General features: G+C 41.9%; 80 protein-coding genes and 9 pseudogenes (1 of these 89 cut by a window edge). 37 read left to right on the forward strand and 52 right to left on the reverse strand.

The features are described from left to right. Positions 1 to 158, reverse strand: the 5' portion of a protein-coding gene (locus tag ACYTXL_RS06210) for a PIN domain-containing protein (protein ID WP_461923944.1). 10 nt of this gene lie to the left of the window's left edge; only the first 158 of its 168 coding nucleotides appear in the window; it begins with the start codon at positions 156 to 158; the stop codon falls past the left edge of the window. Between the two features lie 27 nt (positions 159 to 185). Then, complete coding sequence (locus ACYTXL_RS06215; protein ID WP_461923945.1) at positions 186 to 419, reverse strand: hypothetical protein; 234 nt, start codon at positions 417 to 419, stop codon at positions 186 to 188. 387 nt (positions 420 to 806) lie between these two features. On the opposite strand from ACYTXL_RS06215, the gene ACYTXL_RS06220 reads away from it, so the two are divergent. Next, complete coding sequence (locus ACYTXL_RS06220) at positions 807 to 1934, forward strand: M14 family metallopeptidase (protein WP_461923946.1); 1128 nt, start codon at positions 807 to 809, stop codon at positions 1932 to 1934. A gap of 102 nt (positions 1935 to 2036) precedes the next feature. On the opposite strand, the pseudogene ACYTXL_RS06225 reads toward ACYTXL_RS06220, so the two are convergent. Next, a pseudogene (locus tag ACYTXL_RS06225) lies at positions 2037 to 2552 on the reverse strand (type I restriction endonuclease subunit R); the annotation flags it as partial. 286 nt (positions 2553 to 2838) lie between these two features. Between ACYTXL_RS06225 and era the strand changes: the two are divergent. The 3 genes from era to ACYTXL_RS06240 all read left to right on the forward strand — a co-directional run bounded on the left by era (position 2839) and on the right by ACYTXL_RS06240 (position 5691). After that, entirely contained in the window at positions 2839 to 3813 is a 975-nt protein-coding gene (gene era, locus ACYTXL_RS06230) for a GTPase Era (RefSeq protein ID WP_461923947.1), read from the forward strand. Positions 3814 to 3892: 79 nt separating this feature from the next. Next, complete coding sequence (locus tag ACYTXL_RS06235) at positions 3893 to 4570, forward strand: response regulator (RefSeq protein WP_196527287.1); 678 nt, start codon at positions 3893 to 3895, stop codon at positions 4568 to 4570. Positions 4571 to 5250: 680 nt separating this feature from the next. Continuing rightward, complete coding sequence (locus tag ACYTXL_RS06240) at positions 5251 to 5691, forward strand: hypothetical protein (protein ID WP_461923948.1); 441 nt, start codon at positions 5251 to 5253, stop codon at positions 5689 to 5691. Here ACYTXL_RS06240 and ACYTXL_RS06245 read toward each other — a convergent pair. After that, a complete protein-coding gene (locus tag ACYTXL_RS06245; protein ID WP_461923949.1) occupies positions 5686 to 5841 on the reverse strand; it encodes a hypothetical protein in 156 nt (51 codons plus the stop codon). The genes ACYTXL_RS06240 and ACYTXL_RS06245 overlap by 6 nt on opposite strands. Before the next feature lie 639 nt (positions 5842 to 6480). Between ACYTXL_RS06245 and ACYTXL_RS06250 the strand changes: the two genes are divergently transcribed. Further along, complete coding sequence (locus ACYTXL_RS06250; protein WP_461923950.1) at positions 6481 to 6954, forward strand: TspO/MBR family protein; 474 nt, start codon at positions 6481 to 6483, stop codon at positions 6952 to 6954. 90 nt (positions 6955 to 7044) lie between these two features. Further along, positions 7045 to 7518, forward strand: coding sequence for a TspO/MBR family protein (locus ACYTXL_RS06255; protein WP_461923951.1), 474 nt, complete (start codon positions 7045 to 7047; stop codon positions 7516 to 7518). Positions 7519 to 7523: 5 nt separating this feature from the next. Here the strand turns inward: ACYTXL_RS06255 and ACYTXL_RS06260 are convergent, their stop codons facing one another. Together ACYTXL_RS06260 and ACYTXL_RS06265 are read right to left on the reverse strand one after the other, a co-directional pair. Continuing rightward, positions 7524 to 8231, reverse strand: coding sequence for a M15 family metallopeptidase (locus ACYTXL_RS06260; RefSeq protein WP_461923952.1), 708 nt, complete (start codon positions 8229 to 8231; stop codon positions 7524 to 7526). Positions 8232 to 9020: 789 nt separating this feature from the next. Further along, complete coding sequence (locus ACYTXL_RS06265; RefSeq protein ID WP_461923953.1) at positions 9021 to 9281, reverse strand: DUF4926 domain-containing protein; 261 nt, start codon at positions 9279 to 9281, stop codon at positions 9021 to 9023. A 76-nt stretch (positions 9282 to 9357) separates the two neighbouring features. Between ACYTXL_RS06265 and ACYTXL_RS06270 the strand changes: the two genes are divergently transcribed. From ACYTXL_RS06270 to ACYTXL_RS06295, 6 genes are all read left to right on the forward strand, one after another. Further along, on the forward strand, positions 9358 to 10830 hold the full coding sequence (locus ACYTXL_RS06270) for an aminotransferase class I/II-fold pyridoxal phosphate-dependent enzyme (protein ID WP_461923954.1): 1473 nt from the start codon (positions 9358 to 9360) through the stop codon (positions 10828 to 10830). Positions 10831 to 10937: 107 nt separating this feature from the next. Beyond that, complete coding sequence (locus ACYTXL_RS06275; protein ID WP_461923955.1) at positions 10938 to 11441, forward strand: DUF2059 domain-containing protein; 504 nt, start codon at positions 10938 to 10940, stop codon at positions 11439 to 11441. A gap of 242 nt (positions 11442 to 11683) precedes the next feature. Further along, positions 11684 to 12703, forward strand: coding sequence for an ABC transporter ATP-binding protein (locus ACYTXL_RS06280; protein ID WP_461923956.1), 1020 nt, complete (start codon positions 11684 to 11686; stop codon positions 12701 to 12703). Positions 12704 to 12721: 18 nt separating this feature from the next. Continuing rightward, positions 12722 to 12874, forward strand: a complete 153-nt coding sequence (locus tag ACYTXL_RS06285) for a hypothetical protein (RefSeq protein WP_461923957.1) — start codon at positions 12722 to 12724, stop codon at positions 12872 to 12874. Continuing rightward, positions 12858 to 13745: an ABC transporter permease gene (locus ACYTXL_RS06290; RefSeq protein WP_461923958.1), complete on the forward strand. Its 888-nt coding sequence runs from the start codon at positions 12858 to 12860 to the stop codon at positions 13743 to 13745. Before ACYTXL_RS06285 ends, ACYTXL_RS06290 begins: the two co-directional genes overlap by 17 nt. A 33-nt stretch (positions 13746 to 13778) precedes the next feature. Next, entirely contained in the window at positions 13779 to 14171 is a 393-nt protein-coding gene (locus tag ACYTXL_RS06295) for a hypothetical protein (RefSeq protein ID WP_461923959.1), read from the forward strand. Between the two features lie 77 nt (positions 14172 to 14248). Here the strand turns inward: ACYTXL_RS06295 and ACYTXL_RS06300 are convergent, their stop codons facing one another. Continuing rightward, the gene (locus tag ACYTXL_RS06300) at positions 14249 to 14686 is read right to left on the reverse strand and encodes a peroxiredoxin (RefSeq protein WP_292802532.1); all 438 of its coding nucleotides are present in this window, start codon (positions 14684 to 14686) and stop codon (positions 14249 to 14251) included. A 189-nt stretch (positions 14687 to 14875) separates the two neighbouring features. Here ACYTXL_RS06300 and ACYTXL_RS06305 point away from each other — a divergent pair, with 189 nt between their 5' ends. The 4 genes from ACYTXL_RS06305 to ACYTXL_RS06320 all read left to right on the forward strand — a co-directional run bounded on the left by ACYTXL_RS06305 (position 14876) and on the right by ACYTXL_RS06320 (position 17620). Beyond that, a complete protein-coding gene (locus ACYTXL_RS06305; RefSeq protein WP_461923960.1) occupies positions 14876 to 15280 on the forward strand; it encodes an Npun_F0494 family protein in 405 nt (134 codons plus the stop codon). A 250-nt stretch (positions 15281 to 15530) separates the two neighbouring features. After that, a complete protein-coding gene (cobQ, locus tag ACYTXL_RS06310) occupies positions 15531 to 17015 on the forward strand; it encodes a cobyric acid synthase CobQ (protein ID WP_461923961.1) in 1485 nt (494 codons plus the stop codon). Positions 17016 to 17155: 140 nt separating this feature from the next. Beyond that, complete coding sequence (locus ACYTXL_RS06315; RefSeq protein WP_335126610.1) at positions 17156 to 17392, forward strand: 2Fe-2S iron-sulfur cluster-binding protein; 237 nt, start codon at positions 17156 to 17158, stop codon at positions 17390 to 17392. A gap of 84 nt (positions 17393 to 17476) precedes the next feature. Next, entirely contained in the window at positions 17477 to 17620 is a 144-nt protein-coding gene (locus tag ACYTXL_RS06320; RefSeq protein ID WP_461923962.1) for a HigA family addiction module antitoxin, read from the forward strand. A 368-nt stretch (positions 17621 to 17988) separates the two neighbouring features. Here the strand turns inward: ACYTXL_RS06320 and ACYTXL_RS06325 are convergent, their stop codons facing one another. The 4 genes and pseudogenes from ACYTXL_RS06325 to ACYTXL_RS06340 all read right to left on the reverse strand — a co-directional run bounded on the left by ACYTXL_RS06325 (position 17989) and on the right by ACYTXL_RS06340 (position 23681). Beyond that, complete coding sequence (locus ACYTXL_RS06325) at positions 17989 to 18432, reverse strand: SRPBCC family protein (protein ID WP_461923963.1); 444 nt, start codon at positions 18430 to 18432, stop codon at positions 17989 to 17991. Between the two features lie 86 nt (positions 18433 to 18518). Beyond that, positions 18519 to 19958, reverse strand: a complete 1440-nt coding sequence (zds, locus tag ACYTXL_RS06330; protein ID WP_461923964.1) for a 9,9'-di-cis-zeta-carotene desaturase — start codon at positions 19956 to 19958, stop codon at positions 18519 to 18521. 273 nt (positions 19959 to 20231) lie between these two features. Further along, positions 20232 to 20408 carry a ribbon-helix-helix domain-containing protein gene (locus ACYTXL_RS06335; RefSeq protein WP_292802505.1) on the reverse strand — a complete coding sequence of 59 codons (177 nt, stop codon included), beginning with the start codon at positions 20406 to 20408 and terminating at the stop codon, positions 20232 to 20234. Between the two features lie 1587 nt (positions 20409 to 21995). Further along, positions 21996 to 23681, reverse strand: a pseudogene (locus tag ACYTXL_RS06340) (DUF6930 domain-containing protein). A gap of 330 nt (positions 23682 to 24011) precedes the next feature. Between ACYTXL_RS06340 and ACYTXL_RS06345 the strand changes: the two are divergent. From ACYTXL_RS06345 to ACYTXL_RS06355, 3 genes are all read left to right on the forward strand, one after another. Further along, a complete protein-coding gene (locus tag ACYTXL_RS06345) occupies positions 24012 to 24368 on the forward strand; it encodes an iron-sulfur cluster assembly accessory protein (protein WP_292802497.1) in 357 nt (118 codons plus the stop codon). A gap of 79 nt (positions 24369 to 24447) precedes the next feature. After that, a complete protein-coding gene (locus ACYTXL_RS06350; protein WP_334791304.1) occupies positions 24448 to 24870 on the forward strand; it encodes a tetratricopeptide repeat protein in 423 nt (140 codons plus the stop codon). A gap of 127 nt (positions 24871 to 24997) precedes the next feature. Further along, positions 24998 to 25243, forward strand: coding sequence for a hypothetical protein (locus tag ACYTXL_RS06355; RefSeq protein WP_461923965.1), 246 nt, complete (start codon positions 24998 to 25000; stop codon positions 25241 to 25243). Between the two features lie 101 nt (positions 25244 to 25344). Here ACYTXL_RS06355 and thyD read toward each other — a convergent pair whose 3' ends face one another. Beyond that, positions 25345 to 26268 (reverse strand): thylakoid membrane protein ThyD, encoded by a 924-nt coding sequence (gene thyD / locus ACYTXL_RS06360; protein WP_461923966.1) that lies wholly within the window; start codon positions 26266 to 26268, stop codon positions 25345 to 25347. A 203-nt stretch (positions 26269 to 26471) separates the two neighbouring features. Here thyD and ACYTXL_RS06365 point away from each other — a divergent pair, with 203 nt between their 5' ends. Continuing rightward, a complete protein-coding gene (locus ACYTXL_RS06365; protein WP_292802484.1) occupies positions 26472 to 26819 on the forward strand; it encodes a hypothetical protein in 348 nt (115 codons plus the stop codon). 645 nt (positions 26820 to 27464) lie between these two features. Here the strand turns inward: ACYTXL_RS06365 and ACYTXL_RS06370 are convergent. The 11 genes and pseudogenes from ACYTXL_RS06370 to sufB form a co-directional block, all read right to left on the reverse strand. Then, entirely contained in the window at positions 27465 to 27905 is a 441-nt protein-coding gene (locus tag ACYTXL_RS06370) for an FHA domain-containing protein (protein WP_461924010.1), read from the reverse strand. Between the two features lie 286 nt (positions 27906 to 28191). Continuing rightward, a complete protein-coding gene (locus ACYTXL_RS06375) occupies positions 28192 to 30873 on the reverse strand; it encodes a heavy metal translocating P-type ATPase (protein ID WP_461923967.1) in 2682 nt (893 codons plus the stop codon). A 450-nt stretch (positions 30874 to 31323) separates the two neighbouring features. After that, positions 31324 to 31599 carry a TM2 domain-containing protein gene (locus ACYTXL_RS06380; protein ID WP_461923968.1) on the reverse strand — a complete coding sequence of 92 codons (276 nt, stop codon included), beginning with the start codon at positions 31597 to 31599 and terminating at the stop codon, positions 31324 to 31326. 648 nt (positions 31600 to 32247) lie between these two features. After that, positions 32248 to 33819, reverse strand: a complete 1572-nt coding sequence (locus ACYTXL_RS06385) for a CPBP family glutamic-type intramembrane protease (RefSeq protein ID WP_461923969.1) — start codon at positions 33817 to 33819, stop codon at positions 32248 to 32250. Positions 33820 to 34383: 564 nt separating this feature from the next. Continuing rightward, positions 34384 to 34560: pseudogene (locus tag ACYTXL_RS06390) on the reverse strand (Uma2 family endonuclease); the annotation flags it as partial. Positions 34561 to 34608: 48 nt separating this feature from the next. Continuing rightward, positions 34609 to 35241 carry a Uma2 family endonuclease gene (locus ACYTXL_RS06395; protein ID WP_461923970.1) on the reverse strand — a complete coding sequence of 211 codons (633 nt, stop codon included), beginning with the start codon at positions 35239 to 35241 and terminating at the stop codon, positions 34609 to 34611. 179 nt (positions 35242 to 35420) lie between these two features. Then, the gene (locus tag ACYTXL_RS06400; RefSeq protein ID WP_461923971.1) at positions 35421 to 36020 is read right to left on the reverse strand and encodes a hypothetical protein; all 600 of its coding nucleotides are present in this window, start codon (positions 36018 to 36020) and stop codon (positions 35421 to 35423) included. Between the two features lie 103 nt (positions 36021 to 36123). After that, a complete protein-coding gene (locus ACYTXL_RS06405) occupies positions 36124 to 37386 on the reverse strand; it encodes a SufS family cysteine desulfurase (protein ID WP_461923972.1) in 1263 nt (420 codons plus the stop codon). Positions 37387 to 37531: 145 nt separating this feature from the next. Beyond that, on the reverse strand, positions 37532 to 38905 hold the full coding sequence (gene sufD, locus ACYTXL_RS06410) for a Fe-S cluster assembly protein SufD (RefSeq protein ID WP_461923973.1): 1374 nt from the start codon (positions 38903 to 38905) through the stop codon (positions 37532 to 37534). Next, positions 38905 to 39696: a Fe-S cluster assembly ATPase SufC gene (gene sufC / locus ACYTXL_RS06415; RefSeq protein WP_461923974.1), complete on the reverse strand. Its 792-nt coding sequence runs from the start codon at positions 39694 to 39696 to the stop codon at positions 38905 to 38907. The genes sufD and sufC overlap by 1 nt, the downstream gene beginning before the upstream one ends. A 130-nt stretch (positions 39697 to 39826) precedes the next feature. Then, the gene (gene sufB, locus ACYTXL_RS06420) at positions 39827 to 41266 is read right to left on the reverse strand and encodes a Fe-S cluster assembly protein SufB (protein ID WP_461923975.1); all 1440 of its coding nucleotides are present in this window, start codon (positions 41264 to 41266) and stop codon (positions 39827 to 39829) included. Positions 41267 to 41512: 246 nt separating this feature from the next. Between sufB and sufR the strand changes: the two genes are divergently transcribed. Further along, on the forward strand, positions 41513 to 42196 hold the full coding sequence (sufR, locus tag ACYTXL_RS06425; protein ID WP_461923976.1) for an iron-sulfur cluster biosynthesis transcriptional regulator SufR: 684 nt from the start codon (positions 41513 to 41515) through the stop codon (positions 42194 to 42196). Positions 42197 to 42387: 191 nt separating this feature from the next. Continuing rightward, entirely contained in the window at positions 42388 to 42648 is a 261-nt protein-coding gene (locus tag ACYTXL_RS06430; RefSeq protein WP_461923977.1) for a hypothetical protein, read from the forward strand. A gap of 202 nt (positions 42649 to 42850) precedes the next feature. On the opposite strand, the gene ACYTXL_RS06435 is transcribed toward ACYTXL_RS06430, so the two are convergent. Continuing rightward, entirely contained in the window at positions 42851 to 43483 is a 633-nt protein-coding gene (locus ACYTXL_RS06435; protein ID WP_461923978.1) for a hypothetical protein, read from the reverse strand. Between the two features lie 337 nt (positions 43484 to 43820). Then, on the reverse strand, positions 43821 to 44147 hold the full coding sequence (locus ACYTXL_RS06440; RefSeq protein WP_323201827.1) for a YbjQ family protein: 327 nt from the start codon (positions 44145 to 44147) through the stop codon (positions 43821 to 43823). Positions 44148 to 44627: 480 nt separating this feature from the next. Here ACYTXL_RS06440 and ACYTXL_RS06445 point away from each other — a divergent pair, with 480 nt between their 5' ends. Next, positions 44628 to 45308 (forward strand): tetratricopeptide repeat protein, encoded by a 681-nt coding sequence (locus tag ACYTXL_RS06445; protein ID WP_461923979.1) that lies wholly within the window; start codon positions 44628 to 44630, stop codon positions 45306 to 45308. Positions 45309 to 45473: 165 nt separating this feature from the next. Here ACYTXL_RS06445 and ACYTXL_RS06450 read toward each other — a convergent pair whose 3' ends face one another. The 5 genes from ACYTXL_RS06450 to psbO all read right to left on the reverse strand — a co-directional run bounded on the left by ACYTXL_RS06450 (position 45474) and on the right by psbO (position 49573). Beyond that, positions 45474 to 45653: a hypothetical protein gene (locus tag ACYTXL_RS06450; protein WP_461923980.1), complete on the reverse strand. Its 180-nt coding sequence runs from the start codon at positions 45651 to 45653 to the stop codon at positions 45474 to 45476. Positions 45654 to 45814: 161 nt separating this feature from the next. Further along, entirely contained in the window at positions 45815 to 46066 is a 252-nt protein-coding gene (locus ACYTXL_RS06455; RefSeq protein WP_461923981.1) for a hypothetical protein, read from the reverse strand. Between the two features lie 2 nt (positions 46067 to 46068). Next, positions 46069 to 47004 carry a hypothetical protein gene (locus ACYTXL_RS06460; protein WP_461923982.1) on the reverse strand — a complete coding sequence of 312 codons (936 nt, stop codon included), beginning with the start codon at positions 47002 to 47004 and terminating at the stop codon, positions 46069 to 46071. Positions 47005 to 47169: 165 nt separating this feature from the next. Then, positions 47170 to 47946: an RNA polymerase sigma factor SigF gene (locus ACYTXL_RS06465; RefSeq protein WP_461923983.1), complete on the reverse strand. Its 777-nt coding sequence runs from the start codon at positions 47944 to 47946 to the stop codon at positions 47170 to 47172. Between the two features lie 790 nt (positions 47947 to 48736). After that, positions 48737 to 49573 carry a photosystem II manganese-stabilizing polypeptide gene (gene psbO, locus ACYTXL_RS06470; RefSeq protein ID WP_292802420.1) on the reverse strand — a complete coding sequence of 279 codons (837 nt, stop codon included), beginning with the start codon at positions 49571 to 49573 and terminating at the stop codon, positions 48737 to 48739. Between the two features lie 927 nt (positions 49574 to 50500). On the opposite strand from psbO, the gene ACYTXL_RS06475 reads away from it, so the two are divergent. Then, positions 50501 to 50848, forward strand: a complete 348-nt coding sequence (locus ACYTXL_RS06475; protein WP_461923984.1) for a hypothetical protein — start codon at positions 50501 to 50503, stop codon at positions 50846 to 50848. A 111-nt stretch (positions 50849 to 50959) separates the two neighbouring features. On the opposite strand, the gene ACYTXL_RS06480 is transcribed toward ACYTXL_RS06475, so the two are convergent. Continuing rightward, complete coding sequence (locus tag ACYTXL_RS06480; RefSeq protein WP_461923985.1) at positions 50960 to 56014, reverse strand: WD40 domain-containing protein; 5055 nt, start codon at positions 56012 to 56014, stop codon at positions 50960 to 50962. Positions 56015 to 56109: 95 nt separating this feature from the next. Then, positions 56110 to 57441 (reverse strand): P-loop NTPase fold protein, encoded by a 1332-nt coding sequence (locus ACYTXL_RS06485; RefSeq protein ID WP_461923986.1) that lies wholly within the window; start codon positions 57439 to 57441, stop codon positions 56110 to 56112. 683 nt (positions 57442 to 58124) lie between these two features. Between ACYTXL_RS06485 and ACYTXL_RS06490 the strand changes: the two genes are divergently transcribed. From ACYTXL_RS06490 to ftsZ, 3 genes are all read left to right on the forward strand, one after another. Further along, positions 58125 to 58958 (forward strand): cell division protein FtsQ/DivIB, encoded by an 834-nt coding sequence (locus ACYTXL_RS06490; RefSeq protein WP_461923987.1) that lies wholly within the window; start codon positions 58125 to 58127, stop codon positions 58956 to 58958. A gap of 271 nt (positions 58959 to 59229) precedes the next feature. After that, a complete protein-coding gene (locus tag ACYTXL_RS06495) occupies positions 59230 to 59469 on the forward strand; it encodes a hypothetical protein (RefSeq protein WP_461923988.1) in 240 nt (79 codons plus the stop codon). Positions 59470 to 59529: 60 nt separating this feature from the next. Beyond that, positions 59530 to 60828: a cell division protein FtsZ gene (ftsZ, locus tag ACYTXL_RS06500; protein WP_461923989.1), complete on the forward strand. Its 1299-nt coding sequence runs from the start codon at positions 59530 to 59532 to the stop codon at positions 60826 to 60828. Between the two features lie 778 nt (positions 60829 to 61606). Here ftsZ and gshB read toward each other — a convergent pair. The 11 genes and pseudogenes from gshB to crtW form a co-directional block, all read right to left on the reverse strand. Continuing rightward, positions 61607 to 62566, reverse strand: coding sequence for a glutathione synthase (gshB, locus tag ACYTXL_RS06505; protein WP_461923990.1), 960 nt, complete (start codon positions 62564 to 62566; stop codon positions 61607 to 61609). A gap of 237 nt (positions 62567 to 62803) precedes the next feature. Next, positions 62804 to 63076, reverse strand: a complete 273-nt coding sequence (grxC, locus tag ACYTXL_RS06510) for a glutaredoxin 3 (RefSeq protein WP_461923991.1) — start codon at positions 63074 to 63076, stop codon at positions 62804 to 62806. Between the two features lie 191 nt (positions 63077 to 63267). Beyond that, positions 63268 to 65037, reverse strand: coding sequence for a GTPase HflX (gene hflX, locus ACYTXL_RS06515; RefSeq protein WP_461924011.1), 1770 nt, complete (start codon positions 65035 to 65037; stop codon positions 63268 to 63270). A gap of 182 nt (positions 65038 to 65219) precedes the next feature. After that, positions 65220 to 65549: a type II toxin-antitoxin system PemK/MazF family toxin gene (locus tag ACYTXL_RS06520; protein ID WP_461923992.1), complete on the reverse strand. Its 330-nt coding sequence runs from the start codon at positions 65547 to 65549 to the stop codon at positions 65220 to 65222. After that, the gene (locus ACYTXL_RS06525; protein WP_335235738.1) at positions 65527 to 65748 is read right to left on the reverse strand and encodes a hypothetical protein; all 222 of its coding nucleotides are present in this window, start codon (positions 65746 to 65748) and stop codon (positions 65527 to 65529) included. The genes ACYTXL_RS06520 and ACYTXL_RS06525 overlap by 23 nt, the downstream gene beginning before the upstream one ends. Positions 65749 to 65840: 92 nt before the next feature. Then, positions 65841 to 66290 (reverse strand): annotated as a pseudogene (locus ACYTXL_RS06530) (type II toxin-antitoxin system PemK/MazF family toxin). A gap of 11 nt (positions 66291 to 66301) precedes the next feature. After that, the gene (locus tag ACYTXL_RS06535) at positions 66302 to 66640 is read right to left on the reverse strand and encodes a DUF2281 domain-containing protein (protein WP_461923993.1); all 339 of its coding nucleotides are present in this window, start codon (positions 66638 to 66640) and stop codon (positions 66302 to 66304) included. A 140-nt stretch (positions 66641 to 66780) separates the two neighbouring features. Continuing rightward, a complete protein-coding gene (locus ACYTXL_RS06540; RefSeq protein ID WP_461923994.1) occupies positions 66781 to 68655 on the reverse strand; it encodes a tetratricopeptide repeat protein in 1875 nt (624 codons plus the stop codon). Next, positions 68652 to 69146 (reverse strand): annotated as a pseudogene (locus ACYTXL_RS06545) (ATP-binding protein); the annotation flags it as partial. The gene ACYTXL_RS06540 and the pseudogene ACYTXL_RS06545, both read right to left, overlap by 4 nt. Positions 69147 to 69663: 517 nt before the next feature. Then, entirely contained in the window at positions 69664 to 70674 is a 1011-nt protein-coding gene (cofG, locus tag ACYTXL_RS06550) for a 7,8-didemethyl-8-hydroxy-5-deazariboflavin synthase subunit CofG (RefSeq protein ID WP_461923995.1), read from the reverse strand. A gap of 382 nt (positions 70675 to 71056) precedes the next feature. Continuing rightward, positions 71057 to 71818 (reverse strand): beta-carotene ketolase CrtW, encoded by a 762-nt coding sequence (gene crtW / locus ACYTXL_RS06555; RefSeq protein WP_461923996.1) that lies wholly within the window; start codon positions 71816 to 71818, stop codon positions 71057 to 71059. Between the two features lie 888 nt (positions 71819 to 72706). Here crtW and ACYTXL_RS06560 point away from each other — a divergent pair. Beyond that, positions 72707 to 72781, forward strand: a pseudogene (locus ACYTXL_RS06560) (short-chain dehydrogenase); the annotation flags it as partial. Positions 72782 to 72867: 86 nt separating this feature from the next. On the opposite strand, the gene ACYTXL_RS06565 reads toward ACYTXL_RS06560, so the two are convergent. From ACYTXL_RS06565 to ACYTXL_RS06580, 4 genes are all read right to left on the reverse strand, one after another. Further along, positions 72868 to 73314 (reverse strand): SRPBCC family protein, encoded by a 447-nt coding sequence (locus tag ACYTXL_RS06565; RefSeq protein ID WP_461923997.1) that lies wholly within the window; start codon positions 73312 to 73314, stop codon positions 72868 to 72870. 19 nt (positions 73315 to 73333) lie between these two features. Continuing rightward, a complete protein-coding gene (locus ACYTXL_RS06570; protein ID WP_292795198.1) occupies positions 73334 to 73522 on the reverse strand; it encodes a CPXCG motif-containing cysteine-rich protein in 189 nt (62 codons plus the stop codon). A gap of 155 nt (positions 73523 to 73677) precedes the next feature. Continuing rightward, positions 73678 to 75336 (reverse strand): B12-binding domain-containing radical SAM protein, encoded by a 1659-nt coding sequence (locus tag ACYTXL_RS06575; RefSeq protein WP_461923998.1) that lies wholly within the window; start codon positions 75334 to 75336, stop codon positions 73678 to 73680. Between the two features lie 21 nt (positions 75337 to 75357). Next, positions 75358 to 75555, reverse strand: a complete 198-nt coding sequence (locus ACYTXL_RS06580; RefSeq protein ID WP_461924012.1) for a SemiSWEET transporter — start codon at positions 75553 to 75555, stop codon at positions 75358 to 75360. Between ACYTXL_RS06580 and ACYTXL_RS06585 the strand changes: the two genes are divergently transcribed. Beyond that, positions 75491 to 75628, forward strand: a complete 138-nt coding sequence (locus tag ACYTXL_RS06585; protein ID WP_461924014.1) for a hypothetical protein — start codon at positions 75491 to 75493, stop codon at positions 75626 to 75628. The genes ACYTXL_RS06580 and ACYTXL_RS06585 overlap by 65 nt on opposite strands. 136 nt (positions 75629 to 75764) lie before the next feature. Here ACYTXL_RS06585 and ACYTXL_RS06590 read toward each other — a convergent pair. Next, positions 75765 to 75926 (reverse strand): annotated as a pseudogene (locus tag ACYTXL_RS06590) (tyrosine-type recombinase/integrase); the annotation flags it as partial. 293 nt (positions 75927 to 76219) lie between these two features. Between ACYTXL_RS06590 and ACYTXL_RS06595 the strand changes: the two are divergent. Then, on the forward strand, positions 76220 to 78064 hold the full coding sequence (locus ACYTXL_RS06595) for a tetratricopeptide repeat protein (RefSeq protein ID WP_461923999.1): 1845 nt from the start codon (positions 76220 to 76222) through the stop codon (positions 78062 to 78064). A 37-nt stretch (positions 78065 to 78101) separates the two neighbouring features. Here the strand turns inward: ACYTXL_RS06595 and ACYTXL_RS06600 are convergent, their stop codons facing one another. The 3 genes and pseudogenes from ACYTXL_RS06600 to ACYTXL_RS06610 form a co-directional block, all read right to left on the reverse strand. Beyond that, positions 78102 to 78917, reverse strand: a complete 816-nt coding sequence (locus tag ACYTXL_RS06600; protein WP_461924000.1) for a creatininase family protein — start codon at positions 78915 to 78917, stop codon at positions 78102 to 78104. A gap of 40 nt (positions 78918 to 78957) precedes the next feature. Next, positions 78958 to 80222, reverse strand: a pseudogene (locus ACYTXL_RS06605) (RNA-guided endonuclease TnpB family protein). 657 nt (positions 80223 to 80879) lie between these two features. Further along, positions 80880 to 82070, reverse strand: a complete 1191-nt coding sequence (locus ACYTXL_RS06610; RefSeq protein WP_461924001.1) for an FAD-dependent oxidoreductase — start codon at positions 82068 to 82070, stop codon at positions 80880 to 80882. Positions 82071 to 82194: 124 nt separating this feature from the next. Between ACYTXL_RS06610 and ACYTXL_RS06615 the strand changes: the two genes are divergently transcribed. The 5 genes from ACYTXL_RS06615 to ACYTXL_RS06635 all read left to right on the forward strand — a co-directional run bounded on the left by ACYTXL_RS06615 (position 82195) and on the right by ACYTXL_RS06635 (position 86230). Further along, positions 82195 to 82902, forward strand: a complete 708-nt coding sequence (locus ACYTXL_RS06615) for a pentapeptide repeat-containing protein (RefSeq protein WP_461924002.1) — start codon at positions 82195 to 82197, stop codon at positions 82900 to 82902. 876 nt (positions 82903 to 83778) lie between these two features. Further along, complete coding sequence (locus tag ACYTXL_RS06620; RefSeq protein ID WP_461924003.1) at positions 83779 to 85254, forward strand: pentapeptide repeat-containing protein; 1476 nt, start codon at positions 83779 to 83781, stop codon at positions 85252 to 85254. Between the two features lie 110 nt (positions 85255 to 85364). Next, a complete protein-coding gene (locus ACYTXL_RS06625; RefSeq protein WP_461924004.1) occupies positions 85365 to 85550 on the forward strand; it encodes a hypothetical protein in 186 nt (61 codons plus the stop codon). A gap of 178 nt (positions 85551 to 85728) precedes the next feature. Continuing rightward, positions 85729 to 85968 (forward strand): hypothetical protein, encoded by a 240-nt coding sequence (locus ACYTXL_RS06630; protein WP_461924005.1) that lies wholly within the window; start codon positions 85729 to 85731, stop codon positions 85966 to 85968. 154 nt (positions 85969 to 86122) lie between these two features. Next, the gene (locus tag ACYTXL_RS06635; RefSeq protein ID WP_461924013.1) at positions 86123 to 86230 is read left to right on the forward strand and encodes a type II toxin-antitoxin system RelE family toxin; all 108 of its coding nucleotides are present in this window, start codon (positions 86123 to 86125) and stop codon (positions 86228 to 86230) included. Positions 86231 to 86271: 41 nt separating this feature from the next. On the opposite strand, the pseudogene ACYTXL_RS06640 reads toward ACYTXL_RS06635, so the two are convergent. Next, positions 86272 to 86376: pseudogene (locus ACYTXL_RS06640) on the reverse strand (S26 family signal peptidase); the annotation flags it as partial. Positions 86377 to 86523: 147 nt separating this feature from the next. Between ACYTXL_RS06640 and ACYTXL_RS06645 the strand changes: the two are divergent. Together ACYTXL_RS06645 and ACYTXL_RS06650 are read left to right on the forward strand one after the other, a co-directional pair. Beyond that, positions 86524 to 86763, forward strand: a complete 240-nt coding sequence (locus ACYTXL_RS06645; RefSeq protein ID WP_461924006.1) for a helix-turn-helix domain-containing protein — start codon at positions 86524 to 86526, stop codon at positions 86761 to 86763. A 4-nt stretch (positions 86764 to 86767) separates the two neighbouring features. Beyond that, on the forward strand, positions 86768 to 86949 hold a 182-nt coding region (locus ACYTXL_RS06650; RefSeq protein WP_461924007.1), incomplete at its 3' end, for a hypothetical protein.

An 86949-nucleotide genomic window follows, 5' to 3' on the forward strand; every position in this document is an offset into this window, starting at 1 on the left:
TCTATTTTTGGCGAAGGTATTGATATAGTGGATGCTGAGATATAACCCTCAATCTCTTGGCGTTCCACAAAGCGTAAAACTTGTTCGCTGTCTGTAAAAAAAGGATCACGGTCAAGTGCTACATCAACAATAATGTTGGTGTCTATCAGAACCTTCACAGGTTATGCTTCTCCTTTAAATATTCCCTACTTGGCTTGGTCTGAATCAAAGTCTAGTGGTGTGGGTGGGGCGTTTTCCAACAAATCTTTTAGGGCTTGAACTTTGTATTGCCGTTTTTTGGGTTGTTGGGGAGTTGTGGTAGTAGTTGCGGTTGGCTGTAGGATGATAACTTCCACTTTACCAGGAGCAATATTTAGAGGTTCATCAATAATCAAATGACCTGATTCATCAATTGTGGCGTTCAGCTTGTAGGCTTGCATATTTCTGCTGTTTTTCTTTGTAGGATAGAACACTGTTGCTGTAAATGTTGCTCCGGCGTAGCCCGCACTTCTCTACGAGACCCTTCTCTACGAGACGCTGCGCGAACGGCAAGCTCAGTGACCATCGTAGACATGGCAGTTCTGAATCAATAGCATATAACGGTCTATATCGCAATGTTCAGCGTCAACATCACGATGTTCATCGTCAACATCACGATGTTTATCCTTAATATCGCAATATTTAGGCAAATGCTTATGCGATCGCTAGCAATACTTAAACAAAACTTATGAATAAGCAACACACCCTACGCCTAATTCTATTCGTGAGGGCTTTTAATTCAGTACAGATACAGGGATAATTTACTTAAATTATCACCGAGTTCTTTTATGCTGCCAGTTATTGAAACTGTTGCTTTACGTCAAATGGCTTCGGGCGATCGCTTGTTTCTACAAGTTTACAAATTTATCGGCGCTCAACCTGGTAAAAAGGTTTACATTCAATCTAATCTCCACGGTGCAGAAATTGCTGGCAATGCCGTTATTCATCAGTTAATTGAATTTTTTTTAACAATAAATGATTCAGATTTAGCTGGAGAGATTTGGCTAGTTCCTGTTTGTAATCCAATGGGGACGAATGAGCGATCGCATCATTTTTCGCCTGGTCGATATTGCGTTTATGAAGCTAAGGATTGGAATCGCATATTTTGGGACTACGAGAAACAAGCTAATGATTTAGTAGCTTTTACTAAATCTCAACTTCATCTTGGTCTAGAGGTTGTTCAACAAAATTATCTAACTATAATTAAGCAAAAATTTGCAAAAGTTTTAGAAAAAATTAATTCCCCCAGTAGTGTGCCCTACACTGAGGTTTTTAGCTATAAACTACAAAATCTCAGTTTAGATGCAGACTACTTAATTGACTTACATACTTCTACCAATCAAGCTTTAGACTATCTTTATTACTTCCGAAATCGAGAAGAGAGTGCAAAATACTTCGGGTTTGATTTTGGAATCTTACTTGATAAATACGATGGTGATGCTTTTGATGAAGCTTTTATCAAACCTTGGTTAGCACTGGAAGCTTGTTTTAAAAAGTTTGGTAAAGAAATCAAGTTTGATGTGGAAGCTTGGACACTAGAATTAGGAACAGGAATGCAAATGAACCCTGATTCAGTCGCTAAAGGTGTACGCGGTGTGAAAAACTATTTAGTGCAAAAAGGTGTACTGCAAATTCCTTATTTATCAGATGACACAAAAACTCATGAAATGACTTTTACATCTAGCAGTAACCGGAAAAAATATTATGCGATCGCAGGTGGGATGATTCAATGGAGAATAGAATTAGGTAGTTCAGTCAAAGCTGGAGAAAAACTCTATCAAATTCTCAGTTTTAATAAAGAAGGTAAGTTACCCAGTGTCATTGCTGTCTGCGCTCAAAAAGATGGATTGGTTTATGATGTCGCAACCAATCAAGCTGTGAATGAAGGCGAGTTTGTATTGGGAATTATTAGTTAACAACTAAATTTAAAGTTCTGCCTCTACGCCACTGTTTGATTTATTATTTGATTCCATAAAGGGATCGGTAGAGTAGATGGGGTTTTTCTTGTTTGAGTTGCCCAACTTAGAAGTCGTCGCAATCACAGGATAACGTTCTTCTGGATTAATAAAATTATCCAATTCCAGTTTACCTTCCCTATCTTCTCCTGTAATTCGCATCACATATTTATAGTTTTCCCTGACTAAATCTCTGGCTTCATTAGCGATAGCTTGTCGCATTCGTTCCGCGTGTTCTGTATCCACACAAAAAATAATTGTTTTTGCATAAACATCAGTTTCCCGCAAAAACTCCATCACTCGTTTTGCAACAGCTTTTGTCCGATCATCAATTACTAAATTCCAGTCAAAATCTTTGAGATTATAAACCCGATCTTCGATAAAATCCTCTGATTTATCTCGCTTACCCGCTTCCGGGCGATATCCTTCTAAATCCACATTTAAACCTACTCGAATCACCTTATAGGGAGCAAGAAAACCGTCATCAATCCCTTGTTTCAGAGAATAAGTATAAATTGGAGCAGCAAAATATTCAATATTAGAAACTTCCTTTGTTTCCTTTGGGGTTGGGCAATACCCTGCGGTCAAATAAAGCTACATGAATTTCCCCTACGGATCATGAATCGCCCCTACGGAGTAATTGATTGCTCAATTATACACAGAGTCCTTTGAGGCTAACACAAACTTCGTCATGGAACCGTTTGTTTTGAATCTAAAAACAAAATCAAGTTGTCTCAGCTGTAAAATATAAGTGTAGAGGCAGTAGTAGATTAAACCTAAGCAAAAGCAATCCCCGAAAATGCTAGGGTGTTTTTATGCTTATTTTGTCTCTAAGAAAGTAATCAAGTTATACCAGCTGTAAAATATGAGGGTGGAGCCAAAGGTGACTAGTATTGATAATTACAACTTCTCTTTTTCAGGAGAAGCCACAATTCCACAGGCTCCTCCTGAATTTAAATCAGGTTTTATCGGCATTGTTGGTCGTCCTAATGTCGGTAAATCTACTTTGATGAATCAATTGGTAGGAGAAAAAATTGCCATTACATCACCGATTGCACAAACAACACGTAACCGTTTGCGCGGTATATTAACTACACCAGAGGCACAGTTAATATTTGTAGATACGCCAGGAATTCATAAGCCCCATCATCAATTGGGCGAAGTGTTGGTGCGAAATGCCAAAATTGCGATTGAATCGGTAGATGTATTGCTGTTTGTGGTAGATGGAGCCGTGGCTTGTGGTGCAGGCGATCGCTATATTGTCGATTTGCTCAGTCGCAGCAAAACATCGGTGATTCTGGGTGTCAACAAAACCGACCAACAACCGCCCGATTATCAGTTTATAGATGATAGTTACGCCCAGATAGCCAAGTCCCATGAATGGAAAATCGTGAAATTTTCTGCTAAGACTAGTGCCGGATTACCAGAACTTCAGGAATTATTAATTGAACATTTAGAAATTGGACCATTATATTATCCCCCAGATTTGGTAACTGACCAGCCAGAGCGCTTTATTATGGGTGAATTGATCCGAGAACAAATTTTATTATTGACTCGTGAAGAAGTACCCCATTCAGTAGCGATCGCCATTGACCTAGTAGAAGAAACTCCCAGCATTACCCGTATACTTGCTACTATCAACGTCGAGCGCGATTCCCAAAAAGGCATACTCATTGGCAAAGGCGGAGCGATGCTCAAAGCAGTTGGTAGTGAAGCCCGCGAACAAATCCAAAAGTTAATCGCTGGTAAAGTTTACCTAGAATTATTTGTGAAAGTCCAGCCAAAATGGCGACAGTCGCGGGTGAGTTTAGCAGAGTTAGGCTATCGCGTGGAAGAATAAAAAATTAGTCATTGGTCATTTGTCATTAGTAAAAACTAATTACTCTAGCTTGCTGCCTCCTGCGTCCTAACTAATAAAAATGTCTTTAGATACTCGCTATCCCTTAAATTTACCCGCCAATGCTCCGCCGTTGCGCGTGTTAATTGTCGAAGATGATCCGATGATGCAATTGGGATTAGAGCAATCATTAATGGCTCATCCTCAATTGGAGATTGTTGGACAAGCAGAAGATGGTTATTTGGGAGTTCAAGCCGCACTTCAACTGAAACCTGATTTGGTGGTTATGGATATTGGGTTGCCGCGATTGGATGGCATTGCAGCGACACAGCAAATTAAGGCGGCGCTGCCAGCAACTCATGTGGTGATGCTGACATCTCATCAGACGGAGACAGAAATTATTGCGGCACTATCTAGCGGTGCAGATGCCTATTGTATCAAAGGTGCAAGTGTGGAACGATTGTTAAGTGCGATCGCAGCCGCAGTTGATGGTGCAGCCTATCTCGATCCCCAAATTGCGCGGCGAGTAATTGATAATCTCAAACCGCCTTCACCCACCAGCAATAACGCTAACTTATCTGGGCGCGAGTTAGAAGTGTTGAAACTCATGGTAGACGGATTGAGTAACCCAGAGATTGCCGAAAAACTTTATCTCAGTCCCAATACCATCAAAACTCACGTTCGGGGGATTATGAATAAATTAGCAGTAGACGATCGCGTGCAAGCAGCAGTTGTAGCACTGCGTTCTGGATTGGTTTAATCCCATTTACAAGTAGAGGCGTACTTATGTACGCCTCTACAGCCGATTTATTTGTTGGCAATATTTTGGAAAAATGGTCTACCTCAATGCATTTTACTTAAAAAAGTTCCCGAATTGATTAGGGTCTAAATTAACAGGAAATAAGAAAATTTCCTTGCCTTCTAAATTTGCCTTCTGGTAAAGCAAAATTGCCTTTTCCAAAGAACAATATTTAATTGGAACCCATCCGTCGCTATAAAAGTAGAGAGTGACTCGGCTCATTGCATACTCTTTTAACGGCACTGGAACGTACCAGGACGAGTTCACAATTTGAACCTTAACTGTTGAGTCCATGTTTTGAACCTCAGATACTAAGTATATTTAGTTTGACTCATCACTCTGACTACTTTCACTCATCCAAGTGAGTTCTAATAACTATCATAAGTAATAAGCTAATCTACCTTGAAGTTAGATATTTAAGTAGAAGATCAGGAGTCAACGAGTTTTTAGTTGCAATTGAGCCTTAGTAGTTGGTAAGGGATTTTGGGCAAAGTTTGACAGGTTGTCTTTTGACACAACTATTATTTTAAAATTATCGTTTTTAAATACTGGTGGAAAATAGCATCAAAAATCTTTGAATTTTCCTTTAATTGACTTTCCCCAGTCAGCCCTAGCTACTTCGCTTACTCTTTAGAAACTCTATGTTCAACTTTACTCTAGAAAAGAATTTGGGATGGCTATTATTAATTTCGGTTCTGATTGCTACACCAGTTAATGCCCACACCGAAAAGGTATCTGGGGACGTAGGCGGGATGCTGCATATTGAACCCCATGACAATCCTCAAGCTCGCAAAACCGCTCATGTTTGGATTGTCCTCACCCATAAAGGCGGGCGACTAATCCCCCTGACACAATGTAACTGTCAGTTGGCTGTCTACCCTGAACCTCACAAAGAAACTGATGCCCCATTGCTAAAGCCCACTTTACATAATGTATCAACCAAGCAATATAAAAGCATTCCCGGAGCCGAGATCATATTTCCCAAAGTAGGAGCTTATGAATTGGAGTTAAGGGGTACTCCCAAATCTGGAGCTAGTTTCAAGCCCTTTGAGTTGTCTTACAACGTCACTGTCGGCTCATAAAAGCTGAACTGTGTAAAATGTCATGCTGTAGCAAGATCCCGCAGGGTTGAGAAATTGCAGTGCGATCGCCTCTAAAATGGTAGCGATCGCATAACCCAATACGCTTGGGTTAGAGCCAAAAACCTTAAACTGCGTAGGTTGGGGAGCCACTGCGCCCTTGCGGTTTCCCGACTTGTTCGCTCTTAGCGTTTCCGCAGGGTAGCAAGTGGCGTTTAAGGAACGTACTTAATCATTCATGAACAACAAGATCCCCGACTTCTTATAGAAGTCGGGGATCTAAGTCTTGTGATTTGAACGAAATCAAATAGGATTGCTATATAAGCTTTCTTGCCTTCTGCAATGTCCAATGCCCATATATTTACAGCAGTCTTCATGTATTTGAACCAGATATGTCGTAGGGGCACAGCAATGCTCATTGGTGTCAACTTAACCTAGAAGTTAGGCAAGGCATGCTTTCGAGGTTTGACCCTCACAAGAACAGCCCCTCTCCCAAAAGTGGGAGAGGGGAGCAAATTCTCTAGTTCCCCTTCTCCCAAGTTGGGAGAAGAGGTTAGGGGATGAGGGCAAAACGTCTTCTCAAAGCAACTTTTTTCTTAAGTTGACACGCATGAGCTTTTTCTGTGCCCTGATCGCGTGGTCTATTTCAGACAAAAATAGCTACAAGGTTCTGCCAAATGATCTGAAGGTTTCAAACTCAGGGATGATAAATAATTAGCAACTAAATTGACAAAATTACACTATAAAGAGTGATATTAAGCGATAGATAGGGCTTGTAAAGGAATAACGGGCATGATTAAATCTTGGATGGTGATTGGGGGTGTGGCTTTCTTAGTTGCGTTGGCGGCTAACGTGATTACGCCTAGCGATCGCCAATGGTTCAAGCGCTTACAACGACCGAGATGGCTAACTTTTGAGGGTGCGATTCCAATTATCTGGACTGTAATATTTATTTGCGGTGCTTGGTCAGCTTATATTGTCTGGGAAAAAGACCCAGGAAGCACCTCAACCTGGTTAATCATGGGTTTATACTTGCTCTTAGAAATTATTACCATTGCCTATACGCCTGTAATGTTTAAGCTTCACAGTCTGAAAGTGGGTACAATTCTTGGTGGCACAGGTTTTATCATTTGTGTTTTGTTAATACTTGCAGTCTTAGGTTTTTCTGGTTGGGCAGCATTGTTACTAGTTCCTTATTTCCTTTGGAGTCCCATTGGTACTTATACCACTTGGCAGATGATCAGTCTCAATCCTCAAGATGCCTAAGATTCGCACCAGCGAATGATTCAAACTATGCCCGAAATTGTCAAACTTGCAGTATATGACTTGATAAAATCCACAAAGCTTGAGTGCATAATGATTCCATCTTGGATAAGAATTGGGGCTGTAACTTTTTTGATCGCCCTTGGTAGTTTCTTGATTACGCCGCGTGATGTAAAATGGTTCGCACGGTTAAGTCGCCCTCGCTGGCTAGTTTTTGAGCCGCTAATTCCGCTCATCTGGACTGTGGTTTTTATTGGCGGTGCAGCTTCAGCTGATGTTGTCTGGCAAAAAAATCCCGGAAGTCTAATTACTTGGCTAATAATGGCTTTATACCTCCTCGTGGAAATTATCACCGTCGCCTACATACCTATAATGCTGAGGTTTCGCAGTCTCAAAGCTGGGGAAGTTCTGGGACTAATGGGTTTGATTTTAGCTGTTGTCCTCGCAATCTGCGTTTTGCCAATTTCTCTAATGGCGGTGCTGTTACTTCTTCCCTATCTAGTTTGGACTCCCATTGGTACTTATACCACTGAGGAGTTAAAGGAACTGAATCCTCAAGATGCATAATGCATCTATGCAACACGCCCATAACGTGCCGTGACAGGATTAGCTGGATTAGATTGATTATTCAGCCAAGCCCACATTTGATCGCCAAGAGAAAAATGCCACCACTCTCTAGGATTGCGTTGAAAGCCTGCTTTTAACATGACATCTCGCAATAACTGACGATGAGTATGATATTTTTGCGTTTCTGGGTAGTTACTATTAGCATAATAATCGGGATGCGATCGCTCTGACATTTCATCAATTGGCGAACCCATATTTATTATTTGCCCGGCATCATCTACCAGCGTCACATCTACCGCCGCACCTGTACTGTGAGGAGGGGGAGTTTTTTCATCTAAACTTGGTACAGCCCAAATTGCATAGACGGCTTCCCAAATCTCTTGGCGTTGCTTTGGTGATAACTCCACCTCAGTCAGTCCCCTATCCTGCACTGCTTGGGCGAAGCTGTAATTTACCATAAACTGTTGGACTGCGATCGGGCGATAGGCATCAAAAATTTGGATACGCCAGTTAGGATGCAGCGAATCAAGATAACTTTGGGCTTGGATCAAATTTTCAATCACGCTTTGACGGAGATAATAAGGAGAGCGATCGCCATAAGTAGCGCCTAATTTTTCATAAGGATGGGGAGATTCCACCGCAAACAATTCTAAAGGAATCTCTATTAGCGGTTCACCACACTCAAAAATTGGAATTTGATGATAAGCCCTCATCTAGTCAGCCACACAGGACTTACGGATTTTAACCCAAGCATAGCATTCTGTGTAACGAGTCTCTTCTTCCTCTGTGTTCTTTGCGCTCTGCGTACAATACCAATTTTTCTCAATCCTGAAGAGCAAACCAAAAACTTCTTTCTAAAGGGCGATGCCTACGGTGGTAACTGAGCTTGCCGAAGTGCGGGCTACGCCTCATTGGTGTCAACTTAACGTAGAAGTTAGGCAAGGCATGCTTTCGAGGTTTGACCCTCACAAGAACAGCCCCTCTCCCAATTTTGGGAGAGGGGAGCAAATTCTCTAGTTCCCCGAATCCCAAGTTGGGAGAAGGGGTTAGGGGATGAGGGCAAAACGTCTTCTCAAAGCAGATTTTTTCTGAAGTTGACACCAATGGCTACGCCTACGCTAATAATCAGCTACGTATACAAAGTTATATAGCCTTTCCTAATCACATAAGGTACATCATAGTCCCCTCTCGAAGAGCCTACGGTGTACACACAAGTTTTTTCGTTCAGAACATAAGTCTTTTTGTTGAGAACACAAGTCTTTTCGTTCAGAACACAAGTCCATTCGTTCAGAACACAAGTACATTCTTTCAGAACACAAGTACATTCTTTCAATTGTCAATTAGGGGGATAATGAATGCGATCGCACTTTACAGCACATTTCATCTGAATAAGGTACACAAGGGCGGGCAGGATGCCCACCCCACAAGATTTATCATATTAAGATGTGTACTTAATTTACCTGCAAAGTGCTGTAATTCAGATATAAACCCTAAAGTAAAACTTAAGCAATTGCCAAATCATAATGTAAAACTAAGATTTCATCTGCTCTCAAAGTCGCCATTGCATATTCACAGCCTTGGGTATCAGCAAACTCGACTAAATAATGATATTCTTCTTCTTGCTCAAAGACTTCTACGATTGTCCCAACTTGCCCACTGGGTAAGCTTTCGATAGAAGTATAATCTTCTTCCACTAGTTGTAATCTCTCAATGGGAATAGGCTTGAGTGTAGCAATAGTATCCAAAAGTTTATTTTTTTTCATTTAACTTCAGAAATGCAGTAATCAAACGTGGATAAAGATTATTAGCGGTAGTTTTTGACGGTTCGTTTTTTCAAAAATGCTCAATCAAAACCAAACACCTTTATTAGATGCCTTAAAAGCCAATGCAGCAAGACCCCATGCGCCTTTTTACACCCCAGGACATAAACGAGGTGTAGGCATTGCTCAACCCTTGGCTGATTTACTTGGGACAAAAATCTTTCGCGCTGATTTAACCGAATTAGCAGATTTAGATAATCTCTTTGCACCCCAAGGCGTTATTCGAGAAGCACAACAACTGGCGGCTGAGGCATTTGGTGCTTCGCAAACATGGTTCCTTGTCAATGGTTCTACCTGTGGGATTGAAGCGGCAATTCTCGCTACCTGTGGGACAGGAGATAAAATCATTTTGCCTCGCAATGTACATTCTTCTGCGATCGCTGGTTTAATTCTCTCTGGTGCAATACCCATTTTTCTCAATCCTGAATATGATCCAGTTTTAGATATTGCCCACAGCATCACGCCCAATGCTGTAGAATCTGCACTCCAAGAACATCCAGACGCGAAAGCAGTGTTGACAGTTTATCCAACATATTATGGCGTTTGCGGAAATTTGAGTGCGATCGCTCACATTACTCATCAATATAATATCCCTCTACTCGTAGATGAAGCACACGGCGCACATTTTGCCTTTCATCCAGAATTCCCCACTCCAGCCTTAGCCGCAGGTGCCGATTTAACTGTACAATCGATTCACAAAGTACTTGGTGCGATCACACAAGCATCAATGCTGCACGTCAAAGGTGACAGGATAGATGGCGATCGCATCAGTAAAGCTTTGCAACTTCTACAATCTACCAGTCCTAGTTATTTACTTTTAGCTTCTTTAGATGCAGCGCGTCAGCAAATGGCACTCCACGGAAAAATGCTGATGTCTCGCACTTTGCAACTTGCTGAGGAAGCTAGAACACGAATCGGCGAAATTCCGGGATTATCAGTTTTGAAAATGCCTCGGTTGGGGAAATCTCCCGGCTTTGTGGCTTTAGATAAAACGCGGCTAACTGTCACAGTTTCTGGTTTAGGCTTAACCGGATTTGAAGCAGATGAAATTCTGGATGATAAATTTGCTGTCACTGCTGAATTCGCCTCACTGCAACATCTCACCTTGATCATTAGTTTAGGCAATACCCCAGCCGATATTGAGCAATTAGTCCAAGGTTTTACCAGCCTCGCCAAAGAATATCGCCGAAGCAACTTAACTGTTAAAAGCCATCTTTGGCAGGATCTTTTCACTACACAGTGTCATGCTTTATCTTATTCTCCCCGTGAAGCTTTTTTTGCTGTCAGTGAGATACTACCTTTGATACAGACTAATAAACATATTTGTGCCGAAATCGTCTGTCCCTATCCCCCAGGAATTCCTGTATTAATGCCGGGAGAAGTCATCACCAAATCTGTCCTTGATTACCTGCAACAAATCCAGGCGATGGGAGGATTGATCAGTGGTTGTGCTGATAGTAGTTTACGCACCCTAAAGGTAGTAAAAGAATGACTTATATGGTAAATTTAAGGATAATAATTTGAGACCATTGCTCACAATGATTCCTGATTTGTCAAACATCCTCTAAATAATCCTCTATTAAAAATAAATTTAAATCAATGAAGATAAATTTTTTGTTCTTAGCAGCAGTTGTACTTTCCTTAGTAACGACCTTCAATAGAGCCGCTTTTGCTCAAAGTCCAACTAATACTATTGCACCAAGTAGTAACGCTCAAGAAATAGAAAAAAATAATAATATCAAGAAATTGTTTGAGATAACTGGTGTGAAAAATATTTCTCAACAGATCATCACTCAATTATTAAATAATTTAAAGTCCGATTTCCCTCAAGTACCTCAAAAGTTTTGGGATAATTTTGCTGCTGAAATCAGACCAGATGATATTGTAAATGAGACTATTCCTATTTATAATAAATACTTTACCAATGAAGAAGTAAAACAACTTATTACATTTTATCAGACACCTTTAGGACAAAAAACAATTACCGTTCTTCCCCAACTTTCTCAGGAATCTTATGATGTTGGGAGAAGATATGGAAGAGCAGCAGCCCAAAGAGCCTTAAAAAAATTGGAAGCCGAAGGATATATCCGCCCTAGTAAATAAACCAGTGTATGATGTTAAATTTAATTTAGGAATGGGTAATTTTTAGGTTCAGCTCAATTACCAATCCTGTCAATAAGAAGCAAAGGGGCAAAGGAGAAAGATTCTTTTTGCTCCCCTGCTCTTGCTGTACCTATTGTCGAATTGCTTGATAAAGCAACTTTAAACCCAGATCAACTTTGCTCTCCACCTTCTACAATAAAGATAGACTTTGTTGAGATTTGTATAGTTGGGGATAAGCTGTCATGGCTCCCGCCGTTTTAATTCAAAATCTGCAAAAACGCTACGGTACAGTGGTCGCCGTCCAGGATGTTTCCTTTCAGGTAGAATCAGGAGAAATCTTCGGTTTACTTGGCCCCAACGGTGCTGGGAAAACTACTACCTTGCGTGCCTTGTGTACACTTACCACACCAGATGCTGGCAAAATCGAAGTATCTGGCATCTCTGTGTTAGATAATCCGAGAGTGGCAAGACAACGACTAGGCTATGTAGCTCAGGAAGTCGCTATAGATAAGGTGCTGACTGGAAAAGAACTGCTGCAATTGCAAGCCGCACTTTATCACCTCCCAGGCGCAGTAGCCAAACAGCGCATTGAGACGGTATTAGATTTACTTGGTTTGCAAGAATACGCTAATAAAAAAACAGGAACCTACTCTGGCGGTTTACGCAAGCGCCTAGACTTGGCTGCTGGGTTGCTCCATGCACCGGATGTTCTGGTATTAGATGAGCCAACTGTGGGACTTGACATAGAAACTCGTTTTGTGGTGTGGGATTTCCTGCGAAAATTACGCGCCTCTGGGACGACGGTAGTAATTACCAGCCATTACTTAGAAGAAATTGACGCTCTAGCCGATCGCGTGGCAATTATAGATCGGGGCGTTGTGATTGCCAGTGGCACACCTTCACAATTAAAAGATCAAGTCGGGGGCGATCGCATCACCTTGCGAATCCGCGAGTTTTCCCCCATTGAAGAAGCTGAAAAAGCGAAAAACCTCTTGCAACCTTTGCCATTTGTGCAAGAAGTGATCATCAACAGCGCTCAAGGTAATTCCCTCAACTTGGTGGTGACACCTCAGAATGACAGTCTGATTAACATACAGCAAGCGTTAAATGCTGCTGGCTTGCCCATATTTGGCATCGCCCAATCTCGCCCCAGCCTCGATGACGTTTATCTCGCCGCTACAGGACGCACCCTGATGGATGCAGAACTCGCAGCAGTTGCCATCCGCGATCCCAAGGCTGAGAAAAAGCAGAATATGAGATAGGGGCATGGCGAATGGGGCATGGGGCATAGAAATAATTACAATGCCCAATGCCCAATACTTCTCTACGAGAGGCTGCGCCAACGACAACGCTACTTCGACGCCGCTCAGTACAAGTCAGTACAAGTGCCTAATGCCCAATTAATCCCAAATCCTTATGAGCGTTACTCCTAAATCTGATCTAAATTGGCAGCCAGCGACACTACCACAAGTTGACGCTAATGCTGCACCTAACTTTTTTGGTGAATTGGTACAAGAGACGTTGGCTTTAACTCGTCGCTTGTTTATTCAGTTGCAACGCCGTCCATCATCTTTGGTTGCTGGAATTATTCAGCCAGTGATGTGGTTAGTGCTATTTGGGGCTTTGTTCCAAAATGCACCTAAAGGTATATTTGCCAATACAACAAATTATGGTCAATTTTTGGCCGCTGGCATAATTGTGTTTACAGCCTTTGCTGGGGCGCTGAATGCTGGTTTGCCGGTAATGTTTGACCGCGAGTTCGGCTTTTTGAATCGTTTACTCGTAGCACCCTTAGCATCGCGGTTTTCCATTGTTTTTGCTTCGGCAATTTTCATCATCAGCCAAAGTTTGCTGCAAGCAGCAGTGATTGTAGCGGCGGCGGCGTTCTTGGGGGCTGGACTACCAGATGTAGCGGGTTTAAGTGCGATCGCTTTAATTGTCTTTCTCTTAGCTTTGGGTGTAACAGCCATCTCCCTCGGTTTAGCTTTTACCCTACCCGGACACATTGAATTGATTGCAGTGATTTTTGTCACTAACCTGCCATTATTGTTTGCTAGTACTGCTTTGGCGCCTCTATCATTCATGCCTCAGTGGTTGCAGGTTGTGGCTACCCTGAATCCTCTTAGCTATGCGATCGAACCAATTCGCTATCTTTATCTTCATAACAGTTGGGGATTAGGTAGTGTAGTGATGCAGGCTCCTTGGGGTAATGTTACCTTTGGGGGAGCGTTGCTGGTGTTGTTTGGCTTTGCCCTTGTCGCCTTGCTGAGTATTCAACCCCAACTGCGTCGGACTCTTGCTTAAGATAAAATAGAGCAATTTTAGGGTCAAAAAACCATGAAAAAACCATTTTTACAAATTCCTAGACTCTTTGTGGCTACCCTGGCAGGAATTAGCTTTGCTTCCTTGCTCATGGCTCAACCCAGTTCGGCTCAAGTCAGCAGCCCATCGGATGCTTTTCCCAGTACTAGTACAACAGACCAAAATACCGATCCGTTCTCCCGTTCAAACTCAGACAATTTCAATATGCTTGATCTGATTCATCGGGCGAATTTCGGAACTCTCAACTGGAATTCTGACCAACAGAACCAAGAATTAGACTCAGCAGCAGCAGCCTTTAAAGCAAGGCAACAAAAACTAATTCCAGGTCAGCAAGCAACTCCCGGTTTGCCATCGGTTACACTACCATCACTTACACCACGATCGCTTACACCACCATTAGGTAACTGAATTCAAACAAAGAACCCCAAGCCTCTAGGGTTTGGGGTTGAGGCTATTTAAAAAATCTTTAGTTATCAGGTAAAAAACTATAGCCCAAGTGCAGCTAAAATATCGCTAGCATGGGTGGTGGTATTTACAGCACTATCAACATGGGTAATTTTCCCGTTGGGGTCAATTACGTAGGTAACGCGCTTGGCATAACCGCCGCCATCCACATCAAAAGCTTTGATGAGGGATTTGTCGCTGTCAGCCAGTAGGGGAAAGTTCAAATTATATTTTTGGGTGAATGCCTGATGGGAGACTTCATCATCTGCACTCACTCCCAAGATGACAACATTTTTACCTTGATATTGAGACTGGGCATCCCGAAAACTACAGGCTTGTTTGGTGCAGCCTGGCGTGTCATCTTTGGGGTAAAAATACAAAACGACCGTCTTTCCGGCAAAATCAGATAACGAGACTGTGTTGCCGTTTGTATCTTTGGCGGTAAATGCAGGTGCATTCGTACCAACTGCTAGAGACATAATTAACCTTTCCTGTTTCAGATTGTTGATGCACTTGAAATTTTACATTATTACATTAATTTATTAATTTATAAAAATAGCATAACTATACTTGAGGTAACTAATTTTGGTTAAATCAGGTAGCTGGGACAAGAAAAAATATATCCTTAAATAAATCTTTATCAGAAAAAAAATTTCTACCCATATACAATGGCTGCTGTTGATTCCCAAAACCCAAATATTTTTGTCTATCCTCAAAGCACAGTAGAAAGAGCCGAGCGATCGCTAGTGTGTTCACCCTTTAATCTATCTTTATTTGAAGTCATGGGATACCAGAGCGTGTCATTGAGTGCGATCGCTCTGGAAAATGGACTCAAGCAGGGCTATACTAAACGCCCTTTATCAGAATTAGCCTGTGACAACGCCTTGGGCTGGCTGATCCAAGTGGGTGTATTGCGCCGAGAAGTCGATGGGCAGGGAATTACAGATAGTTATCGCCTCACTCCCTTGGGACGCCAGTTGGTGGAACAATACCAGGGAAAAAATTGGCGCACTCCTTCATGGCGCGATCGTTTCTATGATGCTGTGATTCGTTGGTTACGGATACCTTTTTAGAAAAAAAACCAAAGAGTTAGGATTAGGTAATCAAAGGGAACAATATATACGGAAACATCACATCTATTCATGAAGTCTTTACCATAATCATTTGACTGAAATTTGTGATGCTGGGCATTGGGCACTTGTACTGAGCGTTGTCGAAGTATTGGGCATCGTGTATAGTTCATCTCCCTCATCTCCCCCTGCTCCCCTGTTGTTTGCTCCTAAAAATTCACCCTGTATCTCGAAAAACTAACTAATAGCGACTATGAAATCAATTATGGTAGTGGGGACAACATCCCATGCAGGGAAATCATTTTTAACTACAGCTATTTGTCGCATTCTGTCGCGGCGTGGTTGGCGAGTGGCTCCCTTTAAAGGTCAAAACATGGCTTTAAATGCTTATGTCACTGCCAGTGGTGGAGAAATTGGCTATGCCCAAGCAGTACAAGCTTGGGCCGCGGGAGTCGTGCCTTGGGTAGAAATGAACCCAATTTTACTCAAACCCCAAGGGGATATGACTTGCCAAGTAATTATCAAAGGCCGGTCTGTAGGCAAAGTCAGTGCCTCAGATTACTACGAGCAATATTTTGATCTGGGGTGGCGGACAATTGAAGAATCGCTACAGCATTTAGGAACAGAATTTGACTTGGTAGTTTGTGAAGGTGCTGGTAGTCCAGCAGAAATTAACCTCAAGCACCGCGACTTAACTAATATGCGGGTGGCAAAATATTTGAACGCGCCAACGATGTTAGTAGTCGATATTGACCGGGGTGGTGCTTTTGCCCATGTCGTAGGTACTCTAGAGTTATTAGAACCAGATGAACGCGCCTTAATTAAGGGTGTAGTAATTAATAAGTTTCGAGGACAGCGATCGCTCCTAGATCCGGGAATAAAATGGTTAGAAGAACGTACAGGTATCCCCGTTATCGGTGTTATACCTTACTTACAAGATGTCTTTCCAGCCGAAGACTCCCTTGATCTGCTAGAACGTCAATCGTCGTCGAATAAAGCCCAAGCTGACCTCAATATTGCCGTCATCCGCTTACCCAGAATTGCCAACTTCACTGACTTTGACCCACTCGAATCAGAAAGCACAGTTTCTGTAAAATACCTCAGTCCTAAGCAAGATTTAGGACATCCTGATGCCGTGATTATCCCAGGTACAAAGACTACAATCGCTGATTTGCTACTGCTGCAAAAAAGCGGTATGGCAGAAGCTATCCAACACTATGCTGCTTCTGGCGGAACAGTTTTAGGTATCTGTGGCGGCTATCAAATGCTCGGTCAAATCATCGCTGATCCAGAAGGGATAGAGGGACAAGCTGGCAGATTTCAAGCGTTAAATCTTTTACCAATCAGAACTGTAATTACAGGACAAAAAATCGCCCGTCAGCGTCAAGTTAGCTCAAATTATCCGCAACAGGGCTTGCCAGTCAATGGCTTTGAAATCCACCAAGGGCGATCGCGCATCGAACAGCAAGGCATAGATCCGCAATCTTACCATGCCTTATTTGACGATATTAATTTAGGGTTAGTGGATAGTTGTCAATCAGTCTGGGGTAGTTACCTGCACGGGCTTTTTGACAATGGCCCTTGGCGACGGGCTTGGTTAAATCGCCTCCGTCAACAGCGAGGTTTAAAATCTTTGCCTACTGGTGTTGCTAACTACCGGGAACAGCGAGAGCAGATTTTGGACTCTCTAGCCACTGAAGTTGAAAGCCATTTAGACTTAACTCCGTTTTTGTCTTAAGCTAAAGTGCATAAAAATATCATTAGTCATTGGTCACTTGTACTGAGCGTAGTCGTTGGCGCAGCCTCTCGTAGAGAAGTATTAGTTATTTGCAAAGGACAAAGGACAAATGACAATACTAAATTAAATACGTAACATTGATGATTGTTCGTGTCCGCTTTTTACCAGATGATGTCACAGTAAATGCCGAAGTGGGAGAAGCCCTCTTAGATGTAGCAGACCGGGCGGGGGTATTTATTCCCACCGGTTGTCTTATGGGGTCTTGTCACGCTTGCACCGTCGAATTAGAGGATGGAGAAATCATCCGCGCTTGTATCACCGCAGTACCGCCACGCGAAGAATTGACGATTAATTTGTTTAGTGACCCAACTTGGTAACGTCGCCCCTGTTAAAGAGAACAAGATGTCACGTCCACCCATGCATCCTGGAAAATTCTTGCTGATGAGCTTGATGAATTGCAGATGAGCGCAAGTGAGTTAGCACGTATCCTTCATGTCCCAACAAATCGGATTACTGAAATAATTAATGGTGAACGGGCAATTACTGCTGACACGGCATTACGGTTAGGGCAATGGTTTGGTACTGGTGCCGAGTTGTGGATATGAGACATATAGTGTAAGTTACGAGCAAGTAAAAGATGTGGCAGAATTATTGGACAAGAAATGGCTGGCAAAAGAAAATATTACCTTTTACGCTCTTGAAAATCATTATCGTAGAACATGGGAAGGTTCCATGCGTGTTAATTTGATGAATATATGTCGTTATTTGTATTTAAGTAATTACTTTGATAAGCCATTCTGAAAAAATTTCTTACAAGATAGCCCAACTGAGGCTAATTCTCTAGACAAAGATTTTGATGTTTCTGAACTGCAACAAATAGGACGCATTTTATCATAAAAAAATCTATATTTTTCTATCAGACAGTAAGAAACTTTTATAGTTTGTTTCCTACTGCCTGTTTTTGCTATCTATATCAATTAGCTTTAATATTCAGCGCGTATTCTTTAAACCTTTCCAAATCAGCTTGAATTGTCGATTCGACTACCCGTCCCAAAAATAAGTTATCCATAATTTTGCCAATAATGCCGGGGATGGCGTAGGAAATGGTCATTTTGACAACGCTACTACCGTTGCGATCGTAAAAGCGAATCGCTCCCTGATTCGGCAAACCATCAATTGATTCCCATTGGATAATTTGGTTGGGAATAACTTTGAGAATTCGGGATTTCCAAGTAAATTCTAAACTGCCCGTCTTCAGTTTCCAAATAGATATATCTGGATTATCTGGCGGAACTTTCACCGAATCAATCCACTTCATCCATCGGGGCATTTGCTCCAAATCAGACCAGAGGCTCCAGACTAAATCTATAGGAGCGTCTACTTCTACCTGCACAGTATGCTCTAACCAATCTGACATTCTCTCTTCCTTCTCTATGAGACGCTTTGCGATCGCATTCTTTGCGCCCTTTGCAGTAGCCTGCGGCAAGCCACTGCATCTCTACGTTATCTCTTCAAACTCTCCAATATCACTTTAGCCGCACGCCGTCCAGAAATAGTAGCACCTTCCATGCTGTCGATGTAGTCTTGCTGAGTATAACTCCCTGCAAGGAAGAAATTATCTACTGGTGTTTTTTGGTTGGGACGGTACGTATCCATCCCTGGCGCTTCTCGGTAGAGAGACTGAGCAAGTTTTACTACACTGTACCAAGTCATATTTAGCTCCCGTGACGAGGGAAACAGTTCATGGACTTGCTTGAGGACATGCTGGGCGATCGCTTCATTAGTTTGGGCAATAAACGGATCTCCCGGTGTCAGCACTAGCTGTAACAAAGATCCCTGTCCTGGGCGATAATAATCAGCAGGGCTAGTCAACGCCAAATCCGCAAAACAAGAAAAGTCAGCATCGGCTGTGTAAAGTAAATTATCGATTCCAGCCGCATGATTTAGCTGTTTACGTTCCTCTCCATCATTCAGTTCTGTTACCCAACCATCGAAGCGTAACTGCACTGTAGCCACTGGCACTGTATCCAGTTTGTAAATATTGTCAAATTCTGACCACTTACGCCACTCATGGGGGAGGATGCGTTGAATTCCTGGAACATCACAGGCAAAGACGTAAGCATCAGCAGTGATAGTTTCTACGCTATCACCTTGGGCAACTACTATACCATTGACGCGCGTTTGTTCGTCTGACTCAGTAAACTGAATTTCTCGCACTTGCCGACGCGTGTAAACTTTTGTGCCTCTAACTTCCAGATATTCCAGAATGGGCTTGTGTAAATACTCAGAGGGAGAACCTTCCAGCATTCGCAAAACTGAAGCTTCAGTTCTGACTGCAAATAACTGGAATATTGTTAACATACAACGGGCAGACATATTTTCGCAATCAATAAATCCCAATGCGTAGGCGATGGGGTTCCACAGGCGCTTGATGCTGCCATTACTCCCACCGTGACTGCGGAACCAGTCGGCAAAGCTAATTTTATCTAATTTACGGATGGTTTTCATCGCCCCCTTAAAGTCTACCAATCCGCGAACTATTGGACTAGTACCCAAAGCGATCGCATTTTGCAATTTATCCTGCAATGATAGTTGGGAAGTAGTAAAAAATGCCTTTAACCCATTGAAAGGCGCACCTGTAAGGAAGCGAAAATCTAAAGCACCAGTGCGCCCTCCTTTATTAATAAAAGTGTGGGTATGTTCCTTAATACGTAAGTTTTCTAACACCCCCACTTTCTCCATCAACTCAAATAGTTCGTAGTAGCACCCGAAAAATACATGCAAGCCCATTTCTAGATGGTTGCCATCGCCATCAACCCAACTACTAACTTTACCACCCACAAACGGACGAGATTCAAAAATCTCTACTTCACAACCAGCATCAGCTAGATATACTGCCGTTGCTAGCCCAGCTAGTCCCGCACCTACGATTGCAACGCGCATTCCGTCGTCCCTTTTCAGCTTCTTTACAGATTGTAACTGCGTTGGTGTCGGAATTTGCCTTCATATCAACTCCACCAGCATATTAAGGCATAGGAATGTCAATATTAAAACTTCTTTGATCACTTTTTTAGTCCCGGCAAATGATCAGACGCGAGAAAAACGCGTCTGTATCAGCTCGACAAACTCTTGTCCATTGCGGCGGACTCAAAAAAGTCTCATAGCTATTTTTTTGGCCGTAAAGCAGTTATCTAGATAAGTTATGAAAGCATTTTCTTACCTATTTACATCTTTGCTGTCGTCGGAGACAGGCAAACTTCTAATCAATTCACGAATCACGTCGGTTGCGGGTCTACCTGTTAGTTCGCAATATTTTTCTAGTTTTTCCGCTTCCTGTGTTGCGAGATTCACTGTTATACGTTTAACTGCCCATTTTTTATTGGTCATTGTCATGCTATTTGCTGTATATTTTAGATCATTGAAAGAATCTAACTAAATAGAAGGCCGATTACATTATCATGAGTTTGTCTCAGGAAACAAGTAATATTATTAAGATTAAAAATGTTCGTTTGGTCTAAGGATTCATCATTTTCTAAGAAAATCAAAAAATTATACTTTATTTGTTACTATTGTGACAGCCAAAATAGTATAGACTTGCTGATGAAGCTAATAACCCCGCTAACAGCATGAGTCAAGGCTGACAATGAAATTTGATAAATTAATTTTAGACACCTACTGTTGACTAAATCAAGATTTCTAAAATTATTCTCCATTGAAAGCATTTGACCTTCTCTCTTAACCAAGTTCGCTAAACCCGCTTGGAGAGAACATCTGGGACAACACCAGAGAATAAAGCTTCTAAATGATGATCATGCTGAAATGCTGACTTACAGGCGGGTTAGAGTGGTGTGTGTAGCTCGTGAATAATCACTTAAAAAGTAGGTAAATAAGCGATCGCTCTCCTACAAACACTCATCTGCATCCATTACAGATATGATGTTAGTTGGCTGTTGCCGATGATCATATTTTAATTTTGTTTGATGCTTTTACATGAACTTTCCGTAAAGATACGATGAAATTTTATATATTTTTTATCCTCACTCTAGCGATATAGTTTGCTTTTAACTCAGGGTTTTTTCGCCTTTGTTCGTATTCATCTATTTTGAGACTATATCAATCATTATTAGCCATTTATGGTGCTAAAAATCGGACAGCAAACCTGATGGTCAGATTTAAACTCAGAGATAAATTACTGGCAATAAACTTCTGAGTTACAACTATTTATTATTTGTTAAATATACCCATAAAAATAATTGTAGGTTTCAATCTTTTTCGGTAGTCTGTTCATTATAGCCATTATTTACGGACTTTAAATAATCTTCATTTAGACACTAAATAAGCTCATTTTGGTTCTTTATAAAAAAATTACAGAGAAAAAGATATCATCTAAGCTTTTGCTTAATGATATCGATACATAACAAGATGCTGAACTCAAAAACTTGTTAAAAAAAAGATTCCAATATCTAATTGGTCAGCTAGGTTTGATTAAACCGAACCTTGCAGATAAATTTTTAGCGAATTGTAGTTATTTATACTGACAAATATCCAAATGAAATGACTGGAAAAATATGAGAATACAGGTACTTCATGAAATTGAGGTAAAGTTAACTTCTAATCAGTCGTCGCCTATTTAGTAAGCTGTTGCGTTTGAGGAACGTAGCAAGATCCCGCCGGCTAACCCAAGATTATCAACCATTTGTTGGGTTTCGCTATTGCTCTACCCAACAAAGCTATTTTTCTTAACCCAAGCGTATTGATACATGAATATGCATTACAAAGTGCCACGCCCTGAGAGGTACGCAGATGAAGAGTGCTGAGTTGAAAGACCGCCTAGAAGGGGGTGGGGCATGTACAAATGCAAAAATAAAATCCTGAGTACTTTTTACTTCACTCAGCACGGGCTAAACCCTCGCTATCCGCTAACAGTAATGAATCCAGTCAATATGCGAATCAAATACGCGATCGCCAGAATTCGTGTAACTATTCCAATTTAAGTTGGGGCATCAGTTGGAGAGTGCCAATACCTAAATCTTTAGGTGAAAGCGATGCCTACGGTGGTCACTGAGCCAAGTCGAATTGCGGGCTTTGCCTACGCCCTTCAAACAAAGCCATCATATCTCGTAACTGAGGATTGCCACGGGAGGCTCCCGTTAGTCCTTTGGCAATGATTAAGCCACAGTAGCCCTTAGTATTTTTACAGCGCTGATTCCATTTTTTTCGGGCTTCTACATGAATCGGATCTTCATCTAAAAATTCACCGAATAGGAACAATTCACCATTTTGAGTTTGTAATAAACCCAGGTCGTAGCGATCGCCATCCAAGGGGTCGGCACCTGGATTAAAGCAAATTGCTTTGAGTCCGCCTGCTGCTTCAATTCTTTCAATTACAATCTTAGCCTTAGGCCGGGAAGTTTGAATTAAAATCACCGGCAAACCGTCACCCACTTGCTTGATTTCACCAGCCTGATGGTTACTGGCCCCCTTCGGCAGGTATTCTAACATTTCCCAGGACACCACACCTAAGGTGAGGAAGGAATCTTCTGGTATCAAGTCATCTTGCAATGCTTGGAAAGACGGTGAATCAGCGTTCTCAATCTCCTGATCACCGACATCAAAGCCTGCCATTTCCTCTAATTCTGCTGCTAACTGTGGCATGGTAGAGACTGTCACAGCCAAAGATTTAGTTGATTCTTCCGACTGCGGCAGAGAAATGCGATAGCGACGGCTGAGGGTAGGGAGGATATCTTCATGAAGCTGGCGACGGTGATCGCGAATAAAGCGGCTCAAGCTTTCGATCGCAACGAACATTACCAGTGCTTCTTCATCATACAAAACAGACCGCAATCCTTCTAAGGGGTGGATATTCCCGAAGGTGGGGTCAATTTCTGATAATGGCAGATCCGCCAAATCATCTGCTTCATCCTCATCTTCATCGGTTTGATCAGCACTCTCGAAAGTGAGAAACAGGCAATCTTGCTTGAGGAACGCTTCTTCTAAATGCTCCGTTGATTCTTCATCTATTAAAACTGCGGCGCGAAACTGTTTTAAAGACTCTTCTGACCGATAAAACAAAATCCCATACTCCATTCCCAGCATTCCCATGACTGAGGCGTAAAGTGTGCCAACATCCCACTGATTAATCTCAATTGACAAAATTTGCTGTTCTTCCAAAAATTCCCAAGGTGCTGCTTGCCAAATTGCAAATGCTTTCTCTCGCAAGATTTGGGCATACTCTGGGGGTAAGTCGGGGGTTTCACTATCGAGGAGGTCGGCAAATGCCCGAAAGAGTTCATCAATCAAAGGTAGTTCTGGTGCGTAGTCAATGGCGATATCCAAATCTTGCAGCACTCCCCGCAGGTAAAATTGGATCTCGCGGTCTTTGACTACAATTCTTTGGGGTCTGGCAGGTCTTGCCGGACTCTGGGGATGCTCCATTGCTTGCATTAAGGTGCGAACTATTGCTTCTGGTCCGATATCTGAAGCTACGACGTCCATTCCTCGGACAACACCTTGAGAGTAATCTACCCAAAGAATGCATTCTCCCTTTGCCTCTGAGTCTGAGTGCTGGTTTGGTGATGACAACGGACGGCGATCGCCCTCCCATACAGAAGGAATTTGAGTTAATTTCTTTAACCGACGACTGGTAGAGCGATTAAAACTTGTCATAGAGTAAGTTAATCAAAAGAAGCAATTTGGAAGTAGACTTTGAGGGATAGCTAGCCTCGGATTAAGTTTTGATAGCTGCACCTGAAGGGTAGTTGCTTCTCAGGCTGCCGCAAGGCTTGAACTTCAAAAAATACCGAATGTATAAACACACTAAGTCTCTCAATTCTAGAATAAAAATCTTTGGCTGCTTTTGACGGAGTGTTTAGAATTATGGCATCTAGCGATATCTAAGCCGCTAGAATAAATATAAAAACACTCAACGACAACCCAGAGGCATTAATAAGCCGATATAAAGTAACACTTAGACTAATTAAGGAGTTGAAAAAGCAGATGACACAAGCAATTCAGGCTCAAGAACGCGGAATTCTGTTGAGCGAAGCCGCATTGCACCAAGTAAAATCTCTGCGGGACAGGCAAGGGACAGACTTCTGCTTACGGGTAGGAGTGCGTCAGGGTGGCTGTTCTGGGATGTCTTACATGATGGACTTTGAAGACAGTAGCAAGATTACCCCGCAGGATGAAGTTTTTGACTATGATGGCTTCAAAATTGTCAGCGATCGCAAGAGTCTATTATATCTCTACGGTTTAATGCTCGATTATAGCGATGCCATGATTGGCGGTGGCTTTCAATTTACTAACCCCAATGCCAACCAAACTTGCGGTTGCGGCAAGTCATTTGGGGTGTAATATAGTCTTTTGTCATTTGTCCCTTGTCATTGGACGAAAGACAAATGACTAATGACCAATGACTAATGACTAATGACCAATGACTAATACAGTTGACTCCCTATTTGATACAGGTTTAGAACGCTATAAAGCCGGAGAAGCAGTAGATTCTTTAATACCTGTGTTTAAAGAAGTGTGCGATCGCTCTCCGAAAACTAGTGCTGCTTGGGTTTGTTTAGCGTGGTTATATCTACTCGATAACAAACCCAACTTGGCTTACAAAGCTGCACAGAAAGCAGTCAAATTAAACCCACAAGATCCCCAGGCGAGAGTCAATCTCGCCTTAGCAATGCTGGAAACAGGGCAAAAAGGTTTGCGGGAACACATTGACATAGCACAACAGTTAATTTATGTGAATGAAGAATGGAGTGATGAAATAAAAAATAGTATTGAAGACGGTTTAAGTAGAAAACCAGATTGGCAGAGTTTGACAAAAGTTAAAAATTGGCTGTTTGAAGAATGAGGAGTGAGGAGTGAGGAGTTAGAAGTTAAATTCAAGCCTGCAATCCTGACTTCTCACTTACCCATCACTTAGTTAATAGTCCTAAGTTACTATTCCTAAAATTTTGTGCGATTAGATCAAACGATAGATGAAAGATAAATTGTTGAATTGGCTAAACATGGTTTTAGTCGCAGATGTTTTTTTAGTTTTCTTTGGCTTTGGCTGGTTAGCTGTTGCTGCGATCGGAGATGCTGCGGGAGTAAACCTGGGTTTGGATTTATGGCATAAACTGTGGCAACCCTTGTTTAACCCAGCAATTGGCATTCTCATGGGCGGTGCCATTCTCAGCGGTATTATCAGTTGGGTTTCCAGAAAATTTCTCTCTAGTCAATAGTCAAAGAATTAGGCATGGGGCATGGGGCATTGGGGATTGGGCATTGCTTATATCTCCCTAATCCCCCTCATCTCCCTCATCTCCCCACTCCCCACTCCCTTTTAACTTGTAAGAATTTGTGTTAACGCTGATTTTAAATTAGGATATTTGTACTCAAAGCCTGTTTCCACGGTGCGTTTCGGGATGACTTGCTGACCTTCTAAAACTACTATAGCCCCGTCTCCTAAAAGAGCTTCGATCGCAAAACTAGGAACGGGCAACCAAGAAGGGCGATTCATGACTCCTCCCAAAGTTTGGCTTAAATCTGCCATTCGGACTGGGTTAGGGGCAGTGGCATTATATACACCTTCTATTTCCGGTTTAGTTAAAGCTTGCAGAATCAAGTTAACTAAATCATCTACGTGAATCCATGAGAACCACTGTCGGCCACTGCCAATCGGTCCACCAGCGAAGAGTTTGAAAGCCGGAATCATTTTACCTAAAGCACCACCATTACCTAGAACAATCCCAAAACGGAGAATTACCAATCGTACACCAGCATCTTTTACCTTTTTCGCTTCTGCTTCCCAGGCTTGGCAGACTTGAGCGAGAAAATCATTACCAGATAGACTTGCTTCATCAAAGCTAGCCGTTTCACTGGTGCCATAGTAGCCAATAGCCGAAGCGTTAATTAATACAGTTGGCTTGGGGTTAGCGTTGGCTATTGCTTCAACTATTTTTTGTGTACCTAGCTTTCGGCTATTGAGGATTTCTTGTTTGCGTTCTGGTGTCCAGCGTCCTTCACCAATTGGTTCTCCTGCCAAATTAGCTATGCTATCACAACTAGCAATGACACCTTGCCAAGAACCAGATGTATTTGGTGTATAGGCAACAATTTCTAGATTAGAGAAAGCCTCAGATGGAAAAACCTTTTGAGCAAAGGCGGTGTTCCGAGTTAATACTACTATTTTATGACCTTCACCGTGGAGTCGTTGTACTAAAATACTACCGACAAATCCTGTTGCTCCAGTAATTGCGACTTTCATTTCCTACCTCAGCCAAAGCTTTATTGTAAAGTTTTTGATCAAACTTTCAGCTTACGGCAATTTCCTTATGGATAGAACAGATGTGACTGTATATTTTGGTAATGCTTGATCTCAAAAGTCAAAACTTTGCTTTTTTAATGACTTTACATTTATATACTTCGGTATTATAGGATGGACGGAGTGTTGCAAGGCGTGGGGCTATTATGGCTCGCTATACCTGTTCATTTATTGTTTCTGTTCCTAGTGACCATCTCCAGCCGTTACTTGTAGAACTTCTACAGGACTCTCAGTTGGATATTCAATACCATACGGGCGAGTACATTATCGCTCGTGAGGTTCCTGGCAATGTTCCTTTTCCTAAGTTGGTAACAATAGAAGTACTGATTGATAAATCAAAATCTACTGAAACAGAAACCCGGATGAGTATTGTGATTAAAAATGAAGAACTACCACTTAAACTAGATAATTACTGCCGACAAATGTTTGAATTCATCAAGCAGGCTATTGAAAGTAGCCGTCATTGGCATTTGATTGAAAGTCTTGCAGGATAATAGCTTTAATGAGTGATTTAATTGACACTCCCACAGTTTCATCTGGTGGAATTCTTTGGCTGTTGTCGTAAATTAAAGGGTTTAAGAACCCTAGCTTTACACGTAGTATCAGTTTCTAGTCGGGGTTTAAATCAAGAGAAATTGCCACAAGGCTATTTAAGAGCACCAGGCACTTCTCTGTCTTGAAAAGGTGTTCATGAGGGAAACCCTCAGACGCTGATTGCGATCGTTGCGCTATCCGCTAAGGAACTTTCAAGTAAAAAAATACTCAACTACTTATTGTGGGGTAGGCATCTTGCCTGCCCATAGCTAAAGGCGGGCAAGATGCCCACCCCACAAGATTGGATAATTTATTTGTTGGAAATCTCTAAAGCGTCGCCCCAACTCTTGAAGACGCTTTAGCGCATGGGAGATGACCAAACTTTTCGCTCCGTCTGAGAGGATGTTTGATAAGTAGTTAACTGTGATTTTAGGCACTTGTTGATCCCCCCTAACCCCCCTTAAAAAGGGGGAGAACCGGAATTAAAGTCGCCCAATTTATCGAGGGATTTAGCGGGAGCTAAAACGTTTTGCTACCAATAAGAGGACTTTTCAAACATCCTCTAAAAAGGTTTTGAATTTTGAATTGTTAATGCTAGTTATAATTCAGTCTCCTATATCCTCTAAATCCTCGGTCATACCGGGGTTTATTAGTGTAATGTCGTATTCGCTCGAATCCGTTTGTCCCAAACGCTGAGTATCTCTTAAAAGGTAATAAATGGCACGTACTTGAGGACCAAAAACAATCTCATCTTCATTTCTGAGATCGTGGGCTGGTATCTTACGTCCATTAATCATCAAACCGTTAGAACTAGGCTTACCTTTAGCATCGCCATCTACAATCCGGTAATAGTAGCTATGACTATTATGCCCTCGTGGCAATCTCACTAATGTGGCATGGCGGCGTGAGACAAACTGCGACATCAAACGGATATCACAATCGCGGTCTCTACCGATAGAGTAGACGGGGTGATCCAGAGAAAATTCTTTGCGACCTTGATCGTCTTCAATAATCAGTAGATGGTTTTCATTGGGTTCTGCTGCCATTGACAAATCGGTGCAACTGTGATAAATCAAGATTTGTTTAGTATTGTATCCTGCGATTCTGGCGCACCATAAGTCTGTGGTGCTGATCTAAATAAGCTTTAAAGTTGCATAATACCTTGAAAGAGTAGAACATGGCCGTTCTACTCCAGTAGCTATGATAGCTTTAGTAGGTGTTTCAAGAGGTTTTGTCGGCTCCGTGCGTAAAAACTGACGGGGCGACTCAGTTCAACTTTATATGGGAATAACCAAGATTTGTGCTGGGAAATTTTACATACAAAAGAGCATTTTACGGGTGATGAGCTAATCGCCGTAATAATATTGAGTTTGTGACGACGCTAACAGAGCTAAAAGCCATTAATGCAGCAGCACCAGATGGGTTAAGGACAAAACCTAGACTAGGGAACAAAACACCAGCTGCTAAAGGAATGCCAATTGTATTATATGCAAAAGCCCAGAATAAATTTTGGCGGATTTTGTTGAAGGTGGCGCGACTAAGCTGAATAGATTCGACGACATCGTTTAAGCGATCGCGCATTAAGATAATTTCAGCCGTTTCCATCGCCACATCTGTGCCGGAGTGTAAAGCAATTCCGACATCTGCTTGGGATAAAGCTGGAGCATCGTTGATTCCATCTCCTACCATTGCAACTACTGAGTGGGGAGTGGGCTTGCCGTGAGCGTAGCCGAATGGGAGTGGGGAGTGGGGAGTGGGGAGTGAGGAGTTAGGAGTTAGGAGTGGGGAGTTAGGAGTTTTCTTTGTCGCCTTGCCTCCTTGTCCTCCTTGTCCTCCTTGTCGCCTTGTGCCTTCTAACTGGAGGGCTTGTATTGCCGCCGCTTTTTTCGCTGGGGGGACACCTGCGATTACATCAGCGCTATCTAATCCTAGTTGTTTGGCGATCGCGCTAGCTGCTTCTGGGCGATCGCCACTGAGCAACATTACCCGTAAGCCCATCTGACGCAATTTGTTTACAGTGGATTGGGCATCTGGTCTGAGGGTATCAGAAACAGCAATCAGTCCGGCTAAAGTTCCCCCAATTGCTACGCAAACGACTGTTTTACCATCTGTTGCTAAATCTTGTGCTATTTGTTGTGCAATTTCACTAATGGCAATACCGTGCCAATTCAACCAGTCCCAGTTACCTAACAATACAACTGTCCCCTCTACCACAGCAGACACCCCTAGTCCTGGTTCGGTGTGAAAGTCCACAGCCTCTGGAATAGATAACTCCTGCCGTTGTGCTTCTTGCTGAATCGCTCTTGCTAGGGGGTGGTGAGTACCGCTTTCTACGGCTGCTGCTAGTTGTATTAGGGATTGGGCATTGGGCACTTGTACTGAGCGAAGTCGTTGGCGCAGCCTCTCGTAGAGAAGTATTGGGCATTGGGCATTGTTATTCTTCTCCTGCTCTTCTGCCTCTTCCCCAGCTCCCAGTCCCCAGTCCCCAGTCGCCAATCCCTCAATTAACAGACAGTCTGTAACTATGGGATTACCTGTGGTCAGAGTACCTGTTTTATCAAAAACTACAGTGTCTAGTTGGTGTACTTTTTCTAAAACGTCGCCGCCTTTGATTAACAGACCCCGTTCTGCACCCATCGCAGTGCCGACAAGAATCGCTGTTGGTGTGGCAAGTCCTAAAGCACAGGGACAGGCGACTACCATAACTGCGATCGCTAGTTTTAAGCTGATTAATAGGGGGGAGTGGGGAGTGGGTAGAGACGCGATTAATCGCGTCTCTACGGAGTGGTCAGCGTGGCTGATCATTTCCATACCACCAGACATGGTGATATCAGTCCAGATATGAGTGCCGAAAAAGTACCAAAAGACAAATGTTAATATAGATGCTGTCAGCACCCCATAGGTAAAGTAACCAGCGACTGTATCTGCTAATTTTTGTACTGGAGCTTTTCGAGTTTGGGCGGCTTCTACTAAAGCGACGATTTGAGCTAGAGTTGTATCACTTCCAATACGGGTTGCCTGAATAGCGATCGCTCCTGACTGGTTTAGCGTCCCCCCTGTAACCATATCTCCTGGTTGCTTGATTACTGGCACGGCTTCCCCAGTCAGCATTGACTCATCGACCGTTGTCTGACCAACTACCACTTCACCATCGACAGGGATTTTATCACCTGGCAGCACTTGTAACCATTCACCGACACGCACCTGTTCAGCAGGAATCTCTACACTAGAAGATCCCACTCCTCCTTTCTCTGGGTTGGCAATCAATCGCGCTAAGAGTGGCTGGAGTGCTAGCAGTTTCCTAAATGCAGCGGCAGCGCGTCCTCTAGCTTGTTGCTCTAATGTCCTTCCTAAGAGAATAAAGCCCAGCATCATTACTGGTTCGTCAAAGAAGCACTCCCAACCCATTTGGGGAAAAAGCAGCGCTACTAAACTAGCAATGTAAGCTGTCAGCGTTCCCAATCCCACTAGGGTGTTCATATTGGGCGCATTTCGCCGCCAGCCTAGCCAGCCATCTACTAAAATGGGACGACCGGGAATTAATAGCGCCACTGTCGCCAATCCACAGTGAAACCAGATGTTATTTAGTACTGGCAGCACTGAGCTACCAAGATTACCAAAATGTCCACTTCCTGACAATACCAGCAACATCGCAGCGATCGCTAACTGCCTCAGTGAAGAACGCATCTCGCGGCGTTGTCGTTCTGCTGGGTCTGGTAAGGTTGATATCTCGCCTGCGACTGTGCCACTAGCTTTTCTCTGTTGAGTCGGGAATCCAACGGCTGTTAATCGCTGTGCTAGTGCATCTGCATCTACTGCACCAGTTTCTGACTCTACAACTGCTACCTCTGTGGCCAGGTTCACACAGGCACTCTTGACTCCTGGATGTTGGGTTAGCTGTCGCTCTACTGCGCTCACACACCCAGCGCACTTCATGCCCCCAACATCTAGAATAATTTTCTCTAAGATTGGGTCAAGTTCTGGGGCTAGCTTAGTTTTTGGGAGAAGTTGCATGGCAAGTGTTTAGATTCGCTACAGAAATTCAACGCCTGACTAAAAGCGTCTCTAATTTGAGCGTAAGCGAAATATCGGACTACGACTCAATGTCAACCATATTAAAATTATTAATTTATCGTACTTCGTTGAGTGTCAACGTCGGCTCCAGCGTAGGTAAGTTACATAAATAATAGCTACCACCTGCATTGGCATGATGACAATGAAGCTTTTTAAGAAGTAGTTGATTTCTAAATGAGACATAACACTGAAATACCCTATGCCCAGCAAGAAGAACATCACCCAGTTAAGCTGTTTAGATTTAATAATAAGCATATCAATAGAAATAAATATAATAATCTGTCAAGTTTAAATTTATGGGTAAGCAAGTTCGTAGTAAGCACTTTAGTGCTTAGAAAATAAGCACTAAAGTACTTACTACAAACCCTTGATTACTAGCTTGGCAAAGTTTTAGAACCAGCCCTGCTTATTCACAAAGTAGGTATTTACGAATTCTTCAGGAGACTTATTCAAATAGATCATGCCTTCAATTAAACCTACAAGTTGCATAATTAACAAGGCAATGCCATAGGTGAAAGAACCTGCAACTACAGAAATCACCAACATGATAAAGCCTTCCGAAGAGTATCCTAGAATAAACTTATGAACCCCAAATGCTCCAAGGATAATGCCACAGTAACCAGCTAGAAGTTGTTTGGTAGGGTGACTAGGGTTAAAATTTGCCATCTGAGTGCTGCTCCTTAATAATTGAGTATAAAAGTAAAGTATTTATGGGACTGAAATTAAGTAAATATATTTACTTAATTAAGAGAGTTTTAATTTTTTCAGGATGAGTCAGCCCGAAGACAAATAAGCAAAATCAGCGTGCTTCTCTTCCAGATGGGACGCTAAGATGTCTTGCGGCATAGCCGGAAACTTTGATTTGGCATTCCTTAATGAACTTTGGTGGATTTGATGATTGCAAACCCTGGTGTGGCAGTTTTGCAGATTTTTAGGTAAAACATTTTTCCTGAGAAGAATGAACCTCAATAATCAGCAAAAGCTGCTACATACACCACTTTTTACAAGTCCATCAGTATTATTTCCGGATTTTTTTGCGTAAGCTTCCATCGGGTGTGAAACGCCATCGTACCAATTACGAGACCAGTTGTGTGGCTAGTGGGAACGTAGAAGCGCAAGAGAAATCTTCTAATATCTCGAAAATGCCTAAAATCAAGATAGTTTTAACAGCATTCTTTGATTTGCTTTTGCCATTATCTTAATTTGGTTTTCAGCGAGTATTTATGCTTACAAGCAATTATCACTAGTAAATTGTTTCTACTTATGGAGATAAAATCAGATATTTTTGTTTTGGGCAACAGTAGTTTGTTAGTTTTAATTGCTACCTAATGTGAACAAACTTAATAATGTACCACTATTCCAAAGGCTGTGGAGAAGCATAGGAGCGAGGAGGTTACGCGATCGCGTGTAAACTACTCCTAAGACAATCCCTAATGCAGTCAGTGGGAGAATTTCCGACAAGCTGAGGTGAGCGATCGCAAACAACAAACTACTGACAAGAATCGATCCCCACACGGGTAAGTAGCGAGTTAGAGAGGGTAATAAAAAGCCGCGAAACAGAATTTCTTCAAAAAATGGCGCGGCGAGCGCTGCTGTGGAGAAAAATATCCCAAGTGCTACACCATCTTGGCTTTCTAGGGCTAGTTGCAACAGAGGGTTACTACCACCCTGTCCTTGCCATAGCTGTTGATTAATCAAAGATACCACCACAACTATTGGTAAAGCCGTACAATAGCCTCCCAGTCCCCACAAAAACCATTTATCTCGAAAACGCAAGCGAAACCAAAATTCTGGTAGGGGAAAAAAGCGCTTGAGAGAAAAATACAGCACTAGCAGCGCACCCGATGCTACCAGTAAGTAACTAACCAAGACAGAAAACGCTTGAAGTCTCACATCAGTAACGGGACGCTGTATGGGTAGCAGCAATATCAGCAAAGGCACAAAAATTTGCCCCATGAAGAAAAAGCCGACGACAAAAACCTGCAAAACCGTTTCACCATCCCAAGGCGTTGACCAAGGGACATCAGCATTTTGAGCTAGTAATGAGGCTTTTCCTTTCAACAAGCGTTGAGCAAATAACAAAATCAGCAGTATTAGACCAATTAAAGCTGCCAAGGTGGGAATAGTACCAATAAGCGCTAATTTGATCACCGCTTGAGTAGCAGCTTCTTGTTGTGTAGCCTTAACTGCTGATAAAGCGTCTTGTCGTTGCTGGAGTTGGTATAGCTGAACCAAAGCAGTAGAGCGAAACCAACCTTCTAAATTCTTTTGAATCGGTTCTTGGGCATTTGGGAGGAGACGGGGAGGATTACTCCACAGTCCACTCAATACAGCAGCAGTTTGCCCAAATTCTGGATTAATCTCTGAGCGTTGTTGTAATTTACTCCAAGTCTTAAGGGCTGTATCCTTCTGTCCTTGCTGTGCTTGTAAAATTCCCAGGCGCAAGTCTAATTCAGCGAGTAATTTTTCTAATTGCTTGAGGGACTGCTGTAAGGGTTGCTGTCCTCGTCTAGAGGTTTTAATAGTGGGAGCAACGTCCGGTAGAGGTTTTGGAGGTGTGATTGTTTCAGGTTGAGAGCGTAATTGTGCAAGTTTGTTGTTAACTTTGTCTAAATTAGCTTGAACTGATTGACGCGCCTCCTGATACTGCTTTGTGGCGCTTTCCAGGGGTTGCTCACCAAGTATAGCTTCCCGAATCGCTTGGAGATTGTCATCGTTCCTATCTTCTGATTGCCAAGCTTGGGCTTGTAGAGCAATATTGGTTTGATACAGTTCTAGGCGACTTTGAAACTGAGGTTCTTGCCAACTACCGAATAAAGCCGAAACTGCCAACAGAACTGCTATAGGCGTCAGTATAAAAATTAAAATCAACCGCTTGAGTGTCATCTATCCCTCTTTTACTAACCAGTGGGGAGCGCGTCCCCCTTGCGAATTATCGCAAGAAAAAGTCACGTCGCTTCACTCCGAATTCAAAATTCAAAATTCAAAATTCAAAATTAATAATCTCATAAATAAATTTCGGGGCTTGTCAGAGGTGGATAGATATCATCAATATTATAAGTTTGCTATGAATGTGTATAGGCATAGCCCGTCGTAGATATCGCACCCACCATGTTAAATTACAACCCATTGCACTGCTTACCCGGAGCCGAGTATCTGCCCGATTCTGACGATGAACCTGTGGATAATCAACTACAACATTTGATTCCGGGCTTGCTATAAGCCATCTTAGCTTGGCTGTGGACAAGCCGGATGGATTGGTTTTTTGGTGTTGATATGGGGATATATGGTTCTTCAGTACTTACTATGCTAAATTATTAGCTGCAAAGGTTCAAAAGTATAAAAAATTGCATAAAATCTTTAGTTAAACCTTTGACCTGATTGACTTAAAATGCAGATTCATTATTAACTGTAAGTACTAGAAAAAGCATACTATGTACTGAAGAACCAATTACTTTTGGGGTTTTCATGTTCAAAAAGTGGGGTCATAATTTCTAAAACACCGCAGTCATAAGCAAACCGAGAACCTCTATTCTCACCTGTATCTTTCAGCAAGGCTTCAAAGGTTTCCCAGCTAATGTTATGTAACACTGTTCTTTGTTCACCAACCGTTGAATTGACAAGCATATATTAAAAAAAATAAGCCAGTAATTATATCTATCAATAAGGTACACTTTACCCTATCTTTCCACGCACCCAAGCGCTGAAGGATTGCACCAAATCAATTTCATCCATAGTTTTACTTTGCTGGATAAATCTATTCATATCACTAACAGAAATCAAAGGAAAAGCTATACTCACCTCAATCTCAACATACTGGCTTTCTACTAATTGGTAAAATTTTAAAACTTCACCGTTATATCTCCATAATTCTCCTACACTTAAAGCCGCATAAATATTAAATTTATTAACAGAACTGCTAGTAATATCAATTTCAACTGCTAAATCCGGTGCTGGGTCTATTCTTAAATCTAATTGTTGTTTACCTCTAATTAGTGGCTCATTTTGAATATAATAGCAACTATCGGGTTCTATTCCTCTTGTTATTGGTTGACGCTTTAATGTTGTAGAACCAGCACTTCTAATTTTAATTTTTAATTCCACTGCTAAAGCGAATATAAATCGGTCAAACTGAATTTTAGGATTTTCGTGTTCAAAAAGTGGGGTCATAATTTCTAAAACACCGCAGTCATAAGCAAACCGAGAACCTCTATCTTCACCTGTATCTCTCAGCAAGGCTTCAAAGGTTTCCCAGCTAACGTTGTGTAAGACTGTTCTTTGTTCCGCAAGGGTTGACTTGACAAGCATATTAAAATAATTCGTAATTTGTAATACTTCGACTCCTTTCGACTTCGCTACCTCGGCTCCGCTCGGCACAAGTCAAGGCAAGTCGCTCAGTACAAGTTCGTAATTCGTAATTAAGTTTTGTAATTGCGATTTACACTTCACCACAAAACTTACCAAACCTCCAGAAGTAGTTAAAATACTTATTCTGTCAGGATGTTAGATAAAATCCCGATAATTTTACCTATATCATTAATATAATACTCGCTTAAGTCAATTTCAATCACTTGCCCAATAAGTTTCAAAAACTTCCAGTTAGTTCCCGTGGTGACAGTACCATAAATTGTCTGAATGTTATTGCCCTCACGTTCATGAAACAATTTAGCTGCTAAGATCTCTGCTACACACTGACCTAATCCGGCATTGATATTTTCTTTTTTAGCTCCTACAATTGTGACAACTGGTGCATTAAGAATTAGTAACTCTGATGAACGGCTAATAATAAAATCGCAATTTCCATTTAAACCTTGCGTTGAATCAACAGTAAAATCGATACCAGAAAATAAACTTATTTGATTATTTAAATATTTCCTTAGAGCAATTAAAATAGGCGCAATAATCATCTCTGAACGAGATTTTTCCGTATTACTAGCAAGAGCTAAAGGCACATTTTCCCGCAATACTTCTGCAAGTAATGGTGGACAATCTACTTCATGCACAGATGCAAATATATCAGTTTTATTAGAAATAGTTAAGCCAAAGGTTTTTCTAACTCTGTCTAAAGTAAAGTCACTGTATGACACTTTAGTTGCTCCTGTAAAGAATCCAGATAATTAAATTGTGCCAATTATTAGCAAAATATGTTGCTGATATTTGGCACAATCAATGTCTGAATATTTTGTAACTTTAAGCAAGGAAACCTGCAAAAAAGTCTAGAGTTTCCTTCAGTGCTTTGATGAAAATATCAATTTCCTCGCGGGTGTTGTAGAAAGATAGACTTGCTCGTGCTGTTGCAGCAAGACCTAAATAACGGTGTAATGGTTGAGTGCAGTGGTGTCCAGAACGGATAGCAACGCCCTCTTGATCTAATAATGTAGATAAGTCGTTAGCGTGGACTTCCCCGGCTGTGAATGACGCAAGAGCGGCTCTACCTTCCCCTTTAGCATTTGGTTTGGGGCCATAAATTCTAATTTGGGGAATTTGCTCTAATTGTTGGAACAAATAAGCCGTTAATTCTGCTTCGTAGGCGTGGATTTTATCCATGCCGATACTGCTAAGATAATCGATCGCAGCACCAAGTGCGATCGCTTCCCCAATTGCAGGTGTACCGGCTTCAAATTTATGCGGTAATTCTGCATAAGTACAATGGTCTAAATATACCTCTGCAATCATCTCACCACCACCAAAAAATGGCGGCATTGATTCTAACAATTCCAACTTGCCATAAAGAAATCCTATCCCAGTTGGGGCTACCATTTTATGACCAGATGCTACCAACCAATCACAATCTATCTGCTGTACATCTATCGGGAAGTGTGGGACACTTTGACAACCATCGACTAAGAATTTAGCACCGTATTTGTGAGCGAGCGCACCAATTTCTGCCACTGGATTAATACAACCCAAAGCATTAGAAATATGCACCACTGAGACTAATTTAGTTTTGTCAGAAATCAGCTTTTTAAACTGTTCTAAATCAAAAGTTTCTTCCGGTGTTAGTTCCACAAATTTCAGTACTGCACCTGTTTTTTGCGCCACGAATTGCCAAGGTACAATATTACTGTGGTGTTCCATCACCGACAGAATAATCTCATCACCAGGATGCAAATTGTTCATACCCCAACTGTAGGCTACTAGGTTAATTGCCTCAGTTGCGTTCCGGGTGTAGACGATTTCTTGACGCGATGCAGCATTGATGAATTTGGCAACTTTATCTCTAGCACCTTCATAAGCATCGGTAGCTTTAGCACTGAGGATATGGGCACCGCGATGCACGTTAGCATTATATTGCTCGTAATAATCGCGTAGGGTATTTAATACGAGCAAAGGCTTTTGTGATGTCGCAGCATTATCGAGATAAACCAGGGGTTTATCGTTGACTTCCTGATGTAAAATTGGGAAGTCAGCGCGAACTTGATCAGCAAGGCTTTTGGTAGAGGTGAAAGTCATTGGTAGATTAGTTACTTGTACTGAGCGTTCGCCTAGCGTCTCCTAGAGAAGCCGAAGTATTAGTCATTACTTAATTGTACTGAGCGACTTGCCTTGACTTGTGCCGAGCGGAGCCGAGGTAGCGAAGTCGAAAGCAGCCGAAGTATTAGTCATTAGTCAAGGACTTAAGATTATTGACTGTGTTTAAAAGGATTTCTCGCAGAGAGGAAACTGGTATTTGGTTGATTACTTCAGCAGCGAAGGCGTTAATTAACAACTTCCGAGCATCGTTTTCATCAATTCCCCGACTTTGCAGATAGAATATTTCATCATCTTCCAATTGGCTAACGGTAGCACCGTGAGCGCATTTTACGTTATCGGCAGTAATTTCTAATTGGGGTTTAGTATCAACCCTAGCTTTAGATGATAACAGCAAATTCCGATTCAACTGGACTGCATCTGTTAACTGCGCCGCTTTGGGAACCAAAACTTTCCCATTGAACACTGCATGAGCGCGATCGCCTACAATACACTTGTGCAATTGCTTACTCATACTGTGAGGATAGTTAAGTGCGATCGCGCTGTGAGTATCAGCCAACTGCTTACCAGAAATTATCGTCAAACCATTGAGATTAGTTTCTGTCTGCTCACCAGTTTGCAAAATTTCTAAATTGTGCCGCGACAACTTTGCACCTAAAGTTATGGCATGACAAGTATATCGACTATCACGAGATTGTGCGATCGCAGTCTTCCCAACATGAAAAGCCTCTGCACCTTCCCGCTCAATCCTAGTGTGACTCACTTGGGCATTATCACTCACCCAAACTTCCGTAACCGCATTAGTAAGATAAACTCCCCCCTCTTGTGGGGTAGGCATCTTGCCTGCCACATACTCCTCAACCAACATCACCTGCGAACCACTTTCCGCCACCACCAAACAACGCGGCTGTGAAATCGTCGCCGTCTCCCCAGCAATCGAAATAAACACCAGATGAATTGATGTCTCAACTACTACATTCTTCTTCACCCACACCACAGCTGCATCAGTTATCCCAGCCGTGTTGAGAGCCGTAAAAACTTCCTGCGCTCCCTCAGCTTGAGCTAAATATTGCTGTATACCCTCAAGCTCAACCACAGATAAGCCAGCCAAATTACTCACCACAATTCCAGGTGGTAAATCTGCAACTGCTGATAGCTCCGGTGCAAAAACGCCATTAACAAATACCAAACGACTATTAACCGCTTCTGGCAAAATTTCAAATTGTAAAGACGCAAAATTTCCCGTTTCTAAATTAAATTGCACCTTTCGCAGAGACGACAAATCAGTAAACCGCCATTCTTCCTCGCGGGTGGTGGGGATAGTCGAGTGGCGTACCCAACTAGCGGCACCTTCACGTAAATCCTGCAACCACCCTTCTGTTTTTGGTGGGATTACCAGATTCAATAATTCAGTTAGATAGGCATCTTTCTCCAACAGAGTAGATGTCAAACTGACTACATTTGAGTTAGGAATTGTGCTGGGAGAAACTTGAATACTCATTACACACCCACCTCAGCAGCTGCAAACTCTTCTAGAACCCAGTCATAACCGCGAGACTCTAATTCTAGTGCCAGTTCCTTACCACCACTCGTAATAATCTGTCCTTGTGCCATCACATGCACAAAATCAGGCACAATATAATCGAGTAACCGTTGGTAGTGAGTAATCAAAATTGTGGCATTTTCAGGACTTGCCAGTTGATTTACCCCATTCGCCACAATTCGGAGCGCGTCAATATCCAAACCGGAGTCTGTTTCATCCAAAATTCCCAACTTTGGTTCCAGCAGTGCCATTTGCAGAATTTCATTCCGCTTTTTCTCACCACCAGAAAACCCTTCATTCAAACTTCGACTGAGAAAACTGGGATTCATCTTCACCACATCCAGCTTTTCCTCAATCAAATCGTCAAAATCAAAAGCGTCTATTTCCTCTAAACCTTGTGCCTTACGACGAGAATTGTACGCCACCCGCAAGAAATCTAAATTGCTCACACCCGGAATTTCTAACGGATACTGAAACGCCAAAAACACACCACTTCTGGCGCGTTCTTCTGGTTCCAATTCCAGTAAATTTTGCCCTTGAAAAATCACCTCACCGCCAGTCACCTGATATGCTGGATGCCCAGCCAACACCTTAGAAAAGGTACTCTTACCAGAACCATTTGGCCCCATAATCGCATGAATTTCACCCGATCGCACCTCAAGATTTACACCCTTAAGAATCGGTGTCCCATCAACATTAGCCGTCAGATTCCTTACCGACAGCACAACTTCACTATTTTCAATAATCATCTTCTCTCCCTTCTCTCTTAGTTCGTAGTAAGTGCTTTAGCGCTTTCCTCCAGCCCTAAAGCACTTACTACAAGCGTTAATTTTTTCGGTTCCTAGCGATTTCACAGCACTAAAGTGCTGACTACAAGCCCTATCCAACACTGCCTTCCAACTTCAAACTCAATAATTTATCAGCTTCCACAGCAAACTCCATCGGTAGCTGATTGAAAACATCCTTACAGAAGCCGCTAATCATCATTGAAATCGCATCTTCTGAAGAAATACCCCGTTGAGCGAAGTAAAATAACTGATCTTCCCCAATCTTAGAAGTAGAAGCTTCATGCTCCACCTTCGCAGCATTATTTTGCACCTGAATGTAGGGGAAAGTATTCGCATGGGCATTATCCCCAATCAGCATTGAGTCGCACTGGGAATAATTTCTCGCCCCTTTAGCAGTCGGGTTGACTTTCACCAAACCCCGGTAGCTATTGCTAGATTTACCTGCGGAGATTCCTTTAGAAATAATTGTACTGCGGGTATTCTTACCGACGTGAATCATCTTACTGCCGGTATCAGCTTGCTGCATATGATTTGTCAGCGCCACCGAGTAAAACTCACCCACAGAGTTATCACCCACCAACACACAGCTAGGATATTTCCAAGTAATTGCCGAACCTGTTTCTACTTGAGTCCAAGAAATCTTGGAATTTACACCCTGACACAAACCGCGCTTGGTGACAAAGTTGTAAATACCACCTTTACCGTTGGCATCTCCAGCGTACCAATTTTGCACTGTGGAGTATTTAATTTCAGCGTTGTCGAGGGCGACGAGTTCCACAACAGCAGCGTGCAGCTGGTTGCTGTCATACATCGGTGCGGTACAACCTTCGAGGTAAGAAACATAACTACCTTCTTCGGCGACAATCAAAGTCCGCTCAAATTGTCCCGTGTCACCAGAGTTGATGCGGAAGTAGGTAGATAGTTCCATTGGGCATTTTACGCCTTTAGGAATGTATACAAAGGAACCATCGCTAAATACGGCGGCGTTCAAGGCGGCAAAATAGTTGTCAGCTATGGGAACGACGCTACCCAGGTATTTTTTGAGCAGTTCTGGGTGTTCTTGCAATGCTTCGGAAAACGAACAGAAAATAACCCCATCTTCCGCTAGCTTTTCTTTAAATGTAGTGGCGACAGAAACGCTATCGAAAATTGCATCGACGGCGACATTTGCCAGTCGCTTCTGTTCAGATAGAGAAATGCCCAACTTCTCAAAGGTTTCTAAAAGGGTTGGATCAACTTCGTCCAAGCTGTTTAGTTTTTCTTTCTTGCGTTTCGGCGCTGAGTAGTAAATGATATCCTGATAATTAATTGGCGGATACTTGACATTGGACCAAGTTGGTTCTGTCATTTTTTGCCACTGGCGATAAGCCCTGAGGCGAAAGTCCAGCATGAACTGCGGCTCGTTCTTCTTAGAGGAGATCAAGCGAACAACGTCCTCATCTAGTCCACGCGGTATAGTGTCGGACTCAATATCGGTAATAAAGCCGTACTTGTAGGGTTGGTTGACTAAGGTTTTGACAGTGGCACTCATCAGTAATAATCTCTCGTGTTCAGAACTTGAATCTCTTTAAGGATGGTAGATGGACTTTTCTTTAGCCGATTCCCATATCACGTTACGGAATGGTTACACGGCTGCTAGAATAGTGGTGGAGAGTAAAACAACATAGCTGTTGTTTAAGTTATCTTCATTTTACGCTAAATTAACAACAACAATGTTGTGAAAGTCAAATTTTCAAAGAAATTTTTGGGACGTTCGTTGAGCGTCTGGCACTAGAAGATGGCGACTACTCACCAGTCCTCAACCAAGCAAGATATCCTAGAGTATCTGCACAAACAGGAAAAAGCAACGGCTTTGGAGCTAGCTGAAGTTTTAGACGTTACCCCCCAAGCGATTCGTCGCCATCTCAAGGATTTGGAGACGGAGGAGCTAGTTTTGTATTCGTCAACAGTACAGGCGGAGGGAATGGGGCGTCCGCAACACGTTTATCAACTGAGTCGTCAGGGACGCGATCGCTTACACCGAACAATGAGCGATCGCTTTGGTGATGGCCATGGTCATTTTGCAGTTTCGCTGCTAGACACCTTAGCCGAAACGATGGGACACGACCAATTTAAATCGATTTTAGAGAAACAGTGGCAGCGCAAAGCACTAGAATACCGCGATCGCGTGGGTAGCGGTTCACTCCGAGAACGTGTAGCTAACTTAGTCGAGTTCAGAAAAGCCGAAGGCTTCATGGCGGAATATCACCCGGTTGATGTGAATGACTGCTTTGAGAGCGATCGCTTTATCTTAATGGAGCATAACTGCGCTATTTCCAATGTTGCCGAGTCTTTCCCCAGCATTTGTGGTCACGAATTAGAAATGTTTGCTGCCGTCTTACCTGATTGTACCGTAGAACGCACCCATTGGATTATCAACGGCGAACATCGTTGTGGCTATTTAGTACAAGTTCGCAAGTAAAAATTTTATCAATAAACTCGGTTTTACATCTAGCTTCGGTAATGGATAATAGTTGAATAGTAGATTCCTGCTCCCTCTCCGAACTCACAGAGAGGGCTGGGGTGAGCTTTTAAAGAGCTTTCTACGAAAGTGAGATGCTCCTTTTAGCAACTACAGATTATCAATAATCAACTAAGTTTGAAATAGCCTTTATGGACGTATTACCACAGCAACCATCAGCACAATTTTTAACTCTGGAAGAGTCAGCAAAAGTAGATGCGGCGTTGTTGTCTTCCCCAGAAAAATTTTTAACAAGATTGACAATTTCATCACTTAAGCTTTTGAAGCATATTGCCCAAGAGTACGGTGTTGCTATAGAAGATTTGACAGCGCAACAAGTAATTGGTTGGTTTGAAAAAGATGGTAAAATTCGACGTGAGCAGGGAATTGAAGGTTCATATCTGAAGTGGTGAACTAGGAATACAAGTAGCTGGATATAAACTAATATCCAGAACCCCGACTTCTCACCAGAAGTTGGGGTTCTGTTTACTAAGCGTTTTATGACTATGGCAGAATTAATTCGATGCTACAAACGCCAACCTGAAATAATCAACAAAAAGCACCTGTAAAAAGGTGCTTTAAAAAGTGATGACATTTCGTTTGACCGACAATTTTTTAAGGATTGTAATTATTAGTCCGAACATTGCGAGCTCCAGTTACAGCCCCAACCATTGAGGCTATTAAACCCAATAATGAACCAAACACAAACCACCATAATCCCGAACGTATATTTGCTGCAATATCACGAGATTGTTGAGCGCTTACGTTTGTTCGCGGTACATTAATACCACCTTGCTGTTGTACCTGGTTTAAGACTTCCCCAGCGTTGGAAGCAGCAACACCAAAAGCACCCGATACTCCATTTGCCAATAGGAACGAACTAACTGCCAAAGTCGTAGCCCAAAGAATTGCGCCGTTAAGAAGAGCTGTATTGCGCTTCATCGGTCCACAAGCACGGGCTGTAATCCAACCACCAGTAAATAGGGAAATTAGTAAAGCAATAGTTGACCAAAGCCCCGCATTACCCGCAGCGTTAGGGGCAATTGATCTTGGTGCGCCTGAACTTTCAACTGCACCTGCTGCAAAAGCACCAATTATGGCGCTTAAAATTAATTGAGTCGCTAAAGAAACCAACAAACCAGAAATAATCGGTCCCCAGCGAACAAGGTCATGATATTCAATTACTCGTCCTGGTACTACAGGGTCATTAGAAATAACCTCATCACCTGCCCGATTTATGTATGACATTGCTTCTCTTCTCCAATGCTGTTTCAGCAAACTATATCTCAGTTATATTCATGTTTATTGTCATAATTAAACAACTAAATCATCTCTTCTTATATCTATCAATATAAATATTTAATGAATCTATCTTTAGTTATAAAAAAACCAACGCCTTTAACAATTTTAGCAATTTTTAATCAAATTCAATATTTATTTATTATTTAATAATTATTTAGAAGTTAAAATAGAGTTATTAACTGCTATATATAATAATTCATCTGTAAGAAAATTAGACTTCATCCAAAACTTTTTCAGCCTAATTATAAAATTTTCACAAAGTAATTATACAGCCAAGAAAAGATCAACGCATCTTTACAGCAGTGCCTGTGGCAGTAATCAGCAAAAGAACTCCTGACTGGTCAAGATTGATTGTACCAGTATCAATTTCAATCCCGATCACAGCATTTGCTCCTAAACGTTGCGCCCGTTGTTCTAATTCTTCTAGTGCCTTGCGTTGACCCTGCTCAAAAAGACGCTCATAACTACCAGTGCGTCCACCGATAATATCTCGAATACCAGCCAAAAAGTCCCGCAAGAAATTGCTGCCGTAGACTACTTCTGCTGTCACAATACCTAAATATGACTCAATAACGGCTCCTTGAATCACATCAGTAGTAGTTATAATCATAAATTAGCCTCCCAAGTAGAATATATATTGATATTTATTATTAAAATACTCTAAAAAATATAAATTTATTTACACATATATAATTAGCCTGCGTTGAGATAGATTTTATAAACATATTCTCACACAATTTTAGATTGCGATCGCAGCCATCGGGTATTAAGTGCCATTGGCAGATCGCCTATTTAGGATTAAGTGAGATACCTGTTGGTTTTTTGGGAATTAGTAAGTATAACTACTGTCAAAGAAGAGTGTAAATCTGGTATTCTCCGAATTTATATGTAGAGTCAGCTGATTTGATTATTTATACCTTGCACTTCATCTTTATGTGTAAAAACTCTGTGATATTGCACTGATTGGAGAAGAAATAGCGAATGAACACATTAATATCTTAATCAATACGAAGAAATACAGTTTTCAAAACTCCATATTTTTGTTTTAATGTACAAGAAAAAAGTCCTCTAAAATTTCAGGAAATTTACTGTGTACAAGCCAACATCATTTGTGTTTGGTGTGATGTTACTAGGATGTTTTGCCTTCAGTATACCTTCAGTAGCTCAGGCTCAGGTATTAGTGGCACAAGGCAAAAACCCAGAGTTAAAGCAACTACTAGAACAAGGACGGAGATTAGTTGATACCGGCGATTATGGTGGTGCAATCGCTGTTTATCAGCAAGCAGCTAGCTTAGATCCCAAGAATGCTAAAATTCATTCAGGTATTGGCTACTTATACGCTCAACAGGGAAATTACCAGGCGGCATTAACAGCTTATCGTCGGGCGATCGGCATTAACCCTAACAATAGTGACTTTTACTACGCTGTGGGTTACATCAAAGCGAATTTGGGGGACACAGCTGGGGCAAAGGAAGGCTACCGTCGTGCTATCCAGCTGAACCGTAACAGCGTTAACGCCTATTTAGGATTGGCTGTGACGCAATCTCGTCTAGGAGACTATAGTGCAGCTACCTGGGCATACGGGCAAGCAATCAGCTTGGATAAGAACAATGCCCAGACTTATGAGTTGATGGGTTCGATGTATAAACAGCGACGACAAACTAAACAAGCGAACAGCTTGCTTCAGAAAGCCCGTGACTTGTACAAGCGGCGCAATGACTCAGATGGCGTGAACAGGGTAGAAGCCATGCTGCGGCAGTTAGGAGGATGAGGTTAATCTAAGTGGTGTCCCGTTAATTGCACAAAAATATCTTCCAAGTTAGAGGGACGCACCAGCATTCCGGTTTTATCAGGCTATTCATTCAAGTAGATACTTGCTGCTTCCAAGGATGGGAAAAACAGATATTCCCAACTACGGATGCCATCACTTCCCACTTCAGACACATCTAATTGCTTCATTACCGAAACCTTCACCGTGAGCAGAACGCTGCTGTTGTAAAGTTCCCAAACAAATCAGCTTACCACTATCCCTAATACCGATGCGTCTGGCTTGGTAGAGCCAAAGGCATCGCCCAAAAATTCGATCCCGTATAATGATAATGATCGTTAGTAGCATCGTCATCGCCTGCTTATTCAAATCCCGAATAATTAATTTAAGAGAGGTGTCGCTTGGTTTGGGGGTCTAGTTCGACGTTGGTTCATCCAAATCATTCATGAACAACAAGATTCCCGACTTCTTTGGAAAATCGGGAATCTGAGGCTTCGATTTGAACGAAATCAAATAGGATTCATATAGCAATTTTGATAGTAAGCCAAAATTTGGTTAACTCGTTGCCGACTTTCTGAACCAGAGTTTGCTGTCCACGAGATAGACAAGCCACCAATTTGACTTTGATTGTAATCAAACTCTGGGGATGACTGGGGAATTAAATCCGCTTCTACTCCTTCGACTTGACGTAAATGAGCTGCTATCTCTCTATAAACTGCTAAAGGCAAACCAGCGAATTCAATTTTTTCCTTAGTCTCCATCTTTATGAAGCTCCAACATTAGAAGGATTTGAGGAGGGCGTTGTCACTGAAACAGGATTGCCGCTAGCAGGTGCAGCTGACGGCGTTGACTTGACAGCCCCTTCCCCTACCATTTTGGCAACTTCAATACCATATTGTTCCAGAATCACGATGGGGTTGTAGCCCTGATTCATTTCAATACGTTTAATCAGTACCCCATCTGCTAATCGCTGTCCCGCCTGCACATACCGACTCGTTGGCTCATCGGGTACTTTGATAATTGCCTGTGGTTCCTGACTAATTAGAACTACACCAGTCACAAGCACTGCCCTTGCTAACTCCGGTTGTGCTGGCAGTGGCAGTACAGATACTAAAGTCGGGTTGGAGATAACTTGAGGCAAAACCTTAGGCAAGACTGAAGTCAAGGTAGGATTGACTTTTTTTGGTTTTGGTACAGAAGAAACGTTATTTTTCTTTGGATTTAAAGCTATGCTGCGTGTTGGAAGTTTTCGTCCTGCTAGTGATGCAGTAGGTAGCTTAGGCGACACGGGAACAGGTTTTAAAGCTATGCTACGTGTTGGAACTTTTCGTGCTGGTAGTGATGCAGTCGGTAGCTTAGGCACCACGGGAACAGGTTTTCCAGATATTTGAGGCATTCCGGGAACCGTCTGTCCGAAAAGCTGTGCAAACGGGTCACTGCGATTTTTTGATAGCACAACTAGCCGTGACCGCTCTGTAGGATTAGTGGATTGAATCAAGTTAGCAGATGCAGGAGTAACTTGTAATTCCTGTTTGGCAAGTATTACTGGATTCTTAAAGGATTGACCCGTCCCTGGCGACTTTGCTGCTATTTTGGGAATTGGAGCAGGATTGATGGCTTGTTGTGTATCTTCAGAAGCACATCCAGCGATCGCCAAAGTTAAAATAGCTGCAATTATAATTTTTGAATTTCTGCCCATGAGCTGTTCTCAAAAGCCATTGGAAAATTTAAAAGTGGAAATCAACCTGCCTAAAATTTATATCAAAGGCAAAGTATGTTCCCTTTATAACCTAATTTTTGATATTTCAAGGTTATTTTTAGCACTGCCTACCCAGCATAACTGCGGGTTGGTGTTTATTTGCAGTCAATCTTCTGCTACACCCATAAGCTCTTTCATCGAATCCAGACCTTTCTTGACTCTACGGGAAACCGTTACTACACTGATCCCTAGATGTTCTGCAACTTGTTTTTGGGTCAAATCTTGCAAAAACACACATTCCAACACATCGCGGGTGCGTTTTTCTAGCTGAAGCAATGCTTGTTGTAAGCGAAGTTGGTCTTCTTGTGCTAGTTGAAAGCTGCGATAGTGAGGATCTGGAACCATTTCTCCCAAACAGGTAGAGTTTTCTTCTCCGTCTTGGATTGGTACATCGAGACTCAAGGGAGCGCGATTGATCCATGCTAATTTAATTTCTTGCCATTCGTTTAGAGAAATTTCCAGTGCTGCTGCTAATTCCGAGTCGTTAGGTTGACGATGATGTTTTTCACGCCAAGTACGTGAAACTCCTATTGCTTGCTGTTGTAGGGCTAACCACTTCCGAGGAATTCGCACCGTGACACCTTTATCTCGAAGATAGTGTTGAATTTCACCCCGAATATAGGGAAGAGCATAGGAACTGAAGGCGTGTCCCTTGGAAAGTTCAAATTTTTCAATAGCTCTGATTAAACCCAAACATCCAACCTGGAGCAAATCATCGTAGGTTTCATGACATTGATTCGTCCAGTAGTGAGCTTCTTTTCTTACAAGCCCAAAATTGAGTTCTACTAGTTGATTGCGGACTTTTTCTGACGGAGATTGCTGATATTCTCGCAACAACTGCCAAATTTCATGTTTTAGGTCGTTGGTGACTGTGGTAGGCATAGCACCCTGTTTATTGAGCAAAGAAAGATTTAATTGTTCGCTTTTAAATTCAGCTGCGATCGCACGACATCAAAGATAATATCGTGCTATATTTCCTAGCAAATACTATGGTAAATAACAAAGCTTTTCTAGAAAAATCCTATAGGTCACTTCACAATGCAGCAAAATTTAAATGGGCAAAATCGGTATTTAGTTGGTTATTTATCTTTGGGATGAACTGGAGTTTTTTTAAAACTACATATAAACAAAATATAAAATTAATTACTAAATATCAAACCGAGATTTTACTTAATTTTAATTAATGAATGATAAAATTAATTTAGGGAAACCAAACAAAATTACTCCGTATTTTGTTAGAGCAGCAAAAGTTGGATTTACAGTAAAATTACGTGTCTATTCAACTGGAATTTATCCAATCTTTAAAAATTACTAATAAAAATTAAAAAGTACTATGTATATTTATGCAAGCCAAAAAAAAAAGGGCGAGATGCCCTTTGTTATACTTACAGCGCTTTTCAAGTAATTTAACTACGCTACTTTTTACTTACCAATTCCCCATCTCAGTCGTGGTCTAAATCCCTGAAAACTGCTGTAAGTACATAGATAGTCTTTTAGTCAACCGTCCCACCCACTCTTGGGTTAGGGCTTGTATGTAACTTTTCCTTATCTTTGTAAAAAATTTATTTACCCTCGTGAAAAAAGAGGGTAAATAAGTTAACTTTTGTGATTAAGTCTGATACTTACAGAATTGTCGTTCTGAGTGCCAGTCAGTTGTCTTACTTCAGAGGATTTAGGCACGAGTTGGTTCAACCCGTCCATAAAATAGACCGCGAATCTTGACTTCTTTAGGTTCGCCAGCACCTAAATCTGTATCCGATGGCTGTTCGCTCTCGAAAGTACCAGCAATTTCACCACTAGAGTTATCTACTTTGGCGATTCGTAGAGAAATCTTGCCATTGAGATTTTCAGCACGCTTGACGTTAGTGCGGGTAAGTTCTTCATCATCTGCTTGGGCGGGGAGAGCCACGGCATTATCGTAGCCACTGACGACACCACGACCTTTGGGATCTAGGAAGGCAGCACCACGATAGGAAGGAACTTTGAAGGTGCCTTCAAAGTCCGTGGAGGTGTTAATACTGGTCAAACTAGGTTGACTTTGAGCAACCAGGTTTTTGATGGTGAACAGGAAAGGGACTCGCTCACCACCAGGAAGTTGCACAGTGATGGCTTGGAAGTCAAGACCATCAGTTTCGGCAAAGGTCAAGCTATTATCTGAGTTGATTTTTAGATTTCCTTGCACCTGGTCAATGGTGGAAGTGTATCTGGTCAACAATTTGCCAGCAACAAATTCTGCTTCTTGGCGTTTATTAGCAGGTTCTTCTTTGATGAAGAAGCTAGTTGGTTCCAAGCAAAGTTCTTTGATGGCATAAGACTGGCTAGAATCAATGGGAATGGAACCACGGCTTGTTTCTGTTAGTTGGGGACATTTGTTCGCCAAGCCAGTGCCGCGAATTTGATCGTAAGTGAGTACATCTCTACTGTTACTACTAGCAGGAGCATCACTACAAGCAGTTATTAGCCCCAGGCACAAAGCCAAGAATGCAACAATTAAAGCGCGATACCTCATGGTCAACCTCAATCTCAAAAATTAATAGATTTGTTGTAAAACTGCATCGAAGCTTTGATCTCTGATGAGAAGCCGCTACTCTGCGAAAAGCTATTTTTGGTCGGACACGGCTTTGCTCTAATTAAGAGAGTTGAAGCAAGTATCCGGGCGTCTAGGTTGTCAGCCGCAGCTCAAAATTTTCTGTTGCTAAACGTAATTAAACGTTTCGCTCTCTTGAGCTTGGGGTGTAAATCCCAGACTAAGTACACGTCACCGTAAAAGGGGTTGGGAAATATTCAGACTTGATGTTTGGTTTCACTACGTTCTACCCAACCTACGAATGATTAAATTCCATACCCTTTTTGTGGTGTTATGTACTAAGTAGCACACTGCATCCATTTTGGATGTGTGTCACTATGGGAGCAAAAAACCAGCAGTTTGACTGGTGGTGGCATTTGTGAGAGTTGGGCGGGTGGATGAGTAAGCCCCACACTCTGAGGCATAAGTGCTTACCTCAAAGAGCGCGAAGAGGGGTGTCTGCTTCGCACTTTGCTCTTGCATATAGCAAAAGCGGCGTTGCCCAAGTCTTTTTGTATTATGTATGTGATGCCACTACATACAGCCCATTGTTTGATAGGCAAATCAGCCAGATCATACGATTTTTTTTAACTCAAAATCAAAGTACTCTTAATCAAAAAAGTCTCGTGGTGATCACATCTAGCTGCTGTGGAGGCTATGGTAAAGGTTACTATGCTCTTTGAGGAGCGATCGCAATTGCTTTTGATAAAGATACAAATCTAGTTATATTTACCCCTGGCTAGGGCTAATGAGGGAATGCGGGGACAGAGGGACAAGGCTGATTAGAGGAATTTAGACTGACAAGCTAGGGAAAATTAAAAATCTCCGGTAAATTTGAGTTGATCTCATTATTTATACGGAAAGGGTGGCATGAACAATAATAAAAATGTTGAATCAGGAGAGTTGTCTTGTAAAGAGCAAGCGATCGCCACTGTGGTGTATGATGCTGTTCAGGCTTGTGAAAGCGATACTGTAGCTCTTTTGGCTTTGCTGCGGCAATTGGAGCAGTTACACCGAGAGATCCGGGATGGGGTTTTTCAAGAGAGTTTGCCTGTTAACCGTCGGCAACTATACTCACTACTGAAAGATATTGAGTCTGAGGGAGGCTGGCCTTATATTGAGCGGATGAGACTACAAAGATTTTTAGCGAATTTGTCACAAGAGGCTCCCGAAGAAAATAGCCATGAGGTGTTGGAGAGCGATCGCTCAGGCGGCTGATTATGTGGAAAATTATTTTCTAGCTCGGAATTCACAACTCTGTTCACCTCATCAACCGCTAAACCAAGAGCGGTTGCTGATTGAGGCTTTAATATAATTCGTAATTCATAGTTAAAAAGGGTTTGTACTGATTATGCCTTCACAAAGAAGGCGATCGCCCTTCTCCAGGTTGCGGTTGTGCTTGAGGTAATCGTCTACCCAGTCGCAACCACGAACAAGCAGATAATCAAGATTTAAATTCCACAGAATTATCGTCTTGTCATCACTAGCTGATGCTAATGTTTGACCATCTGGGCTAAAACTGACACTTAATACCGCACCGCGATGCCCATTGAGACTTTTAATTAATTTGCCGTCACGACTCCAAAGTTTCACTGTACTATCCCAACTGGCGGCGGCGAGTAATTCACCGTTGGGGCTGAAAGTTACGGCATTGATGCTATCGCTGTACCCTTTTAATAAGGTTTTTAACAACGTCCCATCCCGTCGCCACAGTTTCACGGTGTTATCCCAACTAGCAGAAGCCAATAACTCGTCAGTGGGATTAAAGCTGACACCCATCACCCAGCTGTCATTGGGCGAAAAAGTTTTGAGCAAAGTACCATCCCGACGCCAAAGTTTAATAGTTCGGTCATCACTGGCAGAGGCTAAAACCTGACCATCATGGCTGAAGTTTACGCTATTTACCCAAGCCTGATGCCCCACTAAGGTTTTGAGCAATTTGCCCTGACGGTTCCAAAGTTTCACTGTTTTATCTTTGCTAGCTGATGCCAAAAGCTGACCATCAGGACTGAAATTCACGCTCGTCACACTATCAGTATGGCCGTACAGAGTCATGATTAAAGTACCGTCCAGCCGCCAGAGTTTCACTGTTTTGTCAAAACTTCCTGAGGCCAGCATTTCACCTTTGGGGTCAAAACTGATACTAGGAACTTGATTTGTATGCCCCACTAAAGTTTTGTAAAGTCGGGTTTTGATCTCGCCATTACTGGTGTAGCGTTGCCAAAGTTTGATAGTGCGATCGCTACTACCAGAAGCTAGCATTTGACCGTCGGGACTCCAAGCAACGCTCAAAACTCGCTTGCGATGCCCTTGAAGAATAGACGGTGTTGGCGCATCTAAACTCCATAGTTTCACGCTTTTGTCGAAACTTCCTGAGGCCAGCAATTTATTATTTGGACTGAAAGCTACGCTGACAACAGCATCGCTGTGTCCTTTCAAGGTTTTGAGTAAATTACCAGTGATACTCCAAAGGTTTATGGTTTTATCTTCACTTGCGGAAGCTAACTTTTTACTATCGGAACTAAAGCTCAAACTCCACACTGTATTACTATGGTGTCGTAAAGTTTTGTAAGGACGAAAGTCAAAACCGTTTTTAGTGTTGTTACTTTCCCTGAGCCAAAGTTTCACTGTCTGATCTCTACCTGTTGAGGCCAAAAATTTACCGTCTGGGCTGAAAACAGCCACAGTTACACCCTGCTGATGTCCCTGCAAAGTTGTAACGAGGCTACCGTCCCGTCGCCAGATTTTCACTGTTTTGTCGTCGCTGGCTGAGGCGATGAATTGACCATCGGGACTGAAGTTTACCCAGTTAACCCACCCTCGATGTCCTCTGAGTATTTTTACTAAGCTGCCGTCTTTGCGCCAGAGTTTTACGGTTGTATCCTTACTACCAGTAGCTAACAACTCCCCATCAGGACTGAAATTAACGCTATAAACCCAATCCCCATGTCCTTTGAGGGTTTTATATGGCTTGGGGTCAAATTCACCTGTAACCGGGTTTTTATGCCAGATTTGCACTGTTTTGTCGAGGCTGGCGGAGGCTAGGGTTTGACCATCAGGGCTGAAACTTACACAGGTGACAGCATCAGTGTGACCTTTGAGAGTTTGCAGTAAGGTACCGTCAAGATGCCAAAGTTTCACCGTCTGATCTCGGCTGCCTGATGCTAGCAACTGACCATCTGGGCTGAAAGTTATTCCCCAGACAATATCAGTGTGGCCTTCCAGGCGGTTAACCTCTGTTACGCCATAAACTGCCTGTTGCAGGGCTGTCACGACTCGCATTCGGGTATCTGGTTTCACTCCATTTCCCTGTTTAAGTCCTCTCCAAGCCCGCAAACTTTCTAATAGGGCATCAAACTCTTTATTAGAGGCAAACAAAGCTTCGCTAGCAGCAGCGATCGCACTAATTTTAAAGTTGGTTTCACTGCGTTCAGCTCGTAGAGTTTGGCGAATTGCTGCTCTTTTTTGCAAGTCGGCTTGCCACCATAATGCTGCAATTGTTCCTCCCATGATTGCCAGGATTGCGCCTGCGATCCGTGCTTCCCGCAGTCGCCGTTGCAATATCAAATTGAGTTGCTTTTGACTAAGTTTTTGGGCTACTTCAGCTTGAGTTTTTTCTAGTTTGACTTTTTCTAATTCGGCGACTATGCCATAGTTGTTTTTTTGGCGAATTGGTTCAACTAAATAATCGTGAACTAGCTGGTAGCGATCGCCTAACTTTTCTCTGGTTTGCAACACCAACCCTGAACCCACTAATATTTCTAAAATCAGTTCCCCAACAGTGTCAAAGCTTGATATTGTACCTATATGAGTATTATTAACTAATGCCGCCGCTAAATCAGCTTTAGTTTTTAACGGTCGCCTCCCCTTTTGATCAGTTAATTCAAATAATAATTTCCAACTTAACTCTTCGTTTTCCTGACCGCAGTCTTTAATAACTTCCCCAAGCCAGCGTTCCACCAATTTTGTCGAGCCACCGCAAAGTTTATACTGTCCGAGTGTGGTAATGTTTTCTGTTTGTAGTTGAGCACCAACTATTTGTAATTCAATTGGATGTACTTCGTCTTGTTCTCCTGTCAAATCCTGTACTAATCGGTTAATTAATTCCTCATTCAGTTTATAATGTGAACGTTGAGTGAGACTGTGAATTATGGCTTTAGCATCCTGGCTAGAGAAATTTCCTAAATAGTAGCGGATGTCCTTATCAAGAATATTTTTATTAATTACGCCTAAATCATATAGTCTTGTACTATTTTTCTGGCTCAAACGTTCAAATTCTAATAAATGATGTAAATAATCTTCTCTTAATGAAATAATAATTTTGACAAATGAAATATTTAAACATTCACTAAAAAATTTGTAAAATTCTATTCTTTGTGTAGAAGGATTAGTAATGAAAAAAAATTCTTCAAACTGGTCTAATATAATAATTATTGTATAATTGCGCTCAGATGCTAACCGAATCTTTTCTAGCAGCATAGTAGCTGTAGAGCCAAGATTAACCGATATTCCTGTGTATGCAAGCTCTTGATTTATACTGTTTATGAAGATTGTAATCCAATCAGTATAAACAGACAAAACAATAGGTATATGAATGCGTTCACCGATAACTTTTCCCTTAAGTGCTGGAACTAAACCAGCTTTGAGAATTGAACTTTTACCTACACCTGATGGCCCATAAATTACTGTGAGTTTGTAGTCAGCGCGGGCAATTCTTTCAATTAAACGATTGACATCTTGTTGACGTCCAGAAGCAGATATTTCTTGGGCAATTTCTTCAGGAATAAACGGTGTTTTGTGAGGTTCTAGTACTGGGTTAACTCTGGGGCGTTGCGGCTGCAATTGACTTGCCCCGATGAAGGCACGCAAGCCATACTGATGTTCTATTTTAATTTTTTCTTGTTTCAGTTTAAAGGCTTCTGTATAGTCATGACGCTCAAAAAAGTGAAGTGATCGCAGTTCCTCTAAAATCTCTAAGTAAAGTGATGGCTCATGTTGTAGTTCACAAACTACCCTCGCCCATTCCAGGTTATTGATAGCTTCCTCCCACTTACCCAGATGCTGCTGTGCACGTGCTAGCAAGAGAAGATACCAACTTTCTTGTCGTCGTTTTCGCCAAGCATCTCGGAGACAAACTTCTGTTGCTTCTTCAGAGATAGAAAGTGCTGTATTCGCTAATTCATGAGCCAGTACCCAATTCGACTCAGAAGCCGCCACATTTGCCAAAAAACCATAATCTTCAGCAATTTGTGCCGGAGTTCCATAAATTTTATGTAAATCTAATGACTTTTGAGCTAATTCTTTTAAGTCATTCCAGGCTTGTAAACATTGCAGCATTTTACAAGCAGGTAAAATAAATTTAGCAACTAAGTCTTCTCTTTTTAGCTCTTCCAATAGCTCCAAGCATTGTTTAAACCACGAGAGAGCATTTTGGCAATAGCTACTATTAGTATTCTGATATAAGTCTGCCATTCGTTGATAACACAGCCCCAGGTGGAATACGACTATTGCTTTATTGAGTAAAGGCGAGGAAGGGGTAGACTGAGGATATGAAAGGAGAAAAGAAGAATTATTCACTGACTCTGCTACTCTCTTTTCTTCCTGCTGCCATAACAGTAGGCTTCTTTGATAATTGGCTAAAGCGCCATTAATTTGATTGTTGGCGTATTTATCTCGCCCTAACATAAATTCTAAACTAGCTCCTAATCTTAGTGTTAATTGAAGTCCGTACAGGCGCAGCAAATCATTACGGGCTGATTCTATTTCTTCGTAATGGTGTTGGGACTTGGGAACTAAATCTAGGAAAGTATTAGATAATAATGTTTCGGGATCTGCTTCTAAAACGTTGGTAAGTTCAGATTCTGCCTTTTGACGGATCAAAGTAAATAAATCTGCTTTTGCCATTTCAAATTTAATAGTGGTTACAGCCCAGCTTTTGAAATCAGGGGCTAATCTTGAAAGTAATGATGCCACTTCATCTTCTAGCCACAACACTACTGGAAATGGAAAAGTTGCGGCATAGATATCTCGTGCTTGGTTGATGCCTGTAAGTAAGTTTTTCATGTCAGTAGTTGACTCAATACCGAAAATCATCACAGCAGATGGCAAAGAATCTGTAAGGACAGCAGGATTATCTAAAGATAGTTCTGATATTATTCTGCTGTGTAAAGAAGTAGTTGATGCCTTGAGAACGATTTCTCTGATATTAATGTCCTTGCTGATGGAGCGAATATTGTCTAACATTTGCTCACGTAATTGCCTATAGTTACATCGAATTAAAATCAGAGCAAACTGACCTTCAGAAAGCGCGATCGCTCTAATTAGTCTTTGCAAATTCTGCTGATTTTCTTTGGTATAGACACCTAGCTGCTTGTCATTATTCATTGGTTATTGGACATGGGGTATAGGGCATTAGGTATTGGGTATTGGTCATTCGGTTAATAATGAATGACTAATGACAATTGACTCACCCAGGACTGTTACTTGCTTTCTTGCCAAGTCAAAACTTTTCTTGTTTCTGCTAAGGCTGGGCTGATGCCAAACCAACGCCCCAGAGAATCACGATATTCAAACAGATACATACTTCTTAGTAAGCTCTGATAGTCAGATTCACCTTTAACTCTCTGCTGCTGCACTACTTCAAACAATAATTCCCACTGCGATTCATCAATAGCTAATAGCAGATCGTCGCGGTAGTCCTTAATCACGGCTTCTAAGCACTCCTTAGAAAAAGGCGGATCTTGTCGTTGCAGGCAGCTATAGAGTAAACCCAATAAGTTACGAATGTGACCACCACTAACGCGACATAGACGATCCAAAGTTTGGGAATGATCGAATAATTCTGTAATTAATAAAAGCCTTTCATTCAAAGGAACTTCTGGAAAAGCTCTTGCTAGAACTAACTGGCGCACTAGTGACATCCCTGGTTCGTAGTCACTACCATCTCTTTGCCGCACTAATACCATCGGCAGTACTTTTGGCGCAATCCCTCCCCCCAGACGATTTTTCAGTGTCTCGTACTCATTGGAGAAAATTAACGTTAGGGGAATTGTGTAAACTAGGTGGCATTTGAGGCGGCGTAACTGTTCACCTCGGTCGATGAAAAGATATTCTGGTTGCGATCGTCCCGATGCTAAGGGACGCATATCCACTCGATCCAAATTATCTACAATCACTACCAGTCCTTTTTGACCCCGCAGCTTTAGTTGTTCAACAGCCTTTTCTAAAATTTCTTCGTTAATCGCTTGCAAAATACTATTGGTGCGTGGTTCCAGATATTGCCTCAGTTGATTACGCATCTGGGTGCTATCTTTGGTTTTGGCAGTAATTTTGGCAATACCCAAGGATAACTCTGCTTGTCCAGAAAGCTCTATGGGGGTTTGCAAAAAATCGCCTACTTCTTTAAGCAAATTGGTAAAGTAACCAGCTTTGAGTTTGATGCTAATGCCTTCTAAACTGGCACTGACTTGACGCGCTACACTCAGCAAAATATCGCTGACATCAATATCCGCCATGTCTAAGTCTTGACTCGACTCAAAATAAACCACATGAAATCCTGCCACTTCCAGTTCTGTCTTCAGGCGCTGCAATTCCGTTGACTTACCGCAGCCAATATGGCCCGTAAATAACTGGCAGGTTGGCTCATCAGGAGAAATCCGAACAATAGTCCGTTGCAATTCTTCCACAATCTTGCAACCACGTACATCAGCAAAATCTATGTAATACTGCCGATCTAGGACGTTACTTGTATTTAGCGTGTAGCTGGGGTTACATGCTTTATAAAAACGTGATAAGTTTAATGTCGTTTTCATGTATTTAGATGTGTATGTAGATGCAGTTTAATTCGTATTTTTATACAACTAATCTCTGTCAGAAATGTAGGCATAGGATTAGCTTGCAAGTTGGTAGTGTCTTACAAAGGACAGCACCTGGCGCAGGATCACTGTCAGTAGTATGGTAGAGATTTAATTGCTCGTCATCACAGACAAGCATAATCTGTTCTTAATTTTTACACCTGCTATTCAGGTTTTGACAATCTCTAGCTTTTGTTTGACTTGCTACGAACCTTTAAGGCTTAGGGAATCAGTAAAAAAAGCTACAAGCTAACATGGTTCTCAGTTTGGATAACTGATGAGTAGGACTAGTATGAATTATAGCAAAGGACACAGAGATTTAGGAATATTGATATATCATCTTAGATTCTATTTGTCAAGAAAATAAAATCCTAAACATCTAAATTAATATTTTGTAATCTTTAGAGAAAAAAGCTTCAAAAATAACTTGTCAAAAAGATTACAGTCAGTTAAAAATGGACACCGGAAACTTTAATCGGAACGATCGCTAGCGCCATAATGCTTGTGTAGTTAGTGTAAAGTGTTACTAAAAATAAAAAAGTCTTGAGGAGATCGGCTAACAGATGCCTACACGGTTTAGTGAAATTAATCATCATCCGATCGCGTCCAGGAATTTAGATTGCAACCAGAAAGGGGTTTGAATGGCTGGCATAATATCAGTTTCGCGCACGAATCTAGCCCAGCGTCGTCAGAAATTACGTCGGCGGCGGCGGATGAGAATTATTCAGGCTATTTGGCGAACCTTTGCGATTATTGGTTTGGCGAGTGGATTGCTATGGATGGTAGTCCAGCCAGTGTGGATACTAAAAGCTCCTAAACAAATAGTGATGAAATCAGGCAATAAATTACTGTCGGATGAAACAGCTCAGTCGCTGTTGGTGCTATCTTACCCTCAGTCTTTGTGGCGGATTGAACCGTCAGCGATCGCTGACTCTTTGAAGAAACAACCAACTATTGCCGAAGCGATCGTCAGACGCCGCCTGTTTCCTCCTGGGTTAACCATTGAAATCCAAGAACGAGTACCTGTAGCGGTGACTCAAACACTTAGCAACAAAAAAGTAACAATCGGTTTACTAGATGCAAGTGGAGTCTGGATGCCTTTAGAAAAATATACATCACTGAATCCGACGAGCAAATTACCTAATCTCAGAGTAATTGGATCGCCAAAACAATACTGCCTCTACTGGACTCAACTTCATCAAGCTGTCAGCCAAAGTCCGGTGGAAGTGATGGAAATTGATTGTCGAAATCCAACAAATTTAATTTTGAAAACAGAACTAGGAAATGTGCATCTCGGCGTTCCAAGCCCCCAGGTGTCTGAACAAATTAAGGTACTTGGCCAAATGCGCCATTTAGCAGCAAAACTTGATTCCGGCCAAATAGAGTATATTGATCTGAAAAATCCCGAATTTCCTTTAGTACAAATGAACCAAAAAGACCAAAAATTAACTCCCAAAATCCCTAAAAACATCTAGTATGTTTAATGTATTGATAGCTCCTAGTAAATTAAGAAGCTTTATGCTGATAAATATATTTATTATTTTCAGTTTTCCGGTAAAGTGCACGAAAATCGGCATTAACTTCTGAACAAGTTAATCAGGTATAGTCTGACAAGTAAATTCTTGCTGAGTTTCAGCTTCAGGATAAGTAAGTAGAACGTAAGTTTTGTGTCTAAAGTTGCAATCATCCCCAATGGTGAAACCTATTAACAATATTATTATTGAGACACAGAAGAGGCGCTATAGTATGTCTTTAGAAGTTATGCCCTCCGCCCAGAAGAATGAAGAGATTGATGTCTGGTTGAAGTTATACAGGTCACTTTTAGATAAATGTAGGTATACTTCTCTAGAATTAGAATTGGCTGTGCGATCGGCTGTGTTAAAAGCTTATCCCATAGCAAATTTTCGCACTGCCAATTCTGTTAGGCTTGGCAGTAGTGAAAACAATAAAGAACAGTTCCATAGTATTGTGGCACTGTCAAACTAAAGTTGACTCTGAGGTGAATAACACCTGAAAAAGTCGTTTATCTACCCTTTCAGAAATCCAATGACACTTGATAATAACCAAGGACTTACCTATAAAAATTCCCAATCTGCGGGACAGCCGGGATTCTCTCTGGCAGTTAACTCGACTAATCCCTTTAATAACTCTGGGCTGAACTTCGGACAAAATCATGATAATAAGAAGATTTCTCCAGAAAATAGCCGAATTGGGGAGATTGTTCCTGGTCGGGTTGCCAACATCAAAGTGATTGGTGTCGGTGGTGGTGGTGGCAATGCTGTTAACCGGATGATCGATTCTGATGTCTCTGGGGTAGAGTTTTGGTCAATTAACACTGATGCCCAAGCTCTTACCTTAGCTGGCGCTCCAAGTCGATTGCAAATTGGACAGAAGCTAACGCGGGGTTTGGGAGCAGGTGGTAATCCTGCCATCGGTCAAAAGGCAGCTGAGGAATCACGGGATGAAATTGCTACAGCTTTAGAGGGTGCAGACTTAGTATTTATCACTGCTGGTATGGGCGGTGGTACTGGGACGGGTGCAGCCCCGATTGTGGCAGAAATAGCCAAAGAAATGGGCGCTCTTACTGTTGGTGTGGTCACACGTCCATTTGTATTTGAGGGACGCCGCCGCACCAGCCAAGCGGAACAAGGTATTGAAGGACTAAAAAGTAGGGTAGATACGCTGATCATTATCCCTAACAACAAACTGCTGGAAGTGATCCCCGAACAAACACCTGTACAAGAAGCTTTTCGCTATGCAGATGATGTGCTACGTCAAGGGGTGCAAGGTATTTCTGATATCATCACGATCCCCGGTTTGGTAAACGTTGACTTTGCTGATGTCCGAGCTGTGATGGCAGATGCGGGATCGGCGTTGATGGGAATTGGAGTGAGTTCTGGAAAATCTAGAGCCAGAGAAGCTGCGATCGCAGCTATTTCTTCACCATTACTAGAATGTTCTATTGAAGGTGCTAGAGGAGTTGTATTTAATATTACGGGTGGTACTGACCTGACTTTGCATGAAGTGAATGCTGCCGCAGAAGCAATCTATGAAGTAGTTGATCCCAATGCCAATATTATTTTTGGGGCCGTAATTGATGACAGACTCCAAGGTGAGGTAAGAATTACTGTAATTGCCACTGGGTTTACAGGTGAAGCGCAAGCAGTAGTACAACAAAGCGTGGCTAACGTTCGGGTAGCACCTAATACTACAAAGCGACCAACAACACCGCAACCCGCAGTTAACTCCCCAACCCCAACACCAACCCCAACTCCAGAACCAAAAGAAAAACTTGGATTGGATATACCTGATTTTCTGAAAAACCGACGTACACCAAGGAATTAAAAGATTTTGGATTTGAGATTTTAGATGAAATTAGCAGTCTAAGGTCAGGTTGAGTGCTGTATAAAATCTGCTGTTTCCAGGGTTTTACCAAAGGCAGGGGTAAGCAATGTGTTGCCATCCCGATTTTGCTAATTGGTAGAAAAATTCGTTAACGCTACTTTATAGAAGAAATTTGGGCAGGAGTCTGCTGGTTCGCATATCCAGCTATGCTTTTGTCACAAAAAAACAGGAAGACCTGCCCAATTACGATTGCTGTAACTACGCCCGTTGTAGATATCGCTGCATCTACCTTCGCTCAAAAACAGCGGAAATTTAGAAAAAACACCACTTGTATTCATTCCCAGTGTTGGTTAAGTTGTCTAACCAACACAGTAAAGTAGAATAAGCACGGCTGTCGTACATAGCAATGACACAGTTAGGACTTACGCACGAGTTAGAGAATAACGTAGACCCAAACGCGAGTGCGTCTCGTAGACGAGCGGCTTGCCGCAGGCTACCGCAGAGGACACGGAGAAATCAGAGTTTGAGAGATATTTTACGTAAGTCCTAACAGTAAAAGGATGAATTAATCCTGACCGAAGATCGCCAGTTGATATTTACAGCCGTGTTAAGACAGCATTGAGAAAACTAGTACACCCCGAAAAGGCTTCTTCCCCACTCCCATTCGGCTATGCTCACGGCAAGCCCACTCCCCACTCCCTGTCTACACAAATAATTTCAAAAATCAAAGCAGACTGCTATAGATGCATGGATGATATTTTTTGTCAATGGGTAAGTACTAGGTTTGTTCAATCCATTGAATAACTTGATGACCAAGGCGAGTACCATCTAGACGATCAATCTCACGAATTCCGGTAGGACTGGTGACGTTCACTTCAGTCAGGTAGCCACCGATAATGTCAATACCCACAAAAAATAAACCGTCTTGGCGTAAGCGTTCGGCTAATTGGGTACAGATTTCATACTCTCTTGGGGTAACTTCGGTTTGAGCTACAGTACCACCAGTTGCCATATTATTGCGAAAATCAGTTCCACTAGAGAGGCGATTGAGCGCACCAATCGGTTCGCCATTGAGCAGAATAATTCGCTTATCTCCCTCTTTTGCCTCCGGTAAATAGGTTTGTACCATTACTGGCACTCGACCTTGGAGGGTACTGAGTTCGATAATAGAGTTAAAATTGCGATCGCCTGATTGCAAAAACAAAATTCCTTCCCCAGCTTTGTTACCCAGTGGTTTGAGAACTGCTGCCCCCTTTGCTTCCACAAATTGCCGAATAAACTGCTTATCAGCACTGACAATGGTTTCTGGAATCGCTTTGGTAAACTGGAGGGCGTACATTTTTTCATTTGCCCCTCGGATACCGTTGGGACTGTTAATCACCAGGGTTTTATTTTGGTCAATGTAATCCAGAATGTAGGTGGCATAGAGATAGGAATCATTGACTGGTGGATCTGTCCGCATAAATACGGCGTCCATTGTCTCTAAAGAAGTTAAAGAAGAATCGCTCAACTTATACCAAGGATTTGCCGCTACCCAGCGTCCCTTCACCAACTGCACTGGTACAAGTTGGACTTGCTGTAAGACAGCCCAAGCTTTGCTCTCCACCACACTCAGCAGATTTACCTGAGTTACCCAAACTTCGTGTCCCAGGATTTGTGCTGCTTCGATCAGGGCAACGCTGGTATCATGACACGGGTCAAGCAGATGGATGGGATCAATGATAAAAGCTAGTTTCACCCTTTGTACCTCAATCACCAAGAAATTAAATGGTTATTCAATTATTATCTCTTGATGCTTACCAATTGAGGTATATGTGTACTGCTGAGTAGAACCTGGAGGGTAAAGTCTTGTGGAGAGATATCGCTTTTGTCGGATAAAAGCCCGTACACAAGGCAGTGCGTTGTTTTATCCATTGTAGCGACTGCCGTGTAATTTGCAGCGGCTTGTCGCTAGCGATCGCAAAAGTTTCTGAACCTACACGCTATTGCTAGAAGTTAATAGCTCATCCAGCTTCCCTTGACTATCTAAAGCGTGGATATCATCACAACCACCAAGATGATGATCATTGATAAAAATTTGCGGTAAAGAGCGCCGTCCATTTGCCCTTTGAGCCATTTTATTTCTGGCTGCCTCATCTCCATCAATGCTGTATTCGATAAATTCAACTCCCTTGTTCTTCAGCAAACTTTTGGCACGAATGCAAAACGGGCAAGTCCTCCAAGTATAAATTTCTACTTTTGCAGCCATAATTTCCTCAACTTAATTTAATACTTCTTAATTTTAGAACTTTTCAATAATCAAAGCGGATTACTATATATTTAGTATATTTGTATGGGTAACTTCAGCTTAGTGGAGTAGAAATATTCTTTAATAGCAAATGCCGTAGTCAATAGAACTACGGCATTTTTAACTGAAATACAAAAGTTTAATTTCAGTATTTACCCATAGTCAACTGCGTATTCAATTAGCTGGGCAAGGCGCTGACGTAGGGTTTCTAATCCCAAGCGCTGACTTGCAGAAATAAACACCGCTAAGGGGAATTCTTCCCTAGCTAAAGCCAGTGTTTCACTATCGGCTTGATCAATCTTGTTAAAAATAACCAGCGCCGGACCAGGAGTTATTGGCATTTGCGCCAGAATTTCTCTAACAGAGCGAATATGACGCAACCAAGCGGGGTGAGACAAATCCACCAAATGTAGTAGGGCATCGGCTTCTGTGACTTCCTCCAAGGTGGCGCGGAAGGCATCCATTAATGATGCAGGCAGTTCGTGTATAAACCCTACCGTATCTGTGATCAAAATTTCCTGATGTTCATCTGTTTGGCCATGAGGAATCACCAGTCGGCGCGTGGTGGGATCGAGAGTCGCAAATAGCTGGTCGGCTGTATAAACTTCTGCATTAGTGAGAGCATTCAGTAAAGTAGACTTCCCAGCGTTGGTATATCCAACCAAAGCCACTGAGGGAACTTCCCGATGCTGCCGTCGTTGCCGTAACCGCGAACGATGGGCTTGCAACTGGTTCACTTCTTTTTGCAGTCGGGAAATGCGCTGCCCAATAGCACGGCGTTCAGTTTCGAGTTTGGTTTCACCAGGACCACGAGTCCCAATACCACCACCCAATCGGGACATCGTGCGACCTCTACCAGCCAGTCGCGGCTGCATGTATTCTAACTGTGCTAGTTCTACTTGCAACTTACCGGCACGGGACTGAGCGCGTTGGGCAAAGATATCCAAAATAACTTCGGTGCGGTCAACTACCCGAATACCAATTTGCATTTCTAAGTTGCGGACTTGGGAGGGTGAGAGGTCGCGGTCAAAGACGACGAGATTAATTCCTAGTGTTTGGGCAGTTAGGGCAATTTCTTGCACCTTACCTTCGCCAACTACGGTTTGGGGATGAATGCGCGATCGCTTTTGTTGTATTGTTTGTAATACATCTCCCCCAGCCGTATCAACCAAACGTGCCAATTCCACTAGGGTATCTTGGAATTGTAGGGGAGTAATCTCACTGGTCATCAGCCCCACAATTAGCACGCGATCGTGGTCAGCATCTACTTCCTGGGCGACAAATTCCCGTTGGAATTCCGCTTCCAGATTTTCTACCAAGTCTATTAAATCCTGATCTGCCAGATCATCCAAGTCCAGAGGTGGCGATATATTCCAACTTGGGGATTGGATTTGTTTAGAGTGAGCGAAGCCGAATTTGCTTTCCTCTACCTTGAGAGCAGCAGGACTAGTAATCAGGGTGCGAGACTCTTGGGGTATCAGATGAGCTAGATAAGCTTCTTTGACATACCCAGTCGCACCACCTCCCCGCCGTGTAAATCCCGTTCCGGTAATATTTAGGACAACTAGAGCATCTAAGCGTTGCAGTGCCATAGCCGTGAGTGCCGCCTCATTTGGCGGTTCTGGCTTCAGATGTGTGGCAATACAACGAATACCACTGAGTCGTTCTGCACCGTAACGGGGCAATTCCAGTGGTGGTATTTGCGTTTGACGCGGTGTGCCTACGCCGACGCGAATCACTTGTCCACGACGGTTGATGTAGGCGCACACAGGCTGATTGACTTCTGTGCTAATTGCTGCCAGACGCTGGGAAAAGTCAGGCGTGGTGATGCGATCGCCTGGTATGCGCTGATGGTACAGTCGCTGTAGTTGCTTCAGCTGGCTGGACTTCAGACCTTGGAGATTTCCAAAAATAGTTTCTATAGGCGTTTTTGACCAGTTAAATGGCCCCCCGAATCCTTATATGTCTATTTTACAACAGGGTTTAGGCTCCTATCTATTTCCTTTGAGGGATGCATTGTCAATTAATTTGCGGTGGGTATTAATTTGAGGCTATTTTGGTGGTGTTTGTCTGCACCTCAGCGATCGCATTTAATTTCAGTTGCTTAAAATTGAGGCTTGATATGCAAATCCCATACTTCTTTTAAACGCTTTGCATCTGATTCGGAAATTTGCCCTATTTTAGCCAGCAATAAAAACTGTTCTAGGCTATCCAATCGAGACAGACGGACGGTTGAAGCAACACGCAAGCCACTTGCAACCCAATCATTTAGAGGTACATCAGTTTGTGTGCGTGGTTTTGCAGATGTGACTACTGCTATTACAACATCATTTGCATCTATCCACAACACAAGTACGGGGCGCTTTTTGGAACCGCCACCACTAGTGAATGAAATATCTGCTACCCAAAACTCACCTGCTTGGATAGTCGTCATAAAGTCCTTCGTCTTCTGGTGCGTAGCCGTTCAAAAAAGCGTCATGGTTGCGGGTGCTTTGAGATTCTTCCGCTTTTTGTTGGATGGTGATTACCCAGCGTCCTGTAGTTATATTTTCCAGTATTGATTCTGGGAGATTCAATTTCTCCCCTGGTTTTAGTTCAATTTCATAAGTCAGAGTAGTCAATTCATTTTGCATAACTGTTGGTTAGGATTTTCATAATATTAGTGTAATTTTATTTAGGGGCGATCACTGCATCTGAATTGTATTTTTATCAAAGATGCTCTTTTTCAGTCGTTGCTTTCTGGAGCATAATCAATACAGATAATTAAACCATCTAGTAATTCTTGCATAACGGCTGTTGAAACTTTTCCTAAACACCGGACAAATCGCTCAGTCGTTACACTACGAACTTGCAAAATATTGCCTGCTGAGTTTGAGTCTAAGCCATTTTCATTAGTTTGCTGGATAGGAATCATGAAAAGGCGATTTTGGAATTTAGGTTGCCATGTTGCCACAGGAATAATAATTCGCATTGGTATAAGTAGGAAGGCACAATTAAATATAAGATAAAACCTCACCCTCAATCCCTCTCCTTGGTAAGGAGAGGGAAGCCGGAGGCAGAGTGAGGTTTTATATTTAATTTGACCCACTTACTTAGAAATAAAGATATCAGAACTAATCACAACAGCAGGGCGAGTCTTCTGAATTTCTTGTCCTCTGGTTTTGCCAAATCTCACCTTTTTTGGGATTAGTCATTCTCAGTTTCCCAGTCTTCACCATCCAGAACGGCAAATTCTGTTAATTCTGGATCATTCAAAAAATCTTCGGCTGTGGCGGCGATAAAGGGTGTTATTATTTTGTGACGTTCTGCTACAGGGAGTCGGGCAATTTCTCGGAGAGATAGCCGTTTTTGCTGGTGGAGACTTAATGAGATACTAGAATCTGAATCTTCAAGGTCTAACTGCTGGTGATTGACTGTTTTTTTTACAAGAAACTCAATAAAATCTAGGACTTCTTGTTGCTTGTCATTCGAGAGAATTCGCAGATTATCTAATACTGCTTGTTCAATATTGATTGTTTCTGACATTTGAGTTGGGTTCCTCAAGATATGTTAACTATCTAATTTGTCATTCATAGGTATCGCTTTTAATTTAGGTTAATATTTTCGATGGAGGTGTGAAGGCGCTCGCTACGTTAATCGCTACATTAATTTAGTCTTTCTAGAGGTTATTGAATTAAAGCTTGAAACCGATCATTTTCCCCGATAGCATCAAAATCTGAGTCAGTTTTTGCCATCTTTCGATATTCGTCAGGATTCAGATTAATTGCTTTTTGTAGGTTTTCTAGTGCCTGTTCAATATTACCTTGAAGTGCGTAACTGCAAGCTTTATTGTACCAAGCTTCGTCTTTATCTGGTTTCAATTTCAGTGCTTGGTCGTAGGATGCGATCGCTTCTTCATTCCGTCCTAAATTGCGTAGCGCAATGCCCCGATTGTACCAAGCTTGGTGGTAATCTGGTTTCAATTTCAGTGCTTGGTCGTAGGATGCGATCGCTTCTTCATTCCGTCCTAATTCATCTAGCGCATAGCCCCGATTGTACCAAGCTTCGTGGTCGTGGTCATCTGGTTTCAATTTCAGTGCTTGGTCATAGGATGCGATCGCTTCTTCATTCCGTCCTAAATTGCCTAGCGCATTGCCCCGATTGTTCCAAGCTTCGTGGTCATCTGGTTTCAATTTCAGTGCTTGGTCGTAGGATGCGATCGCTTCTTCATTCCGTCCTAATTCATCTAGCGCAATGCCCCGATTGTACCAAGCTTGGTGGTAATCTGGTTTCAATTTCAGTGCTTGGTCGTAGGATGCGCTCGTTTCTTCATAGCGTCCTAAATTAAATAGCGCATTGCTCCGATTGTACCAAGCTTCGTGGTTATCTGGTTTCAATTTCAGTGCTTGGTCATAGGATGCGATCGCTTCTTCATTGCGTCCTAAATTAAATAGCGCATTGCCCCGATTGTACCAAGCTTCGTGGTCATCTGGTTTCAATTTCAGTGCTTGGTCATAGGATGCGATCGCTTCTTCATTCCGTCCTAAATTGCGTAGCGCAATGCCCCGATTGTACCAAGCTTGGTGGTAATCTGGTTTCAATTTCAGTGCTTGGTCGTAGGATGCGATCGCTTCTTCATTGCGTCCTAAATCATCTAGCGCATTGCCCCGATTGTACCAAGCTTGGTGATAATCTGATTGAAATTTCAGTGCTTGGTCGTAGGATCTGATCGCTTCTTCATTGCGTCCTAATTGGCGTAGCGCAAAGCCGCGATTGTACCAAGCTTGGTGATAATCTGATTGAAATTTCAGTGCTTGGTCGTAGGATGCGATCGCTGCTTTGTATTCACTAGCAGCAAATAGTAAATTTCCCAGTTCAAATAGTAACCTTGGCTTCTGATTATCTGGCTGATATTTTTCTGTCAGCAACTCTTTAATTTGCAAGACTTTCTCAATTTTCTGTTCTTGACTGAGTTTTAAATATTCCTCATAGTCTCCTTCCAACAGCAGGCGATTGGATTGTTGTTCTACCACTTCTGGTGTTGTTGGTAATTCAAATATCCCAGAACGCCAATCAAAAAAATCTGGGGCGCGATGAATTAAATAGTTGATTGAAAATGAACCCAAAAGAAAAACAAATGTAATGGGAAAATCATCTCTAAAGCGTTCTCGTTGTTGATTTAAGTGATTTAAAATATGCGGAACACTGGTTAAACTGCTAAATTGTCCTTCGGTAATTTCCCCAAAACTTCTTTTTTCATATTTATATAAAGAATATTCCAGACCTTTAATCAATAAAATATCAACTTGCTTGTCTTTAACAAACTCAACCACTCGCTCATATAAATTATCTATTGCCTCAACCAAGCGCAAAACTGCAATCTTCTTCTGCGGAATCTCCTGGGGAAGTTTGACAATGAATTTGTCTGCTTCCCCAGGTGTAAATTGGACAAAAAACAAACCAAATCCTGATTTTCGCTTCAGTGCGCGAAGCAAGTCTTGATCAGCTTCTTCTGGTTCTGGGGGTAAATCATCATCCCAATCACTTAAATTTGAGTTCATGAAAGTTTCGCTATAGGTTCCTTAAATTCTGGAATTCCTTGAATCAATGGATGAATATCATACCAACGCTACATTTCTCCATCATCATCTAAATATCGGTATTCTAAAAGACAGCGATTATACATCAAACTCCGATACAAGTCATCATTAATAATGCGTTTAGAACAGGACACTTCCGCTAACAGACACCATTGATAATTTTCCACAGCGCAGCGATAAATATCTCTGGCTTGAGTAATTTCTCGTCGCACCGCCTTTTCTGAGACAGGTAATTCTTCAGTGCGTCCAATGGCGTCTTGAGTTAACAATAGCAAATTCCTCACATGACCTCCACTCATTAAATAAAATCTGTCTAACGTTTGGGGACTATCAAAAATTTCTTTCTCTAGTGATAGTTCGGGTGCAATTTGCCGGACTCCCTTGTTAATTACTTCTTTAACTTTCTTGAGTCCTTGCAAAATATCCGCATCTCCCCCCACATCCTCACAATCTACATATTTTGGATCAGCTGCGGGTAAGGGTTCAAACGGGTTAAAGGCGTTGTAAAGGTTTGCGAGTAAGTCAGTACTATTAACCATAGGTAAAAAATATAGCAATTATGCTGATAATAATCCAGATTATAGAGAATTGAGGTACGTTCATCCAGTTCAAAGACTCGTTAACGGAGTTCAGAGGTGGATTCATCCAGTTCAAAGACTCATTAACGGAGTTCAGAGGTGGATTCATCCAGTTCAAAGACTCATTAACTAAGCTGTTACGTATACAACTTGCATTATCAGGGCGGGCAGGATGCCCACCTCACAATCAGCTTGAAAAAATATTAGTGCAAATTAAAGGCGCAACAGCTTAATAGAGCATCGATTCAGTTATCAAAAACCTAACCCCCCAGCCCCCAACGCTCGTAGCGTTGGGGGAGCCAAACTCCCCTCTCCGCTTGCCTGACGGCAGGCTGACACCAACGCAGAGGGGTTGGGGGAGAGATTCTTTCAGGATTTCTGAATTGGTGTTCTAGATAGTAAAATCTCTACTTCCCTGTTCAGACAAAAGAGAAACTGGGGTTAGAGTTTTTCGCCAGCGTTTCACAGCTGTTTGTAATTCCCCCGACAACCAGCTATCAAATTGCGGATAAACTGGCAAACGGGCTACCAATTCCCACCCCGCAGGCTGTAAAATTTCTCTTAATGCCTGTTCCTGAACATGAGGATAATCAGGATTCACTTCATCTTTTGGCCCAATTCCGCCCAAATCTCGCGCACCAGCTGCGATACAAGCAAGTAACCACCGGTCATCTTTAACTAAATTCGGCGGAATTTGAATCGTAATATCTGACGGTAAAATCTGACGCGCCCTGAAAATCACTTCTGGTAACTGATGGGGGTCAAAAGGTGGTGCATCAAAAGTTTGCTGATGTCCTGGACTATGAGGTTGCAGGATAACTTCTTGAATGTGGTGATAATGTTTATGCAGTTGAGATATAGCTGTTAATGTTTCCCACCAATCATCTACAGTTTCCCCAATTCCTAACAGTAACCCAGTCGTAAAAGGAATCTGCAACTCTCCCGCCCATTGCAATTGTTGTAAACGAACTTCTGGTAATTTACTTGGTGCGTGCCGATGTACACTATTTAACAATGTTGGCGTTAACTGTTCCAACATCAGCCCCATCGAAACATTTACACCCTTGAGCTTTTGCATTTCCTCAAAACTCAATGGGCCCGCATTTGTGTGCGGTAAAAACCCCATTGAAAGCGCTAATTCACATAAATCATAAATCCGCCTAAACCACGCCTGACGCCTTGGTGAATGGGGATGCACTTCACCACTGAGTATGAGGATTTCACAGATTTTTTCGCTTTGAAGTCGTTTTAAAATACTGTCTGCATCTGAAACACTCATCCAGGGACTTTTACCTGGTTCACTGCGAAAGTTGCAATAACTACAACGATTAAAGCACTCGTAAGTCGGAACGATTGTATAAGCAGGGCTATAGGTGACAAGACAAGAATTATTAATTGGCATCAGCAGGATAATCTAAAAGAATGCCTTGCTCAAACTATATAAACCTCATTTAAGTTGAGAACCGTAGTTTTCGCCCTCACCCTAAATCCCTCTCCCCTATCTGGGAGAGGGACTTTGAAATTCTGGCTCCCCTTCTCCCAGATTTGGGAGAAGGGGTTGGGGGATGAGGGCAAATCCTTTTGATCACAAAAGAACTACAGGTTTCAAGATAGACGTGGTTTATATTACCGTATGACTATTGTTTTCATGATATAGCCTTTCCTAATAAGAATGACGTACAGCTTAATCTCCGCTCTCCGAACTCACGGAGAGGGGCTGGGGGTGAGGTTTTGATTTGATGTACTTCATCCACCTGGGAACCGCTATATTAGATAAACAAAAACTATTTTGCTTTGTAAATTTCTGGTAACTGCCACCAACTAATATGAGGATATTCGTGATGTTCTTCATGGTAGCCGAAATGATAGCAGGTGATAAATGACCACCAAATTGGACGGCTTATCGTTTGGGAACAATGAGGCTGAATATAACCTCCTATCGGTTCACTATGAGGCAGAAAAGTACCAAAATAAAATAATTGCAATGAACTTAAAAGCGAAGGAATTACCCAAAAGTATGTTAAGTTATCACTCGGTATATGAACGATGTGATTCCCAAAGTTATAAATAATGCTTAGGGCAATTATTTGTCCCCAACTCCAGTAACCTTTCATAAAATGAAAATACCAAGCTAACAAGTTTTTATATTTACCATTATGAAAATCTGGGTCTGTTTGACTTGCTGGATTGTAGTGATGCAACCCATGTTTTTTCAATAATTTTTTATAGGGTAAAAGACCATAAAAAGATAGGGTTAATGTCCCAATAAGATGATTAATCTTGGTGTTCTGGGGAAACACTACCCCATGCATGGCATCATGAGATGTAATAAATAATCCCGTATATAAAAATGTTTGCCATAGTATAACAGGCGATAACATCCAAAATTTTAAGTTGGAGATATCAATGGATAGTAATAAACTCAGGCTAATCACCCATACGCTAACAATGATAATAGCAATCAAAAGTCCCTTAAACTGAGATTTACTTTTGACTACCGGGGTCAGTTTTGTTTGATAACTTGGTGGTTGTTCTAATTGAATCACGCTTTTACTCCGCCTAGTATTCAGATGAAAATTCCTAAAATTTAGTCACCACAAAACCTACTAACCGCCAGCCAGAAAACTCTTTTAGTGGTCAGTGTTTCGCATTGGACAATGCCAATACTTCAAAATGTTTATAATTATTAAGATACTTTAACTATTATTACACATACAAGCCAATACCAAAAAATCTTTTCGGTTGAGAGTTTTGATATATACGTGATGATATTGTTAAAATTAGTAATTATAAAACCTCATATTTTTGTATATACTTACTAAACAGCCGAAGCTGGCAAAAAGGATGGTAATATAATTAGCGGCAAGAGTCGGGTATGAAGTTGACTAATTTCCGCATTACGCTGTAGTCGTTGAGATATCAAACTAGGTAAGCGGCAAAACCGACCATAGCTAAACATTAGTGACAAGTTCTGACTGAGGAGTAAGCTGTTACCTATAGAACTTACATTCTCAGGGCGGGCAAGACTTCGGCGTGAGCGCTCAGTCGAACGATGCCCACCTCACAATCATCTTGAAAAAATATTAGTGCAAATTAAAGGCACAACAGCTTAAACCCCAACTCTAAAGATTACGATCCTTGCCATTGTATGCGTTTTTTGTTGTATCATTTGGGTAAAGTCCCATTGTTGATTTTTCTGAAGCATTAAATTATACTCTTTATCCTATTTAACCAATAAATTAGAGCTATCTATCTGTCTGTAGGACTAAAGTGTAAACAAGTCTAAAGGATGAGACTTAGATTGTCAGGAAATACTTTTAAATTAACGAAATAGTATTTCAGATGTCAAAAAAACTCTAACGAAAGTTAGAAGGTTTTCTGAGTGTTATTGTTCAAACTAAGAAAGATCAAATAATATTTTTAAAGTTTATAGTATGGCTCCTACGGTACTGATTACGGGTGCTTCTGAAGGTATTGGTAAAGCAACAGCTCTTTTATTTTCTCGACAAGCCTTGAAAAATCAGGATAATTAATTTTTGCCAGATAAGCTAAAGGGTTGGAATCGGTTACTAAAACTTAATCATTCGGGAAACGTTCAAGACTCGCACTCGCGTTTAGTTACATAGTGACGATAGCGAAACATTGCTTCTAGTTGTACTTGCACTAACCAACCACTGACAAATTCTACTGTTCCTCCGCCAGGCATAGAGAATGAGATAACATCAGTCAACCTAGTTTTGCCATCTTCCGGTTCAAATTCATGTCGATGTACCCAAAATTCAAAAGGGCCAGATATCTGTTCGTCGGTGAACAGGCGATTTTTTTCGCATTCAGTATGACGCGCTAACCAAGTTAAGGGTAATGGGCCGAGAAACAGGCGAAATTCTGTGATAGCGCCCACGTTCAGCACCCCCTCACGACGAACCACTTGGATTGGCTGCCAAGGTGGATTTAGCACTTGCAAAATATCTGGCCTTTCGTGAAATTTCCAAACTACTTCTGGTGGGGCATTAATTATTGAGGAATGTTTAAAGTACAGCATGGAAGGAAAAACCTAAAATTCAACTTTCGCATTCGGTATCAATCTCGATATCTAGGGTATCTTCATTTAGCCGCACATACAAAATATTGGGGTTACAGCAAACTTGACAATCTTCAATGTAAGATTGCTGTCCTCCAGCACTCAAATCAATAAAAGTTAAGTTGGGTTCGCCGCAATAGGCGCAGTAATACTCAGCTGTGTTTTGCATCAAGTTTTCAGCTATGAATTCAATGGTATTGGGCATGGGGCACTTGTACTGAGCGACGTCGAAGTAGCGTTGTCGCGCAGCCTCTCGTAGAGAAGTATTGGGCATTGGTTATTTATTTCTCCCTTATCTTCCCCTACTTCTCTGTCCCCAATCCCCTATTGCCGAGTGCCTCCCAGTAATGGCTGTAGTTCCTTGGGGGATGGATTGATATAACTTTTAGCATCAGCCAAATGCTTTAGTAGTGTAGACTGTGGCAGAGGTCCTTGCAAGTGACTCCAGGGTAATACTTGTTCTGTTGACCATTCGGTGTGAACATAGAAATCTAAGTCGGGGATTTGTCCTTTGAGTTGTTTGAAAGCACGTTTGTAGCTACCCAAGGAGTCGCCAAAGTTACGAGTAAGTTGGAGAAGTTGGGAGAGCCTGCGATCGCCTCTCGATAACAAAGCTTGTATAATTGACCAATTATAGCTTTCTGGGCGAAATTCTATCCCCTGTGGTTTAAGCTGTTTTTGTAAAAACTGTAACCGCTTTTCGGCTTGGCGATTCACCCCAAACCATTGAAACGGTGTGTGTGCTTTCGGTACAAAGGTGCTGCATCCGTATGTTAAGCGCAATCCCGGTGCAGCTTTTTTGATACTACGCATCATCGTCACGGTTTGCTCTAAATCTTCTGGTTCCTCACCGGGAATTCCCGCCATTCCGTAGAGTTTCAAGCTTTTTAATCCGCCAGCTTTGGCATTTACGGCTGCTTGGATGATTTCATCGTTATGCAGCTTTTTGTTGATGATTTGGCGGATTTTTTCGGAACCACTTTCTACAGCAATTGTAAGCGATCGCGTGTCTCGTTTGGTCAAAATTTCTGCTAACTTAACTGTTACGGTATTGGTTCGCACTGAAGCAATACTGAGACGAATATCATCATACTTTGGCTGACTAATATAATCTAGCAAAGTTTCAAACTCTGGATGCTGAGTTACAGAAGCCCCCAATAATCCTAGCCGATTTGTGACTTCTAAACCTCTGGCGATCGCGGGAATTAATGAATCTTCCAAACTGGCTGTTCTAAAAGGCAGTGTGAGATAACTCGCCAAACAAAAACGGCACATTTCTGGACAACTTCTCACCACTTCCACCATGTAAATATTTTCCCATGCGGCTTTTTCGGTGACTACAGTCGAGGTTGATAGAGTATTTCCCCGATAAGTCTGTTTTTGCACGACTGCGGGAATTTCGGGAGAAATTGGTTTAATTGACTTTACTGCACCATCTTTTGTATGATATTCGACTTCATATAAACTGGGAATATAAATTCCTGGGACTTGTGCAAGTCTTTTTAGTTGAGTTTGTCTAGAAGCATCTCTCACTTCTTTGTAAGCTCCAATGAAATTTCCCAGTAGGTTCTCGCCATCTCCCAGTAAAATTACATCAAAAAAAGCTGCAAAAGGTTCGGGATTCGCTGTGAGAACTGGTCCACCACCAAAAATTATCGGATGAGTATCATCACGAGAAGTTGCCAGAATGGGAATTTCTAAAGATTCCAGCAAGTTTAAAATATTCACATAATCCAGTTCCCAGGAAATCGAAAATCCCACAATTTCTGGGTTTCTGGGGAGTTGTTCGTGAGTATCGGTAAACAGGCGACTCACTTGCACATCATCACGCATTGCCAAGGTTGCCCAAACTACCTGATAGCCGAGGCTAGTGATACCTACGCTGTAATCATTGGGAAAGGCAAAAATCAGGGGGATAGCCTTGGTGTCTGGGGTAGCGGGGGTGAAAAGGAGGCGTTCAGAGGTAAATACAGATGATATCACAGGTGTTTTGTAGGGCCAAGTTTATCTATATCTAATTTTAAGCCATAGAATAATCAAGTTAAAAATAAATGTCACGCCGTTAGCAAGAATAATCGGTAAGGATTGTAGATATATTCCATAAATTAACCACAAAAAAACACCAGTTATAAATGTAATGAGCGTCACCAAGGAAACATCTTTTGCTGATTTTGTTTGCCATGTTTTAAACATCTGTGGCAAAAAAGAGATTGTGGTTAGTGTGGCAGCCGCTAATCCGAGAATTGTCAGAAAATCCATTTATACAAACCTATAAAATAAAGTTTTTATTGGTTAAAAACTTAGCTGACTTTTCACGTTGTATGGAAAAGCCCACGAAAGACTTAACCGCCTTCCCGACACGGGAAGGGAGAAAATTTCTGTGGAAGTTTCACGTACTGAGGTAAAACCTACTATTTTAGTATCTTCACAGATATGCCATATTTTAGTAATATATCGTCAGACACTTCTAGATATCTCTGCAACTGTTCTAGGTTGCGATGCCCGGATATCTCCTGAATAACTCTCAGTGGAATGCTAGCGTTACTCATCTGGGTTAGCGAGCGCCTTTGAAAAAACTTTGCGATTTACTGAAGTGTTTTAACCGATTTTCTGACTCTTTAGCCATGTTGATAGTAGATGCGATCGCACTTAGTTAAATGTGTTATCCGCTACTATAGCAGCACCAATAAAAAAGGGCGACTAAAATACCCACCCCACAAGAATAAATATTTTCTGAAAGCTGACAAAAAATCAGGAATTAAAATCTTAGCAAGAGTCATAATATTAGCTGGAACTATTTTCAAAACATATCGTTAAGAATTCCGTTGCCTTCAGGCTAGGGAATGTCTAAATCCAAAAAAATTATATGAATACTGAAGACTTCTTAAAACAAGGATTAAACGACAATTTGCAAGGGGATTATCAAGATGCGATGCCTGCGGCAACCCCAGAGGGGTACGCAGCTTACACCCAAGCAATCAAGCTCAATCCTAACTATGCTGAAGCTTATCATAATCGAGGGATTATTCTCAGTGGTCAACTCAAAGATTATCCTAGTGCGATCGCAAACTTCAATCGCGCTATAGAAATCAATCCCAATTTTGCCACAGCCTACTATCACCGAGGTAATGCACGTTACTTTTTAGCCGATTATGAAGGAGCGATCGCTGATCATAACCAAGCATTACAAATAGATCCCAATTTAGCCCAATCTTATCACAGCCGAGGTAATGCTTACTTTGCTTTGGAAGACTATGACAAAGCGATCGCAGATTATATCCAAACTATAGAAATGAGTACCCAATTAGCTGATAATATCAATATTGATATCGCCAATGCTTATCATAATCGGGGTGTGGCTCGTTTTGAAAGCGGCGATCATCAAGGAGCGATCGCGGATTTTCAGCAAGCTTTACAATGGCATCCCCATTTTGCCGCAGCTTACAGCAATCGGGGTAATATTCATCATATCTTGGGAAATTATCACGAAGCGATCGCTGACCATAACCAAGCATTACAATTAGATCCTAACTTGGCGGAGGCTTATCATAACCGAGGTAACGCCCACTACGCTTTAGCAGATTATCAAAGTGCGATCGCTAATTTCAACCACGCCCTAAAAATTAACCCCAGCTTTGCCGGAGCATACTATAATCGGGGTCTTGTTCTTGCTCACCTCAAAAACTATCAAGGAGCAATTGAAGATTTTAACCAAGCATTAAAGCTAAATCCTGATGATGTGCAAGCCTATTGTGAGCGGGGTCTTGTTCGGAGTACTCTTGAAGATTATCAGGGTGCGATCGCAGATTATGACCAAGCGTTACAAGAAAATCCGACTCTAGCTTTAGTATACGGCTTTCGGGCAAATGCTCGGCGCCGATTGGGAGATTATCAAGGTGCAATTGAAGATAGCAATCGCCTATTACAACTCAATCCTAATTTAGCAGAAGGATATTGCGATCGCGCGGCGGCTCGTCGTTCTTTAGGAGATCATAAAGGAGCAATTAAAGATTATGATCGGGCATTAGAGATTGATGATAACTTAGCCGCAGCTTATTATGGTCGGGGTATTGCCCGCGAAGCCCTACAAGATTTACAGGGAGCAATTGATGATAACACCCAAGCAATAGAACTTGTTCCTGATTTTTCCCAAGCGTACTGCAATCGCGGAAATGCTCGTCGTCTTTTAGGAGATGAACACGGGGCAATCGCAGATTATAATCAAGCATTAGAAATTAATCCCAATTTAATTGAAGCATATTACAACCGAGGTTCTACCCGCTATGCTTTAGAAGAATATGAAAGTGCGATCGCAGATTATAGCCAAGCTTTGCAAATTAATCCCCAATCTGCTGCATTTTACAGCGATCGCGCCAATGCTCGCTATGCCTTAGAAGATTATCAAGGGGCAATAGAAGATTATAGTCGAGCGATCGCGATCGACCCCAGCTTTCCTGAAGACTGGTATAATCGGGGTCGTAGCCGTTCTTTATTAAAAGACTTACAAGGAGCGCTAAAAGATTTAAGCCAAGCCTTACAGCGTCAGCCTAATTGGGCTTCAGCTTACATCCTTCGGGCAGATGTCTATCAAAATCTGGGAGACTCTCAAAGAGCAATTGTCGATTTCCATAAATCCGCAAACTTGTATTATCAAGAAGGAAATATCCAGTATTATCAACAAATTATTGAGCTAATTGAACAGCTTCAATAAAGATAGAATGTATCGGTAAAATCGATAAGCTGAAAGATCATCCTTGCTGTAGTGGATCAACGGCAGCGGGTTGGAGATGGCTTAAATCAAACTGAGCAATTTGTTCAACCAACTCACCGAGACGACCTACAATGTGTTTAAGAATTTGTTCACCTTTTTGAGCAGTGGCGATGGTTGCGTCGCCCCAAGCACCAGTTTCACAGATATCCTGGCTCAACCAGCCGAAGTTTGCAGGACCGAACGGATTCAGAAGCGAATCTTTTGACTCTAGGACAAAGGGTTTCAGTTTTGCTTTAGGCATCTGATCCCGCCTGACCAAATCCGGTTCGAGATGCAGCATTAGTGATGTTTCGATAGCACCTGCGTGCAAACCAAGACTCATCTCGTAGTCATTGAAAATACCTTTAGGAACACCAAGGGCAAACCAACTTGTTGCAACTGCCAGCATACTATAGCGACGGCGTAGCGCTAGAATTGCTTCGCTAATAACGGATTGATTCCCGCCATGAGAGTTTAGAATTAAGAGCCGTCGGATACCAACTGCTGTGAGGTTTGCCGTGAGTTGTTTGAAAATTTCCAGGAGTATATCAGGAGAAAGCGCCAAAGAGCCGGGAAAATCCAGATGTTCGAGGCTTTGACCAATAGTCTGTGTTGGGAGAACCAATACATTAGCTGAATCAGTGCCCTCAATCAAGAAGCACTCAATTATTCCGTTGACGATACGTGTATCAGTCCAAACTGGCAAATGTGGCCCATGCTGTTCAATCGCGCCTATCGGCAGGATAGCTATATTGCTACTATCGAGATTTTGGAAATCAACCGTTGTGAGTTCATGCCAGTAGTACTTTGACATTGCTTAGAAGGGTATTTCAAATAGTACGGGTGAACTACTCCTAGTTGCCTTCGGCTGAACTAGGAGCTTCTGTAATCACGGGGGAGTGCCCAAACTTAGACTTTCGTCCGAGTTTTGGTCTTACCTCCCCTCCTACAGCAGAGACGGCTGAACCTTCCGCCCTTACGGGTTCGCCAGTTGCTCCACTTGGGGAAACCCCAAGACCGCACTGGCTCACCTTTATCATTCTGATACCCTCTGCTCTAATGTTTGTCGCGGCGTTTCCATCCCTGTCATGATGAGTGCCACAATGAGGACAAGTCCACTCACGGACATCCAATGACAACTCACTAATTTGATAAAAACAATTAGAGCAGAGCTTAGAACTGGGGAACCACCTATCAATCTCAATCAACTTTCCACCTTTGCGTTCTAGCTTGTAAGCTAAAAAGTTAGTGAATGTTCCCCACCCTACATCAGATATTGATTTTGCCAATTTATGATTTCGTACCATGCCTAAGACATGAAGATTCTCTACTATGACAGCTTGGCTATCGCTGACTAACTTATAACTAAGTTTATGTAGAAAATCTTGCCGCGAATTACTAACTCGCTCGTACACCTTGGCAACAACTTTTCTATATCTATTTCTTGATTTACTTGCCTGCTGCTTACGTGCTAATTTTTTCTGCTTACGTTTGAGGTTTAACTCATATTTGGCAAGGTGCTTAGGATTATCATATTTGGAAACCTTCTCACCGTCAGTGACGACAGCGAAGTGTTTTAGTCCTAAATCAATACCGTAAATTCTACCCTCCGAAACAACAGGATTTTCTCCTTCTACCTCAGTGAGTATAGATGCAAGATATTTACCTGATGACGTTTTGCTTACAGTAACAGTCTTTATTATCCCCTCAATCGATCTGTGTATTTTCGCTTTGATTACCCCAATGTTGCCAGGAAGTTTGACATTACCATCTACAATCTTGACGTTTTGAGGATATTGGACAGACTGTTTACCATGCTTAGATTTGAACTTAGGAAATCCAGCACGTTTCTCGAAAAAGTTTTTGTACGCAGTGGTCAAGTTCAGTGTTGTAGCCTGTAACAATCAGCTAACCAAATAGTATCGTCTGCTTTTTTGAGTACAGGAAGAAATGCGTTGAGTGCAACACGGCTAAGTCCTTTGCCCGTTTCCTTATAAGTCTCGATAGATTTATTCAGAGCATAATTCCACCACCATCTAGCACACCCAAAAGTTCGAGCTAGTTGAATTTGCTGCTCTTGTGACGGATATAAACGGACTTGTACAACTTTGTGTAACACTCAATATCACCTGCTTGATACCTATATTTTACCACAAATATATATTGTGGCAAAGTACCAAGATAAAATAATTGGGGATTCGTCATACATCTGGAATTGATTTTTTACCAAGTAAAAAATCAATTCCAGATGCAATCCTCACTTCGTGACGCTCCTCGAACACCGCCCGCTCCCTATCCCCACCTTATGAGTACATTGAAGGTGGGGACTTCCGCGACACGTTAAATACAGGACTTTGCAGGTAAATTAAGTACACATCTTAATATGATAAATCTTGTGGAGTGGGCATCCTGCCCGCCCTTGTGTACCTCATTCAGATGAAATGTGCTGTATATTAATCGGAATCTGCACTAAATGTTCCTAATTTGTATAGAGAATTAGAACTTAGTATAGCATTTCATTAATTCGTAGCGAATTAAATTTGGCAATACCCTGCATTGTTAATGCGTCGGCCGCCTTGTTAATGCGTCGGCTTGCATTGTTAATGCATCGGCTTGCATTAAAAACGCTACGCTTTTACGCAAAACTGTGCTTAGTCTACTGAGATTGAAGTTTTACAGATGAATAATATTTGGGTTGGTGTTATTAACACATGCTTGCACTATTTTACCTGTGTAGTGCCATGACATGGCACTACCATCACACCTCTGTCTGTCTTCAGAAGTTGCGGAAGCGTTCTATGAAGCGACGGTCAATCCAATCTTTGTAACGCCACAAGAGTTTGTGAGGTGGTAAAGTGATGATACCTCGTGTTGCGATCGCTCTTTCATCTCCTGTACCAATTAAACTCAAATATTGTTTCTGTGGTCTATAAGGTTTGAGCGACTTACCTAATAAAATTCGCTGCAAATTCTCAAATAAAGGTTTACCTTGCCTAACAGCAAACACCCCAGCTTTCGGAGGCTGATGATTTACCATTGTGGCAATGTCACCAGCAGCAAATATCTGCGGGTGCGTTTGAGATTGCAATGTGTCCTCTACCAAAATAAAGCCTTGCTCATCAGTTCCTAGTCCAACGATTTTTAACCATTCGGGTGCTGATGCTTGTGTTACCCAGAAAATTTTATTACACTCTACCGTCAAACCAGATTCACATTTAATCTTAAATATTTCTTTAGTTTCCTTGTGTTTTGTAGGTGCGATATTACACACCGTTTCCCCCAGATGGAGCTTAATACCTCGCTCAGTTAAAATTTGCTGAAGTTGATGCCGCAGTGATTGATGGTAATTGGGCATCAGTTCTTGTCCACGCTGGAATAAATGAATTTTTAGATTTTGAATTGGTTGTTGAGTTTGACGTAAAATCCGATGTAAATGAGATTGGATCGATAGCGCCAATTCTACACCGCCAGCACCACCGCCTGCGATCGCAATCCTAATTAATTCTTGAGGATTTTTACCTACAACTTCAATTAGTTGATCCCAATGTTCCAATAACTGCGATACTGGTTTAACTGCGATCGCATATTCTGCCGCACCTGATACAGACAGTGTGGCCGGAGTGCTGCCAATATCAATAGACAGCACATCAAAATCTACCGCAAGTCCGTTTGCACAAAGAACTTTGTTGTTTTCCAAGTCTAGGGCAACTACTCTATCAATATACAACTGTGCTTGAGCAAAATCCGCTAAAGGTCGCAAGTCAATATGACATTCATCGTGAGTGTAAAATCCGGCAATGTGTCCTGGTAACATTCCAGAGTAGGCTGTCTTATTGGCTGCGGTAATCAATGTCAAACGGACTCCCGGTAACGGCTTCATCCCAAACATTCTCAGGACAATCGCATGACTATGACCACCACCAATCAGCACTAGGTCTTTGACTTTAGGCTGTAAGTTTTGCTGCATTGAAGTACTTAATATCAATTCTATTTGAGTTGTGATATTTTTGATGTTCGCGTAGCAGCGACTGTAGGAGAAGACTGTCCCCGAAGTTTTTGAATTTTGAATTGTTATTGATGCTTTTTATGCCATGAAAAATATTTCACCGACAAATAACAGTCAATTATCAAAAATATGTCTTAGGATATATGCTTTTCACGAAAAAGTTAATCAAACTCAGCAGTCGCCAAAACAACGTTTAAGAATAGCAAGTGAACAGCTAGGAAATAACACAATAGAAACCAGTCTAGCTGTAATTAATGATTTAGAGCAAATTGCCCATAATCATCCACAATACCACTGGATAATCATAGACATTCTGACTACTTTTGTCCGAGAAAATGCTCCTTATATGCCCCAAGAGGAAGTAACGAGCAACCTCAGAGCAAAAGTTCGTGTAGATATTCAAGCAGCCCTGACTGTTATCGCCAGAAGAGATGCAAACAAAGACCCAGAAAATGAGCAACTTGATTTGAGTCACACGGACATGAGAGGAGCAAACTTAAATGGGGCGAACCTAGAACAGACAAATCTCTATCAAGCTAATCTTGCTGGGGCTAACCTTAGAGAAGCTAATCTAGCAGGGGCAATACTTAGTGCAGCTAATCTACAAGGAGCTAACTTATATCTAGCCAACCTAGAAGGAGCAATCCTCAGTGCAGCGAACCTTTCTGGAGCGAACCTTTCTGGAGCTAACCTGCATCGTGCAAGTTTATATCTAGCTGGGTTGCATGGGGCAATTCTCAATAATGCCATACTTGATGGGGCAAACTTCAGAGAAACCAAATTCTCTAAGTAAAACACTAGTACCGCAAGGCGGAATTCAAAAGTCCTGCTTGACTTAGAGGATGTTTGAAAAGTATTGGGCGAATAGAATTCGCTACTACATAAACAAAGTCCACACTTCGACCCTTCGACCCTTCAGCGCAGGCTCAGGGCAACGCAAGCTCAGGGCAACGCAAGCTCAGTGACCGCCTACGTGGACTAATACAAAATCAAATGTTTTTAACCTGCGGAGGCAGGTAAAGTCTCGTGTAGCCAAGCCAGTGCGTTAGGGAGCCAGCGCCGTGGGCGGGTTTCTCGACTTGAGGCGACTGGCGTCCGGCTCCGCCGACTTGAAGCATCTGGCGCGCGACTTCCAGTCGCCCGGTGAGTAATAAATTAGACTTTTCAAACAACCTCTTAGGCAAACAATAGCCAAAACACTTATTTTATTCTTAGGGACAATACCCTGCGGTCAGCTAAAGCTACATGAATTGCCCCAGAGTGCGTGTACTTTTGTGTAAGTCCTATCCAAATTCAAAATTCAAACAGGTATACAGTGTAAGCGTTTCATTAGACCTCTTGCATAAATCAAAAATAAGAACCCCACCCCGCCTTTGACTTACGTCAAATTCTCCCCTCCCCGCAGGCGGGGAGGGGCTAGGGGTGGGGTGTTAGGGACTTTTGCAAGAGGTTTATTGAAAGCGGCGGGAAACTCAATTCCTTTGAGTGGGTGGAGTTTTTTATTGATTTGGAATGGGTGGTTTATTTTTGTCGTAGCGTACAAGTATATTTGATATGATTCTCTAGTTCAATGAGTGTCTTGACACCTATGATAATTTTCTGCTAAATGCTATACTATTTTTCCCCAACATCTAAGTAATAATTCTAGGTTGTAAGGAAAATTTTTACCATGTCTTCTAAAAAGACAGATGCTTTGTTGAATTGGTTGATAACTATAACAGTTATATTTGGCTTGTCATTGACTGTAATTTTCTTCGCCTTGTCTAGTATTAAACAGTTGTCAATCCCGGAAAAAATCCAGTATAGAAACCAAGCATTAACAACTACTGCAATAGTTTTTTTAGCATTGGCAGCAATGTTTAATACTTATTATGCAGCAAAGCGTGCCCAAGTGATGCAGAAAAATGCGATCGCAGCTGAGAAAAACCTCGAAATTGGCATTCAAAATACAAAACTCAATCAAGACAGATTGATTGCAGAACGCTTTATGGGGGCAATTGCCCAGCTTGGTCATGAAAAGGTTGAAACCAGGACAGGCGCAATTTATGCATTAGAAAGAGTTGCTCAAGATTTTCCCCAAGAACACTGGACAATCATGGAAATTCTCACTGCCTTTGTGCGAGAGAATGCACCTATCCAGCACGTAAAAGGAGAGCAACAAAAGGCGGAATACTCAACAGCACTTTACTCCAGTAGGCGTAGAACTGGGTCGCCTCCGACACAGCAGTTGGAGCAAAACCTCCATGAAGAATTGCCAAAAATACGCACCGATATTCAAGCAGCCCTAACTATCATCGGCAGGCGTAATTTACTCGAAGACCCAAAAGAGCAAAAACTTGATTTACGCAATACCGACATTAGAGGAGCTGACCTGCTCAAAGCTAACCTGCAACAAGCAGACCTACGTGGGGCTGACCTGAGTGGGGCTAACCTGCGTGAAGCTGACTTGAGTGAGGCTGACCTTAATGGCGCGAAACTCGTTAAGTCTATTCTCTATGAAACCAAATTACTAAAAGCTAGTTTATGTGGAGCTAACCTCTGTTGGGCTAATCTCAACCGCGCCAACCTGTCTGGAGCCAACCTGCGTTCAGCCAACCTGTCTGGAGCAAGTCTGCGTGTAGCTAATCTGCAAGGAGCAAACCTCTATAAAGCTAACTTGCAACAAGCGACCTTGAAACTCGCCAACCTCTCTGGGGCAAAACTGTTTTTAGCTAACTTGCAAGGAGCAAAACTGGGTAAAGCTAATCTACAGATGACGGGTTTGATTGGTGCCAACCTCTCAGGGGCTAATCTAAATGGAGCTAATCTTTCTAGGGCTAACTTGAATGCAGCCAAACTCCACCAAACAGAAGTCTATTTTGCCAACCTCTCAGAAGCCAGCTTAACGGAAGCTGACCTGTATCAGGCTAACCTCATCGGTGCAAACCTATATAGGGCAACCTTTTATCAAGCTAACCTGACTCAGGCAAACCTGATGGGAGCTAACTTTTCCGAAGCTAACCTCAGTGATGTCAAATTGGAAGGGACAATTTTGACAGGAGCTAAAAACTTAGAGTTGGAGCAGATTAGAGAAGCACTTGGCGATCGCACTACTCGCCTACCTGATTATATCGAAGCACCGACAGATTGGCGGCAGTCTAGTTAAGTTATCACAGCATCATTAGTTATTTGGGCGTATTCTACCGTTTTCACTTAATACTATAGTTTTTACTAAAAGTCTCCGTAAATATTCTGGAGATGAAGAAGACTAAAGCTATGTCTGATAACAACACAGACACACTTAAAGGTTGGTTAATAATTATAGCTGTTATATTTATCGTCTTTTTTATTGTTGAGCGCAAATACCGCCGTCTGACCGTCAGATGGGAACGTCAAAAACTTTACTTTGATGCATTCATTGACCTTGCTACAATCCACATCTGGATTAACAAATATTATTAGTGGGATAGGTTCTTAGAAAACACTTTTACAACTTTATTTTTAAAATATTTACAAGTTCTAGTCTTTTACTAGCACTCTCAGCTCGCTATAAATGGGGATAATTGATAATGGTAAGATGTCTTTAGGCGAAACTAAAGAAAGTGGCAGAAAAAGTCAAACCACGCTCGGATGATTAAAAATGAAATCAGCACACGAACGCGAACAATTAATTAAAAATATCAACGTACTGCTAAACCAAGCTTATGACAGTACTCTAGATGAGATTTACGCATTACTTCAAAAAATCGAAGATGAAGAGGAACATGAAGATTTAAAAGCCTATGATCTGGCAAAAAAATTCGCTGATATTGACGGCTCAGTGTCATGGGAGGAAGCTAAAAAAGAACTTAAACTAGAAATAAAAAAGGAAGTTGCGTGAGTTATAAAGTTTAAATATTAAAGGGAGCATTAAAACAACTTAAAAAATTCTCGCCATAAGTTCAAGAACCCATACAAGTTAAAATTGATGATTTAGCCACAGAACCCGTCCAAAGGGGGTAAAGAAGCTAAAAGGTAAAGAAAATGCTTATAGGATTAGAGTAGGTGAGTATCGAGTTATATACGATATTTTCGATGATATTCTAGTGCTGAATGTTGTGGAACTGGGACATCGTAGCAAGGTTTACAAGGATGAAAGTTAGCACTAATTAATTTCTAATTAATTCTTGATAATTTTAGTTACTTTACCAATGATATTTTTCTTTGAAACAGTCCCCCAGCAGCGACCATCATAGCTACCCATGCGGTTATCAACCAAGACTAGGTAAGATTCAGGTGGGATTGTCTGATCGTTGAACCTTTGAGCTTCACCGTTGAGCCTTTGAACTAATACGGTTCAGTTAGAGACAAAAACAGAGAAAATATTCCCTAATTAAGAGACAATGAATAAGACACCTGTCCTATGCCAATTATCTTATGAGGATAAAATATAGAGATGTCTGTAACAAAGCGGCTGGAAATTTTAGATTTAATTCGGGAGCTTCCACAGCAACTCAATCTTTCTCAGAAACAGTTTGCCGCTAAAGTAGGAGTTTCCTTCAAAACAGTCAACCGTTGGGAAAACGGGCATACAGTGCCTTCACAAATGGCGCTAAAACTAATAGAAGAAATGTTACTGAAAATGGGTGAAACGGGGAAAAATCTGCTAAGTAAGTATTTTCCAAAAGCAGAGTAAGGTTATGAGTCATAAGGAGAGGACATCTAAACCCCAAAGCATCTTTGCTAACGGTAAACACAAGGGCGCATTCATCCGAGAGCAACTGCTACACTATGTTATTGCTTTGCTATCCGTTGCTTTAGCACTGTGGGCAACCCTGCGACTCAATCCATACCTGAGCGCCACACCTGCGGCGCTGTTTTT

This window comes from Nostoc sp., assembly GCF_054880495.1.

Excerpts from the sequence above, each read along its gene's own strand:
- ACYTXL_RS06250 (WP_461923950.1), top strand. The coding sequence starts at position 6,481 with ATGATTAAATCTTGGATGGTGATTGGGGGTGTGGCTTTCTTAGTTGCG.
- ACYTXL_RS06355 (WP_461923965.1), top strand. The coding sequence starts at position 24,998 with ATGAAAGATAAATTGTTGAATTGGCTAAACATGGTTTTAGTCGCAGAT.
- ACYTXL_RS06300 (WP_292802532.1), bottom strand. The coding sequence starts at position 14,686 with ATGTCTCTAGCAGTTGGTACGAATGCACCTGCATTTACCGCCAAAGAT.
- sufB (WP_461923975.1), bottom strand. The coding sequence starts at position 41,266 with ATGAGTGCCACTGTCAAAACCTTAGTCAACCAACCCTACAAGTACGGC.
- ACYTXL_RS06325 (WP_461923963.1), bottom strand. The coding sequence starts at position 18,432 with ATGTCAGATTGGTTAGAGCATACTGTGCAGGTAGAAGTAGACGCTCCT.
- ACYTXL_RS06535 (WP_461923993.1), bottom strand. The coding sequence starts at position 66,640 with ATGTCAGAAACAATCAATATTGAACAAGCAGTATTAGATAATCTGCGA.
- ACYTXL_RS06385 (WP_461923969.1), bottom strand. The coding sequence starts at position 33,819 with ATGACACTCAAGCGGTTGATTTTAATTTTTATACTGACGCCTATAGCA.
- ACYTXL_RS06600 (WP_461924000.1), bottom strand. The coding sequence starts at position 78,917 with ATGTCAAAGTACTACTGGCATGAACTCACAACGGTTGATTTCCAAAAT.
- ACYTXL_RS06350 (WP_334791304.1), top strand. The coding sequence starts at position 24,448 with ATGACTAATACAGTTGACTCCCTATTTGATACAGGTTTAGAACGCTAT.
- ACYTXL_RS06475 (WP_461923984.1), top strand. The coding sequence starts at position 50,501 with ATGAACAATAATAAAAATGTTGAATCAGGAGAGTTGTCTTGTAAAGAG.
- ACYTXL_RS06220 (WP_461923946.1), top strand. The coding sequence starts at position 807 with ATGCTGCCAGTTATTGAAACTGTTGCTTTACGTCAAATGGCTTCGGGC.
- ACYTXL_RS06370 (WP_461924010.1), bottom strand. The coding sequence starts at position 27,905 with ATGGCAGCAGAACCCAATGAAAACCATCTACTGATTATTGAAGACGAT.
- ACYTXL_RS06280 (WP_461923956.1), top strand. The coding sequence starts at position 11,684 with ATGGCTCCCGCCGTTTTAATTCAAAATCTGCAAAAACGCTACGGTACA.
- ACYTXL_RS06465 (WP_461923983.1), bottom strand. The coding sequence starts at position 47,946 with ATGCCTACCACAGTCACCAACGACCTAAAACATGAAATTTGGCAGTTG.
- ACYTXL_RS06565 (WP_461923997.1), bottom strand. The coding sequence starts at position 73,314 with ATGCTGTACTTTAAACATTCCTCAATAATTAATGCCCCACCAGAAGTA.
- cofG (WP_461923995.1), bottom strand. The coding sequence starts at position 70,674 with ATGCCAATTAATAATTCTTGTCTTGTCACCTATAGCCCTGCTTATACA.
- ACYTXL_RS06255 (WP_461923951.1), top strand. The coding sequence starts at position 7,045 with ATGATTCCATCTTGGATAAGAATTGGGGCTGTAACTTTTTTGATCGCC.
- ACYTXL_RS06625 (WP_461924004.1), top strand. The coding sequence starts at position 85,365 with ATGTCTGATAACAACACAGACACACTTAAAGGTTGGTTAATAATTATA.
- ACYTXL_RS06585 (WP_461924014.1), top strand. The coding sequence starts at position 75,491 with ATGAGCGTCACCAAGGAAACATCTTTTGCTGATTTTGTTTGCCATGTT.
- thyD (WP_461923966.1), bottom strand. The coding sequence starts at position 26,268 with ATGAAAGTCGCAATTACTGGAGCAACAGGATTTGTCGGTAGTATTTTA.
- ACYTXL_RS06430 (WP_461923977.1), top strand. The coding sequence starts at position 42,388 with ATGGACGTATTACCACAGCAACCATCAGCACAATTTTTAACTCTGGAA.
- ACYTXL_RS06285 (WP_461923957.1), top strand. The coding sequence starts at position 12,722 with ATGGGGCATAGAAATAATTACAATGCCCAATGCCCAATACTTCTCTAC.
- ACYTXL_RS06630 (WP_461924005.1), top strand. The coding sequence starts at position 85,729 with ATGAAATCAGCACACGAACGCGAACAATTAATTAAAAATATCAACGTA.
- cobQ (WP_461923961.1), top strand. The coding sequence starts at position 15,531 with ATGAAATCAATTATGGTAGTGGGGACAACATCCCATGCAGGGAAATCA.
- ACYTXL_RS06525 (WP_335235738.1), bottom strand. The coding sequence starts at position 65,748 with ATGCAAAATGAATTGACTACTCTGACTTATGAAATTGAACTAAAACCA.
- sufD (WP_461923973.1), bottom strand. The coding sequence starts at position 38,905 with ATGAGTATTCAAGTTTCTCCCAGCACAATTCCTAACTCAAATGTAGTC.
- ACYTXL_RS06290 (WP_461923958.1), top strand. The coding sequence starts at position 12,858 with ATGAGCGTTACTCCTAAATCTGATCTAAATTGGCAGCCAGCGACACTA.
- ACYTXL_RS06365 (WP_292802484.1), top strand. The coding sequence starts at position 26,472 with ATGGCTCGCTATACCTGTTCATTTATTGTTTCTGTTCCTAGTGACCAT.
- ACYTXL_RS06450 (WP_461923980.1), bottom strand. The coding sequence starts at position 45,653 with ATGCTACTAACGATCATTATCATTATACGGGATCGAATTTTTGGGCGA.
- era (WP_461923947.1), top strand. The coding sequence starts at position 2,839 with ATGAGGGTGGAGCCAAAGGTGACTAGTATTGATAATTACAACTTCTCT.
- zds (WP_461923964.1), bottom strand. The coding sequence starts at position 19,958 with ATGCGCGTTGCAATCGTAGGTGCGGGACTAGCTGGGCTAGCAACGGCA.
- ACYTXL_RS06345 (WP_292802497.1), top strand. The coding sequence starts at position 24,012 with ATGACACAAGCAATTCAGGCTCAAGAACGCGGAATTCTGTTGAGCGAA.
- ftsZ (WP_461923989.1), top strand. The coding sequence starts at position 59,530 with ATGACACTTGATAATAACCAAGGACTTACCTATAAAAATTCCCAATCT.
- ACYTXL_RS06435 (WP_461923978.1), bottom strand. The coding sequence starts at position 43,483 with ATGTCATACATAAATCGGGCAGGTGATGAGGTTATTTCTAATGACCCT.
- ACYTXL_RS06595 (WP_461923999.1), top strand. The coding sequence starts at position 76,220 with ATGAATACTGAAGACTTCTTAAAACAAGGATTAAACGACAATTTGCAA.
- ACYTXL_RS06260 (WP_461923952.1), bottom strand. The coding sequence starts at position 8,231 with ATGAGGGCTTATCATCAAATTCCAATTTTTGAGTGTGGTGAACCGCTA.
- ACYTXL_RS06265 (WP_461923953.1), bottom strand. The coding sequence starts at position 9,281 with ATGAAAAAAAATAAACTTTTGGATACTATTGCTACACTCAAGCCTATT.
- ACYTXL_RS06570 (WP_292795198.1), bottom strand. The coding sequence starts at position 73,522 with ATGCAAAACACAGCTGAGTATTACTGCGCCTATTGCGGCGAACCCAAC.
- ACYTXL_RS06610 (WP_461924001.1), bottom strand. The coding sequence starts at position 82,070 with ATGCAGCAAAACTTACAGCCTAAAGTCAAAGACCTAGTGCTGATTGGT.
- ACYTXL_RS06440 (WP_323201827.1), bottom strand. The coding sequence starts at position 44,147 with ATGATTATAACTACTACTGATGTGATTCAAGGAGCCGTTATTGAGTCA.
- ACYTXL_RS06490 (WP_461923987.1), top strand. The coding sequence starts at position 58,125 with ATGGCTGGCATAATATCAGTTTCGCGCACGAATCTAGCCCAGCGTCGT.
- ACYTXL_RS06380 (WP_461923968.1), bottom strand. The coding sequence starts at position 31,599 with ATGGCAAATTTTAACCCTAGTCACCCTACCAAACAACTTCTAGCTGGT.
- ACYTXL_RS06305 (WP_461923960.1), top strand. The coding sequence starts at position 14,876 with ATGGCTGCTGTTGATTCCCAAAACCCAAATATTTTTGTCTATCCTCAA.
- ACYTXL_RS06495 (WP_461923988.1), top strand. The coding sequence starts at position 59,230 with ATGTCTTTAGAAGTTATGCCCTCCGCCCAGAAGAATGAAGAGATTGAT.
- ACYTXL_RS06275 (WP_461923955.1), top strand. The coding sequence starts at position 10,938 with ATGAAGATAAATTTTTTGTTCTTAGCAGCAGTTGTACTTTCCTTAGTA.
- ACYTXL_RS06485 (WP_461923986.1), bottom strand. The coding sequence starts at position 57,441 with ATGAAAACGACATTAAACTTATCACGTTTTTATAAAGCATGTAACCCC.
- ACYTXL_RS06320 (WP_461923962.1), top strand. The coding sequence starts at position 17,477 with ATGAGCGCAAGTGAGTTAGCACGTATCCTTCATGTCCCAACAAATCGG.
- ACYTXL_RS06235 (WP_196527287.1), top strand. The coding sequence starts at position 3,893 with ATGTCTTTAGATACTCGCTATCCCTTAAATTTACCCGCCAATGCTCCG.
- ACYTXL_RS06295 (WP_461923959.1), top strand. The coding sequence starts at position 13,779 with ATGAAAAAACCATTTTTACAAATTCCTAGACTCTTTGTGGCTACCCTG.
- ACYTXL_RS06395 (WP_461923970.1), bottom strand. The coding sequence starts at position 35,241 with ATGCTTGTCAAGTCAACCCTTGCGGAACAAAGAACAGTCTTACACAAC.
- ACYTXL_RS06405 (WP_461923972.1), bottom strand. The coding sequence starts at position 37,386 with ATGACTTTCACCTCTACCAAAAGCCTTGCTGATCAAGTTCGCGCTGAC.
- ACYTXL_RS06335 (WP_292802505.1), bottom strand. The coding sequence starts at position 20,408 with ATGACAATGACCAATAAAAAATGGGCAGTTAAACGTATAACAGTGAAT.
- sufR (WP_461923976.1), top strand. The coding sequence starts at position 41,513 with ATGGCGACTACTCACCAGTCCTCAACCAAGCAAGATATCCTAGAGTAT.
- ACYTXL_RS06480 (WP_461923985.1), bottom strand. The coding sequence starts at position 56,014 with ATGAATAATGACAAGCAGCTAGGTGTCTATACCAAAGAAAATCAGCAG.
- ACYTXL_RS06620 (WP_461924003.1), top strand. The coding sequence starts at position 83,779 with ATGTCTTCTAAAAAGACAGATGCTTTGTTGAATTGGTTGATAACTATA.
- psbO (WP_292802420.1), bottom strand. The coding sequence starts at position 49,573 with ATGAGGTATCGCGCTTTAATTGTTGCATTCTTGGCTTTGTGCCTGGGG.
- ACYTXL_RS06240 (WP_461923948.1), top strand. The coding sequence starts at position 5,251 with ATGTTCAACTTTACTCTAGAAAAGAATTTGGGATGGCTATTATTAATT.
- ACYTXL_RS06315 (WP_335126610.1), top strand. The coding sequence starts at position 17,156 with ATGATTGTTCGTGTCCGCTTTTTACCAGATGATGTCACAGTAAATGCC.
- ACYTXL_RS06375 (WP_461923967.1), bottom strand. The coding sequence starts at position 30,873 with ATGCAACTTCTCCCAAAAACTAAGCTAGCCCCAGAACTTGACCCAATC.
- sufC (WP_461923974.1), bottom strand. The coding sequence starts at position 39,696 with ATGATTATTGAAAATAGTGAAGTTGTGCTGTCGGTAAGGAATCTGACG.
- ACYTXL_RS06455 (WP_461923981.1), bottom strand. The coding sequence starts at position 46,066 with ATGGAGACTAAGGAAAAAATTGAATTCGCTGGTTTGCCTTTAGCAGTT.
- ACYTXL_RS06460 (WP_461923982.1), bottom strand. The coding sequence starts at position 47,004 with ATGGGCAGAAATTCAAAAATTATAATTGCAGCTATTTTAACTTTGGCG.
- ACYTXL_RS06215 (WP_461923945.1), bottom strand. The coding sequence starts at position 419 with ATGCAAGCCTACAAGCTGAACGCCACAATTGATGAATCAGGTCATTTG.
- ACYTXL_RS06270 (WP_461923954.1), top strand. The coding sequence starts at position 9,358 with ATGCTCAATCAAAACCAAACACCTTTATTAGATGCCTTAAAAGCCAAT.
- ACYTXL_RS06540 (WP_461923994.1), bottom strand. The coding sequence starts at position 68,655 with ATGAACTCAAATTTAAGTGATTGGGATGATGATTTACCCCCAGAACCA.
- ACYTXL_RS06520 (WP_461923992.1), bottom strand. The coding sequence starts at position 65,549 with ATGACGACTATCCAAGCAGGTGAGTTTTGGGTAGCAGATATTTCATTC.
- ACYTXL_RS06615 (WP_461924002.1), top strand. The coding sequence starts at position 82,195 with ATGAAAAATATTTCACCGACAAATAACAGTCAATTATCAAAAATATGT.
- grxC (WP_461923991.1), bottom strand. The coding sequence starts at position 63,076 with ATGGCTGCAAAAGTAGAAATTTATACTTGGAGGACTTGCCCGTTTTGC.
- ACYTXL_RS06645 (WP_461924006.1), top strand. The coding sequence starts at position 86,524 with ATGTCTGTAACAAAGCGGCTGGAAATTTTAGATTTAATTCGGGAGCTT.